The organism is Aminobacter sp. SR38, from assembly GCF_014843375.1.
In the GTDB taxonomy this organism is placed as follows: Bacteria; Pseudomonadota; Alphaproteobacteria; order Rhizobiales; family Rhizobiaceae; genus Aminobacter; species Aminobacter ciceronei.
The window spans coordinates 789685-905027 of sequence record NZ_CP062112.1; the positions used below are offsets into that span (position 1 = coordinate 789685).

Below are 115343 nucleotides of genomic sequence, written 5' to 3' on the forward strand. Positions count from 1 at the left end.
CAGAATTGTTGTTCCACTGCCCTACTCCCCTACTGCCTCACTCCCCTCAGTCGCCGTAGGGGACCCAGACGTTCTTGATCTCGACGGCACGGCGGAGGAAGGCTTCGCCCTGGGCGGTCGGCCAGTCGAGGCTGCGGCCGTGGCCGGTCCAGACGCGCTTGAGATTGCCTGTCGATTCCGCCTCCGCTTTGGCGCAGATCTCGGCCTCGGCGACGACCCAGAGGCCGTCGACGTCGTCATGTTTGGCAAGCACCGCCGCAAGCTCCGCCGTATGCCCGGTGACGATGTTGATCGCACCGGCAGGGACGTCTGAATACTCGAGGACCTGGTAGAGGTCGGTGGCGACGAGCGGGGCGGTGGAGGACGGCACCACGACCGTGGTGTTGCCCATGGCAAGTGCCGGGGCGAGCAGCGAGATCAGGCCGAGCAGCGGTGAATCGTCAGGGGCGACGATGCCGATGACGCCGACAGGTTCATGCAGGGCAAGCGTGACGGTGCGCGCCGGCGGCTGGTGCACCCTGCCCTCGAACTTGTCGGCCATGCCGGCGTAGTAGAACAGCCGCTCGATCGAGGCCTCGACTTCTGCCTTGGCCGCCTTGTGGCTGGCACCGGTCAGTTCGGCGATGCGGGTCGCGAACTCTTCGGTACGGCCCGACAGGTTCTCGGCGAGGTAATAAAGCACCTGCGCCCTGTTGTAGGCGGTCGCCTCCGGCCAGGCCTTGCAGGCGCGCGCCGCCGAGACCGCATCGCGGATGTCCTTGCGGCTGCCCAAGCCGACCTCGCCCGCAAGCTTGCCCTTCGGCGTCAGAACCGGCAGCGAATAGTTGCCGTCGGGGCGCACCTGCTTGCCTGCGATGAACAGTTTTGCGGTGCGGTCGATGGCCTGGTTCTCGCTGGTGTCGCGGGCGGCCTGCTTCGGTGCCGCAGCCTGTTTGATGACCGGGCCATGCGGCTCGCTCGGCGCCAGATATTCCTCCAGCCCTTCCCTGCCGCCTTCGCGGCCGAAGCCACTCTCGCGGTAGCCGCCGAAGCCGCAGGCAGCATCGAACATGTTGGTGCCGTTGATCCAGACCACGCCGGCCTTGAGCTGCGGGGCGACATGCAAGGCAAGATTGACGTTTTCGCTCCACACCGAGGCGGCAAGGCCATAACGGGTGTTGTTGGCGAGTTCGACCGCCTCTTCGGTGTTGCGGAAGCTCATGGTGGCGAGCACCGGACCGAACACCTCTTCCTGGGCAAGGATGTTGGCGGGCGCAACACCCGTCGCCAAGGTCGGCAGGTGATAATAGCCTGATGATGGCACATCCTGGTCGGGCTGCCAGCAGACGGCACCCTGTCTTGCACCTTCCTCGACAAGGCGCCTGACGCGGTCGAGCTGGGTCTTGTCGACCAGCGGGCCGATGTCGGTGTTCTTGTCGAGCGGAGAACCGACCCGCAGGCGGCTCATCCGTGTCTTGACCTTGGCGATGAAGGCTTCGGCTACGCTCTCCTGCACCAGAAGCCGCGAGCCGGCACAGCAGACCTGGCCCTGGTTGAACCAGATGCCGTCGACAAGTCCCTCGACGGCGCTGTCGAGATCGGCGTCTTCGAAGACAATGAAGGCCGACTTGCCGCCGAGTTCCAGCGACAGCTTCTTGCCAGAGCCCGCAGTTGCCTTGCGGATGATCTTGCCGACCTCCGACGAGCCGGTAAACGCGATCTTGTCGATGCCGGGATGGTTGACGATCGCCACCCCTGCCTCGGGTCCGCCCTGGACGATGTTGACCACGCCCTTGGGCACACCGGCGCGTTCGCAGATCTCGGCGAAGAGAATGGCCGTCAGCGGCGTGAACTCGGCCGGCTTCAGGACAACGGTGCAGCCGGTGGCAAGAGCGGGTGCGATCTTCCAGGCCAGCATCAGCAGCGGAAAGTTCCACGGGATGATCTGGCCGACGACACCGGCTGGCTTGCGGCCTGGGAATTCCTTGTCCAGCGACTGGGCCCAGCCGGCATGGTGGATGAAGTGGCGGATCGCCAGCGGCACGTCGATGTCGCGGCTCTCGCGGATCGGCTTGCCGTTGTCGAGGCTTTCCAGCACCGCAAACAGGCGCTGGTGGCGCTGCATGGCGCGGCCGATGGCATAAAGCACTTTTGCGCGCTCATAACCCGAGGCAGCACTCCACTTCGGCAGCGCCTTGCGGGCCGCGGCCACCGCCGTCTCGATGTCGGCGGCAGAGGCGTCCGACACCTTGGCCAGAAGCTTGCCGGTTGAGGGATCGGATGTGTCGAAGCTCTTGCCGTCAATGCCGGCGCGCCAGTCGCCTGCGATGAACAGCGCCTTCGAGAAATCGCGGGCCCCAAGCCAGGCATCGGCTTCTGAGCGGGCCTCGGGGGCTGGGGCATAATCCATGGCGTGGTATCGTTCGAGAATGTTCATTGGAATGTTCCCAGCAATTCGTTGCGAGGTCGGCGATCCTTCGCACCCCCCTCTGGCCCCATATTTGTCAAAGGGGCGGCCATCTCCCCCGCAAGGGGGGAGATCAGCCTGCGCTGACGTCGCCGCCAATCATCGAGGTTGGAGGAAAGGTGTGAGCGGCGAAGCTGCCAATCTCCCCCCTTGCGGGGGAGATGGCCGGTAGGCCAGAGGGGAGTGCGAAGAAGCTCCACGGCGATTGCTTTCGCGCCCATCGTCTCACGCCATGGCGTGGCGGTGGTTGGCCGAGTAGCGGCCGCTGATGTGGTGTTCGAGCTGGCGCTCGATGTCGGTCAAAAGGCTCGAGGCGCCGAAGCGGAACAGCTCCGGTTCGAGCCAGGGCCGGCCGAGTTCTTCCTTCATCAGCACCAGCCAGTCGAGCGAGACTTTTGCCGTCGAGATGCCGCCGGCCGGCTTGAAGCCGATGAGGTAGCCGGTCTGCTCGTGATAGGCGCGGATGGCCCTGACCATGGCGAGGCCGACGGGCAGCGTCGCATTGACGCTTTCCTTGCCGGTCGAGGTCTTGATGAAGTCGGCACCCGCCATCATCGCCACCATCGAGGCCAGCGTGACATTGCGCAAAGTCGCCAGATCGCCGGTGCCCAGGATGACCTTGAGATGCGCCTCGCCGCAGGCAGCACGCATCTGCCTGATCTCGTCATAGAGCTCCTGCCACCTGGCACCGAATACCAGTCCGCGCGGGATGACGACGTCGATCTCGTCGGCGCCGTCCGATACCGACGCCTCGATCTCGGCAAGACGTGTCGACAGGGGCGCCAGGCCATGCGGAAAGGCCGTCGACACCGCAGCGACATGGATACCCGAACCCTTCACCACTTCCACGGCGGTGGCGACGAACGGATGATAGACGCAGACCGCCGCCGGCCGGATCAGCACCTCACCCAGTCCCAGCGCCTCGGTCAGGTCGCGGCGCAGCGGGTTCAGCGCCTTGGCGCAGAGCCGGCGCACACGCTCGTCGGTGTCGTTGGAATTGAGCGTCGTCAGATCCATCAGCGAAATCGACCTGAGCAGCCAGGCCGCCTGGTTGTCGGCCTTGATCGAGCGACGCTTGGTCAGCGAACCGACCCGCCGCTCCAGTGCCGAGCGGTTGACGCAACGCATCGATTCCAGAAAGCCAAGATCCAGCGCCATGCCGGGATTGCGCGGCAGGCCGACATCGGCATCTGACGCAGCACGCACCACGCGCATGACCGCGCCGCTGCCCTCATTCATTTCCATTGCCAATCCCACGACAAGATCCATCAAAGCGCTACCGGACAAGCGGCCACCACGATGGTTGTGCTTCGATCGAGAGCACGATCATGGAGCCGCCGAGACTGAAAAGGGCATCATATCTGTGATAATGTCAACATAGACATGTTATAATTCTCACAAAAAATCTGACGATATCCTGCAAACTTGTACTGCCTGGAGCAACTTGTTACGTCTCTGACATTCAACGATGGGAGTCTCCCGTGGCGAAAGCCGGCTCAGCAAAAGCGCAGCGCATGGAGCGCCTCCAGGCGGAGCTGGCACAGGGCCGGGCGCTGCACATCAGCGCCGTCGCGAAACTCCTCGACGTCTCCGAAATGACAGTGCGTCGCGACATCCAGCAGAATCCGGACCAACTGGGCTATCTCGGCGGTTATGTCGTGCCGCGCGGCCTGTTCGAACCGGAGAACTCCTACACTCTTGATATGGCGGCCGATCAGCAGCGCGATGCCAAACGACGCGCCTGTGAAGCCGCCCTGCGTTACGTCAGGGCCGAAGAGACCATCTTCATCGACTGCGGCACCACCCTCATCGAATTGGTCGACCTCATCCCCAACGACATGCCGCTTACCGTTGTCTGTTACGCGCTCAATGTTGCCGAGCGGCTGGCACACAAACCGAATGTGACGCTCGTCATGCTCGGCGGCGTCTATTATCCCGCTTCGGCCACCTTCTTCGGCCCAGAGGCACTGGCCACCATCGCATCGCTCGGCATCAACGTGGCCTTGTTGTCGGCCGCCGGTTTCGACTGGGCGCGAGGCGCGACCTGCGCACATTTCCACGAGGCCGAGATAAAGCGAAAGGTCATGGCCACGGCCAGCCGCAATATCCTCGTCATCGACACGAGCAAGATGGGCAGACTGCGCTCCGTCCTGTTCGCCGAAAGCAGCAGCTTCGATGCGGTCGTCACAGAACGCAGTGAGGATGAAACCTCGCAGCGCTCCATGTCATGAGATCGCGGGGCCGGCGCCGGCACCGGCCATTGCCCTGACACGGGGATTGCGCCGACCGTCTGCACCGTCAGCCTCCAGAGCTGCCCAGGATCGTCCGCCGGAACAGCTGCGCATAACGTTCGCCATCGACCGAAAGCGCGACATCGACAGGTTGCCCCAGGCTTGCGCCATTCAGCTCGGATTCGCCGCGATGGGACCGACGGTCGACGATCGTCTGGCCGCGCGAGCGCGATCCATCCGTGCAGACGCTGACCGGGAACCTGTGCGTCGTCAGGCCGGCGGGGTCGACAACGGCGCAGACCGTGCCGGCATCGCCCAGGGCTGCAATGGTGCCGGCAGGGATGCGTTTCTGGTCGGAATCCTTGACCGCCATGTGCCGGAACAGCTTGGCGCACAACTGCGCCACCGGCCGGCTCGAGCTTTCGAGTGCCGCAACATCATCCTCCGACACGGCCGCGCTGTAGAAGACGTCGAGCCCGTACATGACAGTCGGAATGCCGCTGTCGACGACGATCGCCACCGCTTCCGGGTCGGCCCAGCTGTTGAATTCGGCGACCGGCGTGGCATTGCCTATGCTGGCGCTGCCGCCCATGAAGACGATCCGCGCAAGCCGGGCCGCCACCTCAGGATACATGCGCAGCAGCAGCGCCACATTGGTCAGCGGTGCCAGCGCGATCAGCGTCGGCGGTGTCGGGCTGGCCAGTATCTCCCGGCGCATGAGCTCGACCGCATGGATGTCGCTGCCGCCCGCTTCAGGAACGGCGAGCTCCAGCCCGGCAAGACCGTTATGGCCGTGGACATGGGCGGCGTCGCGCGGGGCGGCGATCAACGGACGCGAGGCGCCGCGGGCGACGGGAACTTGTCCCGCGCCGGCAATGGAAAGGACGGCACGGGTGTTGCGGTAGACGTTGTCGAGCGAGGCATTGCCGGCAACGCAGGTCACCGCCCGCAGGTTGATATCAGGGTGCAGTGCCGCAAATGACAGCGCCAGCGCGTCATCGACACCGGTATCGACATCGATCAGAACTTCGACTTGTGCCATATCACTCGGTGCTTTCCATTGCTTCTGCGACGTCCTCGATCAGCGGCTGGTCGAGGAAGTCTATGGTCAAGGTCTCGAACGACCGCTTTGGGTAAGCGAAGTCGGCGGGATAGGCGCTGGAGACCCTGTCCGCCGCATCCGTGCCGACATCGATGCCCCAGAACGACAGATGTGCGGCGGTTACCGGGATACGTGCCGCCCCTACCCTCCGGCGGCCATGCAGCAAGACGATTTCGGCAGAATGGCCGTTTCGGTTGTGGAGAGCAAATCCGGCCTCGCATGTTCCCGAGGGCAGGACGGCATCGGCGACGCAGACGACACGATGGCCGAGTTGCACATGTTCGAAGCTCAGGCGCCCGTCCATGACATAGAGCACGTAGCCGCCTTGCGCGTCGCCACTCGATACCAGCACGCCATCTTCGCCGGCGGCGCGATCGCGAAACGATGCAGTGACGACCATGGATCGTTCCGAACCCGCGATCATGCTGCTGATCGGCACATGGCTCTGACCCGGGCGGAAGACCAACCTGTCGCGCGACATCAGTCCGATGGGCGGCCGGGCGCGCAGCAATTGCACCAGCGTCCGGTCGTCGAGCGGCAGCACATTGTTGGCCTCGGCTTCCTGCCACCAGCGGCCGATCATTTCCTTGAGCAGGTCCGGCTCCTGTCCGGCGCAATCCTGCGATTCCGAAAAATCGCCTTCGGTGTCGTAGAGCCGCCAGTCGTCGTCTTCATAGGCATCGCCCTGGCGATGCTCGGTGACCGCCCGCCAGCCTTCATGCCATATCGCGCGATGACCGAGGTTCTCCCAATATTGCGTGGACCGCGGCGCCGGTGCATCGGCATCGGCAAAGGTCGATGCGAGGCTGCGGCCGTCACAAGGCAACGGATGGTCGAGGCCGGCAAGCGACATGATTGTCGGCGCGAGGTCGATGACATGCGAGAACTGCGTCCTGACTTCGCCTGTCGCGGCGATGCCACCGGGCCACGACACCACCATCGGCGAGCGCACGCCGCCAAGATCGACATGCTGCTTGTAGCGGCGAAAGGGCGTGTTGCCCGCCATGGCCCAGCCTTGCGGATAGTGCGCGCCGCCGTGACGGGTGCCGATCTGGTCGAGGCGCTTGAGCTGTTCGTCGACACTCTGCGGCAGTCCGCTATAGGGTGCGTTGGTGTCGACGGCACCATCCTTGCCGCCTTCGCGGCTGGCGCCATTGTCGGAGAGCACGATGATCAGCGTGTTGTCGAGTTCACCCAATCTTGCGAGCTCATCTACAAGGCGGCCGAGATGCAGGTCGGTGTGCTCAAGGAAGCCGGCATAGGCCGCCTGAAGATGGGTGTAGAGCAGTTTCTGATCGTCGGAGAGCGTGTTCCAGGCCGAAACCTCCTCGTTGCGCGGCGCAAGTTCGGTCTCTTCAGGTGCGATGCCAAGCGCCTTCTGGCGCAGCAGCCGGTCCTGGCGCGTCGCGTCCCAGCCCTTGGCGAAGACGTCGACATAGGGTTCGATGAAGGACCGCGGCGCCTGGAACGGCGCGTGCGTGGCACCGAAGGCCAGTTGCAGGAAGAATGGTTCCTCGTCGCGGAACACGGTGTGGTCGCGGACGTAAGAAATCGCCCGGTCGACCAGGTCCTCGGTGAGGTGATAATTCTCGGGAAATTCGCGATCGACCTGGTGGTTGTCCTCGCACAGCTCGGGCGTCATCTGGTCGGTGCAGCCGGGAAGGAAGCCATAGAACCGGTCGAAGCCGCGGCCGAGCGGCCAGTTGTGATAGGGTCCGGCCGGCGAAATCTCATGCGACGGCGTCAGGTGCCACTTGCCGACGAGATAGCTGCCATAACCCTGTTCGCGCAGCATGGCCGGCAAAAGCGCCACGTCGCGGTCGATTGAGCCGCGCGAATTGGGGAAGCCGGTGTCGGTATCGGACAGAAACCGCATGCCGACGGCGTGATGGTTGCGTCCCGTCAGCAGGCAAGTGCGCGTCGGCGAGCAGAGCGGCGTGACGTGAAAATTGGTGTAGCGCAGCCCGCGCGCCGCCAGCCGGTCGATTGTCGGCGTGTTGATCTCCGAGCCGAAGCAGCCGAAATCGGCCCAGCCGGTGTCGTCAAGCACGACAACCACGATGTTGGGTTTCTGCTGCTTGTGGTTGCGGCTCGTCGGCCACCAGGGCGTCGACTCGGCGACGGTGCGGCCGACATGGCCCGGAAACTTGTCATGTTTCATTGCAGTTCCTCGAAATCAGAAGGAGCCGGCTGATGGCGCCGGCATGTCGGCCGAGCATCGAAAGCCAAGGTGGCTCGAGGCGGCATCGACGGCGTTGGAGGTGCGCGCCGAGACGCGATAACGATTGCAGTGGCTGCGGTGGCAGAGATAGGAGCCGCCGCGCATCGCTTTCAGCTGGGGCTGGCTCTGCGACCAGCTGTCCGACGTCCATTCCCAGACATTGCCGACCATGTTGAACAGGCCGTAGCCATTGGGCTCGAAGGCATCGGCAGGCGCGGTCGAGAGGAAGCCGTCCTCGGCCGTATTCTCCCGGGGGAAACGCCCCTGCCAGATGTTGCAGCGGTGCCTGCCCTGCTCCAGCAGCTCGTTGCCCCAGGGATAGATCCTGTCTTCGAGCCCGCCTCTGGCGGCGATCTCCCATTCGCTCTCGCTCGGCAGCCGCTTGCCGCTCCAGAGCGCGTAGGCAACGGCGTCGTTCCAGGAAATATGCACGACCGGATGGTCGTCGCGGTCGCGCCAGTCGGTGCCGGCGCCGTCGGGCCTCGACCAGTTCGCGCCGCGCACCGGCAGCCACCATTCCGGCGATCCGGTCTCGAGCTCAAGCACATCCTTTTCGGCGCTGGGATGAAGCTGAGCGTAGAAGACGAAGGACCAGCCGATCCGCTCCGCCTCGGTGACATAGTTGGTCGCAGCCACGAAACGGGCGAAGGCGCTGTTGGTCACTGCCGTCCTGTCGATCAGGAAGCCGGGGCTCGCGACCATCCGCCGGGGCCCCTCGCGATCCTCGGCATAGGCCTCGGGACCATCATGGCCGATGCACCAGATGCCGGCGGGGACAGCCGACATGCCGTAGAGATCAGCCTTGCGAGCGGCTGGCCTGGCCTCGTGTGAAGGGGCCAGTTGCGGCTCGCTTACCCGGACGGGTGAACAACACGACATCGCGGCGTTTCCTGGTGATAGCAGGAGCTTCAGCTGGTGACTTCAGCTCCGGGCGATAACAGGATTATTTGACAAAGCTCCATCAGGAGCCAATACATTTAGGCTTGAAGGTAATTCCAATAGGTTATGAGGCAGGCACCCGCCATGTCGTTCGAAGTCCCCAATTTGACGCTGCTCAAGCACTTCGTCACCGTCGCCGAAGACAAGGGAATATCGAAGGCGGCCAAGCGCTTGCGCATCTCGCAGCCGGCGCTCTCCAAGAATGTCAAGCGGCTGGAGGAGATGCTCGGCACGCGCCTGTTCGAACGCCATTCCAGCGGCGCCGACCTGACGCCGACCGGGCAGGCCTTTTTCAACAGGGCGCAGATCATCGGGCTCGAATACGAGCATGCGGTGCAGGAGATCCGCAATCTCCTGTCCGAGCAGGACGCCACCATCAGGGTCGCGGCCGGTCCGGTCTGGTCGTCGACGATCCTGCCGCCGGCGGCGTCACGCTTTCACCGGCGTTTTCCCAGGCATCGGCTGTCGGTGCAGACCGGACCGGTCGACCAGCTGATCGAGGATTTGCGGCTTGGGCGGGTCGACATCTTTGCCGGTGCTGTCATTGCCAAGAGCCGGCTGCCCGGCTTCACCTCGCGCCGGGTCGCCAAGGCACAGATCGGCATCATGTGCGCCGAGCATCACCCGCTCGCCAAGGTGGAGGGCCCGGTCGACCCGATGGAGCTGGTCAAATACCCGTTCGTCTCGTTCAACCTGAACCGGGACGTGCTGAAGATGCTGTCAGACTGGCTGAAGGAACGGGGAGCGCCCCCTGCCCGCTATTTGCTCGAGACCAGCTCGCTCTTCACCTGCGCCGAGCTGGCGCGCTCTGGCGACTATCTGTTCTTCGAGTCGACGATGGTGGCCGGCAGCCCGATCGGACAAGGCCTGAAGGTGCTCAAGACCGACAAGGAGATCTTCCAGTACGATCTGGGCTTCGTCTTCCGCCAGGGCATGGACCGGCTGCCCGCCCATAGCGGACTGATGAAGGCGATGGTCGAGGTGTTCGAGAACAAAGGCCTGCGCAGCCCGCAGAACGCCGCCGACTAGGCAGTGCCCAGGAGCAATCCCAGGAAAATCCGCGCAGCGGCTTGCCCTGGGTAATTACGCAAAAACAAGAAGATGGAGCGTCAGTCGATTTCGCCGCTTGGCGGCACGATCTCGCGGTCATCGCCGAGTTCGATCACCAGCCGGTGCAATGTGCCGGTGAAGCGGAATTCGCCGTCGATGCCGTCGCAGACAGGCGGCAAGCCGCTGCGGCCGATGAACATCGGCGCCAGCGCAATGCGCAGCAGGGTCTGGTGCTCACGCTCGCCGGCTTGCCGCTCTCCGTTGACGAGAAGGGTACCGATGCCCTTGAGCAGACCTGTTTTGCGGTACTCGAAACCGAGGGAAATCGCGCCTGACGTGGTCAGCGGCACCGACACCAGGCGCGTGATCTCGCCAACATGGTTGTAGCTGTAGTGGAGCCTGCCATCCTTGAGGTAGAGCACATAACCGCTGCCATTGTTGCCGTAGCTGACCAGCGTGCCTTCGGACTGCGGATCGATTGTCACTTCGGCGGTGATCCGGTGCGATGTGTCCTGGGTCAGGGGTGCTGCCGATGACGGGATCGATTCGAGCTGCGGATAAAAGACGTAGCGGCTGCGCGAACGGATGGAATCAGGCTTCGCCTTGGCGCGGAAACGAACCTCGCGGTCGTCGAGCGGCATGACGTCGTAGCGGCCGGCTTCCGCCCACCAGCGTTCCGTCATTTCGCGGAGCTTGGCCGGGTTCTCGCTCGCCAGATCGCGGGTCTCGTTGAAATCCTCGTCGAGCTTGTAGAGCTCCCAGTCGTCGAGTTCGAAGTCGTCGCCGCGCCGGTGCTTGGTGACGGCCTTCCAGCCCTTGTGCCAGATGCCGCGGTGGCCGAACATCTCGAAATATTGCACGTCCTTGCGCGTCTCCGCGTCGGGCGCATCGAAGGTGTAGGCAAAGCTGGTGCCGTGCACCGGCATCTGGCCGACACCTCGGTAGATTTCGGGGGCCGCGACGCCGCAGACCTCGAGCACCGTCGGCGTGATGTCGACGACGTGGTGGAACTGATGGCGGATGGCCCCCTTGTCGGCGATGCGCCGGGGCCATGACACGATCATCGGGTCACGCACGCCGCCGCCATGGGTGAAGGATTTGAACAGGCGCAGCGGCGTATTGCTGGCCTGGGCCCAGCCCCAGGGGTAGTTGCTGTTGCTCCTGGGGCCGCCGATCTCGTCGATCTCAGCCAAATTGCGTTCGAAGGATTCCGGGATCTGGTTGAAGCGCCTGAGCACGTTGGTCGTGCCCTCTGGTCCGCAGTCGATGGACGCGCCATTGTCGGAGATGACGACGATCAGCGTGTTATCAAGCTTGCCTGTCGTCTCGAGGAAATCGAGCAGCCGGCCCAGTTGCTCGTCGGTGTATTCGAGGAAACCGGCATAGGCCTGCTGCAGCCTGACGGCGACGCGCTTCCGGTCGGCCGAAAGCAGGTCCCAGTTCTCGACGCCGGGGGCGTCGGGCGGCAATTCGGTATTTTCAGGCACCAGGCCCATCGCCTTCTGCCGTTCGAGCCGCCGCTGCCTGATGACGTCCCAGCCGCAGTCCCAGACGCCGTCATAGCGGTCCATATAGGCCCTGGGCACCTGATGGGGAAAATGCCCTGCCGAAAAGGCGAGGTTGAGGAAGAACGGCGTATCAGGTGCGAGCGAGACATGGGCACCGAGCATCGCCATCGCCTTGTCCACCAGATCGGCGGTGAGGTGGTAACCTTCCTCGGCTGATTTCGGCTGGGTAACCGGGTGATTGTCCTCGACCAGCTCGGGATAATACTGGTCGGTGCTGCCGTTCATGAAACCGTAGAAGCGATGAAAGCCGCGGCCGAGCGGCCATTGGTCGAACGGCCCGACCGCGGTGATCTCGTCGGTCTGCGCGACGTGCCACTTGCCGACGGCAAAATTGGCGTAGCCGGCGCTTCCGAGCATTTCGGCGACCGTCGCTGCCCGATGCGAGATCGAGCCGCGGCCGTTGCGGTAGCCGAAATCGAAGTTGGCCAGGCAGCGCATGCCGACGGCATGATGGTTGCGCCCGGTCAGCAGGCTGGCCCGCGTCGGCGAGCACATGGTGGTGGTGTGGAAATTGCTGTAGCGCAGCCCCTGTTGGGCGAGCCGGTCGAAATTGGGCGTGCGGATCTCCGAACCGAAGCAGCCCAGGTCGGCAAAACCGACATCGTCGAGAATGACATAGATGACGTTGGGGCTGCCGGACGCCGGCATGGGCCTGGCTTCAAACCAGCTGTCCGACTCGTGATAGGTGCGGCCGATACGGCCTGAAACGGGATCGTTTGACATTGTGGCGCCTCGGAATTCGGACAAACCGGAGATGCCGCATCGCGTTCATCGACCATGCCGCATCGATCGAAACCCGGCCGGCCCTGGGGCAAGCCGGGTCCATGGACTTTCTGCTGCGGAGACTACATCGCGGCGCCGGGATCCCAGCGGATGACCCACTTCTCGAGCATCGAGACGATGGCGAAACCGGTGATGGCGATGACAGACGCCGTCAGGATCGTCGCAAACAGCCGCGGCGCGTTGAAGTCGAACATGCTCTGCAGCAGGAGATAACCGATGCCCTGGTTGGCGCCGATCCACTCGCCGACGATCGCGCCGAGCACACACATCGTCACCGAAATCTTGAGCGCCGAGAAGATGTAGGGCAGCGCGCTGTAGATGCGGATCCTGAGGAATACTTCGGTCTTCGACGCAGACAGGACATGCATCAGTTCGAGCAACTGCGGATTGACGGCGCGGAAGCCGCGGACCGAATTGACCAGCGTCGGGAAGAAGCAGATCAGTGCTGCGATCACGATCTTCGGCTCGATGCCGTTGCCGAGGATGATCTTGAGCACCGGCGCAATCGCGACGATCGGGATCGTCTTGATCAGGATCGCGACGGGATAGAACATCTCCTCGATGACCTTGTTGTAGACGAAAGACACCGCCACCAGCAGGGCAACGGTGTTGCCGAGGAGAAAGCCGAGAAAGGCTTCAGTGATTGTCGGAACGGCTGCTTCGACAAGCAGCGGCAGGTCACGCGACAGCGCGCCGGCGACGTCGGTCGGCGCGGGCACCAGATAGGACGGCACGCCGAACAGCGTGACGACGAGCTGCCACAGGACCAGCGTCAGCGACAGCCCGAGCACTGCCATGCCGAGCGCACGCATCACTTCGGGGCCTGGGAGGATGCTCCAGATGCGAGGCAATGGGGCGGCGGTTTCGATGGAACGGTCAACGCTCATGGCTTATCCAGCTCCCAGCATGTCGCGCAGCCTGGCGACGTGGTGGCCCAGTTCAGGGGCGTCCTTCAGGGCAAGGTCGCGCTCTTCCGGCAGGTCGATTTCGAGAATTCCGCCGATCCGCGACGGACGTCGGCTCATCACCACGACACGCTGCGACAGGAAAACCGCCTCATGCAGCGAATGGGTGACGAAGACGATGGTCATCCCGCTCTGCTTCCAGATCCGCAGCAGCTCGACATTCAGCGTGTCGCGCACCAGCTCGTCGAGCGCGCCGAAAGGCTCGTCCATGAGCAGGACCTTCGGCCTTGTGACGAGCGCCCGCGCGATCGAGACGCGCTGGCGCATGCCGCCGGACAGCTCCGACGGCAAGGCATCCTCGAAGCCTTCCAGCTCGACAAGCTTCAGCGCCTCATGCGGGTCCATGAAGTTGCCGGCCTTCGGGTTGGCCCCGCCCACCTCGAACGGCAGGCGGACATTGTCGATCACCTTGGCCCAGGGCATCAGCACCGATTGCTGGAACACCATGGAAAATGTGCGCGAGGCGCGCGCCGCCGCCGGCGTTCCGCCGAATATGGCAACCTTGCCTTCGGTCGGCGCGATGATGTCGGCGATGGTGCGCAGCAAGGTGGACTTGCCGCAGCCGGAATGGCCGATCAGCGATACGAACTCGCCTTCGCGAACCGTCAGCGAGACATTGTCGATGGCCCGCACCGCCCGCGAGCTGCCGCCAAACGTCACCGCGACATTGTCGATCTCGATGGCGTTGCGTGCCTGAGAGAGACCGACGTCGCCAGAGTGGGCGTCGCCGGAACGGGTGGCCCCGGAAGCAGCGATTGTCGCCATCATGTTCACCGCTTCGTCCTCTGTGCTGCCGCAAGGATGCTGCCGTCGAAGACGTCGTCCGCCGTCAGTTCGGACTTGATCTCGCCGATCTTGGCGTAGGTCTGCAGCGTCGCATTCCAGCGGTCCTTGCTGATGTTGGCAAAGCCGTGCTCGCGGGTTTCGTCGGTGTAGATGAAGTCCGACACGATGACCTTGAGCGAGGCGAGCTCCTTGTCCTTGTCGATCGCGCTCGACATCGAGGCAACCATGTCGATGGCCTCTTCGGGATGGTCGGCGGCATAGGCCCAGCCCTTGTCGCAGGCCTCGAGGAACTTCACCAGCATGTCGCTGTCGGAGCCGATCAGGTCGGTGCGGGCGATGTAGTAGTTGGACTGGAACTGCAGCCCGTTGTCCCAGATGCTCTGGGTGTTGTAGCCACCCGGATTCTGTACGATCGGCACGTTCTGGGCAACGTTGGTCGGCCAGGAGGCGACGACGTCGACCTGCCCCTGGAGCAGGCCGGGGATCTGGGCCTGGATGAAGGTGATGTCGTCGAGCTTCATTCCGTTATGGTCGAGCACGACCTTGATCTGCGCGGTCGCGCCCTGGCTCGCGCCGATGCGCTTGCCCTTCCAGTCGGCCACCGACTTGATGTTGGATTCGCCGAGCGAATAGAAGGTCAGCGGCGCTTTCTGGAAGGCCGCGCCGAAGGTCTTGATCGGCAGCCCCTGGTTTGCAGCATACATGATCTCGGGCGCATAGGCGGTGGCGATCTGCGCCACTCCGGAGAGCGTCTCCTGCACCGTGTTGGAGTTCGGGCCACCGGGAAGGATCTCGACGTCGAGGCCCTTTTCAGCGAAGAACCCCTTCTTCAAGGCGACGATTTCGCCGGCGGCGGCTCCATTGAAGAGCCAGGCGAGTTGCAGTTTGACCTGCTTCTGCTGGGCATAAGCGGGAGCCACGCCTGCAAGCCCCAGCGAGGCGAGCGAGATGATGCTGGCAGCTGCCAGAAGTGAACGTCGGCTGATCATCTATATCCTCCAATCAGACAAACCCAACGACCTAGTTTCTGCGAGGATAGACCGCGTTCCGCGGCTCCACACCATAACATGCTTCGGCGAACTCATTCCATGTGGTTATGGACCTCCATTCGGATCAGGCATGGTCGATCACTGCCCGACAAGGTCGCCAGCGCAGCGAAAACCGAGATGGCTCGAGGTCGCGCCGTGGTGGTTGCCGGTCCGTGCCGCGACCCGGTATCGGTTGCAGTAGCTGGCGTGGCACAGATAGGAGCCGCCGCGCATGGCCATCAATCCGGTCGGCTCGCCCGACCAGGGCGAAGCGGTCCATTCCCAGACATTGCCGAGCATGTTGTAGAGGCCGAAGCCATTGGGCGGAAAGCTGCGCGCCGGCGCTGTTGCGAGGTAGCCGTCTTCGGCGCTGTTGCTGAGCGGAAAGCGCCCTTGCCAGATGTTGCACATGTGACGGCCGCCGGGATTGAGTTCGTCGCCCCAGGCATAGATCGCCCGCTCAAGCCCACCGCGCGCCGCGGCTTCCCATTCGGCTTCCGTGGGCAGTCGCTTGCCGGCGAAGTTTGCGAAGGCAACGGCGTCGTTCCATGAGACATGGACGACCGGATGGTCGCGCCGGTCACGCCAGCTGGAACCTGTGCCATCGGGCTGATGCCAGCAGGCGCCGCGAACCGGCGCCCACCAGTCCGGCGCGCTGGCGTCGGCGTCGGTTGCGATCACCGCGTCAGGATGGATCTGGGCCATGAAGACGAAAGACCAGCCCAGGCGTTCGGCCTCCGTCACGTAGCCGGTGGCACCGACAAATGACGCGAAGGCCTGATTGGTCACTGCGGTCTTGTCGAGCAGGAACGCCGGAAGGTCGACTGCTAGCACCGGACCTTCGCCGTCGTCAGGATTGGCGATCGAGCGATCCTCGCCGAGAAGCCAGCGCCCAGCCGGTATCAACGCCATGTCAGGCTGGCTGCCGGCATCGAGCGGCGCAGGCGCTGCAGCTGGCTCGGCAACATGATCGCCTAGGGATCGGCCCGGAGAACAACACGACATGGCGCCTTCCTGTCGAAAAATGGATCGGCGGAGTTTGACTCTTTCATGATCCTGCGTAAAGGTAGGACGTCCTACCTCTTGGAGGAGAGAGCGATGTCGGGAACTGCCACCGAACGTGTCCTGCAGTATATTCGCCAGCAAAAGCTGGTTGCCGGCGACCGCTTGCCGGCGGAAATCGACATTTCCCGGATACTCGGCCTCAGCCGCAATTCGCTGCGCGAAGCCTATGCCGACCTGATGGCCAAGGGCCTGCTCAAGAACAAGCACGGCGTCGGCACCTTCATCGCCAACCCGCCGATCCTCAACGCCTTGACCGGCTCCGCCGGCTTCTGGAACCTGATCGAAAATGCCGGAATGAAGGCATCTTTCCGCGAGATCCAGCGCGACCAGGTCATCGCGCCGAAGGAGATATCCGTCATCCTGGGCCTGACGTCCGAGAAGCCAGTCCATCGTTTGCGCTGGCTGTTTCTCGCCAACGGTCAGCCCTGCATTCTCGTCGACCATTTTCTCGCGCGCAGCGTGCCACCAGGCGCCTTCAACGAGAGCACGGAACACGACGCGCTCGCCGCCATCGCTCCGTTCACCGTCATCGATGGCGCATCGCTGTCGACCCGCACCTCGGCGATCAACGCCACCGCCGACGTCGCCCAATTGCTCGAAGTCAGCGAAGGCGACGCGCTTTTGTGGAGCACGGCGCTCGTGCATTCGGGCAATGGCAGCGTGCCGTTGGCCTCGCGCTCCTGGATGGTGCCGCAGCTTCTCGCCAGCCATCAGATGATGGCGCTCGCACCCGTTCATTTTCAGGGCAGTTCAGCCCTTTCGCCGGAGGACGAACCGAAATGACCCGCTTCACCAAAATTGTCCTGAGTCTCGCATCGAGCCTCATGCTCTTCTCGGCCGGGATGGCCGGGGCGCAGACCCTGGAGCCTGTGCGCTTCGGTGTCGACGCCTACACCACCGGCTCCCAGATCTGGGTCGCCAAGGAAAAAGGTTTCTTCGAAAAGGAAGGCATCGACGCTCAGATCACCACCTTCGCCACCGGCGTCGAGGCGATCGATGCGCTGCTGATCGGCCGCGCCGATATGGCTGTCGGGCTCGATTTCCCGATCGTCTCGCGCATCCAGGGCGGCAAGCTGACCGTGCTTGCCGGCATCTTCCATTCCAAGCCCGGCTTCCACAAGCTGGTGGTCGGCAACGACATCAAGGACGCCAAGGATCTGGCCGGCAAGAAGATCGGCATTGCCACCGGCACAGCCCAGCACCTGATCACCATGAAATATCTCGAGGAAAACGGCATAGCCGAGGACAAGGTCGAGATCGTCGGCTTCACCAGCCTGCTCGAGATCGTCGCTTCGCTCCGCTCCGGCCGCATCGACGCCGCCTTCGTCTGGGCCGACGGTATGCAGAAATCGACCGACGGCGGCAACCACTATGTGCTGACCGACGATGCGGCAGCCAAGCGCAACAGCAGCGCCTACATCGCCGCACAGACCGAATTCACCGAAAAGCACGGGGAATTGACTGTCGCGACGCTGCGCGCGCTCAATGCGGCAAGCCAGTTCATCGCAACCAACAAGGACGAGGCGGCAGCCCTCATCGCCAAGAACACGCGTGCCCCGCGCGACACGGTGCGCGACCTGCTCAACTACAATGAATTCGCCCTGGCGCTGACTGACTATGAGCGCGCCGGCTTCAAGGAAGTCGCTGATTTCCTGGCCAAGACGAAAGCACAGCCGGTCAGCTTCGAAACGGGCGTCAATCCGAAATTCCTTGAGCAAGCTGCCCCCGACCTGGTCAAGCTGGGCAACTGAGCGGACCGGCGATGACAAACAATCAAACAAGCGCGGCCACGCCCGGAGCTGCCATGCCTGCGGTCGTCTTCGACAAGGTCGGCATGGCCTATCCCGGCCAGAAGGCAGGCAGCGAGCTGATCCTGGCCGACCTCTCCGTCGCGGTCGCGCAAGGCGAATTCTTCGTGCTCGTCGGCCCCAGCGGCTCGGGCAAGTCGACCTTGCTCAAGATCGTTGCCGGGACCGAAAAGCAGACCGAAGGCCGCGTGCTCGCCAATGGCGAGACGATCGCCGGCCCCGACCGGCGGCGCGGCATGGTGTTCCAGTCGATCGAGGAGCCGCTGTTCCAGTGGCTGACGGTCGCCGAAAACATCGGCTTCGGCCCCAGCGTCGCGGGCAAGCCGCGCGCCGAATGCCTTGAAATGGCGCAGCGCTACGTCGACCTCGTCGGCCTGCGCGGCCACGAGCAGAAATTTCCGCATGAGCTGTCCGGCGGCATGAAGCAGCGTGTGCAGATCGCCCGCACGCTGGCAGCCCAACCTGAGCTGATCCTGTTCGACGAACCGTTTGCAGCACTCGACGCGCTGACACGCCGCGTGCTGCAGAAGGAGCTGACGCGGATCTGGCGCGAGACCGGCTGCACCATGGTCTATGTCACGCACGACATTCGCGAGGCGGTGCTGCTTGGCCAGCGTGTCGCGGTGATGAGCCGGGGCCCGCGTGCCAACATCACCCGCATCTACGACATCGACCTGCCCTATCCGCGCGATGACCTCGACAGCCGTTTCGCCGATGCGGTCAAGGCGATCGAGGGCGACATCGAAAGGGAGGCGGCTTCGCAATGGGAGCAAAACTGATGCCATCCTACGCGTGGTCGGCGCTCAGCGTCGCTGTCGTCGTGATCTTCTGGCAGATGGCCTCGACCTGGCTGGTCGACCCGATGTTCCTGCCTGCACCGCTCGCCGTCCTCAACGGCGCCGGACAGATGCTGGCCGAGGGCACCCTCACCCAGTCCATCCTGGTGTCGATGATGCGCATTCTCTCGGGCTGGTTTCTCGGCAGCGCCATTGCCATTCCGATCGGGCTCGCCGTCGGCGTCTCGCCGGTGGCGCGTCACCTGGTCGACCCGTTCATCCACTTCTTCCGCTTCGTTCCGGCCATTGCGCTGGTGACCTTGTTCATCATCTGGTTCGGCGTCGGCGAGATGTCGAAGATCATCCTGATCGCTTATGCGACGGCCTTCATCGTCATGGTCAACACGGCCAGCGGCGTGTCCTCGATCTCGCAGGACAAGCTGAACGCCGCCCGCTGCCTCGGCGCCAATGAGCGGCAGGTGTTCTTCAAGGTGATGATCCCGGCCTCCCTGCCCTCGATCTATGTCGGCATGCGGCTGGCGCTCGCCTCGTCCTTCCTGGTGATCGCGGCCGCCGAAATGCTCGCCGCCGATGCCGGGCTCGGCTACATCATCTGGACCTCGCGCCTCTACTTCCAGGTCGACTGGATGTTCGCGGCCATCATCGCGCTCGGCCTTCTCGGCTTTGCCACCGACCGCCTGTGGCGGCTGCTCGGGCGGACGCTGCTCAAGCGTTATCTGCGCGGCGTCACCGGCTATTGATCCAATCGGCCGGGCCGCCCTCCTGTTGCGGCCCGGCGACCATCGCACAAGATCGGGACAGAGCATGACTTCCGAATTTCGCGGCCATATCGGCCGCACGCACCACGAATCCGAGCGCGACTATGCCGACATCCCCAGCGGCCCTGCCGGCAAGCCGAATGTCATCTATGTCGTTCTCGACGACGTCGGCTACTCCGACCTCGGCTGTTTCGGCTCGTCGATCGACACGCCGAACTTCGATTCCCTCGCCGACACCGGCCTGCGCTACAGCAATTTCCACACCACCACACTGTGTTCCCCGACACGCGCCTGCCTGCTGACCGGACGTAACCACCACTCGGTCGGCATGCGCTATCTGGCCAATGCCGACATGGGCTGGCCCTCCGGCCGCGGCGCGATCAGTCACCGCGCCGGCACGCTCGCCGAAATGCTCAAGCTGCAAGGCTACGCGACCTATGCCGTCGGCAAATGGCACCTTGCACCGACAGAAAACGCCAATGCCGCCGGCCCCTTCGACCAGTGGCCGCTCGGCCGCGGCTTCGAACGCTTCTACGGCTTCATGAATGGCAGCACCGACCAGTTCCACCCGGAACTCTGCCAGGACAACCAGCAGATTCCGCCGCCGGCGACGCCTGAAAAGGGCTACCATCTGTCCGACGACCTGTCGGACCGCGCCGTGCGCTACATCGCCGACAAGATGGCGATCTGGCCCGACAAGCCGTTCTTCCTCTATCTCTGCTACGGTGCCGGACATTTCCCGCACCAGGCGCCCGCATCGACGCTGGCCAAATATCGCGGCCGCTTCGGCCATGGCTGGGACGAAGAACGCGTACAGAGGCTGGCCAGGCAGAAGGCGATGGGCCTCGTGCCGGAAAGCACCGAACTGCCGCCGCCAAATCCCGGCGTGCGCGCCTGGGCCGAGCTTTCTCCCGAAGAGCGCGAGGTCTCGGAGCATATGCAGGAGGCTTATGCCGCGCTTCTGGGCCACACCGACGCCGCCTTCGGCAGGGTGCTCGGCTTCCTCGACCGCACCGGCATCCGCGACAACACCATCATCGTGCTGATTTCGGACAATGGCGCCTCCACCGACTGCGATCCGGACGGTACGACAAACGTGCTGCGCTGGTTCAACCGCCTGCCTGAAGACTATGCCGTGTCGCGCGATCGCCTGGCCGAGATCGGCACGGCGCGCAGTTCGGGCAACTATCCCTGGGGCTGGGCGCAGGCGTCCAACACGCCACTCAAGCTCTACAAGAGCTTCACCCATGGCGGCGGCGTGCGCGACCCGATGATCTTCTCCTGGCCTTCTGGCATAGCCGACAAGGGCGAGGTGCGCAGCCAGTTCACCCATGTCACCGACATCACGCCGACAATCATGCAGCTTTGCGGCGTCACCGCGCCCGAAAGCATCAACGGCGTGGCGCAGATGCCGATCCATGGCGAGAGCTTTGCCTATTCCTTCCACGCGCCCGATGCGGCGACCGCCAAGCAGTCGCAATATTTCGAGATGTACGGCCATCGCAGCATCTGGCATCGCGGCTGGAAAGCGGTGACGCAGCACAAGGCCGGCGACGATTTCGACAGCGAACGCTGGGAGCTCTACCATCTCGACGAGGATTTTTCCGAGCTGCGCGACCTCTCCGGCGAAAAGCCGGAAAAGCTCGCCGAGATGAAGGAACGCTGGTGGGCGGAAGCCGGCCGCTACGGCGTCATGCCGCTCGACGACAGCGACGTGCTGTTCAAGCCGCCCTACCGGCCCGGCGCACCACGCTGGCGCAACGAATGCAGCTTTTTCCCGCCGATCTCGTCTATCCCCGCGGAAGCGGCGCCGATGACGCAGGACGTCTCGCACCGCATATCGATCGAGATCGAGCGCACGGACAAAAACCAGGGCGGCGCGCTTGTCTGCTTCGGCAGCTGCCATGGTGGCTACGCGCTCGACATCGTCGCGAACCGGCTGGTCTACACCTACAACTATGCCGGCTTCGAGGTCACCCGCCTCGTCTCCGACCGGGAGATCCCGCTCGGCAAGACGACCGTCGTGTTCGACTTCGAAAAGACCGGCACGCTGAAGGGACGCGGCCGCCTGACGGTCGACGGCGAGCCGGCCGGCGAACATGTGTTCGACCGCACCCTGCTCAGGTTGTCGCTGTCGCCGCTTACCTTTGGACGCAGCAACGCCGAACCGGTCGATCCGGACAGGCAGACGAACCCGGATTTTTCGGGCCGTATCCTGCGCATCGACTACGCCATCGCAGATGATCGCGAGGTCGGCCCGGTCAGCCTCGACGTGGACTGACCAGCATGTCGCGCAGACCGGTCGAAGGACTGTCGCTCCGTTGACCAGCGACATCTGTTTCGACTGTCGCCGCTCGTTCCGGCGCTTGATCAAACGCCGGCTTCGATCAGATGCGTGCTGCGCATCCTGAAAGCTCGGTAGCAGCGCGGCATCACCGGGCTGCTGGTCCTTCTTTCGCGGTATGGTTCAAAGCGTCGGGCCGACAGCTCCAGTTGCTGCCGACCTATCGCTGGAAGACGCTGCGGCAGCCTCCGATCGCATCAATTCGCCGGCCAGCCAGTCATGCAGCTTGCGGATCGCCCTGTCCTTTCGGCGGGCCGGTGCGGCGATGAAATAATAGGCGCCGAGCCGGATGTCGGTGTCGAACAGCTCGACGAGGCGGCCCCTGGCCATTTCGTCGCCTGTCGTCAGCCGTGTCGCCAGCGCGACACCCTGCCCGGCCAGAGCGGCTTCGAAGCCAAGGCTGGCATCCCAAAGGCGCGGCCCCTGCAGCGCGTCATGCGCCACGCCGGCCTTGCGAAACCAGTCGGCCCATTGCTGGCGGTTTTCCTCGTGGATCAGCGGTGCCCGCACAAGTGCAGCAATGCTTTCCAGGGGACCTGCCGCATCCAGCCATTGCCGGCTGGCCACCGGAAACATCCTGGGATGAACGAGCAAGGTCGCTCCGACAGGAAGGTCGTCGGGGTCGCCGAAGCCGACCATCACATCGGCCTCGCCGACCGAGAAATCCGGCAGGCGGTCGATGGCGCGAAACACCAGTTCCGTGTCGCCAAGCAGATGCTGCATCTCAGGCAGCCTCGGCCCCAGCCAGCGCGTCGCCAGGCCAGGCATGCACCACAGCCTGAGCGTCCGCCGATGCGAGGGCGGACGAAGTTCGGCCGTCGTTGCAGCGATCAGCTCGAAGGCCGTCGAGATGGCGGCATGGAAAATCTCGCCTTCGCGGGTGAGCCTGAGGCCCCGGGGACTGGACACGACGAGTTTAACCGCCATCCAGAATTCGAGGTTCTTGACATGGCGGCTGACCACCGAGTGGCTGACGCCGAGATCGTCGGCCGCCTTGCGCATCGAGCCCATCCGCCCCGCCGCCTCGAAGGCGCGGATCATCTGCAGCGGCGGCATGGCCTGATGCGGCTGGTCTTTCTCGACGGACCGGCGTTTTCGAATGTCGGTGTTCAAGCAGAGGCCCCTGGACAGTCTGTGGTGCACTGTAGGCACCACAGCATCTAAATCAATCGCGCACTGCTTGCCAAGGAATGCCGCTAGGTTGCCGCCAGAATCTTACGGAGCACCTCCCCATGACCACCAACACCACCTTGCTGGCCCGCCGGTCGGCGGCAGTCGCACGCGGCGTCGCAACGGCCTTCCCCGTCTTTGCCGGCAAGGCGGAAGGCGCCGAGATCTGGGACGTCGAGGGGCGCCGCTACATCGATTTCGCCGCCGGCATCGCGGTGCTCAATACCGGCCACCGTCACCCCAAGGTGATCGCCGCCGCGAAGCAGCAGCTCGACGCCTACACCCATACCGCCTTCCAGGTGCTGCCCTACGAACCCTATGTCGCGCTGTGCGAGCGCCTGAACGCGCTGGCGCCCTTCTCCGGCGAGGCAAAGTCCCTCCTGTTTTCGACCGGCGCAGAAGCTGTCGAGAACGCCATCAAGATCGCCAAGGCAGCGACCGGCCGGCCCGGCATCATCGCCTTTGCCGGCGGTTTCCACGGCCGCACTGCGATGACCATGGCGCTGACCGGCAAGGTTGCGCCCTACAAGCAGAAGTTCGGCATTTCGCCCGCCGGCGTCTATCACGTCCCGTTCCCGGCGACGCCGCTGGATGTCGACGTCTCGGATGCGCTGCGCGCGCTGCAGCTTCTGTTCCGCGCCGACATCGCGCCGTCTGATGTCGCTGCGATCATCATCGAGCCGGTCCAGGGCGAAGGCGGCTTCTGGCCCGCCCCCACCGAGCTTCTGGCGGAACTCCGCAAGATTTGCGACACGCACGGCATCGTGCTGATCGCCGACGAGGTGCAGACGGGATTTGCGCGCACCGGAAAGATGTTCGGCATCGAACATTCCGGCATCGAACCCGACATCATCACCGTCGCCAAGGCGCTCGGCGGTGGCTTCCCGCTGGCCGGCGTCATCGGGCGCGCGGCGATCATGGACGCTGCCGAACCGGGCGGGCTGGGCGGCACCTATGCCGGCAATCCGGTCGCCTGTGCGGCCGCCCTCGCCGTGCTCGACATCATCAAGGACGAAGGCCTTGTCGCCCGTGCCAATGAGATCGGCGCGACGATGCACGCTGCACTGGAGCGGATGTCGCAGCGCAACGACGCCGTGCCGATGGCGTCGATCCGCGGCCCCGGCGCGATGATCGCCTTCGACATCGTGACACGGCGCGGCACCAATACGCCGGATGCCGAGAAGACGAAGAAAGTCGTGCAGGCAGCGCTCGGCCACGGGCTGGTGCTGCTGTCATGCGGCGTCTTCGGCAACACCATCCGCCTGCTCTGCCCGCTGACCATTTCCGATGCGCAGCTCAAGGAGGGGCTGGACCTCCTCGAACGCGCCCTCGTCTCCGCCAACGCCTAGGAGCCGTCATGCGCACGCTCGAAGACAATGGCCTCATGAAGACGCAGGCCTTCATAGACGGCTGCTTTGTCGGGTCTGCCGACACGCCTGTCACCGATCCGGCCTCTGGCGCCGTCATCGCCCATGTCCCCAACCTTGGCGCGGACGCAGCCACCCAAGCCGTCGAGGCAGCTTCCAGGGCGTTCCGGCCCTGGGCGGCGAAGACGGCGAAGGAGCGATCGGCAACAATGCGGCGCTGGTTCGAGCTGATCGTTGCGGCACGCAGCGACCTTGCCACCATCCTGACCAGCGAACAGGGCAAGCCCTTCGCCGAGGCACTCGGCGAGATCGATTATGCCGCCTCCTATGTCGAATTCTATGCCGAGGAGGCCAAGCGTATTGCCGGCGAGATCCTGCCGTCGCACCGCCCCGACGCCCGTATCCTGGTGCAGCGCCAGCCGCTCGGCGTGGTCGCGGCGATCACGCCATGGAACTTCCCGGCGGCGATGATCACCCGCAAGGTCGCCCCGGCGCTCGCCGCAGGCTGCACCGTCGTCGTCAAGCCGGCGCCCGAAACGCCGCTGACCGCTCTCGCCCTGGCCGAACTGGCGCGCCGCGCCGGCTTTCCCGCCGGCACCTTCAACGTCGTCACAGGTGACGCGGTCGCCATTGGCGGCGTGCTGACCTCGCATCCGGCCGTCCGCCTCGTCGGCTTCACCGGCTCGACGCCGACAGGCAAGCTGTTGATGCGGCAGGCGGCAAGCACGGTCAAACGTGTCGCGCTGGAGCTTGGCGGCAATGCCCCTTTCATCGTCTTCGACGACGCCGACATCGACACCGCGGTCGAAGGCGCGATGGCGTCGAAATTCAGGAACTCCGGCCAGACCTGCGTCTGCACCAACCGCATCTATGTCCAGTCGGCCGTCCATGACGTCTTTGTCGCCAGGCTGACGGAGCGGGTGAAGCAGCTGCGGGTCGGCTGCGGCTTCGACGACGGCGTCGTCCAGGGGCCGCTGATCTCGGAACGCGCCGTCGCCAAGGTCGAAGCGCATATCGCGGACGCGCTCGGCAAGGGCGCCGAGATTGCCGCCGGCGGCAAGCGCCACGCGCTCGGCGGCACCTTCTTCGAACCGACAGTCATCACCGGCGCTGCCGCCGACATGCTGCTGGCCCAGGACGAAACCTTTGGGCCGCTGGCACCCGTATTCTGCTTCGACACCGAGGCCGAGGTGCTGCAGGCCGCGAACGCCACCGAGACCGGCCTCGCAGCTTATTTCTTCACGCGCGATTCGGCACGGGTGTTCCGCATGATGGAGCGGCTTGAATTCGGCATGGTCGGCATCAACACCGGACTGATCTCGACCGAGCTGGCGCCCTTCGGCGGCGTCAAGGAAAGCGGCAATTCGCGCGAGGGCTCGCATCACGGCATCCTCGAATTCACCGAGCTCAAATATGCCTGCATCGGCGGCATCGATGCGGAGGACTGACATGGACAGCGTTGTGACCATGCCGAACCTGATGGCGACGGCGACCACCTGCAGCCGTCGCCGATGAGACGGCCCAGATCGGCTTCACCCACCCGCTGATGCCGGTCAACCGGATCCATGAGGAAGGCGCGCGCTTCAGCCCGGCAATGCTCGGCTGACACTCCGAACGCGTCCTTGGGGTCGCCGAACGGCGTGGGCCGATCGCGCTCGGCGTCAGCGCCGAGCGCGAGTCCATCGCCGCGTCCATGCCCCAGCCGAGCGACGACGGATCCTCGGCCCGGCTGCTCCTGTTTCAGCGCGCGCGCAGGAACTCGGGAAGGCGAACCAGGACGATCTCGGCAACCACGACGGTCACCGCGCCGACCACGATGGAATGCGCGAGCATCTCGCCGAGGATCTCAGGCAGCCCGCCCGACAGGGCCCCGGCCAGCGCAGGAATGCCCAAGCCCGCCATCAGGCCGAGCGGGGCCACCATGTTCTTGACAGGTGAACCCCGGTCCTGGCTCGCCATCTGGATGCCGGTCATGACCACGGTTGCCGCCGCCGGCAGGAACAGCCCGCCGACAACCGCGGCCGGTGTCGCCACCAGCACCGCTGCGACCTTGGGCAGGAATGCCAGGGCGATGAAGATGAAGCCGGCGACGCGGACGACATGGCGGCTGGCGACGCCGGTCAGCCTGATGACGCCGAGATTCTGGGCGTATGCTGTGGTGCCGAAACCGCCAATCAGGGCAGCCAGCATCGAACCGCCGGCTTCGCCTGCTATGCCGGCATTGACGCGGCGATCGTCGAGTTCTGTGCCTGTCAGCCGCGCCGTCGCCTCATACATGCCCATCGCCTCGACGACGGCAACGATGAAGACGATGCACATGGTGATGGTAATCGCGGGGTCGAAGGTCAGCGCGCCATAGGGCAGCAGTTTCGGGAAGGCCAGCCAGGGCGCCTGGCCGACGGCGGAGAAGTCAAGCAGCCCGAGGCCAAGGGCCAGCACGTCGCCAACGATCAGCGCCGTCAGGAAGCCGAACATGCGCAAGGTGCCGCCGAAAGCGGCGCTGACCAGCACCACCGCCGTCGTCACACAGGCCAGGAACAGGCTCGATCCCGTGGCAAAGCCTGGCGAGCCGATGCCGCCGAAGAACTCCATGAAGGTGAAACCCGCCAGTGCGACCCCCACAAGGGTGATGATCGTTCCGGAGACGGCCGGCGACAGCAGCCGCCTGAGCCTGGCGAACTGGCCGCAAACGGCGGCAACGAAGACGAGTGCCGCGCCGATGATCAGGCCGAGGCTTGCCGCGGAAATCGTCCCGGCCTTGTAATAGCCGATGGCCAATGGCGAAAAGGCCGAGGACGGCCCCTGCACCACCGGCAAGCGGACCAGCCTGGTGCTCTGTATGACGGTGACCACGCCTGCGGCAAGAAAGGTGGCGGTCACCAGATTTGTCGCCAGGGTGGCGGAGAACCCCGCCACCGAAGCGATGAAGATGGGATCGAGCCAGGCGTTCGACACGAGCGCCTGCTGCAGTCCCAATGCGAAGCGACGCCTGGCGGGGATGACCTCCTCGACATCCCCGACCACGCCGTCGACCGCTTCAAGCTCGCCCATATGAGCATGAACATGATCAGTCATTGATATACCTCCTCCCAGAAGTATGAGCCGCCTCGGCGGCATCAGGTGAAATGAGCTGGTGACGGTCAGGCCTCGAGGCACTGCATGCGGCGCGAATGGCGGGCATGCTCCCGCAGCACGTCGCCGAGTTCGGCCATGACCGGACGGCAGTCCTCGACAAGCACCTTGCCTGCGACGACGGTGGTGCCGGCAACGGCAGGGCCGCAGCGCAGCCAGGCCTCGACCGGATCGCTGTGGGCGCCGGCAAGCGCCACGTCCGACATGCTCCAGACGACAAGGTCGGCACAGGCGCCCGGCCTGAGATGGCCGATCTCATCCTCCCAGCCGAGACAGGCAGCACCGCCGCGCGTCGCGATGTCGAGTGCATCGCGCGCCGACATCGAATGCGGGCCGTTGCGATAGCGTCCGAGCAACAGCGCCGTGCGCGCCTCCAGCCACATCGACGCATGGTCGGTCGAAGCCGAGCCATCGCAGCCAAGGCCGACGCGCATGCCGCGGGCGCGCAGCCCCATGGCGTCGGCCGAGCCGCCGCCGATCAGCATGTTCGAACAGGGGCACTGGGTGGCGCAGACGCCGGCATGTGCGAGGCGTCCGATCTCGGCATCAGTCGGATAGATGAAATGCGCGACCCAGGAGCGCTTGCTGGCCCAGCCGACACGCTCGAAATATTCGGTCGGCGTACAGCCATAGACCTCGGCGCAATATCTGTCCTCCTCGGGGTCCTCGGCGAGGTGGGTGTGCAGCCTGAGATCATATTTGTCGGCCAACCCAGCCGATTCCGACATGATCCGCTCGGTCACGGAGAACAACGAGCAAGGCGCGAGCGCCACGCGCGTCATCGCGCCCGGCCCGGCATCGTGGTAGCTCTCCACCAGCCGGATGCTGTCTTCGAGGATGTCGTCCTCGCGCTGCACCACCGAGGCAGGCGGCAGGCCGCCATCCTCGACCGAGCGCGTCATCGACCCGCGTGTCGCATAGAAACGGAAGCCGATGTCGGTGCTGGCGCGGATCTGGGCATCGATCAGCCTGGGCCTGGGATGGACATACATGTGGTCCATCGAGGTGGTGCAGCCGCCCATCAAAAGCTCGGTCATCGCGACATAGGTGGAGGCATAGACCGATTCCTCGGTCAGCCCGGCCCACATCGGGTAGAGCCCGGTCAGCCACTCGAACAGCGAACCGTTGGTCACCGGCGCGTAGGACCGCGTCAGGTTCTGGTACATGTGGTGGTGGGCGTTTATCAGGCCCGGCGTGACCAGCCGGCCACGCGCCGAGATGGTCTTTGCGGCGACCGGCTCGTCGCCGGCCTTGCCCACGGAATGGACTCTCTTGTCTTTGACGGCGATCCAGCCGTCGGCGATTTCCCAGCCGCGATCGACATACACATATGCGTCACGCACGAGCAGGTCTACGGACATGCAGCTTCTCCAGGTCGGTTCTCATTCACTCCGACGCAGCTGGTTGTCAGCTTCGTCGCGCTATGAGCCCTGTCCCTGGAATTGCGAGTTCCGGATCGTCATCGACTGGTAGGTTGAGCGGGCTGCTCTGATCATGCTGTGCGGGAGATTGCCTTGTCGCGGCATCTCTCCCCGCCTGAGCGAAAGCTCGCGCGCTCGCATCATCAGGCAGGCCGATGCAAACGCAGATTTGCCTTCCTGTCAAATTATTTTCACATCAGGAACCGACGCGCAAAATCCCTAGCCGCCCGAACGGGTCTTGAGGATCGCCGAAAAGCGTGGGTCGAAGGCGCGGCCGATCGGCTCGGCGGCGGCGCCAAGAGCGATCGACCAGGGGTCGGTGATGCCGAGCTGCAGGCGCGGCAAGGTCCGCCCTGGGCGATTGGCGATCGACAGCGGCAGCGGCAGCATCGCCTCGACGATCAGACGGGCCAGGGCCTCGGGCGCGCCACTGGTCAGGATCACCGTCTCCGGGTCGAAAAGCGTTTCGATGAGCTGGACACTCCAGCGCAGATCCATGGCCGCGTCCCTGACCCAGGCGACCAGCGCCGGGTCTTCGGCCAGGGCCAGCGCCGCGACATGGTCGTAGAGGCCGGTTTCGGACGGGTCGAGCTCCAGCTGCTGGTAGAGCGAGGCCAGCGAGGCCCGATGCTCGAGCACCGCACCGTCGCTGCCGCGCGGCGACAGCAGCGCCATGCCGATTTCGCCGGCATTGCCGCTGCCGCCCCGGTAGAGCTCGCCATTGAGGATCAGGCCGGCGCCGATGCCGTAGCCGACATAGAGGCAGACGGCGTGATCGAGCCCATGCGCGGCGCCCACCATGCGCTCGGCGATGGCGCAGGCGGCGGAGTCGTTCTGCAGGCTGATGTCGAGGCCGGTGCCGGCGGCCAGCGTCTCCAGCAGCGGATATTTCTGCCAGGCCGGCATCATCCACTTGTTGTCGCCGAACTCCTCCAGCCCGAACGGACCGGGCATGGCGACACCCAGGCCGACGATGCGCTTTTCGGATAGCGCCGAGATCGCGGCGAGGTCGCGCCTGATGCTCTCGACCACGCCGAGAATGATTTTGACGCCGCCATGCGGATCGTCGGGCGGCAGCTTGGCCTCGGCGCGCACCAGAACCGTGCCGACAAGGTCGACGGCGACGGCGCGGGTCAGGTGGCGGTCGATCTGCAGGCCGATGGCAAAGGCGCCTTCGGGCACCAGACGGTAAGGCGTCGAGGGCTGGCCCCTGCCCTTTCTCACCGCGTCGAGCGAGACGACGAAACCGTCGCGTTCCAGCTCCTCGATGATGTTGGACACGGCCTGCTTGGTCAGCTGCGTCGCCCGCGCCAGGTCGGCCCGCGACAGCGCTCCGTTGAGCCGCAACGCGTCCATCATGACACGGCGATTGTGGGCGCTGGTGCCCTCCTGGTTGGTGCCGCTGGTGGCGCGGATCGGGCTGATGTCGCTCAACTGTTTTCCCCTCTTGACTCCAATGATAATTGCAGAAGTAATAAGTCAAGTCAGTTGACTTAATAAGGAACCGCGAGAGTTCCAGGGAACCAAAGGCGGCTGGAGCCGCCGCATTTTTCGACCAGGACAGCCGCTTGCGACAGATCGCGAGGCCAAGGCCCCGTGCTTTCCCAGGCGAGACGGCAGCGTGACGCGCGCCGCCGGACGGATTTGCATAAGTCAAAAATGGAGGATCAAATGTTGAAATCGATTAGCAGGACATTGCTCGGCGCGGCTTTCGTCGGCGGCGCCTTCATGCCTCATGCCTTTGCCGAAACCTCGATCAACGCGCTGTTCATGGCCCAGGCGGCGTATAGCGAGGCCGACGTGCGGGCGATGACTGAAGCCTTCAGCAAGGCCAATCCCGACATCAAGGTCAATCTCGAATTCGTGCCTTACGAAGGCCTGCACGACAAGACAGTGCTGGCCCAGGGGTCGGGCGGCTACGACGTGGTGCTGTTCGACGTCATCTGGCCGGCCGAATATGCCTCCAACAATGTGCTCGTCGACGTCTCCGCGCGCATCACCGAGGAGATGAAGAAGGGTGTGCTTCCAGGCGCCTGGACCACCGTCACCTATGACGGCAAGTCTTACGGCATGCCGTGGATTCTCGACACCAAGTACCTGTTCTACAACAAGGAAATCCTTGAAAAGGCCGGCATCAAGAGCCCGCCCAAGACCTGGGACGAACTGGCCGAGCAGGCCAAGATCATCAAGGACAAGGGCCTGCTGGCAACGCCGATCTCGTGGAGCTGGTCGCAGGCGGAAGCGGCGATCTGCGACTACACCACTTTGGTCAGCGCCTATGGCGGCGACTTCATCAAGGACGGCAAGCCGGCCTTCCAGAGCGGCGGCGGGCTCGATGCGCTGAACTACATGGTGACGAGCTACAGCTCGGGCCTGACCAACCCGAACTCCAAGGAGTTCCTCGAAGAGGACGTGCGCAAGGTGTTCCAGAACGGCGAAGCCGCCTTCGCGCTCAACTGGACCTACATGTACAACATGGCCAACGACCCCAAGGACAGCAAGGTCGCGGGCAAGGTCGGCGTCGTGCCGGCGCCGGGCGTTGCGGGCAAAAGCGAGGTCTCGGCGGTCAACGGCTCGATGGGCCTCGGCATCACCACAGCCAGCAAGCATCCCGAGGAAGCCTGGAAGTTCATCACCTTCATGACCTCGCAGCAAACCCAGAACCAGTATGCAAAGCTCTCTCTGCCGATCTGGGCCTCGTCCTATGACGATCCTGAAGTGACCAAGGGCCAGGAAGAGCTGATCGCCGCTGCCAAGCTCGGCCTTGCGGCGATGTATCCGCGCCCGACGACGCCGAAATACCAGGAGCTGTCGACGGCGCTGCAGCAGGCGATCCAGGAATCGCTGCTCGGCCAGGCAAAGCCCGAAGACGCGCTCAAGAGCGCTGCCGAAAACAGCGGTCTCTAAGCTTTACTGCCCCAAATTTCCGGGCGGCTGCGGCCGCCCGGCCCCGCCGTATCAAGTAAAAAGGCGCCTCATGTCGGGCTCATGGATGACGACCCGGGCATGGCTGCTGATGCTGCCGCTGCTCGTGGTCATGATATCAGTCATCGGCTGGCCCCTCGTCGACACGATCCGCCTGTCCTTCACCGACGCCAGGCTCGTCGGCACCGAGGGCAGCTTCGTCGGCCTCGACAACTACGTGAAGATGCTGTCCGGCGCGAACTTCCAGCGCACGCTTGTGACCACGACATGGTTCGCGGTCATCTCGGTGGCGGCGGAGATGGTGCTCGGCGTGCTCGCTGCACTGCTCTTGAACCAGCAGTTTTACGGCCGCACCGTCCTGCGCGCGCTGATGATCCTGCCCTGGGCGCTGCCGACAGTGGTCAACGCCACGCTGTGGCGGCTGATCTACAATCCCGAATATGGCGCATTGAACGCGGCACTGACCCAGGCAGGCCTGCTCGACGCCTACCGCTCCTGGCTCGGCGAGCCCAACACCGCGCTGGCAGCGCTGATCGTCGCCGACTGCTGGAAGAACTTTCCGCTCGTCGCCCTCATTGCCCTTGCAGCCTTGCAGGCCGTGCCGCGCGACATCACCGCGGCATCGATGGTCGACGGCGCCGGGCCGATCGCGCGCTTCCGTTTCGTCATCCTGCCCTATCTCGTCGGCCCGCTTCTGGTGGCACTGGTGCTGCGCACCATCGAGGCCTTCAAGGTGTTCGACATCATCTGGGTGATGACGCGCGGCGGGCCGGCCAATTCGACGCGCACGCTGTCGATCCTGGTCTACCAGGAGGCGTTTTCGTTCCAGCGCGCCGGCTCGGGCGCGTCGCTGGCGCTGATCGTCACCTTGCTGGTCACCGTGCTGGCCGTCGCCTATGCGGCCCTTGTCAGGAAAGCTGCGGGGAGTGCGAGCTGATGGAACGCAGGAGCCTGCCCTTCACCATCTTCATCCATGCCGCAGCGCTGCTTCTGGCGGTCGTCATCCTGGCGCCGGTGCTGTGGCTGTTCGTCATGAGCATCTCGCCGACGGCCGACCTGTCGGCCAAGCCGTTGCGCTGGTGGCCCGCGGAGGTCGACTTTTCCCGCTACGCCTTGCTGCTTTCATCAGTCGAAAACAGCGCCGGCGCCGCCTTCACGGCCTCCCTCTGGAATAGCCTTAAGATCGCCGGCATGGCGACGATTGCAGCGATTGCGCTTGCCATCCCGGCCGGCTGGGCGGTGTCGCGCACGCCTCAGGTCGGCTGGTCGCTGTCGGTGGTGATCGCCACCTACATGTTGCCGCCGGTGGCGCTCGCCGTGCCGCTCTATATGGGCCTGGCCTATTTCGGCATGCTCAACAACATTTTCGGCCTGGCGCTGGTCTATCTCACCATCCTCGCCCCCTTCACCACCTGGCTGATGAAATCGGGCTTCGATGCCATCCCGCGCGAGATCGAAGCAGCCGCGATGATCGACGGCGCCAGCCTGTTCCAGACGCTGCGCATCATCACCTTGCCGCTGGCAGCACCCGTTGTCGCGACGTCGGCCCTGTTTGCGCTGCTCCTGGCCTGGGACGAGTTCTTCTATGCGCTGCTGTTTACCTCCGACCTGCGCGCCAAGACGCTGACTGTCGCCATCGCCGACCTCGCCGGCGGCCGCGTCTCGGATTACGGTCTGATTGCCACCGCAGGCGTGCTGGCGGCCTTGCCGCCGGTGCTGATCGGGCTCGTCATGCAGCGTGCCCTGATTTCGGGCCTGACCAGCGGCGGCGTGAAAGGATGACGACCATGACCTCACCGAAGCCCAGACCGGACGGCCTCTTGGCCATCGACCGCGAAATGGCGCGGCAGAATGGCGACGCGCTGGCGTCCTTCGCCGAAAACGCCGGAATGGCGGCCCGGGTCGCCGCCTCGCTCGAAAGGACCGGCAGGCTGCTGCTGCTCGGCATGGGCGGCTCGCATGCCGTCGGCCGGGCGGTCGAGCCGCTCTATCGCGCGCTCGGCATCGACGCCATTGCCCTGCCGCTGTCGGAGCAACTCGGCCAGGGGCTCTCGCTCGATGGCCGCACGGTGATCATGACGTCGCAGTCGGGCGAAAGTGCCGAGGTGCTGCGCTGGTTCACCGAGACGGGCGGCAACAGCGAGACTTTCGGGCTGACGCTGGAGGCCGGCTCGTTCCTGGCCCGGACAGCACCTTCGCTGGTCGGCGTCGGCGGCACCGAGCTCGCCTTTGCCGCGACCCGCAGCCTGACGGTGACGCTTTCGCTTCACCTCGCCATTCTCGCCGCGCTTGGCGAACATCCGGGCGGGGCGCTTGTCGCCCTGCAACTGCCCGAGGTCGTCGATGTCGGTCCCGCGCTCAAGGCTTTGGCCGATGTCGACACCGTCGTCACCTCGGGGCGACGCCTGCAGGGCGTTGCCGAGGCGCTGGCGCTTGGGCTGACCGAACTGTCGCGGCGGCCGTGCTTTTCGCTCGAGGGCGGACAGCTGCGGCACGGGCCGATGGAGATGCTCGGGCCCAACATCGGGGTCGTGCTGTTCCGGGGCAAGGACCCGACGGCACCGCTTGTCACTGCCATGGCGATCTCGGCCGTCGAGACCGGTGCGCCCGTCGTCATCTTCGATTCCTCTGATGAGGCGCCGGTGGCGGGCGCGACGACCCTTGCCTTCAAGCCGGCAACCGGCATGGACGCCATTTTTGCCATGCTGCCGACAGCCCAGCGGCTGATGATCGCCTTTGCCGATGCCCGTGTCGACGACGCCGGCACGCCGGTGCGCTCGACCAAGATCACGCGGAGCGAATGAATGCGTCCGCTTGCTGTCATCGGCAACGTCAATGTCGACCTCATCCTGGGGCCGACAGCACCCTGGCCGAGGGCAGGAACGGAGATCATCGTCGACCATGACGAGTTGCGGGTCGGCGGCCAGGCGGGCAACAGCGCGCTTGCCTGGGATGCGCTCGGCGTCGACTTCGAGATCGCAGCCAATGTCGGCAACGACCAGTTCGGCCTGTGGCTGCGCGACGCCTTCGGCGATCGGGCCGCCAGATGGCCGGTCGCTGCCGAGCGCACCACGCTTTCGGTCGGCATCACCCATCCCGACGGCGAACGCACCTTCTTCACCACCCATGGCCACCTGCCCCGCTTCAGCCTGGCCGATGTGTTGTCGGTGCTCGACGGCGCGCAGCTTTGCGGCGGCTACGCCTTGCTCTGTGGTGCGTTCCTGACCACCGAGCTTACGCGCGACTACGACGCCTTCTTCGACTGGGCGCATGGCCATGGCATCTCGGTCGTGCTCGACACCGGCTGGCCACCCGACGGCTGGACCGAGTACAACTGCGCCTTGACGCGGACATGGCTTGCGCATTGCGACTGTGCGTTGCTGAACGAAGTCGAGGCAACGACCCTTGCAGGCCTCGACAGTCCGGCCGAAGCCGCAGTCGCCTTGTGGCGCAGCATGCCCGAAGGCGCGATCCTGGTCGTCAAATGCGGTCCGGACGGCGCCGTCGCCATCGGTCCCGGCGGCGAACTGGTGTCGGTGACAGCACCCGTCGTCACGGTCATCGACACGATCGGCGCCGGCGACGTCTTCAATGCCGCCTTCCTGGCAGCGCTTGCCGGCGACCGGCCGCTGGCTGCCTGCCTCACCGCGGGCGTGCAGGTCGCCTCGCGTGCCATTTCCACCTTGCCCCGCCTCTATGGCGGGTTGCCCGAGATCAGGGACGAATTTGCATGAGTGCGCTCGACATCCAGAACATCCGCAAGAGCTACGGCGCGGTCGAGACGCTGAAAGGCATCGACATCGCGCTGCAGAGCGGCGAGTTCCTCGTCCTGCTCGGCTCGTCGGGTTGCGGGAAATCGACGCTGCTCAACATCATAGCCGGGCTTGCCGAAGCCACCAGCGGCGACATCCGCATCGCCGGCAGGTCCATCCTCGGCGTTCATCCCAAGGACCGCGACATCGCCATGGTGTTCCAGTCCTATGCGCTCTACCCCAATCTCAGCGTGCGCCGGAACATCGGCTTCGGCCTGGAGATGCGCAAGGTGCCGCTTGCCGAACGTGAGAAGGCCGTCGCGGAGGCGTCGCGCCTGCTGCAGATCGAGCCCTTGCTCGACCGCAAGCCGAGCCAGCTCTCCGGGGGCCAGCGCCAGCGCGTCGCCATCGGCCGGGCATTGGTGCGCAAGCCCCAGGTGTTCCTGTTCGACGAGCCTCTGTCCAATCTCGATGCCAAGCTCAGGCTCGAAATGCGCACCGAACTCAAGCGTCTGCACCAGATGCTGAAGACGACCGTCGTCTACGTCACCCACGACCAGATCGAGGCGATGACGCTGGCGACACGCATCGCGGTGATGAAGGATGGGCGCATCGAACAGCTCGGCACGCCGGAAGAGATCTACAACCAGCCCGCCACGCTTTATGTCGCCGGCTTCGTCGGCGCCCCGCCGATGAACATAATCGACGTCGAGGTCGACAATGGCGCGTTACGAATCGTCGGATCCGAGTTTCGCTTGCGTTTGCCCGACCGTTTCAGGCCACTCATCCAGGCCCCAGTTGTCCAGGACAAGACGCGGCTTGCGCTCGGCATCAGGCCGGAGGCGCTGCGGCTGGCGTCACTTGACCAGGCAGGCGACCAGGCCGGCGGCCATGTGCTGCCGGTGCGGATCGAAGTGGTCGAACTGACCGGACCCGAACTTGTCGCCACCGCGCGCATCGGCCCGCAAAAGCTCACCGCATGTCTTGCGCCAGGAGCCAGGGTCGGCCAGGGTGACGTCGCGGCATTTGCCGTCGACGACGACGCGCTGCACCTGTTCGACCCGGCAACCGGCCAGGCGCTGCTCGCCTGAGGCATCGTCCGAACGGGCGCAATCCATCAACAAAAACGCGAAACTGCTTAAAGCAACCGCCACTTGTGCGATGGCTGCATCAGGCAGAATTTAGGCCACGTTTGCGCAGGCAATCATGCCTTGCGCCATTTGTTGGCGGAAGCCGGCCCGGGGTGGAGACGCAAGACGCGTCCTGGGTCGGCACGAGAGGGCAGCAGGAGTTCGGCAGGAAAACGCCGGCGGCCATGCGGGGAAAGCATGGGTGCGTCGGCAAGCCTGCGCCAGGACCAGGCTGCCCCCTAACCGTCTGGGAGGAAGCAAAGAGTGCTTGAGAAGTATTTCAACCTGAAGGAACAAGGGACATCGGTCCGGACCGAAGTGATCGCCGGTGTCACGACCTTCCTGACCATGGCCTACATCATCTTCGTCAACCCGGAAATCCTGTCGTCGACGGGCATGGACCGCAACGCCGTGTTCGTCGCCACCTGCCTTGCCGCAGCGATCGGCTCGCTGATCATGGGCCTGGTGGCGAAATGGCCGATCGGCATGGCGCCGGGCATGGGCCTGAACGCCTTCTTCGCCTTCACCGTCGTCGGCGCCATGGGCTTTTCCTGGCAGCAGGCGCTGGGCGCGGTGTTCATTTCAGGCGTGATCTTCCTGATCCTGACCGTCAGCGGCGTGCGCAGCTGGCTGATCGCCGGCATCCCGCACTCGATGCGCAGCGCCATTGCCGCCGGTATCGGCCTGTTCCTCGGCATCATCGCGCTGAAAAGCTCCGGCATCGTCGTGGCCAGCCCGGCAACGCTGGTGACGCTGGGCGACGTCAGCCAGACCGGGACGCTGCTTGCCATCGCCGGCTTCTTCATCATCGCGGCCCTCGACGCGCTCAAGGTGCGCGGCGCGATCCTGATCGGCATCCTGGTGATCACCATCGCCTCGATGGCGCTCGGCGTCAGCCAGTTCAACGGCATCGTCTCGATGCCGCCGTCGATCCTGCCGACCTTCCTGCAGCTCGACGTCGTCGGCGCCCTGCATGCCGGCCTGGTCCATGTCATCCTGGTGTTCGTGCTGGTCGAGGTCTTCGACGCCACCGGCACGCTGATCGGCGTCGCCAAGCGCGCCGGGCTGATCGAGCCGGGCAAGCCCAACCGCCTCGGCCGCGCCCTTCTGGCCGACAGCACGGCCATCGTCGCGGGCTCCCTGCTCGGCACCTCGAGCACGACGGCCTATGTCGAAAGCGCCTCGGGCGTGCAGGCAGGCGGCCGCACCGGCCTGACCGCCTTGGTCATCGGCGTGCTCTTCCTCGCCGCGCTGTTCTTCTCGCCGCTGGCCGGCTCGGTGCCTGCCTATGCGACGGCGCCTGCCCTGCTCTATGTCGCCGGCCTGATGATGCGCGAGCTGGTCGAGGTCGAATGGGCCGATATCACCGAGGCAGCACCGGCGGCGCTGACCGCGCTGATGATGCCCTTCACCTACTCGATCGCCAACGGCCTTGCCTTCGGCTTCATCAGCTACGCCGCGCTCAAGCTGCTCACCGGCCGTCCCGGCGAGGTCCATGCCGCGACCTGGCTGGTGGCGATCCTGTTCGTCATTCGCTTCGCCTTCTTCCCCCACTGACTTTCGCGAACCCCATCTGCAGCCGGGGCCGCCGACGCGGCCCCGGCTTTTTGTTGTCCACAGCCGGCCGCACAGACGCCGCCTGCCGCCGCGACATGCACCGGAAATTCCGCTTTCGTTTTGGTCAATGAAGGCTGAAAACGAAGATCACAACCGGGAATTGTCCTGCATTGCCCGAGGGCAACAGTGTTTCGCCTGGCGAAAAACAGAAGATTCCGCCCTTTTGTAGGCTTTTAGCCGTCTAAACTGACGGATACACACCAAGCCCCTGCCCTGACACAACGTCAGCATGTCAGCCTGCGATCAGCGATATATTTCGTTTGACATTCACTTTCAGTTCGAAATAATCCAAATCGAGCTTCGAATGGTGCTTAAATTGCTGCAGTGCGAAAAGGCGGCGAAGGCGTGAGCAGACCCGAAATCCACGACATCTTCGTTATCGGCGGCGGCATAAATGGCTGCGGAATCGCCCGCGACGCGGTCGGCCGCGGCTACTCCGTCTACCTTGCCGAAATGAACGATCTCGCCTCCGGCACCTCGTCCTATTCGACCAAGCTGATCCATGGCGGGCTGCGCTATCTCGAACATTACGAGTTCCGCCTGGTGCGCGAAGCGCTGATGGAACGCGAGGTGTTGTGGAAGAACGCGCCGCACATCATCTGGCCGATGCGCTTCGTGCTGCCCTATGCCAAGGGCCTGCGCCCGGCATGGCTGATCCGGCTCGGCCTGTTCCTCTACGACCATATTGGCGGCCGCAAGCTGTTGCCGCCGACACGCACGCTCGACATGCACAGCGACGTCGCCGGCAAGCCGCTGAAGCCGATGTTTGCGCGCGCCTTCGAATATTCCGATGGCTGGGTCAACGATGCACGGCTGGTCGTACTCAATGCCCGCGACGCCGCCGACAGGGGTGCCGTCATCCGCACCAGGGCCAAGGTGACGAGCGCGCGCCGCGACAACGGCCATTGGAACATCCGCGTCGAGGACCTGCGCAGCGGCCAGGTCGAAGAGGTCAAGGCGCGGCTCATCGTCAATGCCGCCGGGCCCTGGATCGACCATGTGCTGACCGAAACCGTCGGCCAGAACAACGTCCACAATGTCCGCCTCGTCCAGGGCAGCCACATCGTGGTGGCGAAGAAGTTCGACGATCCGCGCGCCTATTTCTTCCAGAACAAGGACGGGCGCATCATCTTCGCCATTCCTTACGAGGAAGACTTCACCCTGATCGGCACCACCGACCAGGATTATCAAGGCGATCCCCACACCGCCAGGATCAGCCAGGCCGAGATCACCTATCTCTGCGAGGCGGCAAGCGAATATTTCGCCGAGCCGGTGAAACCCGAACACATCGTCTGGACCTATTCCGGCGTCCGCCCGCTCTATGACGACGGCGCCAGCAAGGCCCAGGAAGCGACACGCGACTATGTGCTGAAATCAGATGGCGGCGAAGGCCGCGCGCCGATCGTCAACATCTTCGGCGGCAAGATCACCACCTATCGCCGCCTTGCCGAATCCATGCTCGAGATCATCGAGAAGCAGCTGGGCAAGAGGGGCAAGGCCTGGACGGCAACCGCCGCCCTGCCGGGCGGCGAGTTCGAGGCGACCGGCTTCGACGCCGAAGTGGTCAAGCTCAAGGCTGCCTACCCCTTCCTCGACATGCGCCTCGCCCGCCGCCTGACCAGGCTCTACGGCACACGCGCCAGGACGTTGCTCGGCCTGGCGAAGTCGGAAGCCGATCTCGGGCGCAATTTCGGCGCCGATCTCTACGAGGCCGAGGTCCGCTATCTCGTCGCCCATGAATGGGCGGTCAGCGGCGAGGACGTGTTGTGGCGGCGCACCAAGCGGGGGCTGAAGCTAAGCAAGGAGCAGGCCGCGGCACTCGATGAATTTCTGCAAGGAATGAGCCCAGGCGTGCACAACGCCGCGGCAGAATAGGCCCACCCGCCTGCGTCTGCCTCTGGGAGGAGGATTTATGCTCGAACTGCGCAACGTTACGAAGACGGTGGCCGGCACGGATCATATCCGCGACGTCTCGCTGACGCTTCAGCACGGCAGCCTCAATGTGCTTCTGGGACCGACGCTGTCGGGCAAGACCAGCCTGATGCGGCTGATGGCCGGGCTCGACAAGCCGACTGCGGGCTCGGTCTGGTTCGACGGCAGCGATGTCACCGGCGTGCCGGTGCAGAAGCGCAACATCGCCATGGTCTACCAGCAGTTCATCAACTACCCGGCGATGACGGTCTATGAGAATATCGCCTCGCCGCTGCGTGTCGCCGGCGCCGACAAGGCCAGGATCGAACAAGAGGTCAAGCGCGCCGCCGACCTGCTCAGGCTGACGCCTTATCTCGACCGCACCCCGCTCAATCTTTCCGGCGGCCAGCAGCAGCGCACGGCACTCGCCCGCGCCATCGTCAAGAACGCCAAGCTGGTTCTGCTCGACGAGCCGCTGGCCAATCTCGACTACAAGCTGCGCGAGGAACTGCGCGCCGAATTGCCCAGGATCTTCGCCGAAACCGGCGCGATCTTCGTCTATGCCACGACCGAACCGCATGAAGCACTTTTGCTCGGCGGCAATGTCGCAACGCTGTCGGAAGGCCGCATCACCCAGTTCGGCCCGACGATCGAGGTGTTCCGCAAGCCGAACGACCTGATCACGGCGCGGACCTTCGCCGACCCGCCGCTCAACACCATCGTGTTGAGGAAGAGCGGCCGCAATTTCCAGCTTGATGGTGGGGTGGACCTCCCGGTGCCGGCGGACCTCGCCGGCATTGCCGACGCCAGCTATACGATCGGCTTCCAGCCCCACCATCTTTCTTTTGAGAAGCGCACCACCGACGCCGTGGGCGTCAAGGCGAAGGTCTCGGTGACGGAAATCACCGGCTCGGAAAGCTTCGTCCATCTCAGTTACGCAGACGCGCGCTGGGTGATGCTGTCGCACGGCATCCACCAGTTCGAGCCGGATGAGGTCATCGAGGTCTTCATCGATCCGCGCCACATCATGGTTTTCGACGCGAATGGCCATTCGGCCGCTTCGCCTTCGCAACTGGCTGCATAGGAGGGCGAGATGGCACGCATCGACCTGAACCATATCCGCCACGCCTATGGCGCAAACCCGAAATCCGACAAGGACTATGCCCTGCGCGAAGTCCATTACGGTTTCGAGGACGGCGGCGCCTATGCCCTGCTCGGCCCCTCCGGCTGCGGCAAGACCACGCTGCTCAACATCATCTCGGGCCTGCTGCATGCCTCGCATGGGCAATTGCTGTTCGACGGCAAGGACGTGACCGGCCTGTCGACGCAGGAACGCAACATCGCCCAGGTGTTCCAGTTCCCGGTCATCTACGACACCATGACCGTCTACGACAATCTCGCCTTCCCGCTGCGCAACCGCGGCGTTGCCGAAGCCGATGTCGACCGCAAGGTGCGCGAGACGCTCGACATGATCGATCTCGCCAGCTGGGCCAGGCGCAAGGCGCGCGGGCTGACCGCCGACCAGAAGCAGAAGATTTCGCTCGGCCGCGGCCTCGTCCGCTCCGACGTCAATGCGATCCTGTTCGACGAGCCGCTGACCGTCATCGACCCGCATATGAAATGGGTGCTGCGCTCGCAGCTCAAGCAGCTTCACCGCCGCTTCGGCTACACCATGATCTACGTCACCCACGACCAGACCGAGGCGCTGACCTTCGCCGACAAGGTGGTGGTGATGTATGACGGCGAGATCGTCCAGATCGGCACCCCGGCCGAGCTGTTCGAGCGCCCCAAGCACACATTCGTCGGTTACTTCATCGGCTCGCCCGGCATGAACGTCATGCCGGTCGCCGTCGACGGCACGCGCGCCCGGCTCGGCGGCCAGGTGATAGACCTGCCCGGCGCGCCCAAGGCTGAAGGCAATGGCATCGAACTCGGCATCCGGCCCGAATATGTCAGGCTTGGCGCCAAGGGCATGCCCGTCACGATCCGAAAGGTCGAGGACATCGGCCGCCACAAGGTGGTGCGCGCCAGCCTCGAAGGCCGCGAGATCGCGGCAATCCTGGGCGAGGACGACCACGTGCCGGCCGATCCGCACGTCACCTTCGATCCTGCCGGCATCAACCTCTACGACAAGTCCTGGCGCGTCGAGATGGGAGCGTAACCATGGAAAAGACCTGGAACAACAAGGCCTGGTTTATGGTGCTGCCGGTGCTCGTGCTGGTGGCGTTCTCGGCGGTCATCCCGCTGATGACAGTGGTCAATTACTCGGTGCAGGACACATTCGGCGGCAACCAGTTCTTCTGGGCCGGCGCCGAATGGTTCGAGGAGATGTTGCAATCCGACCGCTTCTGGGCGGCGATGGGCCGGAACCTGATCTTTTCGGCGATCATCCTGGCGATCCAGATTCCGCTCGGCATCTTCATTGCACTCAACATGCCGAGGAAAGGCTGGGGCGTACCCGTCTGCCTGGTGCTGATGGCGCTGCCGCTGCTCATTCCGTGGAATGTCGTCGGCACCATCTGGCAGGTTTTCGGGCGCATCGACATCGGCCTGCTCGGCCACACGCTGCACGCGCTCGGCTTCGACTACAACTACGTCAACGACCCGTTCGACGCCTGGGTGACGGTCATCATCATGGATGTCTGGCACTGGACCAGCCTGGTCGTGTTGCTCTGCTATGCCGGCCTGGTGTCGATCCCCGATGCCTTCTACCAGGCGGCCAAGATCGACGGCGCCTCGCGCTGGGCGGTGTTCCGCTACATCCAACTGCCCAAGATGCAGCGCGTCCTGCTGATCGCCGTGCTGCTGCGCTTCATGGACAGTTTCATGATCTACACCGAGCCTTTCGTCGTCACCGGCGGCGGCCCCGGCAATTCCACGACCTTCCTGTCGATCGACCTCGTCAAGATGGCTGTCGGCCAGTTCGACCTCGGCCCGGCGGCGGCGATGTCGATCATCTACTTCCTGATCGTGCTGCTGCTGTCATGGGTCTTCTACACCGTCATGACAAATTACGACGTGGAGAAGTGAGATGGCGGGGACAAGGCAAGCAGTCGCGGACACCGACAAGGACAAGATGATGCGCAATGCCGGGACCACGACGGGCGTTGTCCATGGCGGTGCTCCAGACGAGGCTCTGGCGCGCAGGATGCGGCGGCGCGGCGAGGAATCGCGCTTCTGGTGGGTGGTGCCGACGGTCTACATCATCTTCCTGATGCTGCCGATCTACTGGCTCATCAATATGAGCTTCAAGTCGAACCAGGAGATCCTGGGTACCTTTTCGCTCTGGCCGCAGAACCCGACACTGCGCAATTACGGCGTGATCTTCACCGATCCGTCCTGGTACAAGGGCTACATCAACTCGATCATCTACGTGGTGATGAACACGGTGATTTCGATCGCCGTCGCCCTGCCCGCGGCTTACGCCTTCTCGCGCTACAGGTTCCTGGGCGACAAGCACCTGTTCTTCTGGCTGCTCACCAACCGGATGGCGCCGCCGGCAGTTTTTGCCCTGCCCTTCTTCCAGCTCTACTCGGCCTTCGGCCTGATCGACACGCATATCGCGGTTGCGCTGGCGCACTGCCTGTTCAACGTGCCGCTGGCAGTCTGGATCCTCGAAGGCTTCATGTCGGGCGTGCCGAAGGAGATCGACGAGACCGCCTATATCGACGGCTACTCGTTCCCACGCTTCTTCGTGAAGATCTTCGTTCCGCTGATCGCCAGCGGCATCGGGGTCGCGGCCTTCTTCTGCTTCATGTTCTCGTGGGTCGAACTCTTGATCGCCCGCACGCTGACCACCACCGACGCCAAGCCGATCGCCGCGATCATGACACGCACCGTCTCGGCCTCGGGCATGGACTGGGGCGTGCTCGCCGCGGCCGGCGTCCTGACCATCATCCCGGGCGCGCTCGTCATCTGGTTCGTCCGCAACTACATCGCCAAGGGCTTTGCCCTGGGCCGCGTCTGAGGGAGCGTTTGTGATGGACCTTTCATGGATGGCCTGGACGCTGCCGACAGCGGCGTTCTTCATCACCATCTTCCTGATGCTCGTGGGCATGGGCGTGTGGGAATACTTCTCGCCCGGCGGCAATCCGCGCGTCGGCATCCTCCGCTTCGAAACGACCCGGGGCGACAGGCTTTTCGTTTCGCTGCTCGGCAGCGCCTTCATTCATCTCGCATGGCTGGGCCTGATCGGGCCCAACCTGTGGTGGGCTCTCGCTCTCGCAGTGGTCTACGCGATCGGCGTATTCCGCTTCGTCTAGAGGGGGAAATGTTGGGCCGCCGCAAGCCCGCGGCGGCGCCAAATGGCAATGCAACCTTGTTTGGGAGGAAATTAATGCGACGCCATATTCTAGCATCAACAAGCGTGATCGCCCTGCTCTTGGGATCAAGCAATGCCTTTGCCGGCATGGACGAGGCAAAAGCCTTCCTCGATACCGAGATCAAGGATCAATCGGCGCTCGACCGCGCCGGCCAGGAAGCCGAAATGCAATGGTTCGTCGATGCCGCGAAGCCTTTCGCCGGCATGGAGATCAAGGTCGTCTCGGAAACCATCACCACGCACGAATATGAATCGAAGACGCTCGCCAAGGCGTTCTCCGACATCACCGGCATCAAGATCACGCATGACCTGATCGGTGAAGGCGACGTCATCGAAAAGCTGCAGACGCAGATGCAGTCGGGCGAAAACATCTATGACGCCTATGTCAACGATTCCGACCTAATCGGCACTCACTGGCGCTATCTGCAGGCGCGCAGCCTGACCGACTGGATGGCCAATGAGGGCAAGGACGTCACCAACCCCAACCTCGACATCGCCGACTTCATCGGCACGAAGTTCACGACAGCACCCGACGGCAAGCTCTACCAGCTTCCCGACCAGCAGTTCGCCAACCTCTACTGGTTCCGCTACGACTGGTTCAACGACGAGAAGAACAAGGCCGACTTCAAGGCGAAATACGGCTACGACCTCGGCGTTCCGGTCAACTGGTCGGCCTATGAGGACATTGCCGAGTTCTTCACCGGCCGCGACGTCAACGGCCAGAAAGTCTATGGCCACATGGACTATGGCAAGAAGGACCCCTCGCTCGGCTGGCGTTTCACCGACGCCTGGCTGTCGATGGCCGGCAACGGCGACAAGGGCCTGCCGAACGGCCTGCCGGTCGATGAATGGGGCATCAAGGTCAATGAAAAGTCGCAGCCCGTCGGCTCCTGCGTCGCGCGCGGCGGCGACACCAACGGACCGGCCTCTGTCTATTCGATCGTCAAGTATCTCGACTGGCTGAAGGCCTACGCGCCGCCGGAAGCCCAGGGCATGACCTTCTCCGAATCCGGCCCGGTGCCGGCCCAGGGCGCGATTGCCCAGCAGATCTTCTGGTACACCGCCTTCACCGCCGACATGGTCAAGCCCGGCCTGCCAGTGATGAACGAGGACGGCACGCCGAAGTGGCGCATGGCGCCTTCGCCGCACGGCGTCTACTGGAAGGACGGCATGAAGCTCGGCTACCAGGACGTCGGTTCGTGGACGATCCTGAAGTCGACGCCTGACGACCGCGCCAAGGCCGCATGGCTCTATGCGCAGTTCGTGACCTCGAAGACCGTCGACGTGAAGAAGAGCCATGTCGGCCTGACCTTCATCCGCCAGTCGACGCTCGACCACAAGAGCTTCACCGACCGTGCGCCACAGCTCGGTGGCCTGATCGAGTTCTACCGTTCGCCGGCCCGCGTTCAGTGGTCGCCGACGGGCACCAACGTGCCTGACTATCCGAAGCTGGCTCAGCTGTGGTGGCAGGCGATCGGTGACGCGTCTTCGGGCGCCAAGACGGCCCAGGAAGCCATGGACTCGCTGTGCGCCGAGCAGGAAAAGGTGCTTGAGCGCCTCGAGCGCGCCGGCATCCAGGGCGATATCGGCCCGAAGATGGCGGAAGAGCACGATCTCGCCTACTGGAATGCCGAAGCGGTCAAGGCCGGCAATCTCGCGCCGCAGCTGAAGATCGAAAACGAGAAGGAAAAGCCTGTCACCATCAACTACGATGAGCTGGTGAAGAGCTGGAGCAAGTAAGCGTTCGGGCGGAGCATCCGCCCGGCCAACTATCCGGGGAGACGGCGCAGCGCCGTCTCCCCTATTCATGCAAGTGACTGCGGAGGGGGAAGATGAGCGGCTTCATTCTGGCAATCGACCAAGGCACCACGTCGAGCCGGGCCATCGTGTTCGACCAAACGATGAAACCTGTCGGTGTCGGCCAGAAGGAATTCACCCAGCATTTCCCTGCTTCCGGCTGGGTCGAGCATGACCCCGAGGAAATCTGGGACAGTGTCGTCACAACCTGCAGGGCGGCGCTGAAGAAGGCCGGCACGACCGCCGCCGACATTGCGGCGATCGGCATCACCAACCAGCGCGAAACCGTCGTCATATGGGACCGAGCGACAGGCAAGCCGATCCACAACGCCATCGTCTGGCAGGATCGGCGCACTGCCCCTCTCTGCGCCAGGCTGAAGAAGCAGGGGCTGGAGCCGAAATTCACTGGCAAGACCGGGCTTCTGCTCGATCCCTATTTCTCCGGCACCAAGATCGCCTGGCTGCTCGACAAGGTGAAGGGCGCGCGCAAGCGGGCCGAACGCGGCGAGCTGCTTGCCGGCACCATCGACAGCTTCCTGATCTGGCGCCTGACCGGCGGCAAGCTGCATGCGACCGACGCCACCAACGCCTCGCGCACGCTGGTCTACAACATCGCGAAGAACGACTGGGACGCCGAGCTGCTCGACATCCTGAAGATCCCCGCCGTCATGCTGCCCGAGGTCAAGGATTGCGCCGCCGATTTCGGCGTGACCGAGAAGGCGCTGTTCGGCGCCGAAATCCCGATCCTCGGCGTTGCCGGCGACCAGCAGGCGGCGACCATCGGCCAGGCCTGCTTCGAGCCCGGCATGATGAAATCGACCTATGGCACCGGCTGCTTTGCCATCCTCAACACCGGCAGCGACATGGTACGCTCGAAGAACCGGCTGTTGACTACGATCGCCTATCGCCTCGAGGGCAAGACGACCTATGCGCTGGAAGGCTCGATCTTCGTCGCCGGTGCCGCCGTGCAGTGGCTGCGCGACGGCATCAAGGTGATCGGCAAGGCCGAGCAAAGCGGCAAGCTGGCGGCCGACGCCGACGACAGCCAGGACGTCTATCTCGTGCCGGCCTTTGTCGGGCTCGGCGCGCCGCATTGGGATGCCGAGGCGCGCGGCGCGATCTTTGGCCTGACCCGCAACACCGGGCCGGCGGAATTTGCCCGCGCAGCGCTGGAATCCGTCGCCTATCAGACCCGCGACCTGCTCGACGCGATGAAGAAGGACTGGAAGGGCGGCAACGGCAAGACCGTGCTGCGCGTCGACGGCGGCATGGTCGCCTCCGACTGGACGATGCAGCGCCTGGCCGACATCCTGGACGCGCCGGTCGACCGGCCGACGGTGCTCGAGACCACGGCACTCGGTGCTGCCTGGCTGGCGGGATCGCGCGCCGGCGTCTGGCCGAAGGCCAAACAGTTTTCCAAGGCCTGGGCGCTCGACCGCCAGTTCAAGCCGGTCATGGAGCCTTCGCTGCGCAAGGCCAAGCTGAAAGGCTGGCGCGACGCCGTGCGCCGGACGCTGACGCCGAAATAGGCGGCTTATCGACCAGAGCCCATGCTCATCAAATGATTCGGAATGGGGCTCTATCTTCTTGTTCTCGCATGATCTTTTGCGAAAATCAGTGGCCGTTTTTCGGAATCATGCCGTAGCCTGGCGGCCGAAGCGCGACAGCAGAGCCTGTGTTTCCGCGGCAAGGGCGCGCGTCAGGTCGGCCGCCGGCATGTCGCGGCCAAGCCGCGCCGCCTGCCCCGACCACAAGGACATGAAATCGCCCGAGCCCTTGGGTTCCGACGCCGCTCGCAGCGGTGCCAGTGCCCCGCCTGCCAGCGGGAATGCCGGCGCGTCTTCAGACAGTGGACCGACCTCGCGCATGATGCGGTTGACGATGCCGCGCGCCGGCCGGCCGGTGAAGAGATTGGTCAGGGCGGTGTGGTCGTCCTTGGCCGCGCGCAGTGCCGCCTTGTGCGGTGCTGCCACCTTGGCCTCGGGGCAGAACAGATAGGCGGTGCCGACCTGCACCGCCGCAGCACCGAGCGCGAAGGCGGCGACGATGCCGCGCGCATCGGCGATGCCGCCCGCGGCGATAACCGGCAGCTTGACCGCATCGACCACCTGCGGCACCAGAGCGAAGGTGCCGGGCTGGTTGGCGACGTCGTCGGTCAGGAAGATGCCGCGATGACCGCCGGCCTCGGCACCTTGCGCAATGATCGCATCGCAGCCCCTCGCCTCGAGCCACACCGCCTCGTCGGCCGTCGTCGCCGACGAAAGCACCTTGGCGCCCGTCGCCTTGACGCGATCGAGCAAGGCGGCATCAGGCAGGCCGAAATGGAAACTCACCACCTCAGGCCGGAACTCTTCGACGATGTCGCAGAAGGTCTCGTCGAAAGGCGCACGCGCCGAACGCGGCGCAGGCGCCGTGGGGTCAAGGCCGAGTTCGAGATAATAGGGCGCGAGCCGCTGTTTCCACGCCTCCTCGCGGGCAAAATCGTCTTCGGGCTGCTTGTGGCAGAAGAAATTGACGTTGATCGGCTTCGAGGTGCGCTGCCGGATGATGCCGAGTTCGGTCCGCGCCTTTTCGGGCGTCATCAGCGCGCAAGGCAGCCCGCCGAGGCCGCCGGCCTCCGAGACCGCGATCACCATTTCGGAATCGACGGGCCCGGCCATCGGCGCCTGGAAGATCGGAAGCTCGAGGCCCAGGAGATCAAGAATTCGACGATCGGGCCACATGATGTCTTCCTCGTGTTCGGGCCGTCAGGCCTGCTGGCGCTCGGCCCTCCGAGCGGCAATCTGGCGCATGGCTGTGACACGACGGCGCCAGATCTCGGTGCGCATCGCCATTAGATGCAGAGTGAAGAACAGAAGGGTAAAGCCAAGCGCCATGGTCATGAGGGGCCAGAGCATGCTCGGATCGATGGTCGGGCCGTCCATGCGGAACACCGAGGCCGGCTGGTGCAACGTGTTCCACCATTCGACCGAAAACTTGATGATCGGAATGTTGATGAAGCCGACAAGCGTGATGACGGCGGCAGCACGCGCCGAACGCGCGGGGTCGTCGAGCGCGCGGGTCAGCGCGATGATGCCGAGATACATCAAAAACAGCACGAAGACCGAGGTCAGCCGGGCGTCCCATACCCACCAAGTGCCCCACATCGGCTTGCCCCAGATCGAGCCGGTGAGCAATGCGAGCGCGGTGAACACGGCTCCGACCGGTGCGGCCGACTTCAGAGCGACATCGGCGAGCGGATGACGCCAGACCAGCGTTCCCAGCGCCGAGATGGCCATGACCGAATAACACATCATGGCGAGCCAGGCGAAAGGCACGTGGATATACATGATGCGAACGGTGATGCCCTGCTGGAAATCCGCCGGTGCGGCGAAGGCCAGATAGAGCCCGATCGCCAGCACCAATACTGAGGCGCCGCCAAGCCAGGGCACGATCTTGTCGACCAGCGAGATGAAGCGGGTCGGATTGGCGAGGTCGCTGAAACGCCAAGCCTGCGAGGTCGTCTGTGTCATGGACGCTAAATAGCCTTGGGCGTGCGTCTTCGCAATCTGTTCCGGCGTCGCGGGCAAACGCAAACGGGGCGCCAAGGCGCCCCGTCCGGATCCGTATGACGATGATGGACTAGGCCGCGGCCTCGACATGGGTGACGCGGCGGACTTCCTCGTCATTGAGCAGGCCGCCGGCGCGCAGCAGGGCGGCGAAGCGGCCATTGCGGGTCGACAGCTCGTTGAAGCCGCCCATCTCGACAACATGGCCGTGATCCATGAACACCACCAAGTCGGCGTCGCGGACAGTGCTGAGGCGATGCGCGATGATGAAGGTGGTGCGGCCGTCGCGCAGCATGTCGATGGCGTCCTTGACCCGGTTCTCGGTCTCGACGTCGAGGGCGCTCGTCGCCTCGTCGAGCACCAGGATCGGCGCGCTTTTGAGGATGGCGCGGGCAATGGCGATGCGCTGGCGCTCGCCGCCGGACAGCTGGCCGCCACGCTCGCCGACATTGGTGTCGTAGCCTTCGCTCTTGGACAGGATGAAGTCCTGCGCCGCAGCCGCGGTCGCTGCAGCATGCACTTCCTCGTAGCTCGCACCGGCGCGGCCGACGCGGATGTTGTCCTCGATCGAGCGGTTGAGCAGGCCGGCGTCCTGGAAGACGGTGGCGATCGAGTGGCGCAGCGACTTCTTGGTCACGGTGCGGGTGTCGATGCCGTCGATCAGGATGCGGCCATGCTGGGGCGTGTGCACGCGCTGCAGCAGGTTGATCAGCGTCGTCTTGCCGGCACCGGTCGGGCCGACGATGGCGATGGTCTGGCCGGCGCGCACTTCGAAGGAGACGTCGGTGACGCCCTGCCCCGAATTGGGGAACTCGAAGCTGACGTTTTCGAAACGGACGTGGCCGGTGACGTTGTCGAGCTCACGCAGGCCTTCCGGCTCGCGGTTCTCGCCGGCGGCGTCCTCGAGGCGATAGAACTCCTCCAGCTTCGAACGGGCGTCGAAGATCTGGTTGGCGAAGTTCGAAACCTGGTCGAGGCGGCTGATCAGCAGGGCGGCGAAGCCGGTGAAGGCAACGATGTCGCCGATGCGCAGCTGGCCCTTGCTGACCAGATAGGCGCCGATCAGAAGCACCACCATCATCGAGATCGTCGAGGCCAGGCGGTGCATGGCGGATGCCAGCGCCCACCAGTCGAGCACCGGGTTCTGCGTGGTGATCAATGCCTTCACATAGGCACGCAGCGATTCCGTTTCCTGGCCGACGCGGTTGTAGCTCTGCAGCACGGCGACGTTGCTGACCGAGTCCGAGACGTGGGAAAACACCTTGTGATAGTGGCGCTCGACGGAGGCCTGGCCTTCCTTGGTCTTGCGCATGACGAGCCGGCCGATGGCGAGATACAGCGCGCCAAGCACGATCAGCACCAGTGACATGCGGACGTCGAGCGAAAAGGCAGTCGGGATCAGCAGCGCCAGCGCCACCGCCGTCGACAGATGGGTGCGCATGAATTCGAGCCATAGGCTGAACAGCGCTTCGACCGCGCGCAGCAAGGTGTGCAGCGAATGCGACGTGCCGCGCTGCTGGTGCCAGGCCAGTGGCATGGTGATGACGCGTTCGAACGACTGGCACAGCACCTCGCCGCGGCGCGCATGCGCCAGGCGGTCGGCGCCGCGTGCGACCAGAACGAAGGCGACGATGTTGAACGCGCCGAAGCTCGCCCACAGCGCCATTGTCGGAACGACTTCCGTCTTTCCAGCGATGGCATCGATGATACGCCCGAACAGGATCGGTTCAGCAATGGTCACGATTGCCAACACGACGTTGGCTGCGCAAATCAGCCCGACCTTCTTGCCGTCGGCGGCAAGATAGCGGAGGGCTCTCCAATAAACTTCAAGCAACGACACTTTGGTACCCCTTGAGTCCCGTTCGTCCCTTTATTGTGCACTGCACCATAGCCGACAAATAGCGGTCATGGGTCCGCAAGACAATGCGCAGATAGCCGCTCCGTTCAAAAAAATCGAACAACACATGGCTACGGCCGGTAATCTGCTGTGATCCGATAAGGAATTGAGATTTAACGAAAAAAGGCATCGTTGCGGCAAAATGATGACAAAGCCGGCAACCAAGTTGACGCAGGGGCATCCCGGCTAGGCCGGGATGCGGATCACAACGTCGACTTCGCCGCTGTCGCGCATGGCAAAGGACGCGTCCTTGCCCTTCACGCCATCGACCTCTGCTTTCGCAGCTTTAGCGGCTTTGTCCCTCACCACACGCAACCTGTAGACGGCACCACCCAAACGGAGCGTCGCCGAATAACCTTCCCAATGCCTGGGAATGGCTGGTGCCACGACGAGCCTGTTGCCACGCTGGCTGATGCCGAGGATGCTTTCGACCGCCGCGCGATAGAGCCAGCCTGCCGAACCTGTGTACCAGGTCCAACCGCCGCGGCCCGCCTTGGAGGCGTCGGCATAGACGTCGGCTGCCACCACATAGGGTTCGACCCTGTAGGTCTCGGCCGCCGCCTCGTCGAGCGCATGGTTGACCGGGTTGAGCATCGAGAAGCAGCGATAGGCCTCGTCGACCTGCCCCATTTCCGCCAAGGCAATGACAAACCAGGTCGCGGCATGGGTGTACTGACCGCCATTTTCGCGCACGCCAGGCGGATAGGACTTGATGTAGCCCGGCTCCTTGTCGGTTTCGGAAAATGGCGGGGTGAACAGCTTGATCAGCTTCAGCTCGTCATCGACCAGCATTTTGGTCGCCTGTGCCATCGCCGTGCGTGAACGTGCCGGATCGCCCTCGCCCGAAATGACGCTCCACGACTGCGCGATCGAGTCGATCTTGCATTCATCGGAGTTGCGCGAGCCGAGCGGCGTGCCGTCGTCGAAGCTGCCGCGACGGTACCATTCACCGTCCCAGGCCGCATTCTCCAGCGCGCGCTTCAATGCCGTGGCATGCTTGTCCCAGGCGTTGGCGCGTTTTGAATCGCCCTCGGCCTTGGCCAGCGGGGCGAACTCGCCCAGCGTCCGCAGCAGGAACCAGCCGAGCCAGACGCTGTCGCCCTTGCCCTCCTCGCCGACGCGGTTCATGCCGTCGTTCCAGTCGCCGCCGAGGATCAGCGGCAGGCCGTTCTTGGCCGTCCGCTTGATGGCGAGGTCGAGCGCGCGGGCACAGTGCTCGTAGAGCGAGGCCTTCTTCTTGGACTGCTCCGGCGTGAAGAACGCGTCGTGCTCGCCCGGGTTGAGCTGCTGACCCTCGATGAAGGGCAGTTGCTCGTTGAGGATCGCCGCATCGCCGGTCACCGTGACATAGCGCGCAGTGGCACTCGCCAGCCAGACGACGTCGTCGGAGATCATGGTGCGCACGCCGGCGCCGGTGCGCGGCAGCCACCAATGCTGCACGTCGCCTTCGGCAAACTGCCGGCCGGCGGCGTTCAGGATCTGCGCACGGGCAAGGCTTGCGTCGTGCATCAGGAGCGCCAGCGTGTCCTGCAGCTGGTCGCGGAAGCCGAAGGCGCCGCTGGCTTGGTAGAAGGCCGAGCGTGCACGGATGCGGCAGGCCAGGCTCTGGTAAGGCAGCCAGTTGTTGACCATGGCGTCGAGCGCCTTGTCGGGCGTCTCGACCTCGATGGTGCCGAGGAACGAACGCCAGTTGCGCTCGTTGTCGGCCAGCCTCTGTTCGAAATCGACCTTGAGATGGCGGGCGACCAGCGCGCTCGCCTCCTCGTCCGAACCGGCATCGCCGAGCAGCCAGAGCAGGGAGATCGAGCCACCGGCAGGCACCTCGACATCCCTCGAGATCGCAGCACAGGGATCGACACCCGCCTCGACGCGTCCGGTCAGCTCGGCGCCTTGGGTCACGGCGCGCGGCGCCTCGACGGTGCCGCCCAAGCCGATGAACTCGTGGCGATCCGAGGTGACCGAGTTGGTCTTGCCGTCCATCGCCATGAAGGCGACACGCTCGCCGAAATCGAGGCCGTAGCTGTTGCGGGCGAACAGCGCGCCCGTCGCCTCGTCGAGCGAAGGCACGATGTTGGGCGCTGTCCTGGCCCGACTGTTGCCCAGCACCCACTCGGCGTAGGCGTAGACCTTGAGCTTGGCCGGCACCGCGCCGGAGTTCTCGATCTTCAGCCTGGAAATGCGCACCGGATCGTTCGGATCGACGAGATGCGTCAGTTCGGTGGCCAAAGTGCCGCGCTTGGAGCGGAAGGTTGAGAAGCCCTGGCCGTGACGGGCTTCGTAGCTTGCGCCCGCGTCACGCGCCACCGCTGCAATCGGCGAACAGGTCCTGCCGCTGGCGCGATCGAAGACATAGATCGCCTCGCCCGGCCGGTTGGTGACCGGATCGTTCGACCATGGGGTCAGCTGGTAATCGCGGCTGTTGCGGCTCCAGGTGAAGGCAGCGCCTTCCGCCGAAGCGTGGAAGCCGAAACCGCCATTGGCGATGACGTTGATCCAGGGCTGCGGCGTCGACCGGGCGCCATTGAGGCGCACGACATAGTCCCGGCCATTGGCGTCGAAGCCGCCGAAACCGTTCCAGTAGGACAGGCCGTCGCCGCCGCTCTTGCGGGCGCTGCGCGACGGCGAGGTCTGCAGTGCCGAGGTTTCCGACCGGTCGGTCGCCTGGGCGGCGGTCAATGCGTCGCGGGCGGCAAGCGCTGCCGCCTCGGCGCGCTCGATCTGGTCGAAGATCGTGCCGTTGCGGGTGTGCAGGCAGACACGCGCGACGGCCAGCAGCGTGCGGTAGGATGCCTCGTCCATCAGGTCGCGGCGAACCGCGAAGATATGCTGGCGCGGTCCGAGTTCCTTGCCGCGCAGGCGGCTGTTCTCGCACAGATGCTCGATCGCCTGCTGCAGGTCCTGGACATAGGACGAGGCCTGCTCGTTGACGATGACGAGATCGGCGACGAGGCCGCGGGCGCGCATATATTCCTGGAAGCGCAGCGCCTGGGCGACGATCTCGATATCGGCGACGTCGCCGATCCGGATCGCCAGGATCGGGAAGTCGCCCGAGATCGCCATCGGCCACAGCGCCGACTGCCGGCCGAGGCCGGAGGCGATGGCATCCGCCGACAGGCGCAGGAACGGATCGGGATAGATCAGGAAGCGGGCCAGCTTCTGGACGTTTGCGGCGTCAGCCAGGTTGAGGCCGAGATGGCGCGTCTGCACCTGCGAGCGGGTCCAGGACAGCATGGCCTGGCGCTGGAAGCCTTCGGGGTGGTCGAGCTTGGCGACAGTCTCTTCGACCTCTTCGCGGGTCGACCCGACGATGGTCCAATAGGTCAGCGTCACCTTCTTGTTGGCCGGCACGCGGACGCGGCGGCGCAGGGCCGCCACCGGATCGAGCGTGAAGCCGGCGCTGCCCGAAAGCTTGGCGCCCGGATCGAACGCCGCCGGATCTGATATGGTGCGGCCACGGCCGATGAAGGCGCGGCGGTCGGTCTCGGCCTCGGTGTCGCGCACGAAGCCCGACTGGTCGGTGACGAAATGCGCCGCAACGACCGAAGGCTCGTTGGCGGCGCGGGTGCGCCGCGTCGCCAGGATGGCGCTGCCATTGTGGGTGATCTCAGTCTCGACGAACATCTTGGAAAACGCCGGATGGGCGTTGTCATTGGCCTCGGGCGCCAGCACCAGCTCGGCAAACGACGTCACCTCGATGTGGCGGTCGACGGCAGCGTCGTTCCAGATGGTGACCTTGCGGGCCTCGCCATTGCCTTCGGAGACGACGATGCATTCGACCTCGCTGCGCAGCGTGCCGACCGTCTTGATGAAGCTCGCCTTGTCGTCGCAGAAAAGGGTCTGGGTCTGCTCACCGGTGGCGCGCTTCGGCTCCGATGTCGCCGACCACCAGTCGCCGGTTTCGGTGTCGCGCAGGAACAGATAGGTGCCGAGCCGATCCTCGGTCGGATCCGGCTGCCAGCGCGTGATCGCCATGTCGTTCCAGCGGCTGTAGCCCGAGCCTGTCGCCGTGACCATGACCGAGTAGCGGCCATTCGACATCAGGTTGGTCGACCGCAGGGCGCGCATCGGATTGAGCACCAGGCGCGTATCGGCGCTGTGATCGGCGGTCTCGTCCTTGGTGTGTTCGGCCACCTCGGTGCGGACGGTGGCGACGGGAATGTCGCGCGGCGCCTTTTCCTGCAGCAGCAGCTCCGCCGCCTCGATCACCGGATCGCTGTGGAAGCGGTCGCGCATGCGGCCTTCGAAGATCGCATTGGCAATCGCCACGATCGACATGCCCTGGTGATGGGCCATGTAGTTGTAGACGACGGCGTGGTCGGTGCCTTCGGGCACACGCTGCGGCGTGTAGTCGACGGCGTCGTAATAGCCGTAGCGGCCAAGCGCGCCGAGTTTGCGCAGGCGCCTGAGATTGGCCGTCGCCTCGCTTGGCAGAAACTGGGCCGCCAGCACGGTCGCATAAGGCGCGATGACGGTGTTCTGGCCAAGGCCGCGCTTGAGGCCAAGCCCCGGCACGCCGAAATTGGTGTACTGGTAGGTCAGTTCGCGGTCGCGGCCGTTATAGGCAGCCTCCGAGATGCCCCACGGAATGCCTTTCGAGCGGCCATACTGGATTTGCCGGTGGACGATCAGCTTGTTGGTCTGGTTGAGGATGCCGCCCTGCGGCTCCTTCATCACCAGCGGCGGCATCAGATACTCGAACATCGAGCCCGACCACGACATCAGCGCGCCCTGGAAGCCGATCTCGACGATCGGACGGCCGAGGCGGAACCAATGCTCGGTCGAGATGTCGCCCTTGGCGATGCCGAACAGGCTGGTCAGCCGCGCTTCGGAGGCAAGCAGGTCGTAGCAGCTTTCGTCGAGCTGGTGCTCCTCGACGCGGTAGCCGATGGACAGAAGCTTGCGCTCGTTGCGCATCAGGAACGAGAAATTCATCTCGAAGGCGAACTTGCGGGTGCGTTCGCGCAGTTCCATCAGCTTGCTGCGCAGGGCCGCGACCGCCTGGTCATCGCTGTGCGCGTCATGCACATGCGCCTCGCAGGTGACTTCCAGCGTCCTCGCCCAGTCCGCAAGCACGTCGCTCTTGGTCGAGGCCGCTTCGGTGTGGATCGCGCCCGCCAGCTTGCGGATTTCGCCCGACAAGACGGCCAGGTTGATGGTGCGGATCGAGGCCATTTCCGGCTGCGACTTGATGGTTTCCACGGCCCGGCGCATGCCGTCGATGCGGTCGATCAGGCGCTGGCGCAGCGGCCTCAGCTGGCGGCGGTCGTCAGGCAGGTCGGCGACGCTCTCCTCGATGATCGAAACGATGTCGAGAATGCCCTCGAAATCGCCCTGGAGATGCACCGAGGGCGCCTCCGCCCATTCCGAACAGGCGGCGGCAACCGCCACGAGATGGCCGGCGAGATTGCCGCTGTCGACACTCGAGACATAGAGCGGATAGAGCGGCCTGAGGTTTGTCGTGTCGTACCAGTTGTAGAGATGGCCGCGGTAGCGCTCCATCTTTTCGATGGTCGAGACGGTGGCGTCGATGCGCGACACCGCGTCCGCAAGGCTGATCCAGCCGAAGTCGCGGGCCGAGACGACCGACAGCAAATACACGCCGATATTGGTCGGCGAGGTGCGCGTGGCAATCACGCCGGTCGGGTTTTCCTGGAAATTGTCAGGCGGCAAGAAGTTCTGCTCCGCCGTGACGAAGGTCTCGAAATAGTGCCAGGTGCGGCGTGCCACGGTGCGCAGGGTGTGGACGTCCCAGGGCGCGACATGCAGCCGGTCTTCGGTTTCGGCCGAGCGGCTGATCAGCCAGGCAAAAGCCGGCGAACCGGCCCAGAAGATGGCGAAGGCGAAGGCAACGAAGGCGCCGGTCGAATCCGTCATCACAGGCAGGACCAGGCCGACGGCGGCGATGATCACCGCGCCATACATCATGCGGTAATAGGCACCGAGGTCGTTGCCGCCCGACTTGTGCGCCTGCGAGGCGGTGCGCCATTCCAGAAGGTTCTCGCGGCTGACGAACAGGCGATAGAGCGTGCGGATGATCGCATCGCCCATCATCCAGGCCAGATGCGCCATCAACACGACCTTGAGCGCCACCATCGCGGTGCCGAAGGCAAGGTCGCGGCCGAGCGCGCTGAAATGGCCGCGCGGGGTCGCTTCGCGGTTCTTGGGAAGGATTGCGTCGATGATGTCGAAGGTCGGCGCCATGAACAGGCTGAGGATCAGCAGCGCCTGCCATTGCGCGGCCTGGGTGAAGGGCAGCAGCGTCCAGCCGGCAATCGCCGCCATGACCCAGAAGATCGGCGTCAGCGAACGCCTGAGATTGTCGACCATCTTCCAGCGCGAAAGCGCCGGCACGCCCGACTTCGGGTCGAAGATGTAGCCGAGCAGCTGCCAGTCGCCACGCGCCCAGCGATGCTGGCGCGAAGCGTCGACCGAGTAGCGGGTCGGATAGTCCTCGACCACCTCGACGTCGGTGACCAGTGCCGAGCGGGCGAGCGCGCCTTCGAGCAAATCGTGGGACAGGATGGTGTTTTCGGCGATGCGCCCCTTGAGCGCGGCTTCCATCGCGTCGACATGGTAGAGGCCCTTGCCGGTGAAGGTGCCTTCGCCGAAGACGTCCTGGTAGAGATCGGACACGGCAAAGACGTAAGGGTCGAGGCCGCGATGGGCTGAAAACACGCGCTGGAAGAACGAGGCTTCGTCGCCCGTCGTCAGCGACGGCGTCACGCGCGGCTGCAGGATGGCGTAGCCTGAGGTCACCAGGCGCTTCTCTGCGTCGAACTCCGGCCGGTTGAGCGGGTGGCACATCTTGCCGACCAGCTTGGTGACGACGCCGCGCGTCATGCGCGTGTCGGCGTCGAGGGTGACGACGTGAACGACATTGTCAGGCAGCGGCGTATCGGTCGGCAGGAAGGTGGTGTCGGCGTCGCCGCGCAGCAAAAGGTTCAGCTCGTGCAGCTTGCCACGCTTGCGCTCCCAGCCCATCCAGCAGCCCTGCGACGGGTTGAACAGCCGGCGGCGGTGCAGCAGGTAGAAACGCGCAGCACCCTCGCTGGGATAACGCTGGTTGAGCCTGGCGATCTCGCGACGGGCATAGTCATAGATCTCGCGGTCGCCGACGGAGATCTCGGCCTGGCTGTCGGGCCAATCGGAGAGCACGGCGAAATGGATCTCGCCCGACATGTTGGCGAGGTGATGGATCTCGATGTTGCGGATGTTCTCCTCGACATCGTCGCGCGAGCCGATCAGCGACGGCACCACCACCAATGTCCGGGCTTCCGCCGGCACCCCGTCCTTGAACTCGTAGCCGATCAGGCGGGTCGGCTCGAGAAACTTCAGCACGATGGTGTTGAAGAAGGCGAGCGCACCCTCGCTGGCCGGAACCGAAAACAGCACCAGCATCACCACCACCGCCGCCGTCGGCAGGCCCAGCGCAGCCAGCGCGTTACCAGCCAGCAGAAGCAGAAGAACGGTCAGGGCAAAGACCGGAAGGGCAATGCCGAGCCAGTTGGTCTTGCGGAAGGCGCGGTTGACGATGCGTCCGATGGTCGGGCGGTAACCGATCGACTGTTCCAGCTCCTGCCGGCGCGGACCGACGAGGAAGAAACCAACGTCGGAGCGTTCCTTCTGCAGACCCGAAGGATCCTCTGATGAAGCAGGCGCTTTCTTGAGCGCAAAATCGGTCGCCTGTTCGGCGACCTGGAATTCCGACAGCTTGGAATGGCGCGCCAGTTCCTCGATCGCGGTGCGATACTGGTCGCGCGAGGCGAAGTCGAGTTCGGCAAAATTGGTGCGCTCGCGCAGCAGCGTGTCGACGCGGCTGACATCCTCGAACCAGACCGTCCAGTCCTGGTCATTGATCAGGCGCAGGCCACGAATGATGTTGCCGGTCGTGACGTTGCCGGAAGACAGCGTGTGGTGCTCGCCGATGATGATCTCTTCGGCGTCGCTGCCCGACTTCTCGAGCTCGTTCTCAAGCCAGATCAACGCCTTGCCGGCGTTCTGCGAACCGTCGCGCAAGCGATAGAGCAGCTGCGTCGCAAAGGTCGTGTCGCGGGCGTGGGCAGCATAGGCCCTGAGCAGGGCCAGGCCGTCGTCCTGCTCCTGCACGCTCTGCAGGCGGTCGGCGACGTCGTTGGCGATTGCGCGCATTTCGCGGGCGCGGTTCACGCGGACGGCGATGCGGCGCAGATTCTCGACCAGAACGAAACGCAGCAGCGACGGCAGCGCCCAGAGCTCGCCGATATGCAGCGGCTCGACGGCCTGGTAGCCCTCGACGATCGCCTTGAACATATGCGCCGAAACGGTGCTGTCGGAATGGGCGACATAGACCCAGGCGATGGCCAGCGCGCGCGGCACCGACTGGCCGTTGCCGAGATCGATCGTCGGCAATTCGCGGTAGAAGCGCTTGGGCAGGTCGCGCTTGACCTGGTAGATAGTCTCTTCGACCAGATAGTTGTTGTCGAGCAGCCATTGCGCCGCCGGCGTGATCGGCTCGCCCCTGCCCTGCGCGGCATTGGTGTCGCGATAGACCTGGAGGATCTTCTTGGCGCTCTCGCGGATGCGGGCGTGGAAGTCGAAGGCTTCGAGACCGAAATAGGAGCGCAGCTCCTTGCGGGCCATGCTCTCGCCCGTCGCGCGCAGCCGGTCCTCATGCAGCACCGTCGCCCTGATCGGCTGTTCGGCCACGGCCGGAAAACTCGGCACTACGTCTTTGATCCGGCGCGGGTCGGTCTGAATATTCATCTACAGCATTTCCGTTTGACAGAAAGTCCGCAGCGCCTGCCGGCGTCGCGGACCTGCCACATAAACCGTTTCAAACAAGAATTGGTTGCATGCAACCAACAGGTCGATTGAGCGCTCTTGCACCTGGATGGAGTGAAAATATGGCGTCGGCGCCGCCAATCTCCCTCCGCGCCTCATAGCAGTGCAGGGCCGTGAGCGGAACGCAAGGATTGGGGCTTTTTCGTGTTCGCATGATGAATCTTTGCCATATTTCAGGCGCTGCGCGTCAACCTTCGCAACACCAGCATTTCTTCAGCCGAATTTCAGGCCGCCACGGTGGCCAAACGGGCTTCGAACCGCTCAGCCGCCACTCAGCCGCCGCGGGGCAACACGGTGTAGACCCTGACCACGAAGGCATGGAATTCGGCCATGTAGTTCTTGAGGAATTCGGCGGTGCCTTCATTTGTCACCTCGCCCTCGTCGGTGATCAGTCCTGGCTTGAACTGGATGTAGGCTTCGGGCGCGTTCATCTGCGGCGAGTTGCAGAAACTCAGCACGCTGCGCAGGCTTTGCTGGGCGACAGCGGTGCCGATCGCGCCGGGCGAGGTGCCGATGACGGCAGACGGTTTGCGGGTGAAGGAATTGGTGCCGTAAGGCCGGCTCGCCCAGTCGATGGCGTTCTTGAGGCCGCCGGGGATCGAGCGGTTGTATTCGGGCGTGACAAACAGCACGGCATCGACGCCGGCCAGTGCCTTCTTGAAGGCGCGCGCCGGCGGCGGAAAGTCGGCGTCGAAGTCATAGCTGTAGAGCGGCAGGTCGCGAAACGGGATCTCTTCCATTTCGAGGTGCTTGGGCGCGAGCCGGACCAGCGCCTTGGCGAGCTTGCGGTTGATCGAAGCTGTGGCAAGGCTGCCGACGAAATAGCCGACCTTGTAGGTGTCCATGGCACATACTCCACTGCGCCGCGCGATCTGGATCGCCGGCCTGACCTACCCGTCCCCCAGGGGAGTGTTTGCCAGTTCCGCGCCGATGTCACGACGATTTTGGAGATTGCCCTTTTATATCAGGCGAATGGAGACCTTGAGAAGCGATACCGGCCCGTTCGGCGCGACCGTCAAGCTGGCCGGCCCGTCATCTGAATAGAGCGTATCGAAGGCCGCGACCGCTTCGCTGCCGATGCGCGCCGCACCTGATGCGACGAAGACCAGGCTGATGCCCTGCCCCAGGGCGATTTCGCCCGGGTCCGAAAATTCCAGCCGCTCGACAGCATGGCTGACACGGTCGCGCCGGGTCATGACGTTGAAGTCGAGCACCGGCCCGTCGATGAGCACGGCCTCGGTGCCGACATCGCCTGGGAAAGCGTAAGGCTGCGACTGCGGAGACAACGCCACCGGTGCGGCATCGCCCGCGGCAAGCTGCATCGTGCCCGACAGAACGGTCAACGTCCGGTCGATGCCGGCAAAGACCGAAAACGGCCCGCCGCCGGCGACCTGCGCCATGGAGATGCGCCAGTCGAAGGCGTCGAGCCCGGCCGCGGACGGCCAGGCCATGATTTCGGTCGTCACGCCGCCGCCGTTCTTCCACGGCATGGGGCGGCAGTCGGCGTGACGGATGATGCGCGCTGCCATTACGCCAGCCAGCCCATGCTGATCGCCAGCCAGGCGATCGGAGCGGTGACCAGAATGCTGAGAGCGGTGCGGATATACCAGATGATGATCAGGTCCCGGAAAGACAGAGGGATGGACGTCGCCAGCACGCACGGGATCGATGCCGACAAAAACAGCACCTGGCTGACCGACACGACCGCGGCAACGAACCTCAGCCCGAGATCGGCTTCTTTCAGTAGGATCGCCGGCAGGAACATTTCCGCCAGACCGGAAGCCAGCGACTTTGCGGCAAGCATCGGATCGTTAAACTGCGCCAGCCAGGTGAATGGATACAGCGCCAGACCCAGCATGTCGAAGATCGGCGTGTATTTGGCCGCCAACAGGCCGAGAAGCCCGACCGCCATGATGCTGGGAAGGATGATCGATGCCATGCGCAGGCCGTCGATGAAGGTGTCGCGCAGCAGCGCGTGCAGAGGCGGAGCCGCCTGGGCCTGGTCGAGGCCGACATCGATCGCCGTCTGGAGGCGGGACTTTCCGGCCGCAAGCGGCTGGTCGCGGTTGGCGGGATGATCCTTGCCGGAGATCGGCCAGATCCGGGCGGTGATTGCCGAAACGACGAACGTCACGACGAAGGTGGTCCAGAAGTAGAGGTTCCAGTTGCCCATCAGGCCGAGGGTCTTGGCGACGATGATCATGAAGGTTGCCGAAACGGTCGAGAAGCCGGTGGCGATGATCACCGCCTCGCGGACGGTGTATTTGCCTTCCTTGAAGACCCGGTCGGTGATCAGCAGCGCCAGCGAATAGCTGCCGACAAAGGACGCAACCGCATCGATGGCCGACCAGCCCGGCGTCCGCCAGACCGGCCGCATGACCGGCTGCACAAGCACACCTGTGAACTCCAGCAGGCCGTAGCCGACGAGGAAAGCGAGCGCCAAAGCGCCGATCGGCACGATCAACCCGACCGAGAGCACCAGCTTGTCGAACAGGAAGGGCAACATGTCGGGGGCAAAGAAAGTCTCCGGCCCGACCCCCGTGAGATACATGACCGAGAGCCCGAGCCCGAGGACACGCAGGGCCGAAAAGATTGCTTCGGTGACGTTCCTGTTCCAGGAACCGCGAACGAACGGGCCGATGGCGCCATAGGCGATCAGCAGACAGACGAAGGCAACCGCCACGGGGCGCAACTGGACCGCCAGCGCGGTCGCGGCATGATCAAGGAGGATGGTGGATTTTGTGCCGATCGTGACCGGTACGAAAAAGAAGATTATGCCAATGAGGCTGAAAAGCACAAGTTTCAGGCCGGCGCCGGCCCGCGATCCGCCTTCATGGCTGGTGATATCGGTCATGAGGGTCCTCCTCCCAGTAAGTCAACAAGATGCGAGGCGGCACCGGGTGCCGCCTCGCAAGGTCGATCAGTTTCAGAGGATTCCGGGCAGGTTGAGGCCCTTGTCCCTGGCGCAGTCGAGCGCGATGTCGTAGCCGGCATCGGCATGGCGCATGACGCCGGTCGCCGGGTCGTTCCACAACACGCGCTCGAGACGGCGGGCGGCATCCTCGGTGCCGTCGGCGCAGATGACCACGCCCGAATGCTGCGAGAAGCCCATGCCGACGCCGCCGCCATGGTGCAGCGACACCCAGGTGGCGCCCGAGGCGGTGTTGAGCAGCGCGTTGAGCAGCGGCCAGTCGGAGACGGCGTCCGAGCCGTCCTTCATCGCCTCGGTCTCGCGGTTCGGCGAAGCGACCGAGCCGGAGTCGAGGTGATCGCGGCCGATGACGACAGGCGCCTTGAGCTCACCCTTGGCGACCATCTCGTTGAAGGCGAGACCGAGGCGGTGGCGGTCGCCGAGGCCGACCCAGCAGATGCGCGCCGGCAGGCCCTGGAAATGGATGCGCTTGGCCGCCATGTCGAGCCAGTTGTGCAGGTGCTTGTTGTCGGGCAGCAGTTCTTTCACCTTGGCGTCGGTCTTGTAGATGTCCTCGGGATCGCCCGAAAGGGCTGCCCAGCGGAACGGTCCGATGCCGCGGCAGAACAGCGGCCTGATGTAGGCCGGCACGAAGCCCGGGAAGTCGAAGGCGTTCTCGACGCCCTCTTCCTTGGCGACCTGGCGGATGTTGTTGCCGTAGTCGACGGTCGGGATGCCCATCTTGTGGAAGTCGAGCATCGCCCTGACGTGCACTGCCATCGAGGCACGCGCCGCCTTTTCGACCGCCTTGGGGTCGCGCTCGCGCTTTTCTTCCCATTCGGCAACGGTCCAGCCAATCGGCAGGTAGCCGTTGACGGGGTCATGCGCCGAGGTCTGGTCGGTCACCGCATCCGGCTTGACGCCGCGCTTGACCAGTTCGGGCAGGATTTCGGCGGCATTGCCGAGAAGGGCGACCGAAATCGCCTTCTTGTCCTTGCAGGCCCTGTCGATGATGGCGAGCGCATCGTCGAGATCCTTGGCCTGGACGTCGACATAACCGGTCTTGAGGCGCATCTCGATGCGGCTTGCCTGGCATTCGATGGCGAGGCAGGCGGCACCGGCCATGGTCGCGGCCAGCGGCTGGGCGCCGCCCATGCCGCCGAGGCCGGCGGTCAGGATCCAGCGGCCGGCGAGGTCGCCGCCGAAATGTTGGCGGCCCATCTCGACGAAGGTCTCGTAGGTGCCCTGAACGATGCCCTGGCTGCCGATATAGATCCACGATCCCGCGGTCATCTGGCCGTACATCATCAGGCCCTTCTTATCGAGGGCGTTGAAGTGGTCCCAGTTGGCCCAGTGCGGCACCAGGTTGGAGTTGGCGAGCAGCACGCGCGGCGCATCCTTGTGGGTGCGGAACACGCCAACCGGCTTGCCCGACTGGATCAGCAGCGTCTCGTCGCCTTCGAGCTTGCGCAGGGCAGCGACGATGCGGTCGTAGCTGTCCCAGTCGCGGGCAGCACGGCCGATGCCGCCATAGACAACGAGCTCGCCCGGCTTTTCGGCGACGATCGGGTCGAGATTGTTCATCAGCATGCGCAGCGGCGCTTCGGTCAGCCAGCTCTTGGCGGTGAGCTCGGTGCCGGTGGCGGCGCGGATGACGCGGGCATTGTCGATGCGGGAATGTTGGGTCATTACGAAAACCTCCCTAGGAGTGTCGGCTGCCCGCCCAGGCGAGCGCGGTTTCAAGGATCTTGGTGAGCGTCGCGCGCATCGGTGCGGCGAATTCGGGATCGTAGCGGCTCGGCCAGTTGGCCGGTTCGACCTTGCCTTCCGGCTCGAGCATGTAGCCGCGGCAGGACAGTTCCATCTGCAAGGCATGGACGCCCTGCTCCGGCTGGCCGTGCCGGCGGGTGATCCAGCCGCCCTTGAAGCGGCCATTGACCACCCAGGGCCTGCCGCTGGCTGCCATCAGCGATGCGACCTGTTCCTGCAAGGCGGGATCGGCACTCTTGCCGGAATTGGTGCCGAGGTTGAACAGCGGCAGCTTGCCGTCGAACAGCCTGGGGATGACCGAGCGGATCGAATGGCAGTCATAGAGCACGATCTCGGGATGCAGTGCCCTGAGACGGATGATCTCGCCTTCGAGCGCTGCATGATAAGGATCGTAATAGGTCTGGCGACGCCTTGCGACTTCGGCCTCGTCGGGCTCCTGTCCTTCGTTGTAGAGGGCCTCGCCGTCGAAGGTCGTGGTCGGGCAGAGTTCGGTCGTCGCCTGGCCGGGATAGAGCGAGGCACCGGAGGGGTCGCGATTGACGTCGATGATCGAGCGCGACACCGTGGTGCGCACCACCGTTGCACCGAGGCCGGCGGCAAAATCATAAAGCTGCTCGATCCACCAGTCGGTGTCGCGCCGCGCCAGCCAGCGCGACACGAACAGATCGTCGAGCCCGGCAAGGTCTATGCCGGTGTGAGGGATGCTGACGAGCAGCGGGGCGTCGCCGCGCTGGACCGTCAACCAGGGCGCGCCGCTCATCTTTCGCCACCCGAGATCTCGGGCAGGCCGACGCCGGCGATCGCCTGGACGATGGCGCCGCTGCGGACAAGGGCGATGGCCTTTTCCATGTCGGGATGGAAATGGCGGTCGTCGTCAAGATGCGGAATCTGGGCACGAACGAGCTTGCGCACGGCCTCGAGCGCCGAACTCGAGGCCAGCGGCGCATGGAAGTCGCAGCCCTGGGCAGCGGCAAGCAGCTCGATGCCGAGCACGCCATTGGCGTTTTCGATCATGCCGAGCAGCCGGCGGGCGCCATGGGCGGCCATCGAGACGTGGTCTTCCTGGTTGGCCGAGGTCGGGATCGAATCGACGCTGGCCGGATAGGCCTTCTGCTTGTTCTCGGAGACCAGCGCGGCGGCCGTGACCTGCGGGATCATGAAGCCGGAGTTGAGGCCGGGCTTCGGCGTCAGAAACGCCGGCATGCCCGACAGGGCCGGATCGACCAGCATGGCGATGCGGCGTTCCGACAGCGAGCCGATCTCGCAGACGGCAAGGGCGATTATGTCGGCGGCAAATGCCACCGGCTCGGCGTGGAAATTGCCACCCGACAGCGCGGTGTCGTCCTCGGTGAAGATCAGCGGATTGTCGGTGACGCCGTTGGCCTCGGTGCCGAGCGTGTCGGCGGCCTGGCGCAACAAGGTCAGGGCAGCACCCATGACCTGCGGTTGGCAGCGCAGGCAGTACGGATCCTGGACACGCTCGTCGCCGACGCGGTGGCTTTCGCGAATGGCGCTGCCGGCCATCAGATTGCGCAGCGTCTCAGCCGTCTCGATCTGGCCGCGGTGCTTGCGCAGGACATGGATGCGCGGGTCGAACGGCGCATCCGAGCCCTTGGCGGCATCGGTCGACAGCGCGCCTGACACCAGCGCCGAATGATAGAGGTTTTCCGCCTCAAACAGAGCGGCGAGCCCGTAAGCGGTCGAGAACTGGGTGCCGTTGAGCAGCGCCAGGCCTTCCTTGGCGCCCAGGGTGATCGGCTCGAGTTCGTGGGTAACGAAAGCGACCTTGGCCGGCACGATGCCATGCGGGGTGTGGCAGTCGCCGACGCCGATCATCGTTGCGGTCATGTGCGACAGCGGCGCCAGATCGCCCGAGGCGCCGACCGACCCTTGCGCCGGCACGACCGGAATGACGCCCTTGGCGAGCATCTGCTGCAACAGGTCGATGGTCTGTTCGCGCACGCCGGAGGCGCCCTGCGCCAGGCTGGCGAGCTTGAGCGCCATCATCAGGCGGGTCACGGCAACCGGCATCGGCTCGCCGACGCCGGCGGCATGGCTGAGCACGATGTTGCGCTGGAGCGTTTCGAGGTCATTGGCCGGGATGCGGACGCTGGCGAGCTTGCCGAAGCCGGTGTTGATGCCATAGACCGGCTCGCCCTTGGCAACGATCCGCGCCACCGTCTCCGCGCTGGCCTTGATCCCGGGACGGCAGGCCGGATCGAGTTCAGGAACGGCGCCGCGATAAATGGCGCGCCAGTCGGCAAGCGTGGCATTGCCGGGGTTCAATACAAGCGTGGTCATTTTCCCCTCCAGATACGGGCATGGAGCGGGTTGAACCCCATGCGATAGACAAGTTCGGCCGGGCTTTCGATGTCCCAGATGGCGAGATCAGCCCATTTTCCTTTTTCGAGCGTGCCGGTCTCGGTGAGCAGCCCGAGCGCGCGGGCGGCCTCGCGGGTGGTGCCGGCGAGGCATTCCTCGACCGTCATGGCAAACAGGGTCGCTGCCATGTTCATGGTCAGAAGCAGCGAGGTCAGCGGCGAGGTGCCGGGATTGTTGTCGGTGGCAACCGCCATCCTGACGCCGTGGCGGCGGAACAGCTCGACCGGCGGCTTTTTGGTCTCGCGGATGAAATAGAAGGCGCCGGGCAGGATGACGGCGACCGTGCCTGCCGCAGCCATTGCGGCGGCACCGGCGTCATCGGTGTATTCGAGATGGTCGGCCGACAGCGCACCATAATGTGCGGCAAGGGCCGCACCGCCGAGATTGGACAGCTGGTCGGCATGGAGCTTGACCGGCAGGCCCTTGGCGCGCGCGGCGTCGAAGACACGCGTGATCTGCGCGGTCGAGAATGCGATGCCCTCGCAGAAGCCGTCGACGGCGTCGGCAAGGCCCTCGGCCGCGATCCTGTCGAGCATCGGGCCGGCAACGAGGTCGATATAGGCGTCCTTGTCGCCGTTGGCTTCCGGCGGCAGCGCGTGCGCCCCGAGGAACGTGGTGCGCACGGTCACCGGCCGCAGTTCGGCCAGCAGCCTTGCGGCGCGCAGCGACTTGGCTTCGTTGTCGAGGTCGAGACCGTAGCCCGACTTGACTTCGACGGTGGTGACACCTTCTGAAACCAGCGCATCGAGGCGCGGCAAGGTCTGGGCCACCAGATCGGACTGGCTCGCCGCGCGCAGCGCCTTGACCGACGAGACGATGCCGCCCCCTGCCCGCGCCACCTCTTCATAGGTCGCACCCGCCAGCCGCATCTCGAACTCGTTGGCGCGGTTGCCGGCATGGACGAGATGGGTGTGGCAGTCGATTAGGCCCGGCGTGATCCAGCGCCCCTCGCAGTCGATGAGGTCGGCACCGTCGCGCAGAGCCTGGGGCATGTCGGCTTCCGGGCCGGCAAAGACGATGCGGCCGTCACGGGCGGCAATCGCACCGTTTTCGACAATGCCAAGGCCGGTGGCAGCTTCAGCCAGCGTCGCCAGCCGCGCATTGCGCCAGATTCTTGCCGATGTCGCTGATTGGTTGCCAGCCATCATCTTTTTCGTTTCCTCCAACTGCGATTATGTATATACATATCAGAAAGGCGATGCAAGTGCTATCGTGCACATGAAAGGTGAGGAGATTCTGGTGGCAACGATCTTTGCGGAACAGGCGCTGCTGGCCGACGGCTGGCAACGCAACGTGCGGATGACATTGGCCGGCGGCCGCATCGCGACGGTGGAAACAGGCACGGCCGCTCAGCCCGGCGACGAGCGCCACGCCATTGTCCTGCCCGGCATGCCCAATCTGCACAGCCATGCCTTCCAGCGCGGCATGGCCGGCCTCGCCGAAATCCGCGGGCCGTCGTCGGACAGCTTCTGGTCCTGGCGGGAGGTGATGTACCGCTTCGCGCTGTCGATGACACCGGAGCAGGTCGAGGCGGTCGCAGCCCAGCTCTATGTCGAAATGCTGGAGGCCGGTTTTTCTCGCGTCGGCGAGTTCCACTATCTCCATCACGACCGCGACGGCAGCCCCTATGCCAACATCGCCGAGATGGCCGAACGCATCGCGGCGGCCTCTGTCGATACCGGCATCGGGCTGACCTTGCTGCCGGTGTTCTACGCCCATTCGGGTTTCGGCGGCGCGCCCGCCAATGACGGCCAGCGCCGATTCATCAACGATACGAATCGCTTCGCCAGGCTTTTTGAGAGGTGCGGCGAAGCGCTGAAGGGCATCGACGGTGCGGTGCTCGGCCTTGCGCCGCACAGCCTGCGCGCCGCAACGCCTGACGAACTGGCCATAGTCACCGCGCTGACGTCAGGCCCTGTTCACATCCACATCGCCGAACAGGTCAAGGAAGTCGAAGACTGCGTCGCCTGGTCGGGCGCCCGGCCGGTGGAATGGCTGCTTAGCCACGCCGATGTCGACAGGCGCTGGTGCCTGATCCACGCCACCCACATGACCGAAGCCGAGACGATCGCCATGGCGCGGTCGGGCGCGGTCGCCGGCCTGTGCCCGATCACCGAGGCCAATCTCGGCGACGGCGTCTTTGCGGCACCGCTGTTTGTCGAACATGGCGGCAAATACGGCGTCGGCTCGGATTCCAATGTCGAGATCGGCCTCAGTGGCGAACTCAGGATGCTCGAATATTCGCAGCGCCTCGCCCATCGCGCCCGCAATGTGCTTGCCACCTCAGGCCAGTCGACCGGCCGCGCCTTGTTCGATGCGGCACTTGGCGGCGGCGCCCAGGCGCTCGGCGTGGGCACGGCGGGACTTGGCGCCGGCGCTGCCGCCGATTTCGTCTCGCTCGCGCCCAACCACCCGACGCTTGCCGGCAAGTCGGACGACGCCATTCTCGATGCCTGGATCTTCGCCTCGGGCGGAAAAGTCGACTGTGTCTGGGCAAATGGCCGCAAAGTCGTGACTGATGGCGTACATTTCCGCAGGGATGCTATTGCGGCCCGGTTTCGTAACGTGATGATGGAACTGACGGCGGCGTAAGAAAGGGAGACTGGGGTGTCCGATTCGATAGCGGAGATGGTTGAAGAGACGGTTGGCGGCGATGCATCGACATCGCTCTACCAGCGCATCCTCAACGACATCAGGGACCGCATCGTCTCGGGCGAATGGGAGCCCGGCTACCGCATTCCGTTCGAACACGAGCTGACCGAGCAATATGGCTGCTCGCGCATGACCGTGAACAAGGCACTGTCGCAGCTCGCCAAGGCCGGGCTGATCGAAAGGCGCCGCCGCTCCGGCAGCTTCGTGCGCCGGCCGCAATCGCAGGCGGCGGTGCTCGAAATCCACGACATCCGTGTCGAGGTCGAAGCGCTCGGCCTGCCCTATCGCTACGAGCTGATGGCCCAGACCAGGCGGCGTGCCACGACGGTCGACCGCGACAGGCTTGGCGCCGGCCCTTCGGTTGCCGGGCAGGTGCTGGCCTTGCAATGCCTGCATTATGCCGGGGTGCGGCCGTTCTGCGTCGAGGATCGGCTGATCAATCTTGCCGCCGTGCCCGAAGCCGCCGATCAGGAGTTTCGCAAATCGGCGCCCGGGCCGTGGCTGATCGGACAGGTGCCGTGGAGTGCTGCCGAACATGTCATTCGCGCCGCCTCCGCCGATGGCGAGACGGCCGCCGACCTTGGCCTCGCCAGCGGCGCGCCCTGCCTGATCATCGAAAGGCGGACCTGGAGCGCGGAGCGCCCGGTCACCCATGTGCGCTTCACCTATCCGGCCAATGCGCATGCCGTGGTGGCGCGCTTCACGCCGTCCGACGGCTAGGCGATTTTGAGCGAGCATCCGGCGGCGGCAACATGCAGCTCAGTCCTGCCCGCCCAAGCGGTCTTGAACAAAGGCTTTCATCTCACGCCAATCAGCTTCGATTGTCGCCGTGCATGTCGCGCCCCATGAAAAACGTCCAGATCATCGACGGCGCTGAGAACGCCACCTTCAGCGTGTTCCAGGCAGCGGAGGAGGAGTTTGCCGCCATCTTCCCGGCCGAACGCGACATGGAATTGATCGAAGACCTGATCGAGCGGCTCGGCAAGAAGGCCGCAGGCTCGGTCCTGGCGCAGTTGTGGAGCCGTCCCGTGCTGAAGCGCGATGCCTTGGGAATTCATGGCACCCTGTTCTACGACAATCAGCATCGACGACCCCATATGCCGTTGTCGAAGCGTGAAGTCGATTGGGACGATGGCTCCGTCAACCAGGCTCAGCGGGACCTGTTCGGCAGACACCGTTAGTTTTTCCAAGTCGCCTCGATGCAGAATCAGAAACGCCGCGCATCCCCTTGGATACGCGGCGTTCTTTTGGGCTTCGAGCCGAAACGCGTCGCTTATGCAGCGGCGGTGACGATGATCTCGACCTTGTATTCCGGGCCGGCCAGCTTGGCTTCGCCGGTGGCGCGCGCCGGCGTGTTGCCCTGCGGCACCCAGCCGTCCCAGACCGAGTTCATCTCGGCGAAGGTCGACATGTCGTCGAGCCAGATGATCGCCTGCAGGATCTTGGTCTTGTCGGTGCCGGCCTTGGCGAGCAGCGCGTCGATCTCGGCCAGGATGGCCTTGGTCTGCGCGGCAACGCTTTCGCCCGGGGCGCCGACCTGGCCAGCCAGGTAAACGGTGTTGTTGTGGATGACGATCTGGCTCATGCGGGGGCCGACATCGATACGACGAACGCTCATGGGTGGGTCTCCTTCCGTTAGGGGTGGCGCCTTCTTAGATTTTGCCACCTCCCCGGGCAAGGCCGCAGTGGTCGAATTGCGTGGGCCAGCGGCTTTGCCGCACCGATCCACCGCTTTGTCGCCCGACCTCGTTGACTAATGTAATAACATCACATATCCAAGGACCAGTTCGCTGCGACAAAGCATGAAGCCGATGACCGACGCCTGCCTGACATTCAAGGACCTGACGCTTGGCTACAACAGCCATCCGGCAGTGCACCATCTCAGCGGCTCGATCAGCTCGGGGTCGCTGACCGCCGTGATCGGCGCCAATGGCTCGGGCAAATCCACTTTGATGAAGGGCATCGTCGGCGTGCTGAAGCCGATGGCCGGCATCTGCACCGTCACACCGGGCAAACGCGTCGCCTATCTGCCGCAGCAGTCCGAACTCGACCGCAGCTTCCCGGCCCGCGTCGTCGATCTCGTCTCGCTCGGTCTATGGCCGAGGCGCGGCCTGCTTGGCCGCTATTCCAAGGAAGACCGCGATGCCGTCTCCAAGGCGCTGATGGCGGTTGGCCTCGAAGGTTTCGAAAAGCGCGCCATCGACACGCTGTCGGGCGGCCAGCTGCAGCGCGCGCTGTTTGCCCGTGTGCTGGTGCAGGATGCCGATCTGATCCTGCTCGACGAACCGTTCAACGCGGTCGACGCCAAGACTGTCGGCGACCTGATCCAGCTGATCCAGCGCTGGCATGGCGAAAGCCGCACGGTGCTGGTCGTCGCCCACGACCTCGAACTGGTGCGCGCACATTTCCCGCACACGCTGCTTCTGGCCCGCCGGCCGGTCGCCTGGGGCGAAACGCGCGAGGTGCTGCGCCCGGAAAACCTGCTCAAGGCGCGCCGTTTCGACGAGGCCTGGCATGACGATGCGCCCTGGTGCGAGCCGGACGACGGGCACGGCCATGCGCATTCCCACGCTCATGGACATGACCACGCGCATTCCCACACAGAGGGACATGACGGGCATCACCATCACGATCACGGCGAGGTCCACGATCGTCCCGACCATGAATCCGGCCCCCGGGCAGCGTGACCTTCGCCATGTATGAGTTCCTGATCGCTCCCTTCGTCGAATTCGGCTTCATGCAGCGCGCGCTGGCTGGCTCGCTGATGCTGGCACTGGGCGCCTGCCCGGTCGGCGTCTTCCTGATGCTGCGGCGCATGAGCCTGACCGGCGATGCCATGGCGCACGCCATCCTGCCCGGTGCTGCCGCAGGCTTCCTGCTTTATGGCCTGCAGATCGTGCCGATGACCATTGGCGGGCTGATCGCCGGCGTCATCGTGGCGCTCGGCGCAGGTGCTGTGTCACGCTTCACCGTGCAGCGCGAAGACGCTTCTATGGCCGCCTTCTACCTGATCTCGCTGGCGCTCGGCGTGCTGATCGTGTCGCTGCGCGGCTCGAGCGTCGACCTGATGCATGTGCTGTTCGGCACCGTGCTGGCGCTCAATGACGACGCGCTGACGCTGATCGCGCTGATATCGGGCCTGACGCTTTTGACGCTCGCCATCTTCTGGCGCGCACTCGTCGCCGAATGCCTCGATCCGCTGTTCCTGCGCTCGGTCAGCCGGCTCGGCACGCCTGTCCATTTCATCTTCCTCGGCCTCGTCGTGCTCAATCTCGTCGGCGGCTTCCAGGCGCTCGGTACGCTGCTTTCGGTCGGCCTGATGATGTTGCCGGCAGCCGCGGCACGCTTCTGGACGGCGCGCGTCGAGCCGATGTGTGCGCTCGCCTTCGGCTTCGGCGCCATCTCCTGCATCGCCGGCCTGCTGGTGTCCTACCACGCCTCCCTGCCCTCGGGCCCGGCCATCATCCTGTCTTCCGGCGCGATCTATCTCGCCTCCATCCTTTTCGGCACACGCGGCGTCTTCAACACCAAGCTGCGCCGCCACCGCCACCGCACCGCCTGACCCGCTTCAACATGGAGAGACACATGCTCAGAACAATTGGCTTCGCCTCGCTTATGAGCGTTATAACATTAACGTCGCTGACCACGATTTCGGCCGCAGCCGAACCGCTGAAAGTGGTGGCGAGCTTCTCGATCATCGGCGATTTCGCCAAAAATGTCGGCGGCGACCGCATCGAGCTGACCACACTCGTCGGCCCCGACGGCGACGCCCATGTCTATGAACCTTCGCCCGCCGATGCGGTGAAGATGTCCAAGGCCGATGTCGTGCTGGTCAACGGCCTGCAGTTCGAGGGTTTCCTGCAGCGGCTTGTCGAGGCCAGCGCCACCAAGGCGTCGGTCGTCGAGCTGACCAAGGGCGTCGAGCCGATCAAGATGAAGGAAGAACATGAGCACGCCGCTGAGGCAGGCGGTGATGACCACCATCACGGCGACCTCGACCCGCATGCCTTCCAGTCGATCGCCAATGCCAAGATCTATGTGAAGAACATCGCCGACGCCTTCTGCGCGGCGGATGCCGCCGGTTGCGATGCCTACAAGAGCAACGCCGACGCCTATACGGCCAAACTCACCGCGGCCGAGACCGAGGTCAAGGAAGCGGTGGCATCGATCCCCGAGGCGAAGCGCACCGTCATCACCTCGCATGACGCCTTCGGCTATTTCGAAAACGCCTATGGCCTGACCTTCCTGGCCCCCGAAGGCATTTCGACCGAAGCCGAGGCCTCCGCTGCCGACGTGGCGGCCCTGATCTCGCAGGTTCGCGGCGACAAGGCGTCGGCGATCTTCGTCGAAAACATCACCAATCCGCGCCTTGTCGAGCAGATTTCGGCCGAAACCGGGGTCAAGGTCGGCGGCACGCTCTACTCCGATGCCCTGTCCAAGGCCGATGGTCCTGCCGCAACCTATATCGAGATGATGAAGTCCAACATCGCCACCATCAAGGGCGCGATCCTCGGCAGCTAGGACTGCCCGTCCGAAGCACCGGCGGCCCGCGCGATCGGGCTGCCGCACGACCCGACCAGCCTGGTGAAGGCGGGGCGGAAAACCTCGCCTTTTCTTCTCGCACAATCTGTTATGTAATAACATATATGAGGATATCATGAAACACCTGCTCGCCACGGCATCCGCGCTCGCCATGCTGATCGGCCTCGCCACCGCCCCCGCCTCTTCAGAGGAAAAGACGGCATGGCGGCTGTTCGTCTCCGACCATGCAGCCTCAGTCGTCCATGCCCTCGACATGGAAACCGGCAAGACGATCGAGACCTTCGACGTCAAGGCGCCAACCAGCCTCTACCGCTCAGACAGCGGCCGCAGCATCTTTGCCGTGCAAGGCAAGGGCGACGTGATCTCGGTGCTGTCGAGCGGCATCGCCTTCGGCGACCATGGCGACCACGGCGACATCAAGGTCGAGGCACCCAGGCTGCTCGACGTCGCCTTCGAGGGCAAGAAGCCGTCGCATTTCGTCGACCATGACGGCGACATCGCCCTGTTCTTCGACGGCGAAGGCAAGGCGCGCGTCACCCGCGAGGCTGACATTCTGGACGGCAAGCCGGCCATCCGCGAGGTGGTGACCGACGCTCCCCACCATGGCGTCGCGATCGCCCTTGGCGACGACGTACTGATATCGGAGCCCAACACGGACAAACCCGACGAGTTGCCGACAGGCATTCGTGTCGTCGATCGCGCCGGTGCGACCGTCGGCGATATCCATGCCTGCCCCGACCTGCATGGCGAAGCATCCTCGGGCAACCTGGTGGCCATTGCCTGCGCCGAAGGGCTTCTTATCACCTCAGGCGACGGCAAGATCGAGCTTTTGCCTTATGACAAGGCCTTGCCCGCGGGCAAATCGACGACTTTGGTCGGCGGCCGCGGCCTGCAATATTTCCTCGGCAATTATGGCCCAAGTGCTGTCGTGCTGATCGACCCGAAGTCGGAAGACGCCTTCCGGCTGATCGAGCTGCCGACGCGCCGGGTGCATTTCACCGTCGATCCGGTGCGGGCGAAATTTGCCTATGTCTTCACCGAGGACGGCCAGTTGCACCGCATCGACGTGGTCGCGGGCAAGATCGACGCCTCGCTGAAGCTGACCGAACCCTACTCCATGGACGGCCACTGGAGCGACCCGCGCCCGCGCATCGCAGTTGCCGGCAGCCGCATCGTCGTCTCCGATCCGCTCAAGAGCGTGCTGCATATCGTCGATGCTGAGAGCTTCAAGCAAGGCGACGACATCGCGCTCGAAGGCAAGCCCTTCAACCTCGTTGCCGTCGGCGGCTCCGGCGAAACGCACTGAGCAGCGACTCGCACATCCGGCGGCATTCGCCGCCGGATGTTTTCGCCCACGTCCCGGCCGGCGGCGTTCGCCGCCGGACTCTTCCCCAACGTCCTGGCCGGCGGCATCCGTCGCCGGCTACCCACATCGAAGGGAATGACCAATGCCCGTCCCAAACAAGCCGACACGACTGCCCGTGACAGTGCTGTCCGGTTTCCTCGGTGCAGGAAAGACCACGCTTCTCAACCACATCCTCAACAACCGCGACGGCCTTCGCGTCGCCGTCATCGTCAACGACATGAGCGAGGTCAACATCGACGCAGCGCTTGTCCGCGACGGCGGCGCCGACCTGTCGCGCACCGACGAGCAGCTGGTCGAAATGACCAATGGCTGCATCTGCTGCACCTTGCGCGACGATTTGCTCAAGGAGGTGCGCGCGCTCGCCGGGCAGAACCGCTTCGACTACCTGCTGATCGAATCGACAGGCATTTCCGAGCCCCTGCCCGTCGCCTCGACCTTCCAGTTCCGCGACGAGAACGGCCAAAGCCTGTCCGACGTCGCCCGCCTCGACACCATGGTGACTGTCGTCGACGCCGCCAACCTGCTCAAGGACTATGCGTCGTCCGACTTCCTAAGCGACCGTGGCGAACAGGCCGGCCCCGGCGACGATCGTGCCTTGGTCGACCTGCTTGTCGAGCAGATCGAATTTGCCGATGTCGTCGTGCTCAACAAGGCCTCGACTGCCAGTGCCGCCGACCGCGACGCGGCGCGCAAGATCGTCGTCGCGCTCAACCCCGATGCCCGGCTGGTCGAGACCGATTTCGGCCGCGTGCCGACGGACACCGTCCTCGGCACCGGCCTGTTCGATTTCGACAAGGCCGAACAGCATCCCTTGTGGTTCAAGGAGTTGAACGGCTTTGGCGATCACGTCCCCGAAACCGAGGAATATGGCATCCGCTCCTTCGTCTATCGCGCGCGGCGGCCGTTCGACCCTGAGAAGCTGCACGCCTTCATCAACCGCCAATGGCCCGGCGTCGTCCGCGCCAAGGGCTTCTTCTGGCTCGCCACAAGGTCCGAATTCGTCGGCGAGATCAGCCAGGCCGGCGCCCTGGTGCGCACCGGCAAGCGCGGCCTGTGGTGGTCGGCAGTGCCGCGCGGGCAATGGCCCGACCATGCCGAATGGCATGAAGCGATGAAGCCCTATCTCGACCCGGTCTGGGGCGACCGCCGTCAGGAGATCGTCTTCATCGGCTGCGATCCGATGAACGAGGTGCGTATCCGCGCCGAGCTCGACCACTGTCTTGTCGACGCCTCGTCCTTCACGCCGGGCAAATGGCGCGATCTCGTCGATCCGTTCCCGTCCTGGCAGCGCCCGGCTGCCTGAACGAGGTCCAACAGCAGTTGCCCCGCGGCGCCAGCAGTGGCAAGACTGGCGCCGACGCGCCGCCAAAGCGGCCAACAAACTGTGAGGACCAAGATGGAATACCGTCAGATCACCGACGACTACTCGGTTTCAGGCCAGATCACCCCTGATGAAGTTGCCGCAATCAAGGCCGCCGGCTTCAAGAGTGTCATCTGCAACCGGCCCGACGACGAACAGCCCGGCCAGCCCTCCGCGGACAGCGTCAAGTCCGCCGTCGAAGCCGCCGGCCTTGCCTTCCGCTACATCCCGGTCATCAGCGGCGCCATGACCGGCGACAATGTTGCCGACATGGCCGACGCGCTCGACGAGATGGACGGTCCTGTTTTCGCCTATTGCCGTTCGGGCACACGCTGCACCAATCTTTATATGGCGATCCAGCAGAGCAAGGGCTGACCGGCTGCGACTGGGGCTCATGTTTGCGTGAAGCCCTGTTATGACCTAAATTATGGTCATAAGGACAACATTGTTGTCGTAGGGATGGGCCATGAATGTTTCGGTCGCAGAAGCCAAGGCCAAGTTCTCCGAACTGATCAAGCGGGCGGAAGCCGGCGAAGAAATCACCGTCACGCGCCACGGCAAGGCCGTGGCGCGCGTCATGCCGCCTGAGCCGGAACCGGCATTGCTCCCGCGGATCGGTGCGCTCAAGGGCAAGATCTGGATCGCTGACGATTTTGACGAACCGCTTGACGACTTCAAGGAATACATGACGTGAGCGGCGAGGCCTTTCTCGCCGACACGCATGTCATTCTGTGGTCGATCAACGACGATCCCCGCCTGCGATCAGCCCACCGGGACATTCTGGCATCGTCGGCGATTGTATATGCCAGTGCGGCGAGCGTCTGGGAGATCGCGATCAAGCAGAGCATAGGCAAGCTGGACGTGCCGACCGACTTCGGCTTCCTTCTTCCCAGGATGCAGTTTACGCCGCTTGCCATCACCATCCAGCATGCCCAGAAAGTGACAGAACTGCCCCGCCATCATGGCGACCCGTTCGACCGGCTGCTCATCGCGCAGGCGCAGGTCGAGAAGCTGTCGATCCTCACGGCCGATCCGGCATTTGCGCGCTACGATGTGGCGCTCGCCTAAAGTTTTAGCCGCTCGACCTCTTCGCCCCTGAAACGCAGATCGTAGTCGAGGAAGAACTCGTCGAGCTGCGGCGGATCCACCGAACTACCCGACAGCATCGCATGGACCTGGCCGCGATGATGGATCTGGTGGATGAACAGATGGGCCAAAAGGTCACCGATGCGCTCGGGGATCTGGCCGGCCTCACCGCGATCCGACAGCACCCGCCTGTCGAGATCAGCGGCCTGGAGGCCGTCGCAGCAGGCGACCAGCCGCCGGTCGAATTCGGCCTGCGCCGCGGCAAGGCTTTGCGCCGTGTCGAAGGCAACATATCGGTCGAACAGCTTCTGCCCCTCGCCGCCCTCCTCGATCATGTCGAGATAGAACAGGTCGACTTCGAGGATGTGGTTGAGCGTCTCCTTGAGCGAGGGAAAAAAGCTCGTCCGTTCGGCCTCGAGCTCACCCGGCTGCAAGGCCAGCACGGCGCGGTAGATGCGGTCGTTGGACCACAGACTGTTCCGCGCCATGCGGCTGAAATGGCTGGTCAACTCCATCCGGGCAGCGGTCTCAGGCCGGCTCGAACCTGCCGACCTGGCGTTCGATGGCACCGAAGATCGAGTGGCCGGCCTTGTCTTTCATCTCGACGCGCAGCGTGTCGCCGAGCGACACCGACAGCGTTTCGACCGCGCCCCTGACGATGGTCCCGGTGCCGAGCGCGCGGGTTGCGGCGGCGTCCGCAATCAGCTTGGGAAAGCTGGTCCAGACGGAGGTGACGTTGCGCGCCCCGGCAATCAGCGGCAGATGCACGGCCCCGTCCCAGCCGTCGCCCAGCTCATCAGGGGTGACCGCGACAGGCGACAGCGCCGAAGTGCCGGCCTGGCCGCCATCGAGGATGGTATCGGTGGAGAGCACGATCAGCGCCACCGCCTCCTTCGCCGCCTCTTCGGTCGCCGCCATGGCAACGTCGCCGACGATGACGGCGACCGCGGCTTCGATACTCGCGTCGCGAATCTTGCCGGGCAGTTCGATCGGATCGCGCGGACCGGCAAAGGCATCGCCGCCGCCGCCGAGACGCTGGTAGGCGCGCGGCAGGGGCGAATGGGCGTCATGCTCGTGGAAGCGCGACGACGGCACCGCGCCGATTTCGAGCGAGCCGGCCAAAGCCGCGAGATGCGGGGAGATGCGGCGCCAGTCGTCGAGCGCCGCCTGCAGGTTGGGTGCCAGGAACGAGGCATCGGTGTATCGCGTCAGGTCGCGCGAGACGATGACCAGTTTCCCGTCACGCGAACCGTTCTTCAGCGTCGCCAGTTTCATGCACGTCCTCCCGGTTAGGGGGCGTCTTCGCCCTTGTCAGTCACAACAAGCCCGTCGCGACCAATCGTCAAGGGACCATTCCATGTTTTCCTGACCGCTTCGACCCAATCGGCCTCGCCGATGTCGGGATCGTCGGCCGGAATGAGGTGGTTGAGCACGAGGCGGCCGACGCCAGCACGCGCCGCAATGGTGCCCGCCTCGCCGGCCAGGCTGTGGCTTGCCATCAGATGTTCGCGCAGCCGCGCGCCGTTGCCGGTGCGCGCCACCAGCCGCTCGACACCTTCCTCCAGCATCGCCTCATGCAGCAGGATGTCGGCGCCGCGGGCAAAGTCCGCCAAAGGCGGGAAAAAAGCCGTGTCGGCCGAAAAGACGATCGAAGTGCCCTGATGCTCGAAGCGCAGGGCAAAACACTCGGTGACGGGCGGATGGTCGACACGCAGGGCGGTGACCGACAGATCGCCGTCGCTAAGCACCTCGCCTTCGCCGAACTCGACCACTTCGACCATTTTGCGCAGATCCGGGCGGCCTTCGTCGACGATGCGGATTTCGATGTCGAATTCAAGCGCTTGCACGAAACTCTGCCAGTATCGATTCAATCCGACCGGGCCGAAAAGTGTGACCGGTGTGGCAAGCCCTGCCGTCCAGGCGGTGTGCAGCAGCGGCCCGAGCTCGAGCACATGGTCGGAATGGAGATGGGTGATGAAAACAAGGTCGAGCGCCTTGAGGCTGAGCCCGGCATCGGTCACGCCGCGCGTCACGCCGAGCCCGCAATCGACGACAACAGTGCGGCCGCCGAGTTCGAGCAGCGTCGATGTCGGCCATGGGCCGCCCGGCCTGATCGCCGGCCCGCCCTTGGTGCCGAGCAGGACGAGACGGCCGCTCATGCGCCCCTGCCCGGGCGAACAGCTGCGATCTGCGACTCACATGTCATGTCAAACCTCTTCATGCCGCCGCCCAAGCTAGAGCGGCGGCGGCAACCGAGGCAAGGTCAAAGCGTCAATCGACGCGGCGCGGATATTGGGCGCGCGGCGGGATCCAGTGATGGACAAGCGCCAGCACAAGCAGGCTGATGCAGCTCAGCAGCACGACGATGAACAATGTGCTGCCCTGATAGGGCGTGGCTGTCGCCACCAGCGGGATGGCGCCTGCCGGCGGATGGGTGACGCGGAACATCAGCATCAGCGCGATCGAAACACCGACCGCCACCGCCGACATTTCCCACAGGCCGGGGAAAGCCATCGCAGCGGCGACGCCGATCAGCGTGGCGATGAAATAACCGGCAAAGATGTTGATCGGCTGGGCCAGCGGGCTGGCCGGCTGGCCGAACAGCAGAACCGCGGTTGCGCCCAGCGGCGCAATCAGCATCGGCAGGCCGGTGACCGATGCGAGGCCGCCGACAGCCGCCAGGCCGACGATCGCGCCCGATCCCGACTTGACGTGCGAGAGCATCTGGCCTTTCGGCTCATGCCGGGCAGTAAGGGTGCGTATGTGACGGCGCATCGTTGGTTCCAGGCCGAAGGGCCCGCTTCAATAGCAAATCAGGGCTTCGGCTGGCAACGGCGCTTTGTTCGAATTTTTCACCTCACAGTGAAAAAACTTTCCATGGAAATACCCCTTCCAATCCCCCCTACCAATCCATGACGACCTTGCCGGAATTGCCGCTGCGCATGGCGTCGAACCCGGCCTGATAGTCGTCGATGCCGATGCGGTGGGTGATCAGGCCGCTAACGTCGAGCGGCCCCTGCACCAGCGCGATCATCTTGTACCAGGTCTCGAACATCTCGCGGCCATAGATGCCCTTGAGATGCAGCATCTTGAAGATGACCTTGTTCCAGTCGATCTCGAAACCGGTCGGGGCAATGCCGAGAATGGCGATCTTGCCGCCATTGTTCATGGTGTCGATCATGTCGCGGAAGGCAACCGCCGAGCCCGACATTTCGAGGCCGATGTCAAACCCCTCGGTCATCCCTTCCTCGCGCATCACGTCGCGCAGCTTCTCTTTCGAGGCGTCGACGACGTGATGGATTCCCATCTTGCGGGCCAGCGCCAGCCGGGTCGGGTTGATGTCGGTGATGACGACCTTCCGGGCGCCGACACATTGGGCGACCAGCGCGCCCATGATGCCGATCGGCCCGGCGCCTGTCACCAGCACGTCCTCGCCGACGAGGTCGAAGGACAGCGCGGTGTGCACCGCATTGCCGAGCGGGTCGAAGATCGCGGCGATTTCGTCGGAGACGTCGTCGGGGATCGGCACGACATTGTGCTGGGGAATGGCGACATATTCGGCGAAGGAACCCGGCCGGTTGACGCCGACGCCGAGCGTGTTGCGGCAGAGATGTCCCCGCCCGGCCCGGCAGTTGCGGCAATGGCCGCAGACGATGTGGCCTTCGCCGGAGACACGCTGGCCGACCTTGTAGTCCTTCACCCCGGCGCCGAAATCGGCGACGGTGCCGACGAATTCATGTCCCGTCACCATCGGCACCGGCACGGTCTTCTGCGCCCACTGGTCCCAATTGTAGATATGGACGTCGGTGCCGCAGATCGCCGACTTCCTGACCTTGATCAGAACGTCATTGGGGCCGACCTCCGGCACCGGCACCTCTGCCATCCAGATCCCCGGTTCAGCCTTCGCCTTCACCAGTGCGCGCATCATGTTCGACATTGTCTTGTCCTCGGAATCGCTTGATCCGGAATCGCTTTTCGCAATCCCGGCAGTGCTACCAGATCACCTCGAGTTCGCGCCCGACCTCGGCGAAGGCCGCGATCGCGCGATCGATATCGGCTGAAGAATGCGCCGCCGACATCTGCGTGCGAATGCGCGCCTGCCCCTTGGGCACCACCGGGAACGAAAAGCCGATGACATAGATGCCGCGCTTCAGCATGCGCGCCGCCATCTCCTGGGCCACCTTGGCATCTCCGAGCATGACCGGGATGATCGGGTGGTCGGCGCCGGCAAGCTTGAAGCCGAGCTTGCCCATGCCGGCGCGGAAACGCTCAGCATTGGCATAGAGTTTTTGGCGCAGGTCCGCGCCTTCGGCGATCAGCTCGAGCACCCTGATCGAGGCGCCTGTTATGGAAGGGGCAAGCGTGTTGGAGAACAGATAGGGCCGCGAGCGCTGGCGCAGCCAGTCGACGACCTCGCGTCTGCCCGAGGTGTAGCCGCCGGAGGCGCCGCCCAGCGCCTTGCCGAGCGTGCCGGTGATGATGTCGACCCTGCCCTCGACGCCACAATGCTCCGGGGTGCCGCGCCCGTTCCTGCCGACGAAGCCGACGGCATGGCTGTCGTCGACCATCACCATCGCCCCGTATCTGTCGGCGAGATCGCAGACGCCCTTGAGATTGGCGATGATGCCGTCCATCGAGAACACACCGTCGGTGGCGATCAGCTTGAAGCGGCTGCCTTCGGCCTTCTTCAGCTCCTCCTCGAGTGCTGCCATGTCGTTGTTGGCGTAGCGAAAACGCCTGGCCTTGGACAACCTGACGCCGTCGATGATCGAAGCGTGGTTGAGGGCATCCGAGATGATCGCGTCCTCTTCGCCGAGCAACGTCTCGAACAGGCCGGCATTGGCGTCGAAGCAGGAGGAATAGAGGATGGTGTCCTCCATGCCGAGGAAGCCGGAGAGTTTTGCCTCCAGTTGCTTGTGCTCTTCCTGGGTGCCGCAGATGAAGCGCACCGAGGCCATGCCGTAGCCATAACGGTCGAGGGCTGACTTGGCGGCGTCACGCAGTTCATGGCTGTCGGCGAGGCCGAGATAGTTGTTGGCGCAGAAGTTCAGCACCTTTTCGCCGCCGACCTCGATCTCGGCACCCTGCGTCGAGGTGATGACGCGCTCGGACTTGTAGAGCCCGGCGGTTTTGAGGCCGGACAGCTCCGTCTGGAGATGGGAGAGGAAAGCACTTGTCATCGCGTCACGTCCCGTTCGTTGGCCTGATATGGCGGCAAGACCTGGCCGATACTACAGGAAATACGACCCGAGAGGTCGATCATCCCTGGCACAGGATGCGGCCAAGCCGGGCCCCTTGCAACGAGCACGTTTCACGAGAAAAGAGCCGGCCGGGACGACCGGCTCTTCAAGACGGGTCAGGACAGCGGCGCGCCGATGATGTCGATGCCGTTGCGGGCACAGGCCTCGGTGAGCGCCGTTATGGCCTCCGGCGTCGGCGCGACCTGAGGCGGCAACTCCGCCTTGTCGGTGGGCACGCCGATCTCCCGCACCAGGCGCTCGAAGTCGCCGCGCGTGGTGACGGTCAGGCAACGGGCACCCTCGGCGGATTCGACGCGGTAGCTGTGCGGAACACCCTTCGGCGCCATCATGGTCTGGCCGGCGCGACCCACCAGCTCCTTGCCGCCGACATTGAAGCGCATCACGCCGTCGAGGATATGGAACACCTCGTCTTCGTTGACATGGATGTGCAGCGGCGGCGATGAGCCATAGGGCATCAGATGTTCGATGACGCTGATCGTGTCGGCTCCCGCCTCACCCGATACCTTGATGGTTGCCAGAGAGCCGGCAAACCACAACAACTCGCCGTCACTGTCGGTCTTCGCATGCATGGTCATTTCTCGTCCTTTCGAGCAGCGCGGTCTGAAAATCCGCGGTGCCCCGATCTAAGCGGCGACCGTATCCGCTCGAATTCAGCGAAACCGAACGCTGTATCCGAAAGCTGAAACAATTCGCGTCTCATACGAAAGCAAAAGAACCCTGCACTGGAGAGCCCGACCTGTCAGGAAAACGACGCGGCCAAGCGCCGTTTCCCTCGCCGCGGCGGCCGACTGCCCGGTTTATCCTTGGCCACGATCAGGCTTCGCCCAGGGGACAACATGGCCGACGCGACCATTTCAGGCATCCGCATCTACAGGCAATGGCAGCCGTTTCGCGACGGCACCTATCGCTGCTCGGGCGGTCGAAGTGCCGAAGGCTTCGATTCGACAATCGTCGAGATCACCAGCCGCGACGGCGCCAGGGGCTATGGCGAGATGGCGCCGCTCGGCAGCTTCTACGACCCGGCCTTTGCCGCTGGCGCCCGCGAGGCGATGAAGGAGCTGGCGCCGCAGCTGCTCGGCTGTGCGGCATCCGGCATCGAGGCGCTCAACCGGCGCATGGAGCTGTTGCTCAAGGGCCATCCTTACGCCAAGTCGGCCATCGACATGGCGCTCTGGGACCTGGCCGGCAAACGTTCAGGCCTGTCGCTGGCCGCGCTCTCAGGCGGCGCCGAGGGCGAGCAGCTTGCGCTCTACCGCTCGATTGCCCAGCAGGCGCCCGAGGCGATGGCTGTAAGGGCGACAAAATACATCGCCGAGGGTTATCGCCGGCTGCAGGTCAAGGTCGGCCTCGACGTCAACGAGGACATCGCGAGGCTCGAAGCGGTGCGGGCAGCAGTGCCCACCGACACGGTGCTGTTCTGCGACGCCAATGCCAGCTGGGGCACAGCGGAGACGCGGCGCTTCCTGATGGCGACACGAAATCTCGACTACACGCTGGAGCAGCCTTGCGCGAGTTATGAGGAAAACCTCGCCATCCGCCGCGCCACCGACCGGCCGCTGGTGCTGGATGAGACCATCGACAGCGCCGACATGCTCATCCGCGCGATATCAGACGGGCTCGTCGACGGCATCACCATCAAGCTCGCGAGGGTGGGCGGGCTCACGCGCGCAAAACTTTTGCGCGACATCGCCATATCCAAAAACCTGAAGGTCACGATCGAGGACACCGGCGGCGCCCAGATCGACACGGCGGCCTATTCGGGCCTGCTGTTGTCGACGCCCGAGCATCTCAGGCAGCACACGGTCGACTTCCACAACTGGGTGACGGTGGCCAATGCAAGCGGCGAATTTGCCATTTCAGGCGGCATGATGGCTGTGCCCGGCGGGCCGGGCCTCGGCCTCGACGTCGAGCCTGACCTGTTCGGCGAACCGCTGTTTGTTTGCAGCCTTTGAAGAGATGGCTGGACGGACACGCCCCCGCACCCGTCCAGCCTGATGTCGGCGCTATGGTAGCGGAGCGCCGACGACCTCGATGTTGCGTTGCACTGAGCTGTCGAAGAAGCGCCTGGTTGCGTCCCGCTCGCCCCTCGACGGCAGGACGTCCGCCCGCACCGGCAGGCTCATCTGGCGCACCATCTGCTCGAAGGCGCCACTCTGGGTGACGATCAGGCAGGTCGCGGCGTCAGTCGATTCGATCCTGAAATTGTGCGGCAGCCCCTTGGGCGCCATCACCGTCTGGCCGACATGGGCAGGGAAGTCCTTGCCGTCGACGAAGAACTGCATCGTGCCTTCGAGCATGTGAATGACTTCGTCGCCGCTGAGCGTGATGTGCAGCGGCGTCGTTTCGCCATGCGGCATGCGGCATTCGATGACACTGATCTGGTCGTCGCCGGCGCCGGCCGGCACACGGATGGTCATCAGGTTGTCGCCGAACCACAAGATCTGGTTGGCGTTCTCAGCCCTGGTCTGATCGCTCACAGATTATTCTCCCCGCACGCAGGCGAAACTGCCGCCCAGGTCCGGAGTTATCGATGCGATGTAACCGTTTGAGGTTGGCAGCCGCCGCCAGTGTTTCAAGCCAATGAAACAATTCGCGTGTAAGTCGAAATATATTCGCGCTTCCTAAACCTGAAAGCGAAAGCCATTCTGCATGCGCGGGCAGTTTGCGGCGCCAAGCAAAAGCGGCCGCGAAGCGCTTGCTTCGCGGCCGTTTCAGCGATTTCGGGTTGCGGCTGACGCTTAGAAGAACGCCTGCAGGCCGGTCTGGGCGCGGCCCAGGATCAGCGCATGCACGTCATGCGTGCCTTCATAGGTGTTGACCGTCTCCAGGTTCTGCGCATGGCGCATGACGTGGTAGCCGATCTGGATGCCGTTGCCGCCATGCATGTCGCGGGCGATACGGGCGATGTCGAGGGCCTTGCCGCAATTGTTGCGCTTGACGATCGAGATCATCTCGGGCGCGAATTTATGCTCGTCCATCAGGCGGCCGACGCGCAACGACCCCTGCAGGCCGAGCGCGATCTCGGTCTGCATGTCGGCCAGCTTCTTCTGGTAGAGCTGGGTACCGGCCAGCGGCTTGTTGAACTGCTTGCGGTCGAGGCCGTATTGCCGGGCACGGTGCCAGCAATCCTCGGCCGCGCCCAGAACGCCCCAGGAGATGCCGTAGCGGGCGCGGTTGAGGCAGCCGAACGGACCCTTGAGGCCCGAGACGTTGGGCAGCAGCGCGTCTTCGCCGACTTCGACGCCTTCCATGACGATCTCGCCGGTGATCGAGGCGCGCAGCGACAGCTTGCCGCCGATCTTCGGCGCCGACAGGCCCTTCATGCCCTTTTCGAGCACGAAACCGCGGATCTGGTTGTCATGGGCTGCAGACTTGGCCCAGACGACGAAGACGTCGGCGATCGGCGCGTTCGAGATCCACATCTTCGAGCCGGAAATCTTGTAGCCATTGGCGGTCTTCTCGGCGCGGGTCTTCATGCCGCCCGGGTCGGAACCCGCGTCCGGCTCGGTCAGGCCGAAGCAGCCGATCCACTCGCCCGAAGCAAGCTTGGGCAGGTACTTCCTGCGCTGCTCCTCCGAGCCATAGGCATAGATCGGGTACATCACCAGCGACGACTGCACCGACATCATCGAGCGATAGCCGGAATCGACGCGCTCGACCTCGCGGGCGACGAGACCATAGGTGACGTAGCCGGCGCCAAGGCCGCCATATTCCTCGGGAACGGTGATGCCGAGCAGGCCGGCCTCGCCCATTTCGCGGAAGATCGCCGGATCGGTCTTCTCGTCGAGATAGGCCTCCTCGATGCGCGGCGCGAGCTTGTCGGCGGCAAAGGCTGCGGCGCCGTCGCGCACCATGCGCTCGTCCTCGGTCAGCTGGTCTTCGATCAGGAATGGGTCGGCCCAGACAAAGCTGCCGCCGCCGGCCGGTGTGGATGCGCTCATGGTTCCTCCGGAGAATGGGTGAATTCGTCGCCATCCTAGACCGCTTCGGCACTTTTCGCTAACAAGTAATCTCGCATAGTTTATGCGTAAATTCGATCAACTCGGTCAGAGGCCAGGCGATGCGCCGCAGCTATGTCCCAACGATTGCAGAGCTTGAGGCGTTTCGCGCCTGCGCCAGCCTCGGCACGACAATTCGTGCCGCCGATCAGCTTGGCCTGACGCAAAGCTCGGTCAGCCGCTCGATCGGCCAGCTGGAGGACCGGCTCGGCGTGGCGCTGTTCCACCGTGTCCGGCAGCGGCTGGCGCTGTCGGATGCCGGCCGGCGCTTTGCCCGCGATGCCGAGGCCATTCTCGACAGCCTGCATGAGGCGGCGGTGCGCACCATGGCTTTCGGCGGCCAGTCCGACGTGCTCAGCCTCGCGGTGCTGCCGACATTGGCCGACCGCTGGCTGATCCCCAGGCTTGCCGGCTTCCACGCCGCCCACCCGCATGTCGCCATCGACCTTGCGGTGCGGCTGGAAACCGTCGACTTCGAAACCGAAGCCTTCGATGCCGCGATCCAGCGCGGTCCGGCCGAGACGGGACAGCCCGGCGTCGTCAGGCTGTTCGACGAGGTCCTCGTCGTGGTCGCCGCGCCTGAACTGCTCGACGGGCGCGCCGCACTCGACGATGCCGAACTTGCCGCGTTGCCGCTGCTGCAGCAGTCGACGCGGCCGACGCTATGGCTGCAATGGTTCCAGGCCGCCGGCATCGACCCGCGCACCACCTTGCGCGGCCACCGCTTCGAGCAGTTCTCGATGGTGGTCGAGGCGGCGGTCGCCGGCCTTGGCGTGGCGCTGGTGCCTGAGGTGCTGGCCGAGCGCGAACTCGGCACCGGCCGGCTGGTCATGGCCTCGCCAAACCGCATCGCCGGCGAAGCGCCCTACCGGCTCGCCTTCCGCCCAGGCAGCGAGGACCGCCCGGGCCTGCGCGAATTCGTCCGCTGGCTGACGGCGGAAACCGTCAGATCCTGAGGCCGAAGCGGATGCCGTCATAGATGGCGGCGTGGATGTTGCGCGCCTGCACCGCATCGCCGATGCGCAGCAAGAGGAAACGGCCATCCGGATTGTTGTCAGGGAAGATGTCGCCGCCATGGATCAGACTGGTGTAGTCGATGGCGCCTGAATTCTTCGACAACGGCTTGAGCTCGAGATAGAGCTCGTCGAGCGGCAGCGTGCCATGCTCGACCACCACCTGGTCGACGCGCCGCTCCTCGCTCCAGCCCCTGGCGAAATCCGAAACAAGCGTCGCCACCAACTGGTTGCCGTCGCGCCGCACCTGTTGCAACCGCGTGTTGATGGTGATCTTCACGCCGTGGCGATGAAATGCCTCCATATAGGGCACGTGGTTCATGCCGCCGATCTCGGGGGCAAAGAAACGCTCCGGCGTCAGAAGCTCGAGCCTGCTGCCGGCCTTGCCGATCAGTTCGGCCGCGGTCATGCCCTGGTGGCCGCCATTGTCGTCATAAAGCAGCACGTTTTCGGACGGCTTGACGCTGCCGGCGATGATGTCCCAGCTTGAGGTCACCAGTTCGTCACCGCCGTCGAGCGGCGGGTTCTGCGGCAGGCCGCCGGTGGCGATCACCACGGCGTCCGGGTCGAGCGCCAGCACGTCGTCCAAGCCGGCCCAGATGTCATAGCGGATCTCGACGCCGAGGCGCTCCAGCTCGGCCAGGCGCCAGTCGACGATGCCGATCAGCTCGCGCCGGCGCGGGTTCTGGGCGGCCAGCCGGATCTGCCCGCCGGCCTGGCTCGCCGCCTCCAGCACGGTCACCTTGTGGCCGCGCTCGCCAAGGACCCGCGCCGCCTCCAGTCCGGCCGCGCCGGCGCCGACCACGACGGTTCTGCGCAGCGGCCCGTCGCTGCGGGCAATGACATGCGGGATCGTCGCCTCGCGGCCGGTGGCGGCATTGTGGATGCAGAGCGCGCCGCCGCCCTCATAGATGCGGTCGAGGCAATAGGTGGCGCCGACGCAGGGCCTTATCCGGTGCTCTTCGCCCGCCATCACCTTGGCGGTGATGTGTGGGTCGGCGATGTGGGCGCGTGTCATGCCGACCATGTCGAGCTTGCCTGATGCAATGGCATGGCGGGCGGTGGCAACGTCGGCGATGCGTGCGGCGTGGAAAACCGGAAACTTCGTTGCCGCCCTGACCTCGCCGGCGAAATCGAGATGCGGCGAGGACGGCATGCCATGGATCGGGATGACGCCGGTCAGTGCGGCATCGGTGTCGATATGGCCACGGATGATGTTGAGGAAGTCGAATTTCCCCGACGAGGCCAGCCTCTGGGCGATCTCGACGCCCTCCTGCCTGGACAGGCCCTTGTCAAAATCCTCGTCGGCGACCATGCGGATGCCGACGAGGAAATCCGGGCCGACGGCGGCGCGCACCGCATCGATCACGCGCCAGGTGAAGCGCAGGCGGTTGTCGAGCGAGCCGCCATAGACATCGTCGCGATGGTTCGTCGCCGGCGACCAGAAGCCGTCGAGCAGATGGCCATAGGCCTCGAACTCGATGCCGTCGAGGCCGGCTGCCTGCATGCGCTGGGCGGCCGAGGCATAGTCGGCAACGATGCGGTCGAGGTCCCAGTCCTCGGCGGTCTTGGGGAAGGTGCGGTGGGCGGCCTCGCGCACCGGCGAGGCACTCAGCACCGGCAGCCAGTCGGCCTTGTTCCAGGCGGTGCGCCGGCCGAGATGGGTGAGCTGGATCATCACCTTGCAGTCATGCTCGTGGCAGGCATCCGCCAGCTCGGCCATCCAGGGCACGATGGCGTCGTCATAAGCGTGCAGGTTGCCGAAGGCGGCCGGGCTGTCGCGCGAGACGATGGCCGAGCCCGCCGTCATGGTCAGCGCCATGCCGCCCCTGGCCTTCTCGGCATGGTAGAGCCGGTAGCGCTCCTTGGGCATGCCGTCCTCGGAATAGGCCGGCTCATGGCTCGTCGACATGATGCGGTTCTTGAGCGTGAGATGCCGGAGCTGGTAGGGCTGGAGAAGCGGATCGTTGCTGGTCATTGCCTTCCCGCATTGTCAGGCGCTAATACACGCCACTTGAAAATCTGGCCCGTGCAGTCTGGCGCATGCCGCCTTTCGGGCATTGAGCCAGGCCCATTCAGAAGAGCCGCCCAATGACCATCACCGACAGCCTCACCCAGCTTGGCACCCAGGTGCAGACGCCGGCCTCGCCCGAGACCGCCGTGCTCGAAACCGTGCCTTACGACCGCCTCGGCGGCCCGCCCGCCATCGTGCGCTTCACCTGCCCGGAGTTCACCTCGCTGTGCCCTGTCACCGGCCAGCCCGACTTCGCTCACATCGTCATCGACTATGCCCCGGACCGGCTGCTGGTCGAGTCCAAGTCGCTGAAGCTGTTCATGGTCTCGTTCCGCAACCACGGCGCCTTCCACGAGGATTGCACCGTGATGATCGGCCGCCGCGTCGTCGCCGCGACAAAACCTCTGTGGCTGCGCATCGCCGGCTACTGGTATCCGCGCGGCGGCATCCCGATCGACGTGTTCTGGCAGACCGGCAGGCCGCCGGAGGGCGTGTGGCTGCCCGACACGGGTGTTGCGCCCTATCGCGGCCGCGGCTGAACGCATCGAAGGGATAGCGGCGCTCACTGGCATTGATACTGGCTGAGCGCCCATTCATTGGTCACCGACAGCAGGTCGGCGACCTTCCATTCGCCGTCGACCTTCTTCAGCTTCCACTGCATGCGATGCGGCTCGCCCGCCGCCGTAAACGCCGCGACGACGATCGCGGTGTCGCCGGTTTCCGAGCCGATGATCTTCAGGCTCCTGTCGAGTTCGGCCTTGTCATAGGCTGTGCTGTCGAGCGGCATGTTGGCATCGAGGCAATCGCCCTGCTCCGATTTCTCGAGCTGGTCGCGGGCGTCGAGCACCGCCTTGGCCGGATCGACGAAACGGCCGCGCTCGGCCGGATCGAGTTCGAGTCCGACATGGTCGTAGAACGGCCTGACCGCCTCGACGGCGGTGCCGGCCATGGCAGGCGTGACCAGAAAGGGCAGGATGGCAGTTGCAAAAGCGGCTTTCATGGCGGCCTCGGCGTTGGCGTGATGGCCCTCAATAGCACGCATCATCGGCCGCTGCCTTGCGCGCCAGCGTCATCCTTCACCTCGACACGCATGATCCTGCCGTCGACGTCGAACGTCACCGTCTCCTCGCCCGACCTGACAAGACGGACACCTGACACGGCATGCGTCGCCTCGAGCCGCCAGCGCGACCATGCGGAGTGCTGTGACAATGCCGCCACCTGCTCGTCCTTGGAGACCTGGTCGCCGTAACAGGCGAAATAGCCGCGAAACGCCGCCATGATCGCGTCGCGGCCGACGACGGCTGCACCGACACCATCGGAGACATAACAGGCGTCAGCCGCGAAACAGGCTTCGATGGCGGCGAAGTCGAGCACGTCGATTGCCGCGTGGTAGGTTTTCAGAGCAGCGAGGGGATCGAAAGCCGTGTCGTGCATAGGCTGCGGCCCTCAATACCAGGCATCTTCCATCGACGCCTTCCTCCGCGCCATGAAGTCCTGCAGCGCCTCGTTTATGCCTTCATCGAGCGGCGGCGCCTGATATTCGGCGAGCATCGTCTTCCAGCGCCCGTTGGCGCGGGTGGCGGCGTCGACCGAGCCTGCGGCCTGCCATTTCTCGTAAGGCTCGTTGTCGGCGATGGCCGAATCCCAGAATGCCGTTTCGTAATTGGCCATGGTGTGGGCGCAGCCGAAGAAATGGTTGCCGGGGCCGACCTCGCGGAAGGCGTCGAGCGCCAGCTGGTTGTCGTCGATCTTCACGCCGTCGAGATAGGTGTGCAGCGCGCCGCAGAAATCGGCGTCCATGACGAACTTCTCGTAGGACATCGACAACAGCCCGTCGAGGAAACCGGCCGAGTGCAGGATGAAATTGGCGCCGCAATGCACCGCCGCCAGCATCGACATGGTGCCTTCGTTCATGGCGTGGGCGTCGGGCAGCTTGGAGGTGGTGAAATTGCCGGAGCAGCGCAGCGGCAGGTTGAGCCGCCGGGCCAATTGCCCGATGACCATCGAGCCGATCGCCGGTTCCGGCGTGCCGAAGGTCGGCGAACCCGAGCGCAGCGACATGGACGACAGGAAATTGCCGAAGATGACGGGCGCGCCGGGCCGTTCGAGCTGGGTCAGGGCACAGCCGGCCATGGTCTCGGCCAGCGACTGGGCGATGGCGCCGGCATTGGTCACCGGCCCCATGGCGCCGCCGAGGATGAAGGGCACGATGACAGCCGCCTGGTTGGCGCGGGCATAGGCGCGCAAAGCCGTGGTCATGGTGGCGTCCCAGACCAGCGGCGAGTTGACGTTGACATTGCCCAGGATGACGCAGTTCCGGTCGGTGAAGTCCTCGCCAAAAACGATACGCGCCATGTCGATGGAATCTTCGGCACGGCTTTCCGAGGTCACCGAACCCATGAAGGCGCGGTCGGAATAGCGGATGTGGCTGTAGACCATGTCGAGATGGCGCTTGTTCACCGGCACGTCGACCGGCTCGCAGATGGTGCCGCCGGAATGGTGCAGCCAGGGCGAGGACTGCGCCAGCTTCACGAAATTGCGGAAATCCTCGATGGTGCCGTAGCGACGGCCCTTGTCGAGATCCATGACGAAGGGCGAGCCATAGGCCGGCGAAAACACCACGCTTTTGCCGCCGATCTCGACCGAACGTTCTGGGTTGCGGGCGTGCTGGGTGAAGCTTGCAGGTGCTGTCTTCAGCACCTCGCGCAGCAGGCCGGGCTCGAACTTGACCAGCACCCCCTCGACCTTGGCCCCTGCCCGTCTCCAGTGATCCAGTGCTTCAGGATCGTCGCGGAACTCGATGCCGATCTCGGCAAGAATCCTGTCGGCGGTCGCCTCGATGCGGACAAGGTTGTCCTCGGAGAGAATGTCGTAGGTCGGGATGTTCCTCATGATATAGGGCCGGCCATGCGCCTCGGGCCCATGCGAGCGCTGCTCGCGGCGGGCGTTGCGGCCGCCGCGCTCGCGGCGCTTGGCGGGCTCGCTCGGGGCTTCGGCGGTGGCGACGCTCATGTCAGGCTCCAAATCGTTCCAGCATGAAGCTAGCCTTTGGATCCGATGCTGTGACGCTTGAAAATCCTCATCACTTGCATAAGCTTGATTTATGCAAAGCCTGCGCCATTTGTTGCCCTCGGCCGGCAGCCTGATCGTCTTCGAAGCCGCCGGGCGGCTGGCGAGCTTCACCGCCGCCGGGCGCGAGCTCGGCATGACCCAGGCCGCGGTGTCCTACGCCATCCGCGGACTGGAGGATCAGCTCAGTGCCAAGCTGTTCCAGCGCCGCCACCGCCAAGTGCTTTTGACCGAGGCCGGCGAACGGTTCCATGCCGACGTCACGCTCGGCCTGTCGCATATCCGCAAGTCGGCGGAAGAACTGCGCGCCCGCGCCGGCGGCATGCATGTGACGCTGTCGGCGTCGACTGCCTTTGCCTCGTTCTGGATGATGCCGCGGCTGCAGAAATTCCGCGACGACCTGCCCGGCATCGACCTGCGCATCCAGACTGCCGACCGCGACCTCGACCTCGTCGCCGAGGGCATTCCGCTCGGCATTCGCGGCGGCGACGCCGCCGACTGGCCCGACTACGAGCTGTTGCAGATCGCCGACGAAGCGGTCTATCCCGTCGCCGGGCCGGCCTATCTGGCGCGCGCCGGCACGCCTCGGACGCCGGCCGAGATGACCCTGCACCATCTGATCCACCTCGAAGAGCCCTATCGCCCTGCTGCAACCTGGAACGAATGGTTCCAGTCGGCCGGCCTGAACGGCGCCGTCGCCAAGCGCGGGCTGGTCATCAACGACTATGTGCTGGTCATCCAGGCCGTCATGGAAGGCCAGGGCATCGCGCTCGGCTGGCGTCACCTCACCGACCGGCTGATCGCGGCGGGGCTTTTGGTCCGGCTGTCCGACCACGTCATGACGACGAACAAGGGGTTCCATGTCGCCTGGCCCAGGAATCGCGTGCTGAGCGAAAGCGCTGAAAAGGTGCGCGACTGGCTGGCGGCGCAGGCGTGAGGCGGACAGCGGCTGTGTCCCCAGTCTGCATCGTCGCGCCGCCCCTCATCCGCCCCTCGGGCACCTTCTCCCCGTCAACGTGGGGAAGGAAGAGCGACAAGGCTGCGGCAAGCCTTCTTCTCCCCGTTCACGGGGAGAAGGTCCCGGCAGGGGATGACGGGCAGCGCTGCCTTCCCTGTAAAATGCCGGTGTCACCAATCCGCTGTGGATGCCCTTGCCCCGCGCAATCTCCCTGTCGCCGCCCAACCGAATCCCGCTATAGTTCCGCCATGCCCATTCGCCAGCTTTCCGAAACGATGATCAACCAGATCGCCGCCGGCGAGGTCGTTGAGCGGCCGGCCAGCGTGGTCAAGGAGCTTGTCGAGAACGCGCTCGACGCCGGTGCCGGCCGCATCGAGGTGGCCACCGCTGGCGGCGGGCTCAATCTGATCCGCGTCGTCGACGACGGTTCGGGCATGCCCGAGGACGAGCTGGCGCTGGCGATCTCGCGCCACTGCACCTCCAAGCTCGGTGACGACATCCTCGACATCCGCTCGCTCGGCTTCCGCGGCGAGGCCTTGCCGTCGATCGGCTCGGTGTCGAAGCTCGCCATCCGCTCGCGCACCAGATCAGCCGACAGCGGTGCCGAGATCACCGTCGAGGGCGGCCGGGTGTCGGGCGTGCGCCCGGCGCCGAGCAACCGCGGCACCACCGTCGAGGTGCGCGACCTGTTTTACGCCACGCCTGCCCGGCTCAAATTCATGAAGACCGAGCGCGCCGAGGCGACCGCCATCGCCGACACCGTCAAGCGCATCGCCATCGCTTTCCCGGCCGTGCGTTTCACCCTGTCGGGCACCGACCGCTCGACGCTGGAATTGTCGGCGACCTCGGACGAGGTCGAAGGCCGGCTTGCCCGCATCGCCCAGGTGATGGGCAATGACTTCCGCGACAATTCGATCGCCATCGACGCCGCGCGTGAGAGCGTGCGGCTCGAAGGCCATGTCTCGATCCCGTCCCACACCAGGGGCAATGCGCTGCAGCAATATGCCTATGTGAACGGCCGGCCGGTGCGCGACAAGCTGATCGCCTCGGCGATCCGCGGCGCTTATGCCGACGTTCTGCCGCGCGACCGCCATGCGGTGACGGTGCTGTTCCTGACGCTCGACCCGGCCATCGTCGACGTCAACGTGCATCCGGCCAAGGCCGACGTGCGCTTCCGCGATCCCGGCCTGGTGCGCGGCCTGATCGTCGGCGCGATCCGCCAGGCGCTGGCCAATGCCGGCATCCGGCCGGCGACGACAGGCACGCAGGCGATGATGGGGGCGTTCCGGCCGGGGCCGACCAGCTACGGCCACCCCGGCCCGGCCAACGGCCATCGCAGCTACAACCCGCAGATACGGCCGGATTTCCGTGCCGCCACCTCGGCCAATTACGAACCGCAGCGCTCGCCGTTCCGGCCGCTCGATGCGGGCTTTGCCGAGGCAGCGCAGGCGAGCTTCGACGCCGGACCGCTCGATAGTGCCGATGCCCGCGCCGGCCAGTCAGAGGTGGTCGAAGCGCTGCTGCGCACCGAACTGGGGGCTGCCCGGGCGCAGGTGCATGAAAACTACATCGTCGCCCAGACCAGCGACTCGCTCGTCATCGTCGACCAGCACGCCGCCCATGAGCGGCTTGTCTATGAGGCGCTGAAGAACGCGCTGCATGCGCGGCCGATCCCCTCGCAGATGCTGCTGCTGCCCGAAATCGTCGACATGCCCGAGGAAGACGCCGAACGGCTTGCGCTGCATTCGGAAACCTTGGCCCGCTTCGGCCTCGGCGTGGAACGTTTCGGCCCTGGAGCCGTGGCGGTGCGCGAAACGCCGGCGATGCTCGGCGAAACCGACGTCGTCAAGCTGGTGCGCGACCTCGCCGACGAGATCGCCGACAGCGACACCGCCGACACGCTGAAGGAAAGGCTGCATGCGATCGCCGCCACCATGGCCTGCCACGGCTCGGTGCGCTCGGGCCGCCGTCTCAGGCCTGAGGAAATGAACGCGCTGCTGCGCCAGATGGAGGCGACGCCGGGATCGGGCACCTGCAACCACGGCCGCCCGACCTATATCGAGCTCAAGCTCGCCGACATCGAAAAGCTGTTCGGCCGCCGCTAGGGCGTTTCGCGCTTTTCATCCTGAATCGCGAAACCGCTCTATCTCCTTGTTTCTACACAATCTCGGACGGAAAAGCGCTGCACAGCCTTGCTGGAATTGCGCCGGAGCGCAGCACTTGTGCCTGAATCAAGGAAACTCGCTATCTCCTTGTTTTTGCGCAACTCCTGGGGAAAGCCGCTTCAGACATTGATGGCGCCAGGTGCTGCCACCGGGCGCCATGAAGGCAGTCGCTACAGTCCGCACGCCTCAGCGCTTGAGATTGACCAGCACCACGCCGGCCAGCGCCAGCGCGCCACCAAGGATGCCGAACAGGCCGGGGGTCTCGCCGAGCCAGACAAAGCCGATCGCCACCGCCACCGGCGGCACGCAATACATGAAGTTGGAGGCACGCGACGCCGGCAGGCGCGACAGCGCCACCGACCAGCTGCCATAGGCGATCAGGCTGGGCACGATGCCGAGATATATGACCGACCAGAAGGGTTCCGATGCGGCGACCGACATCTGGGCAAGGCCGTTGGGCAGCGCCGGGGCCAGGAACAGCGCGCCGAGGATCATGTTCCAGGCCGAGACGGTCAGCGGCCGATGGCTGATGTACAGGCGCTTCTGGACGATGCTGCTGAGCGAGGTGCAGAACGCCGAGCCGAGGATCAGCAAGGCGCCGGTGTTGAAGGTCAGCCCCTGCCCCTCGCCGAGCGCGATGATGCCGATGCCGGCAAAGGACAGGAAGGTGCCGGCCCAGGCAAGCACCGGAAAACGCTCGCCGAGCAGGATCATCGCCAGCACCGCCGTGATGATCGGATTGACGTTGATGATGAAGCTCGCCGCCCCCGCCGAAACCGTCGTCTCGCCATAGTTGAGCAGCACCGTGTAGAGCGCGATGAAGACCGCGCCGCCAAAGGCAAAACGCCAGAGTTCGTTCAGCGCCGGCAAGGCCGGGCGCAGGATCATCAGGTAGATCGCCGACGGCACGGCGGCGATGGCGAAGCGCAACGCGCCGAGTTCGATCGGATCGATGGCATCAAGCCCGGCGCGGATGGCCGGAAAGGACGAGGCCCAGCCGACGATCGTCACGACCACCGCAAGCACGGTGACAGTGGAAGCCCGCTGTGTCGGATTGCCGGTCTGGATGGTGGTCTGGGCGGTCATGGCTGGGCCTCGTCAGTCTGGGTCTGCACGCCAAGATGTCGCCGACACCGAGCTGATTGACAAACGAATAAATCGAGGCTCAGCTGTGAGCATGGATCACAGCTCAGAACAGATGCTCCCTCTCGAAACCTTGCGCGCCTTCCAGGCGGCGGCGCGCAGCGGCAGCTTCTCGGCGGCGGCCGAAAAGCTCAACATGACGCATGGCGCAATCAGCCGGCAGGTCGCCAAGCTGGAAGACTGGCTCGGCCTCCGGCTGTTCGAGCGCGGGGCGCGCGGCGTGACGCTTACGCTCGAGGGCCAGCGCCTGCATCTGCGCGCCAATGAGGCGTTCTCGCTGATCTCCGACACCACCGACCGCTGGGTCGAGCCGCGCGGTGCGGCCGTGGTGCGGCTGACCTCGATCCCGTCGATTGCCGGGCTGTGGCTGATGCCGCGCCTGTCGCAGCTCGAAGCGGGCGAGCCGAAGCTGCGCGTCGTGCTCGACGTCGACATCCGCCAGGCCGACCTCGCCGACGAGGGCATCGATCTCTCCATCCGCTGCGGCCGCGGCAAGATCCCGGGGCGGATCTCGACGCAATTGTTCGAGGAGCACTGCTTTCCCATCGCCGCACCCGAGCTTGCGGCCCGCATCGGCAGCGGCGACGCCGCAAGGCTGCTGGACTTTCCGCTGATCCACGATTCCGACGCGTCGAGCTGGCGGTCCTGGTTCAGCACGCACGGCCTCGACTACCGCCCGCGCCCGCAGGACCGGCGCTTCGAGGACTACAATCTGGTGCTGTCGGCGGCGAGCCACGGCCTCGGCATCGCTTTGGCGCGGCCGCCGCTGACCGAAAACCAGCTCAAGGCGGGCCATCTCGTCATGGTCGACGAACACCGCGCGCTGAACCCTGTGTCCTACTGGCTCGATCGCCCTGCGGGACGGCCGCGGCATGCTGCGGCCGAGCTTGCGCGGCGCATCGGCCACCATGCCGGGCTGTCGCTGCAGACGGTCGAACGCTTCCTCGCCGAGGACAGGTAACTTGACCCAGGACGTTCTGTGACCGTAAAAGCCGGGCAAGGCACGGCCCGCCCTTCTTGACGGGCGACCGCCTTGATGGCCCCCCTTCTTTAGCGGGTCAAGAAACTGTAGATTTCGGCAGGCCATGCCGCCGGCGACCGGCAGCCGGCACAGGGAGATTGAGCGAAAGCCCATGATGAACCATTTCGAAGGCCCCGGCGCACGCGAAGCCCGCATCCGCTATCTCGACGGCGATTTCCAGGTGACGAGCCCCGGTTCCTTCGTGCGCTGCGCGGTGACGGGGGAATCCATCCCGCTGGACGAGCTCAAATACTGGAGCGTCGCCCGCCAGGAACCTTACCGCGATGCCGCGGTGTCGCTGTCGCGTGAAATCGACATGAACCCGGAGCTGCGCACGCGCAAATAGGCCGGCCAGCCTGAGATCTTCAGGCTGAGATTTTCAACCTGATATCTTCAACCTGATATCTTCCGGCGGCGCCAGGCTTCGAGCGTCTCGCTGATGATGCGCTCGGGCGCGTTCTCGACGTCGAAGACGGCGTCGATCTCCAGCACATTCAGGTTTTCGAGAAATTCCGGCGACGCCGCGCCATGGCGCAACCTGGCGGCATCCTTGGACGTCGTGACCAGTTCGAGCTCGCCGACGCGCGCGGCAGTGACCAGATCCTCGAGTTCGTCGGGCAGGTAGAAATGATGGTCGGCGAAGGGATGCGCCAGCACCACCGTCGCCCCTGCCTTGGCCAGCGTGGCGAAGAACTTTTCCGGATGGCCTATACCGGCGAAAGCCAGGAAACGACGGCCGGCAAAGGCCTTCTTGCCGCGTGGGCGCGCCACAGCGGCAAAGACCGGCTTGCCGGCACGCGCCGCCCGGCGCACCACCGCATCGGCGCGCTCGCCCTCGCCCATCTTGAGCACGGCGTCGGCGAAGCGGAGCTGGTCGATCAGCCGCGCCCGCATCGGCCCGCCGGGGATGACGTGGCCATTGCCGAGGCCATAACGGGCGTCGACGACGATCAGCGCATAGTCGATGTGGATGCGCGCGCTCTGGAAGCCGTCATCCATGATCAGGAAATTGCAGCCGCGCTCGATCAGCATGCGCGCGCCGGCGGCCCGGTTGGCCGACACCGCGACCAACGCATGTTCGGCCAGAAGCAGCGGCTCGTCGCCGACATGCTTGGCGCTGTCGTGATGAGGATCGACGATGTGCGGTTCGGAAAAACTGCCGCCATGGCCGCGCGACAGGAAACCGGGCACCAGATGCATGCGTTTGGCCTGCCTGGCAAGGGCTATGGCAACAGGCGTCTTGCCGGTGCCGCCGACGGTGAAATTGCCGACGCACAGCACCGGTGCGTCCATCTTTTCGCGCTTCGCCGCCTTCATGCGCCGGCCCGCCACCAGGGCGTACAGCGCCGACACCGGATAGAGCGCATAAGCGCGCCAGTCCGGCTTTTCCCACCAGAAAGGAGGCGCTTCGCTGGCCAGAGCTACCTCCCGCCCGCGCCCTTGAGGCGCGACTGCACGATCAGCGGGTGGATGAAGGGTTCGAGCGCCTTCAGCGTGCGGGCGAGCGCACCGCGCATTTCCTCGACGGTGGCGGCACCGGCCAACATCATGTCGTGGCGTGCGATTTCGTTGCCGAGCAGGAAATTGACGGCACCGGCGAGCATGTCGCGGTCGCGGACGATCTTGGCTCCGCCCTTGTCGATCAGGCGCTGGTAGGTGTCGCGGAAGTTCTGCACGTTGCGCCCGGCAAGAACGGCGGTGTCGAGCATCGCCGGCTCGAGCGGGTTCTGGCCGCCCTGGGCCGTCATCGAACGGCCGACAAAGGCGATCTCGGTCAGGCGCAGGTAAAGTCCCATCTCGCCAATGGTGTCGCCGAGCAGGATGTCGGTGTCAGGGGTGATGCGGTCGCCGGTGCTGCGGCGGGCGACGTTCAGGCCCAGGGCGGTCAGTTCCGTCACCAGGGCCGCGGCGCGGTCGGGATGGCGCGGCACGATGATGGTCAACAGGCTGCGATGGCGGCTGCGCAGCATGGCGTGCACTTCGGCAGCCATCACCTCCTCGCCGTCATGGGTCGACACGGCAGCCCAGGTCGGGCGGCGGCCGATCTGGCGCTGGATGGCGTAGAGCGCGGTTTCGTCGGCCGGCGGCGGCGCGGTATCGACCTTGAGGTTGCCCGAGACGGTAACCGGGCGTGCGCCGAGCGCGCGGAAACGCTCGCCGTCGACCTCCGACTGCGCCACCACATGGGCCATGTTTTCGAACAGCGCCTCGGCGATGTAGGCGCGCTTCTTCCACGACTTGAACGAGCGGTCGGACAGGCGGCCATTGACCAGGATCTGCGGCACGCGGCGGGCGCCGAGTTCGAGGATGGTCATCGGCCAGATTTCGGATTCGGCAATGATTGCCAGATCCGGGTGCCAGTGGTCGAGGAAGCGGCTGACCGCCGGCTTGAGGTCGAGCGGCACATATTGATGGATGATGCGGCCGCCCAGCCGTTCCTCGGCGACCTGCGCCGAGGTGACCGTGCCGGTGGTCAGCACGATGTTGATGCCATAGCCCAGGATGGATTCGATCAGCGGCACGACCGCGATCGTCTCGCCGACGCTTGCGGCATGGAACCAGACCAGCGGCCCGTCAGGCCGCTCCCGGCTCGGCACGCCGTAGCGCTCGCGCCGGCGGTTGCGGTCTTCCTTGCCCTTGGAGGCGCGCCAGGCGACATAGCCGCCGACCATCGGATAGGCAGCGGCACCTGCGTAACGATAGGCTCTGAGGAAGGCGCGAGCCCAGCGTTCGCTCATTTGCCACCGCTCCCTTTGCCACCATCGACCAGGCGGTAGGCCTGCTCGGTGGCATGGTCGATCGCGGCGGTCAGTTCCTGGCGCTTGCGCTCCATCTCGGCATCGTCGGCGTCGGCCGGAACCTCGATCAGCGGCGCGACGAAGATGGCGCAGCGGCCGAACGGCAAATTGATCGTGGTCTTGTCCCAGCTGCCTTCCAGCACCTTGCGACGGCTGGTGGCAATCGCTGCGGGTGCGATCGGGCGCCCGGACAGCCGGGCCAGGAGGATGATGCCCATGCCGGCGTCGCGCGGCGTGCCATGCGGAATGTCAGCGATCATGCAGACGTTCTTGCCGGCATCGAGCGCCTTTTTCAGGGCGATCAGCGCCACGGCGCCACCTTTTTCGTGCTTGCGCCTGGTTTCGCGGCCGCCCGAGCCGCGCACGGCCTCGATGCCGAACTTGTTGATGACAAGCGCATTGAGCTCGGCATCGGCGCTGCGCGACACCATCGCCACCAGGCCGCGTTGGCTCGGATAGAGCGCCGGCGCCAATAGATGCTGGCCGTGCCACAGGCCGACGATCAGCGGCTCGCTGTCGGCATGGCTGCCGCCGGCCAGCGCATAGGAGCCCTTGACCATCGGGTTGGTCAGCTTGATGAAGCGCATCGCCCCGGCAAACAGGCTCGCCACCGCACCCTTGGCGAAGCGCGACTTGGCAAGCGGCTCGCGGATGCGGCGCCAGAACGTCTTCGACGCCGGCTGCTTGACGCGCTTCTTCTTCGCCGCGGGCCTCACGGCCGGCGACGCCATGCGGGGTTGCTCCATCAGTTCTGACCGGCAGCCTTCGTGTCGGGCTCCAGCAGCCGATGCAGGTGGACGACGAAGTAGCGCATGTGGGCGTTGTCGACGCTTGCCTGCGCCTTTGCCTTCCAGGCCAGCTCGGCCGACTTGTAGTCGGGATAGATGCCAACCATGTCGAGCGCATCGAGGTCGCGGAACTCGGTTCCGCCGAGCTTGGTCAACTCGCCGCCGAACACCAGATGCAGGAGCTGCTTTTTTCCGTTTTCTTCGGACATCTGTTTCCTTGATTCATCATCTCAGGGCTCGCCTGATCTAGACCAAAGCGCGCCGTTTTGGAACAGTCGGTAAAATCATCAACCGTCGTGGCTGGCAAGCACCCCGGCCATGACATCGAGCAGCGAGCCGCTGCCGGCCATCAGCGCGCCGTGAACGATGTCACTGCCGGCAAAGGCGAGCCGGCTGCCATGCCGGTCGAGCAGCTTGCCGCCCGCCTCGGTCAGGATCAGCTCGGCAGCGGCGATGTCCCAATCATGGGCATTGGGCTTGACGAAAGTCGCATCGAGCACCCCGTTGGCGATCATCGCCACGCGATAGGCCAGCGAGGGAATGTAGGTCTCGCGATCGAGCCTGCCCTGCCAGTGCACAGGCATCTTGTCGATCATCGGCTTGGGACCGGCAATACGCATGCGTTCGCCCGGTTCGCGCACCTTCAGGGGCTGGCCGTTGAGAAAGGCGCCACCGCCCTTGACCGCCCAAAAGGTCTCTTGCCGCGCCGGGCATTCGAGCACGCCGGCGAGCGAGCGGCCGGCCTCGACGACGGCAACGCTGACGCACCATGCCGTGCGCCCCTCGACGAAGCCGCGCGTGCCGTCGATCGGGTCGACGACGAAGGTGCGGCGCGCGCCGAGCCGGTCGGGATTGTCGGCGGTTTCCTCCGACAGCCAGCCATAATCGGGCCTGGCCGCCGTCAAGGTTTCACGCAGATAGTGGTCGGCGGCGTAATCGGCCTCGCTGACCGGCGAATTGCCGCCCTTGAACCAGACTTCCGGGCTCTGCCGGAAAAAGCCCATGGCGATCCGCCCGGCCTCGGTGGCAGCAGCACGCAGCAGGTCGAGCTCGGCCTTCAGGTCGGAATTGTCGATGTTGTCAGTCGCCTGCAAGGGTCATGCCTTCGATCAGAAGAGTCGGCGCGGCAGTGCCGAAATTGCGGTCGAGGTCGCTTGCCGGCACCATGCGCAGGAACATGTCCTTGAGGTTGGAGGCGATCGTCACCTCCGACACCGCCCAGGTGATCTCGCCATTCTCGATCCAGAAGCCGGAAGCGCCGCGGCTGTACTCGCCCGTCACCATGTCGACGCCCTGGCCGAACACCTCGGTGACATAGAAGCCGCGCTTGAGCGAGCGGATGATGTCCTCGGGCGAGCGCTCGCCCGGCTCGATGCTGAAATTGGTCGAGGACGGCGACACGGACGAGCCGCCACGCGCGCCACGGCCATTGGTGACGAGCCCGAGTTCGCGCGCCGCCGATGTCGACAGGAACCAATGGTTGAGCACGCCCTTGTCGACCATCTTGAGCGTCGCACCCTCGATGCCCTCGCCGTCGAACGGACGCGACGCCTGGCCGCGCAGCTTCAACGGCTCGTCGATGGCGGTGATGGCGGCGGAAGCCACCTGCTTGCCCATCATGTCGCGCAGGAAGCTGGTTTTGCGGGCCACCGACGCGCCGTTGATGGCGCCGGCGAGGTGCCCGGCAATGCCGCGCGCGACGCGCGGATCGAAGACGACGTCGACGGGTCCGGTTGCCGCCTTGCGGGCGTTGAGCCGCTTGACTGCGCGTTCGCCGGCGCTGCGGCCGATATCGGCCGATGGATCGAGATCGGCGAAGTGGATGCGTGATGAGAAATCATAGTCCCGCTCCATCGACGTGCCCTCGCCGGCGATGACGCTGGCCGAGCGCGAGAAGCGCGAGCCGACATAGTGGCCGACAAAACCGTGCGAGGTGGCGAGCACCAGCCCGCCGAGACCGGCGGCCGCGCCGGCGCCTGACGAATTGGTCACGCCCGTGACGGCGAGCGCTGCCTCTTCGGCGGCGAGCGCGTCTTCCTTCAGGCGTTCGGCCGAGACGATGGTGTCGTCGAACAGGTCGAGGTCGCGCGGCGTTTGCGCCAGCAAGGCGGCATCGGCCAGGCCCTGATAGGGATCCTCCGGCGATACCCTGGCCATCGCCACGGCGCGCTCGGCCAGAACCCTCGGGTCGGAGGCGGCGGTCGCCGAAACGCTGGCGACACGCTGGCCGACGAACACTCTGAGCGACATGTCCTCGCTCTCCGAGGCCTCTGTCGCCTCGACCTTGCCGAGGCGCACCGAAACGCTTGTCGAGCGGCCGCGTACCGCAACCGCGTCGGCGGCGTCAGCGCCGGCCTTCTTTGCCGCCTCGACGAGGCTCGCCACCCGGTCGGCCAGTTTCGCGGCGTCGTTGGTATCGTTCATTTGGCATGTTCCGATTGCTTGCCGCCCGTTGGACGCGGCCCGTACCACCCCATCTATTGTCCCCAACCCGCTTGTGCAATGGGCGGGTGCATGGTCAAACCGCCCTGATGCGGTGCTTCGCCGCCGAAATTTCCAGGGAAATCGCATGTCCACACAGGCTCCGGCGGCACCGGCAAAATTCACCACCGGTTCGACCATGCGCCATGTCGTGGTCATGACCGGCACCGGCTCGGTCGGGCTGATCGCCATCTTCATCGTCGACGCGCTCAACCTGTTCTACATTTCCCTGCTCGGCATCGAGGAGCTGGCGGCGGCCATCGGCTTTGCCTCGACGCTTTTGTTCTTCACGCTGTCGATCTCGATCGGCTTCACCATCGCCTGCGGCGCGCTGGTGGCGCGCTGCCTCGGCCGCGGCCAGCGCGAGGAGGCCCGCTCCATGGGCGGCGCCTCGATGGTGTTCATGGGCGTCGCCACGCTTGTGATGACGCTCGCTGCCTTGCCGTTCCTGCGGCCCCTGCTCGCCCTGCTCGGCGCCACCGGTGCGACGCTCGACCTGTCGACCCGGTTCCTGCAGATCGTGCTGCCGTCCTTCCCTGTCATGGCGCTCGGCATGTGCACGACAGGCATATTGCGCGGCGTCGGCGATGCGCGACGGGCAATGTATGTGACGCTCGGCAGCGGCATCGCCGCGGCCATTCTCGACCCGATCCTGATCTTCGGCTTCGACCTCGGCCTCGACGGCGCCGCCATCTCGACGGTGCTGACACGTTTCGTCATGCTGGCCATCGGCCTGCACGGCGCCCATGTCGTGCATCGGCTGATCAAGCTCCCGGATCTGAGCGGTTTGCGCGAGGCCGTCAGGCCCTTCTTCGCCATCGGCGTGCCGGCCATGCTGACCCAGGTCGCGACCCCTGTCGGCAACGCCTATGTCACCATCGAAATGGCTGCCTTCGGCGACCAGGCAGTGGCCGGCTGGGCGATCATCGGCCGTCTGGTGCCGGTCGCCTTCGGCGTCATCTTCGCGCTGTCGGGTGCCGTCGGGCCGATCCTCGGGCAGAACTACGGCGCCCGCAAGTTCGAGCGCCTGACCACGACGATGCGCGACAGCCTGCTGTTCACCATCGTCTATGTGCTGGCTGTGTGGGGGCTGCTGGCGATCTTCGCCAACCCGATCGCCAGCGCCTTCGGCGCCGACGGCATCGCCCGCGAACTGATCGTGTTCTTCTGCCATTTCGCCGCCGGCAGCTTCCTGTTCAACGGCGCGATCTTCGTGTCGAGCGCTGCCTTCAACAATCTGGGCTATCCGACCTATTCGACCGTGTTCAACTGGGGCCGCTCGACGCTCGGCGTCATCCCCTTCGTCTGGATCGGCGCGCATTACTGGGGCGCCATCGGCGTCATCGCCGGCTGGGGCCTGGGCGCTGTGGTGTTCGGTGTCGTCTCGATGTTCGTCTGCTTCCGCGTCGTCAACGCGATCGCGCGCGAACCGCAGCACCAGGACGAGCCGGTGCCGGCGCTGCCGCCGGCGGCACAGTCACCCTTCTCCACCGGCAAGGCTTCGACGCTGCAATAGCTGGAGAAAGCCGCCCGCCGGGCCTAGCGCAGGATCTCGTCGAGGGCGTGCTTGAGCTCGTCCTTGATCGCCGCCGTCTCGGCCATGACCTGGTCGATCTTGAGGAAGTCGAGCGCCTTGAAGCGCGACACCGGCGGCCTCAGGAAGATGTCTGGCGGGTTCTGGCCGAGCTTGTTGGCGATGATCGACTGCATCATCAGCTGGCTGGCGCCGAACATCAGGTCGATCGAATTGGGCGGCTTGCGGCCGTTCTCGAATGGCGCGCCGACGACGTCGATGGCGATGACGTGGTCGGCCAGGCCCTCGAGCAGGTCGAACGGCACCGGATTGTAGATGCCGCCGTCGATATAGAGCGTGTTGCCGCGCGTCACCGGCTTGAACACCGCCGGGATCGCCGCCGATGCGGCGAGCGCCGAAAACAGCTCGCCCTCCTCGAACACCTTCAGGCAATGGCCGTAATAGTCGGTTGCCGTCACCTTCAAGGGCAGCTTCAGCTCCTCGAAGGTCGCCGGCACGCCCTCGGGCAGAAACGACTTGAGGATGCGTTCGACGTTGAACTGGGTGACCCTGATGCCAGTCTCGACCATCTCCGACAGCGTGCCCGGCCGGGCCCGCCACATGCGGCTGGCCACCTCGGCCGGCCGGCCGAGCACGGCGCGGGAGTGCTCGTGGATTTCCCTGCCGGTCAGGCCGGCGGCCATGCCGGCGCCCATCACAGCACCTATGGAGGACCCTGCGATCGCCACCGGCCTGATGCCGAGCTCGTCGAGCGCCTCGATGACATGGATATGAGCAAGGCCGCGCGCGCCGCCGCCGCCAAGTGCCAGTGCGAAGGTGGCGCTCATCCCTTGCTCTCTCCGAATTTCGGACCGAGGATCATGATCGCGGGGTCGACCGACAACAGCTTGCGCGCCGCCGCCCTGACGTCGTCGAGCGTGACGGCGTTGATCAGCTCGACGCGCCTCTGCATGTAGTCGATGCCGAGCTTGTCGGTCTGCAGGTCGACAAGCGTGCCGGCAATCGCGCCCGAGGAATCGAGATTGTTGATGGCATAGGCGCCAAGCATGTATTTCTTGGCCGCGTCGAGTTCAGCCTCGGTGGGCCCCTCCTCCGCCATCTTGCGGATCACCTCGCGAATGACGCCGAGCGTCTCGGCCGCCCGGTCCGACCGTGTCGCGGTGCCGATGATCAGCGACGACGAATGCTCCTGGTTGATCAGCGCGGAGCTGACACTGTAGGCCAGCCCGCGCTTTTCACGCACCTCGTCGAACAGCCGCGACGAGAATGTGCCGCCGCCCAGGATGTGCTCCATCAGTGCCGCGGCAAGGAAATCGGGCGCTTCGCGCGGCACGCCGGGATAGACCAGCTGCAGCGAGGTCTGCGGCAGGGGATATTCGATATGCATGGTCTGGCCGAGCCTGGGCTCGACGCGTTCGACCGGCCGCAATTCGGCTTTGTCAGGCAATTCGCCGAACACCTGGTCGAGCCGCTTCTTCAGCGTCTCGGCGTCGATGGCGCCGACGACGGCGACATGGATGTTTTCCCTGGCGAAATTGGCCTTGTGGAAGGCGCGCAGGTCATCGGCGGTGATGGTCGCCAGCGACGCCTCGGTGCCCATGTCGGGCCTGGCGTAAGGATGCGTGCCGTAGATCGCCTCGGCCCATTTGCGCGCCGCCTGGGTCTCGGGGTCGCGCGCATTGGCAACGATGCCGTTGACGATCTGCGCGCGGATGCGGTCGAACGGCGCCTGGTCGAAGCGCGGCGTCTCGACCGCAAGCTTGAGCAGTTCGAAGGCATCGTCCTGTCGCTCGGCGAGCATGCGCATGCCGCCGCCGACGGCGTCATTGCCTTCGTTGAAGCCCATTTCGGCGCCGGCCTCGTCGAGCTTGATCTGAAAGGCGTCGCTGTCGAGATCGCCGGCACCTTCGTCGAAAAGCCCGGTCATCAGGTTGGCGAGACCTTCCTTGCCCTGGGGATCCTGGGTGCTGCCGCCATCGAACAGGAATTTTATCGCGATGATCGGCACCGAATAGTCCTCGACCAGCCAGGCGGTGATGCCCTTGTCGGACTTGACCTCCTGGATGCGGACCTCGGCGCGCGCGACCATGGCGGGCAGGACCAGGAAAACCAGTGCCAGCATCAGCGTCGCCGCTGATGCACGCGTCGTCGAGAAAGTGGGGGCCTTGAAACGCATTGCCATGAGCCTGGTCATCACATCACTTCTCGACTGATTTCGCCGGCAGCAGATAGCCGGCAACCGAATGGTCGGGATTGAGATATTTGGCGGCAACCGCCTTGATCTGGTCGGTGGTGACAGTGCGGATCCTGTCCGGCCACTGTTCGATGTCGGCAACCGTGCCGCCGGTCGCCAGCGTGCTGCCATAGATGTTGGCCATGCTTGCCTGGTTGTCGCGGGCAAAGATCATCGAGCGGACGAAACGGTCCTTGGCCTTTTCGAGCTCGTCCGATGTCACGCCATCCTTGATGATGCGGCGGATCTCGACGTCGACGGCGGCTTCCACTTGCTGCAGCCCGGCTTCGCCACGCGGCGCGCCATAGACTGTGAAGCTGGTGTCGTCGACCATCGTGCCCTGGAAGAAGGCGCCGGCGGAGGAGGCAATGCCGTCCTTGACCACAAGGCCCTGGTAGAGCCGGCTGCGGCTGCCGCCGCCAAGGATCTCCGACAGAAGATCGAGCGCTTCGGCTTCGCCCGGCTCGGCCGTCTGGTAGGACGGCACCACCCAGGCCTTGGAGAAGCTCGGCACGCTGACACGCTCGTCGGTCAGCTCGACGGTGCGCTTGGTGTTCTGCTCCGGCTCGACCGGGCGGATGCGCGGCGGCAGCTCCGGCCCGCGCGCCACCTTGCCATAGGTCTTTTCGGCCAGCGCCTTGACCGTATCAGGCTCGACATCGCCGGCAACGATCAGGATCGCGTTGTTGGGGGCGTAATACTTGACGTAGAAGTCGGTGGCGTCGACGCGGTTGAGCTTTTCGATCTCATGCATCCAGCCGATGACGGGAATGCGGTAGGGCTGGTTCTGGTACAGCGTCGCGTCGACTTCCTCGTTGAGCAGCGCGCCGGGATTGTTTTCGACGCGCGAGCGGCGCTCTTCGAGGATGACGTCGCGTTCGGGCCCGATCACCGCATCGCTCAGCACCAGGTTGCGCATCCGGTCGGCCTCGAAGCTCATCATCGTTTCGAGGGCAGCGGGGGTCACCGTCTGGTGATAGGCGGTGTAGTCATAGGTGGTGAAGGCGTTCTCGCTGCCGCCGATCTCGGCGATCTTCTGGCCGAACTCGCCGGCCTTGTGGTTGCTGGTGCCCTTGAACATCAGATGTTCGAAGAAATGGGCGATGCCCGACTTGCCGGGCATCTCGTCGGCGCTGCCGACCTTGTACCAGACCATGTGGGTGGCGATCGGGGCGCGATGGTCGGGGATGACCACGACCTGCATGCCATTGTCGAGCGTGAAGCTGGTGACCTTCCAGTCGCTGCGCGGCGCTTCGGCGAGAGCCGGCGCCGACGAGGCCAGCCCCAGGGCCAACAGGGCTGGCAGCGAGGCTTTCGCCCGCAAGAGTCTCAAGATCATCAACTGCCTCTGAATGTGGACGTGCCCGCCTTATAGGCTTCGGCACAAAGCGGCGGGAAGTGAATTGTTCGTAATCTTCCGGTCCGAAAGAGGCCGAAGTCGGGCGCCGCAGCTATTGCGCCTCGATGAAGCGGATCACCGTCTCGCCATAAGAACGTTCGTCGACGACGGCAAAGCCGGGTCCCGGCTCGAACGCAGCGGATGCCGCTTCCTCGACGACGCAGAGCGCGCCCGGCGCCAGCCAGGCGCCGGCGCGAGCCGAACGCAAGGCTTTCTCGCCCAGGCCCTTGCCATAGGGCGGATCGGCGAAGATCAGGCCGAACGGCCCGAGCGTGCCGGCGTCTCCGAGAGCGGTTGCGTCGCGGCGGAAGATCTTGGTCCGGCCGGTCAGGCCGAAACTCTCGACATTGGTGCGGACAAGTCCGCGGCCTTCGGCCGATTCCTCGATGAACACGCAATAGGCAGCGCCGCGCGACAGCGCCTCGATGCCGAGCGCGCCGGTGCCGGCGAAGAGGTCGAGCACACGCACGCCGTCGAGCCTGCCGCCGAAGCGATGGGCAAGCATGTTGAACACCGCCTCGCGTGTGCGATCCGTTGTCGGACGAATGGCGTTGTCGCGCGGCGTGGCCAACGGCCTGCCGCGCAAATCACCACCGACTACCCGCATCAGCCGCGATCCCGGCGCGGACCGCCGGGCCGTCCACCGCGCGGGCCGTCGCCGCCCGGTCTGTCAGAATGGGGTCTGTCAGAATGGGGCCTGTCGGAACGGGGCCTGTCGGAACGGGGCCTGTCGGAACGAGGCTTGTCGGAACGCGACTTGTCGAAGCGCGGCTTCGACGCGGCATCGGCCTTGGCCTTTTCGCTCTGCGGACGCGCGCCCGGAGCCATCCAGACATTTGTCTTGCGCGCACCAGGCGTCTCGAACGGCTTCTTTTCGCGCTCGTCACCCTTCTTGCCGCCGAATTTCGGCTTGTCGCCAAACCTGGGCTTGTCGCCGAACTTGGGCTTGTCCCCGAATTTCGGCCGGTCCCCGGATCTCGGCTTGTCGCCGAACCTTGGCTTGTCACCGAAACTCGGCTTGTCGCCGAAGCCGGCAGGGCGTTCGGTCGACAGGCGGCCCAGCACGTCCTCGCGATGACGCTCGCGATCGCGCTTGCGGTTCTTGATCAGACCGCCTTCGCCGATGTCGAGGCGGGGCGCACGCGGGGCGCGCGGCGCCTCTTCCTCGCGACGTTCCTCGCGGCGGAAGGTCGGCTTGTTGGAGAACGGCTTGACGATGTCGGCGTCGAAATTGGCCCCCGACTCCTCGATCAGCCGCTCGCCGAGCTGGTCGCGCAGCATCTTGCCCTTGATCTCCTGGACATGGCCCTCCGGCAGCTCTCCGAGCTGGAACGGGCCATAGGAGATGCGGATCAGGCGGTTCACCTCGAGGCCGAGCGCGCCAAGGATGTTCTTGACCTCGCGGTTCTTGCCTTCGCGCAGGCCGATGGTGATCCAGGCATTGCTGCCCTGCTCGCGGTCGAGCGTCGCCTCGATCGAGCCGTAGAACACGCCCTCGACGGCGATGCCGTCCTTGAGACCGTCCAGCGTCTTCTGCTCGACCTTGCCGTGGACGCGCACGCGGTAGCGGCGCAGCCAGCCGGTCGCCGGCAGTTCGAGCACGCGCGACAGGCCGCCATCATTGGTCAGCAACAACAGGCCTTCGGTGTTGATGTCGAGGCGGCCGATCGTCATCAGGCGCGGCAGCTCCTGCGGCAGCACGTCGAAGACGGTCTTGCGGCCCTCGGGATCGCGGTTGGTGGTGACCACGCCGGCCGGCTTGTGGAACAGGAACAGGCGGGTGCGCTCGATCGGCGGGATTTCCATGCCGTCGAGATGGATGATGTCGTCAGGCATGACGTTGACCGCGGGAGACGCCAGCACCTTGTTGTTGACCTTGACGCGGCCGGCAGCAATCAGCTCCTCGGCATCGCGGCGCGAGGCGAGGCCGGCGCGCGCCAGGCGCTTGGCGATGCGCTCGCCCGGCTCCGGTGCATCCTCGGAAGCACGCGGGCGCGGCTTGAAGCCTTCGCCGCGCTTTTCGAAGGGCTTGCCGCCCTCGGGGCGCGCGCGGTACGGGCGATCGCCGCCTGCCGGGCGCGCATCACCGTCGCGCGGGCGGAACTCGCGCTGCGGACGATCACCGCCTTCGGCAGGACGGGCACGATAAGGCTTGTCGCCGCCAAACGAGCGGCCGCCTTCACGCTTTTCATATGGCTTGCCCTCGGGGCGCGGGCCCTTGCGGAACGGACGCTCGCCGCCTTCAGCGCGCGCCTCGCCGTCGCGCGGACGGAATTCACGCTGCGGACGCTCCCCACCCTCGGCCGGGCGCGCGCGGTACGGCTTGTCGCCGCCAAAGGAACGGCCGCCTTCGCGCTTTTCATATGGCTTGCCTTCAGGGCGCGGGCCCTTGTGGAACGGACGCTCGGCGCGGGCTTCGCCATCACGCGGCGCGAAATCGCGCCTGGGGCGTTCGCCGCCTTCGGCACCTTCGGCGGCGCGCGCACGATAGGGCTTCTTGGCAAAGGGCTTGTCGCCGCCAAACGAGCGGCCGCCTTCGCGCTTTTCATACGGCTTGCCTTCGGGGCGCGGCCCCTTGTTGAACGGCCGCTCGGAGCGCGCCTCGCCGTCGCGCGGGCGGAAATCGCGCTTCGGGCGTTCGCCGCCCTCGGCACCTTCGGCGCGCTTCACGAACGGCTTCTTGGCAAAGGGTTTTGCGCCACCTTCGCTGCGCGGCTTGCCGAATTTCTTGGCACCGCCGTCACGGCCGCCCGCTCCAGCCGGTTTTGACCCGCCCTTGCGGGGGAATTTCTTACGATCGTCGTCCATGGTGGCCTTTGCCCTTTTCGGCGGCTAGATAACAGGAAGCTCGGGGGTTAGCGAGGGGTAACAGGATGGTTGAGGCGTGAAACGGCCCGATTACATGGCATTGGCCTTCGACGAGGCCGAAGCGGCAGCGGCGCGCGGCGAAGTGCCGATCGGCGCGGTCATCGTCCAGGGCAACGAAGTCGTCGCCCGGGCCGGCAACCGCACCCGTGAACTCAACGATGCCACGGCACATGCCGAGATACTGGCGATCCGCCAGGCCTGCGTGCGGCTCGGCCAGGAGCGCCTGACCGGGCTCGACCTCTATGTGACGCTCGAACCCTGCACCATGTGCGCCGCGGCCATCTCGTTTGCCCGCCTGCGCCGGCTCTATTTCGGCGCCGCCGACGACAAGGGTGGCGCTGTGGTCAGCGGCGTGAGGTTCTACGCCTCCCCCACCTGCCATCACGCACCCGACGTCTATGCCGGCATCGGCGAAACCCGCGCCGCCGAGATGCTCAAGAGCTTCTTCAAGGACAGGCGCGAGGACTAGAGCGTTTCCGCTTTTCTTCGAATCGCGGATCTCTCCAGCATTTTTGTTGTTGCGCAATTCCCAGGGAAAACCGCTGCACACTTTTCCTGGAATTGCTCCAGGCAGCCTCGCAGAAACGAAAACGCCCTGAACCAGTCAGGGCGCCCGGTCAGTCTGCAATTGTGGCCAGGATCAGAACGGCCACCAGCTCGTGCCCTTCTTGGCGAGCTTCTTCTTGCGGCGTTCCTTCTTGATCTCGTCTTCGCCGAGCTCATCCTGGGCGGCGGTGGCGGCTGCCTGGCGGTAGGCCAGCGGCGGCTCGCTCAGATATTTGCGGGAAGTGGTACTGCCCTGCTTGTTCTCGCGCAGGCGGCGTTCGATCTCGGCCTTGCGCTGCGCCGGCGTCCACTTGCTCATGTCGGGGCCGTTCAGCGCAGACATGTCGTTGACGACTTCCGGCTCGAAATTCGGGTTGTCGCGATTCTTGGTGGCGTTGTCGCGGATGCGGGCGCGGCGAGCCTCGGGCGATTCGGGCCAGTCGGCGCTTGCCGTGGTGACGATGTTGTCCTGCGGCACCGGCAGGGCGGCGACCTGGCCGGTCTTCGGCTTCACCAGCTCCGGACGCGGCTTGTATTCGATGGTGTTGGTCTTCGGCTTCAACGACATGATGTTGGTCAGGTCGGTCGCGAGCTGGGTCGTCGCCGACTTGTCGGTGCCGTAGGTGGGCGCGCTCATGCAGCCCGTAAGCGCCAGGCCGGAAACGGCGAGCGACGCAAGCAAAGCTCCGCGCGCGCTGATGCGGTCCGTCATGCCAGTAATTTTCACTCGAACGCCTCTCGCTAGATGCCGGCCTTGAGCCGGGTCCCGATCCGTATGCTCATCCGACGGAATTCCGGCGACAATTTGTCTGCCGGAGTTTCGCGCTTTTACCTTAATGGGCCGTCAAGGGCAACGACCGGCCGGAGATGTCTACCGGTCGTTGCATTTCAGCATCTGTTAGAGCCGGCCCATGCCAGAGCCGGCCCATGCCAGCCGGTCGGGTGTCAAAGCCGGCCGAGCGCCTTGAGTTCGTGCAGGGCCGCGGCGTCGCGCGCGGAGACATCGGCAAAGGCGGCGTCGGAACCGACATCGCCGGTGTAGCGCCAGGAACGCGCGCATTTGACCAGCCCGCGGTCCTCCGCCTTCTCGACGACGACGGCAACGCCGGGAACTTCGCGCAGGACAAAGGCATCGGCCGGCGCCGCATCATGGGAGATGACGAGATCGCTGGTGATGCTGATCTCGGCCAGGTCGATGCCCGAGAGCGCGTCTTCCAGCACCGCGTCGCTCATATGGACGACAGGAACCGCCTCCAGCGACGAGCCGATGGTCTTCTTGGCCCGCT

General features: G+C 64.9%; 97 protein-coding genes (1 of these 97 running past the window's edge). 44 read left to right on the plus strand and 53 right to left on the minus strand.

Translation table 11 applies throughout. The features are described 5' to 3' along the window. Positions 1-46: 46 nt before the first annotated feature. Positions 47-2416 carry an aldehyde dehydrogenase family protein gene (locus IG197_RS03965; protein WP_192317090.1) on the minus strand — a complete coding sequence of 790 codons (2370 nt, stop codon included), beginning with the start codon at positions 2414-2416 and terminating at the stop codon, positions 47-49. Positions 2417-2671: 255 nt separating this feature from the next. Further along, positions 2672-3661: a deoxyribose-phosphate aldolase gene (deoC, locus tag IG197_RS03970; protein ID WP_192319555.1), complete on the minus strand. Its 990-nt coding sequence runs from the start codon at positions 3659-3661 to the stop codon at positions 2672-2674. 266 nt (positions 3662-3927) lie between these two features. On the opposite strand from deoC, the gene IG197_RS03975 reads away from it, so the two are divergent. Next, positions 3928-4677 (plus strand): DeoR/GlpR family DNA-binding transcription regulator, encoded by a 750-nt coding sequence (locus tag IG197_RS03975; RefSeq protein WP_246765298.1) that lies wholly within the window; start codon positions 3928-3930, stop codon positions 4675-4677. 67 nt (positions 4678-4744) lie between these two features. On the opposite strand, the gene IG197_RS03980 is transcribed toward IG197_RS03975, so the two are convergent. From IG197_RS03980 to IG197_RS03990, 3 genes are read right to left on the minus strand one after another with little or no spacing between them, the layout of a single operon-like run. Further along, the gene (locus IG197_RS03980; RefSeq protein WP_192317091.1) at positions 4745-5719 is read right to left on the minus strand and encodes a nucleoside hydrolase; all 975 of its coding nucleotides are present in this window, start codon (positions 5717-5719) and stop codon (positions 4745-4747) included. Between the two features lies 1 nt (position 5720). Continuing rightward, positions 5721-7940 carry an arylsulfatase gene (locus IG197_RS03985; RefSeq protein ID WP_192317093.1) on the minus strand — a complete coding sequence of 740 codons (2220 nt, stop codon included), beginning with the start codon at positions 7938-7940 and terminating at the stop codon, positions 5721-5723. A gap of 15 nt (positions 7941-7955) precedes the next feature. After that, positions 7956-8786, minus strand: coding sequence for a formylglycine-generating enzyme family protein (locus IG197_RS03990; protein WP_192317095.1), 831 nt, complete (start codon positions 8784-8786; stop codon positions 7956-7958). Positions 8787-9023: 237 nt separating this feature from the next. On the opposite strand from IG197_RS03990, the gene IG197_RS03995 reads away from it, so the two are divergent. Beyond that, positions 9024-9968: a LysR family transcriptional regulator gene (locus IG197_RS03995; RefSeq protein WP_192317096.1), complete on the plus strand. Its 945-nt coding sequence runs from the start codon at positions 9024-9026 to the stop codon at positions 9966-9968. 80 nt (positions 9969-10048) lie between these two features. Here IG197_RS03995 and IG197_RS04000 read toward each other — a convergent pair whose 3' ends face one another. The 5 genes from IG197_RS04000 to IG197_RS04020 form a co-directional block, all read right to left on the minus strand. Continuing rightward, a complete protein-coding gene (locus IG197_RS04000; protein ID WP_192317098.1) occupies positions 10049-12280 on the minus strand; it encodes an arylsulfatase in 2232 nt (743 codons plus the stop codon). A gap of 122 nt (positions 12281-12402) precedes the next feature. Next, entirely contained in the window at positions 12403-13227 is an 825-nt protein-coding gene (locus tag IG197_RS04005) for an ABC transporter permease (RefSeq protein ID WP_154385401.1), read from the minus strand. Between the two features lie 3 nt (positions 13228-13230). Continuing rightward, entirely contained in the window at positions 13231-14079 is an 849-nt protein-coding gene (locus IG197_RS04010; RefSeq protein ID WP_192317100.1) for an ABC transporter ATP-binding protein, read from the minus strand. Further along, positions 14076-15080, minus strand: a complete 1005-nt coding sequence (locus IG197_RS04015; protein WP_192317102.1) for an ABC transporter substrate-binding protein — start codon at positions 15078-15080, stop codon at positions 14076-14078. Before IG197_RS04015 ends, IG197_RS04010 begins: the two co-directional genes overlap by 4 nt. A 138-nt stretch (positions 15081-15218) precedes the next feature. Next, the gene (locus tag IG197_RS04020; RefSeq protein WP_371746506.1) at positions 15219-16124 is read right to left on the minus strand and encodes a formylglycine-generating enzyme family protein; all 906 of its coding nucleotides are present in this window, start codon (positions 16122-16124) and stop codon (positions 15219-15221) included. Positions 16125-16217: 93 nt separating this feature from the next. On the opposite strand from IG197_RS04020, the gene IG197_RS04025 reads away from it, so the two are divergent. From IG197_RS04025 to IG197_RS04045, 5 genes are all read left to right on the plus strand, one after another. Next, positions 16218-16967 carry a GntR family transcriptional regulator gene (locus tag IG197_RS04025; protein WP_192317103.1) on the plus strand — a complete coding sequence of 250 codons (750 nt, stop codon included), beginning with the start codon at positions 16218-16220 and terminating at the stop codon, positions 16965-16967. Further along, on the plus strand, positions 16964-17935 hold the full coding sequence (locus tag IG197_RS04030; RefSeq protein ID WP_192317105.1) for an ABC transporter substrate-binding protein: 972 nt from the start codon (positions 16964-16966) through the stop codon (positions 17933-17935). The genes IG197_RS04025 and IG197_RS04030 overlap by 4 nt, the downstream gene beginning before the upstream one ends. 53 nt (positions 17936-17988) lie before the next feature. Continuing rightward, entirely contained in the window at positions 17989-18771 is a 783-nt protein-coding gene (locus IG197_RS04035) for an ABC transporter ATP-binding protein (protein WP_182573704.1), read from the plus strand. Continuing rightward, positions 18771-19529 (plus strand): ABC transporter permease, encoded by a 759-nt coding sequence (locus IG197_RS04040; RefSeq protein WP_067963167.1) that lies wholly within the window; start codon positions 18771-18773, stop codon positions 19527-19529. The genes IG197_RS04035 and IG197_RS04040 overlap by 1 nt, the downstream gene beginning before the upstream one ends. 64 nt (positions 19530-19593) lie before the next feature. Further along, complete coding sequence (locus IG197_RS04045; RefSeq protein WP_192317107.1) at positions 19594-21828, plus strand: arylsulfatase; 2235 nt, start codon at positions 19594-19596, stop codon at positions 21826-21828. A gap of 186 nt (positions 21829-22014) precedes the next feature. Here the strand turns inward: IG197_RS04045 and IG197_RS04050 are convergent, their stop codons facing one another. Then, on the minus strand, positions 22015-23004 hold the full coding sequence (locus IG197_RS04050) for a LysR substrate-binding domain-containing protein (RefSeq protein ID WP_192317109.1): 990 nt from the start codon (positions 23002-23004) through the stop codon (positions 22015-22017). A gap of 119 nt (positions 23005-23123) precedes the next feature. Here IG197_RS04050 and gabT point away from each other — a divergent pair, with 119 nt between their 5' ends. Both gabT and IG197_RS04060 read left to right on the plus strand, forming a co-directional pair. Beyond that, positions 23124-24410, plus strand: a complete 1287-nt coding sequence (gene gabT / locus IG197_RS04055) for a 4-aminobutyrate--2-oxoglutarate transaminase (RefSeq protein WP_192317111.1) — start codon at positions 23124-23126, stop codon at positions 24408-24410. Positions 24411-24418: 8 nt separating this feature from the next. Beyond that, a complete protein-coding gene (locus IG197_RS04060) occupies positions 24419-25876 on the plus strand; it encodes an NAD-dependent succinate-semialdehyde dehydrogenase (protein ID WP_192317112.1) in 1458 nt (485 codons plus the stop codon). A 292-nt stretch (positions 25877-26168) separates the two neighbouring features. Here IG197_RS04060 and IG197_RS04065 read toward each other — a convergent pair whose 3' ends face one another. The 3 genes from IG197_RS04065 to IG197_RS04075 all read right to left on the minus strand — a co-directional run bounded on the left by IG197_RS04065 (position 26169) and on the right by IG197_RS04075 (position 30415). Beyond that, entirely contained in the window at positions 26169-27503 is a 1335-nt protein-coding gene (locus tag IG197_RS04065; RefSeq protein WP_246765300.1) for a uracil-xanthine permease family protein, read from the minus strand. Positions 27504-27568: 65 nt separating this feature from the next. Continuing rightward, positions 27569-28921: an 8-oxoguanine deaminase gene (locus IG197_RS04070; protein WP_192317114.1), complete on the minus strand. Its 1353-nt coding sequence runs from the start codon at positions 28919-28921 to the stop codon at positions 27569-27571. Positions 28922-29200: 279 nt separating this feature from the next. Then, positions 29201-30415: an ROK family transcriptional regulator gene (locus tag IG197_RS04075; protein WP_192317116.1), complete on the minus strand. Its 1215-nt coding sequence runs from the start codon at positions 30413-30415 to the stop codon at positions 29201-29203. Between the two features lie 237 nt (positions 30416-30652). Between IG197_RS04075 and IG197_RS04080 the strand changes: the two genes are divergently transcribed. The 15 genes from IG197_RS04080 (at position 30653) to glpK (ending at position 47963) form a co-directional block, all read left to right on the plus strand. Further along, a complete protein-coding gene (locus tag IG197_RS04080) occupies positions 30653-31888 on the plus strand; it encodes an extracellular solute-binding protein (RefSeq protein WP_067963186.1) in 1236 nt (411 codons plus the stop codon). Between the two features lie 70 nt (positions 31889-31958). Further along, positions 31959-32843, plus strand: a complete 885-nt coding sequence (locus IG197_RS04085) for a carbohydrate ABC transporter permease (protein ID WP_192317118.1) — start codon at positions 31959-31961, stop codon at positions 32841-32843. Then, positions 32843-33688, plus strand: coding sequence for a carbohydrate ABC transporter permease (locus tag IG197_RS04090; RefSeq protein ID WP_192317120.1), 846 nt, complete (start codon positions 32843-32845; stop codon positions 33686-33688). The genes IG197_RS04085 and IG197_RS04090 overlap by 1 nt, the downstream gene beginning before the upstream one ends. Positions 33689-33693: 5 nt before the next feature. After that, a complete protein-coding gene (locus IG197_RS04095) occupies positions 33694-34710 on the plus strand; it encodes an SIS domain-containing protein (RefSeq protein ID WP_192317122.1) in 1017 nt (338 codons plus the stop codon). Continuing rightward, entirely contained in the window at positions 34711-35640 is a 930-nt protein-coding gene (locus tag IG197_RS04100) for a PfkB family carbohydrate kinase (RefSeq protein WP_192317124.1), read from the plus strand. Next, complete coding sequence (locus tag IG197_RS04105) at positions 35637-36749, plus strand: ABC transporter ATP-binding protein (protein ID WP_192317126.1); 1113 nt, start codon at positions 35637-35639, stop codon at positions 36747-36749. Before IG197_RS04100 ends, IG197_RS04105 begins: the two co-directional genes overlap by 4 nt. Before the next feature lie 303 nt (positions 36750-37052). After that, positions 37053-38345: an NCS2 family permease gene (locus tag IG197_RS04110; protein ID WP_192317128.1), complete on the plus strand. Its 1293-nt coding sequence runs from the start codon at positions 37053-37055 to the stop codon at positions 38343-38345. 405 nt (positions 38346-38750) lie between these two features. After that, positions 38751-40280, plus strand: coding sequence for a glycerol-3-phosphate dehydrogenase (gene glpD / locus IG197_RS04115; RefSeq protein ID WP_192317129.1), 1530 nt, complete (start codon positions 38751-38753; stop codon positions 40278-40280). A gap of 37 nt (positions 40281-40317) precedes the next feature. Continuing rightward, on the plus strand, positions 40318-41400 hold the full coding sequence (locus tag IG197_RS04120) for an ABC transporter ATP-binding protein (protein ID WP_192317131.1): 1083 nt from the start codon (positions 40318-40320) through the stop codon (positions 41398-41400). A gap of 9 nt (positions 41401-41409) precedes the next feature. After that, the gene (locus tag IG197_RS04125) at positions 41410-42477 is read left to right on the plus strand and encodes an ABC transporter ATP-binding protein (RefSeq protein ID WP_192317133.1); all 1068 of its coding nucleotides are present in this window, start codon (positions 41410-41412) and stop codon (positions 42475-42477) included. Between the two features lie 2 nt (positions 42478-42479). Further along, positions 42480-43346, plus strand: coding sequence for a carbohydrate ABC transporter permease (locus tag IG197_RS04130; RefSeq protein ID WP_192317135.1), 867 nt, complete (start codon positions 42480-42482; stop codon positions 43344-43346). 49 nt (positions 43347-43395) lie between these two features. Continuing rightward, positions 43396-44283 (plus strand): carbohydrate ABC transporter permease, encoded by an 888-nt coding sequence (locus tag IG197_RS04135; protein WP_371746571.1) that lies wholly within the window; start codon positions 43396-43398, stop codon positions 44281-44283. Positions 44284-44296: 13 nt separating this feature from the next. Then, positions 44297-44578, plus strand: coding sequence for a DUF2160 domain-containing protein (locus tag IG197_RS04140; RefSeq protein ID WP_067963213.1), 282 nt, complete (start codon positions 44297-44299; stop codon positions 44576-44578). A gap of 74 nt (positions 44579-44652) precedes the next feature. Further along, complete coding sequence (locus tag IG197_RS04145) at positions 44653-46377, plus strand: ABC transporter substrate-binding protein (protein ID WP_067963216.1); 1725 nt, start codon at positions 44653-44655, stop codon at positions 46375-46377. A gap of 92 nt (positions 46378-46469) precedes the next feature. Next, complete coding sequence (glpK, locus tag IG197_RS04150; protein ID WP_192317137.1) at positions 46470-47963, plus strand: glycerol kinase GlpK; 1494 nt, start codon at positions 46470-46472, stop codon at positions 47961-47963. A gap of 105 nt (positions 47964-48068) precedes the next feature. Here glpK and IG197_RS04155 read toward each other — a convergent pair whose 3' ends face one another. The 11 genes from IG197_RS04155 to hutI all read right to left on the minus strand — a co-directional run bounded on the left by IG197_RS04155 (position 48069) and on the right by hutI (position 68910). Continuing rightward, entirely contained in the window at positions 48069-49157 is a 1089-nt protein-coding gene (locus IG197_RS04155) for a nitronate monooxygenase family protein (RefSeq protein WP_192317139.1), read from the minus strand. Between the two features lie 24 nt (positions 49158-49181). Continuing rightward, positions 49182-49946: a heme ABC transporter permease gene (locus tag IG197_RS04160; protein WP_192317141.1), complete on the minus strand. Its 765-nt coding sequence runs from the start codon at positions 49944-49946 to the stop codon at positions 49182-49184. 109 nt (positions 49947-50055) lie between these two features. Further along, the gene (locus tag IG197_RS04165; protein ID WP_192317143.1) at positions 50056-51822 is read right to left on the minus strand and encodes a glucan ABC transporter ATP-binding protein/ permease; all 1767 of its coding nucleotides are present in this window, start codon (positions 51820-51822) and stop codon (positions 50056-50058) included. Positions 51823-52065: 243 nt separating this feature from the next. Next, positions 52066-60621, minus strand: a complete 8556-nt coding sequence (locus IG197_RS04170) for a GH36-type glycosyl hydrolase domain-containing protein (protein WP_192317145.1) — start codon at positions 60619-60621, stop codon at positions 52066-52068. A 350-nt stretch (positions 60622-60971) separates the two neighbouring features. Then, positions 60972-61544 (minus strand): NADPH-dependent FMN reductase, encoded by a 573-nt coding sequence (locus tag IG197_RS04175; protein WP_192317147.1) that lies wholly within the window; start codon positions 61542-61544, stop codon positions 60972-60974. Positions 61545-61658: 114 nt separating this feature from the next. Beyond that, positions 61659-62228, minus strand: coding sequence for a HutD family protein (locus tag IG197_RS04180; protein WP_192317149.1), 570 nt, complete (start codon positions 62226-62228; stop codon positions 61659-61661). Continuing rightward, a complete protein-coding gene (locus IG197_RS04185; protein WP_192317151.1) occupies positions 62228-63553 on the minus strand; it encodes a YjiH family protein in 1326 nt (441 codons plus the stop codon). The genes IG197_RS04180 and IG197_RS04185 overlap by 1 nt, the downstream gene beginning before the upstream one ends. A 72-nt stretch (positions 63554-63625) precedes the next feature. After that, entirely contained in the window at positions 63626-65299 is a 1674-nt protein-coding gene (hutU, locus tag IG197_RS04190; RefSeq protein ID WP_154385427.1) for a urocanate hydratase, read from the minus strand. A 13-nt stretch (positions 65300-65312) separates the two neighbouring features. Further along, entirely contained in the window at positions 65313-66140 is an 828-nt protein-coding gene (hutG, locus tag IG197_RS04195) for an N-formylglutamate deformylase (protein ID WP_192317153.1), read from the minus strand. After that, on the minus strand, positions 66137-67681 hold the full coding sequence (gene hutH, locus IG197_RS04200; RefSeq protein WP_192317155.1) for a histidine ammonia-lyase: 1545 nt from the start codon (positions 67679-67681) through the stop codon (positions 66137-66139). The genes hutG and hutH overlap by 4 nt, the downstream gene beginning before the upstream one ends. Further along, the gene (hutI, locus tag IG197_RS04205; protein WP_192317157.1) at positions 67678-68910 is read right to left on the minus strand and encodes an imidazolonepropionase; all 1233 of its coding nucleotides are present in this window, start codon (positions 68908-68910) and stop codon (positions 67678-67680) included. Before hutI ends, hutH begins: the two co-directional genes overlap by 4 nt. Before the next feature lie 91 nt (positions 68911-69001). Between hutI and IG197_RS04210 the strand changes: the two genes are divergently transcribed. From IG197_RS04210 to IG197_RS04220, 3 genes are all read left to right on the plus strand, one after another. Then, complete coding sequence (locus IG197_RS04210; RefSeq protein ID WP_192317159.1) at positions 69002-70354, plus strand: formimidoylglutamate deiminase; 1353 nt, start codon at positions 69002-69004, stop codon at positions 70352-70354. A gap of 36 nt (positions 70355-70390) precedes the next feature. Further along, entirely contained in the window at positions 70391-71134 is a 744-nt protein-coding gene (gene hutC, locus IG197_RS04215) for a histidine utilization repressor (protein ID WP_192319562.1), read from the plus strand. 125 nt (positions 71135-71259) lie between these two features. Beyond that, on the plus strand, positions 71260-71595 hold the full coding sequence (locus tag IG197_RS04220) for a hypothetical protein (protein ID WP_192317161.1): 336 nt from the start codon (positions 71260-71262) through the stop codon (positions 71593-71595). Between the two features lie 92 nt (positions 71596-71687). Here IG197_RS04220 and IG197_RS04225 read toward each other — a convergent pair whose 3' ends face one another. Next, a complete protein-coding gene (locus IG197_RS04225; RefSeq protein ID WP_055979001.1) occupies positions 71688-72032 on the minus strand; it encodes a RidA family protein in 345 nt (114 codons plus the stop codon). A gap of 193 nt (positions 72033-72225) precedes the next feature. Here IG197_RS04225 and aztA point away from each other — a divergent pair, with 193 nt between their 5' ends. From aztA to IG197_RS04265, 8 genes are all read left to right on the plus strand, one after another. Next, a complete protein-coding gene (aztA, locus tag IG197_RS04230; protein WP_192319564.1) occupies positions 72226-73101 on the plus strand; it encodes a zinc ABC transporter ATP-binding protein AztA in 876 nt (291 codons plus the stop codon). Between the two features lie 8 nt (positions 73102-73109). Continuing rightward, the gene (gene aztB, locus IG197_RS04235) at positions 73110-73976 is read left to right on the plus strand and encodes a zinc ABC transporter permease AztB (protein WP_154385512.1); all 867 of its coding nucleotides are present in this window, start codon (positions 73110-73112) and stop codon (positions 73974-73976) included. Positions 73977-73999: 23 nt separating this feature from the next. Next, positions 74000-74935 carry a zinc ABC transporter substrate-binding protein AztC gene (aztC, locus tag IG197_RS04240; RefSeq protein ID WP_192317163.1) on the plus strand — a complete coding sequence of 312 codons (936 nt, stop codon included), beginning with the start codon at positions 74000-74002 and terminating at the stop codon, positions 74933-74935. A 136-nt stretch (positions 74936-75071) separates the two neighbouring features. Beyond that, on the plus strand, positions 75072-76262 hold the full coding sequence (aztD, locus tag IG197_RS04245; protein WP_192317165.1) for a zinc metallochaperone AztD: 1191 nt from the start codon (positions 75072-75074) through the stop codon (positions 76260-76262). A 142-nt stretch (positions 76263-76404) separates the two neighbouring features. Next, positions 76405-77625, plus strand: coding sequence for a zinc metallochaperone GTPase ZigA (zigA, locus tag IG197_RS04250; RefSeq protein ID WP_192317167.1), 1221 nt, complete (start codon positions 76405-76407; stop codon positions 77623-77625). A 93-nt stretch (positions 77626-77718) separates the two neighbouring features. Then, positions 77719-78057: a TIGR01244 family sulfur transferase gene (locus IG197_RS04255; RefSeq protein ID WP_192317169.1), complete on the plus strand. Its 339-nt coding sequence runs from the start codon at positions 77719-77721 to the stop codon at positions 78055-78057. 91 nt (positions 78058-78148) lie between these two features. Next, entirely contained in the window at positions 78149-78376 is a 228-nt protein-coding gene (locus IG197_RS04260; RefSeq protein WP_192317171.1) for a type II toxin-antitoxin system Phd/YefM family antitoxin, read from the plus strand. Further along, positions 78373-78750 (plus strand): type II toxin-antitoxin system VapC family toxin, encoded by a 378-nt coding sequence (locus IG197_RS04265; protein ID WP_192317173.1) that lies wholly within the window; start codon positions 78373-78375, stop codon positions 78748-78750. The genes IG197_RS04260 and IG197_RS04265 overlap by 4 nt, the downstream gene beginning before the upstream one ends. Here IG197_RS04265 and IG197_RS04270 read toward each other — a convergent pair. The 7 genes from IG197_RS04270 to IG197_RS04300 form a co-directional block, all read right to left on the minus strand. After that, positions 78747-79283 carry a DinB family protein gene (locus IG197_RS04270; protein WP_192317175.1) on the minus strand — a complete coding sequence of 179 codons (537 nt, stop codon included), beginning with the start codon at positions 79281-79283 and terminating at the stop codon, positions 78747-78749. The genes IG197_RS04265 and IG197_RS04270 overlap by 4 nt on opposite strands. Before the next feature lie 13 nt (positions 79284-79296). After that, positions 79297-80043 carry a fumarylacetoacetate hydrolase family protein gene (locus tag IG197_RS04275; protein ID WP_192317177.1) on the minus strand — a complete coding sequence of 249 codons (747 nt, stop codon included), beginning with the start codon at positions 80041-80043 and terminating at the stop codon, positions 79297-79299. Positions 80044-80057: 14 nt separating this feature from the next. After that, a complete protein-coding gene (locus IG197_RS04280) occupies positions 80058-80927 on the minus strand; it encodes an MBL fold metallo-hydrolase (protein WP_192317179.1) in 870 nt (289 codons plus the stop codon). 112 nt (positions 80928-81039) lie between these two features. Then, positions 81040-81543, minus strand: coding sequence for an HPP family protein (locus IG197_RS04285; RefSeq protein WP_067963292.1), 504 nt, complete (start codon positions 81541-81543; stop codon positions 81040-81042). A 127-nt stretch (positions 81544-81670) separates the two neighbouring features. Continuing rightward, positions 81671-82705, minus strand: coding sequence for an L-threonine 3-dehydrogenase (gene tdh, locus IG197_RS04290; protein WP_192317181.1), 1035 nt, complete (start codon positions 82703-82705; stop codon positions 81671-81673). 55 nt (positions 82706-82760) lie between these two features. Further along, entirely contained in the window at positions 82761-83948 is a 1188-nt protein-coding gene (locus tag IG197_RS04295; protein ID WP_192317183.1) for a glycine C-acetyltransferase, read from the minus strand. A gap of 176 nt (positions 83949-84124) precedes the next feature. Continuing rightward, a complete protein-coding gene (locus IG197_RS04300; protein ID WP_067963300.1) occupies positions 84125-84604 on the minus strand; it encodes a cupin domain-containing protein in 480 nt (159 codons plus the stop codon). 261 nt (positions 84605-84865) lie between these two features. Here IG197_RS04300 and IG197_RS04305 point away from each other — a divergent pair, with 261 nt between their 5' ends. Beyond that, a complete protein-coding gene (locus tag IG197_RS04305; protein WP_192317185.1) occupies positions 84866-85981 on the plus strand; it encodes a mandelate racemase/muconate lactonizing enzyme family protein in 1116 nt (371 codons plus the stop codon). Positions 85982-86032: 51 nt separating this feature from the next. Here IG197_RS04305 and IG197_RS04310 read toward each other — a convergent pair whose 3' ends face one another. Both IG197_RS04310 and IG197_RS04315 read right to left on the minus strand, forming a co-directional pair. Beyond that, positions 86033-86506, minus strand: coding sequence for a cupin domain-containing protein (locus IG197_RS04310; protein WP_192317187.1), 474 nt, complete (start codon positions 86504-86506; stop codon positions 86033-86035). A gap of 261 nt (positions 86507-86767) precedes the next feature. Then, positions 86768-87970, minus strand: a complete 1203-nt coding sequence (locus IG197_RS04315) for an acyl-CoA dehydrogenase (protein WP_192317189.1) — start codon at positions 87968-87970, stop codon at positions 86768-86770. 119 nt (positions 87971-88089) lie between these two features. On the opposite strand from IG197_RS04315, the gene IG197_RS04320 reads away from it, so the two are divergent. Then, complete coding sequence (locus tag IG197_RS04320; RefSeq protein WP_115732572.1) at positions 88090-88983, plus strand: LysR family transcriptional regulator; 894 nt, start codon at positions 88090-88092, stop codon at positions 88981-88983. Here IG197_RS04320 and IG197_RS04325 read toward each other — a convergent pair. Then, positions 88973-91018 carry an NADH:flavin oxidoreductase gene (locus IG197_RS04325; RefSeq protein ID WP_192317191.1) on the minus strand — a complete coding sequence of 682 codons (2046 nt, stop codon included), beginning with the start codon at positions 91016-91018 and terminating at the stop codon, positions 88973-88975. The two genes, IG197_RS04320 and IG197_RS04325, sit on opposite strands and share 11 nt — an antisense overlap. Positions 91019-91131: 113 nt before the next feature. Here IG197_RS04325 and queF point away from each other — a divergent pair, with 113 nt between their 5' ends. Next, positions 91132-91593 (plus strand): preQ(1) synthase, encoded by a 462-nt coding sequence (queF, locus tag IG197_RS04330; protein WP_067963317.1) that lies wholly within the window; start codon positions 91132-91134, stop codon positions 91591-91593. Positions 91594-91616: 23 nt separating this feature from the next. Here the strand turns inward: queF and IG197_RS04335 are convergent, their stop codons facing one another. The 3 genes from IG197_RS04335 to IG197_RS04345 are packed head-to-tail and all read right to left on the minus strand — an operon-like array spanning position 91617 to position 94066. Continuing rightward, positions 91617-92099 (minus strand): hypothetical protein, encoded by a 483-nt coding sequence (locus IG197_RS04335; protein ID WP_192317193.1) that lies wholly within the window; start codon positions 92097-92099, stop codon positions 91617-91619. After that, positions 92096-92488: a nuclear transport factor 2 family protein gene (locus IG197_RS04340; protein WP_192317195.1), complete on the minus strand. Its 393-nt coding sequence runs from the start codon at positions 92486-92488 to the stop codon at positions 92096-92098. Before IG197_RS04340 ends, IG197_RS04335 begins: the two co-directional genes overlap by 4 nt. 12 nt (positions 92489-92500) lie before the next feature. Then, complete coding sequence (locus tag IG197_RS04345; RefSeq protein WP_192317197.1) at positions 92501-94066, minus strand: trimethylamine methyltransferase family protein; 1566 nt, start codon at positions 94064-94066, stop codon at positions 92501-92503. 91 nt (positions 94067-94157) lie between these two features. Here IG197_RS04345 and IG197_RS04350 point away from each other — a divergent pair, with 91 nt between their 5' ends. Together IG197_RS04350 and mutL are read left to right on the plus strand one after the other, a co-directional pair. Beyond that, the gene (locus tag IG197_RS04350; RefSeq protein WP_192317199.1) at positions 94158-95060 is read left to right on the plus strand and encodes a LysR substrate-binding domain-containing protein; all 903 of its coding nucleotides are present in this window, start codon (positions 94158-94160) and stop codon (positions 95058-95060) included. Between the two features lie 269 nt (positions 95061-95329). Beyond that, positions 95330-97186 (plus strand): DNA mismatch repair endonuclease MutL, encoded by a 1857-nt coding sequence (mutL, locus tag IG197_RS04355; RefSeq protein ID WP_192317201.1) that lies wholly within the window; start codon positions 95330-95332, stop codon positions 97184-97186. Positions 97187-97432: 246 nt separating this feature from the next. Here mutL and IG197_RS04360 read toward each other — a convergent pair whose 3' ends face one another. Then, on the minus strand, positions 97433-98332 hold the full coding sequence (locus IG197_RS04360; RefSeq protein ID WP_192317202.1) for a DMT family transporter: 900 nt from the start codon (positions 98330-98332) through the stop codon (positions 97433-97435). Positions 98333-98444: 112 nt separating this feature from the next. On the opposite strand from IG197_RS04360, the gene IG197_RS04365 reads away from it, so the two are divergent. Beyond that, a complete protein-coding gene (locus IG197_RS04365; RefSeq protein WP_246765301.1) occupies positions 98445-99350 on the plus strand; it encodes a LysR substrate-binding domain-containing protein in 906 nt (301 codons plus the stop codon). 172 nt (positions 99351-99522) lie between these two features. Beyond that, positions 99523-99756: a DUF2093 domain-containing protein gene (locus IG197_RS04370; protein ID WP_192317206.1), complete on the plus strand. Its 234-nt coding sequence runs from the start codon at positions 99523-99525 to the stop codon at positions 99754-99756. Positions 99757-99803: 47 nt separating this feature from the next. Here the strand turns inward: IG197_RS04370 and lpxK are convergent, their stop codons facing one another. The 6 genes from lpxK to IG197_RS04400 form a co-directional block, all read right to left on the minus strand. Continuing rightward, positions 99804-100829: a tetraacyldisaccharide 4'-kinase gene (gene lpxK / locus IG197_RS04375; protein ID WP_154385449.1), complete on the minus strand. Its 1026-nt coding sequence runs from the start codon at positions 100827-100829 to the stop codon at positions 99804-99806. Between the two features lie 2 nt (positions 100830-100831). Continuing rightward, complete coding sequence (waaA, locus tag IG197_RS04380) at positions 100832-102148, minus strand: lipid IV(A) 3-deoxy-D-manno-octulosonic acid transferase (protein WP_067963337.1); 1317 nt, start codon at positions 102146-102148, stop codon at positions 100832-100834. After that, positions 102145-102954, minus strand: a complete 810-nt coding sequence (locus tag IG197_RS04385) for a lysophospholipid acyltransferase family protein (protein ID WP_067963341.1) — start codon at positions 102952-102954, stop codon at positions 102145-102147. Before IG197_RS04385 ends, waaA begins: the two co-directional genes overlap by 4 nt. Next, a complete protein-coding gene (locus IG197_RS04390) occupies positions 102954-103205 on the minus strand; it encodes a DUF4170 domain-containing protein (RefSeq protein WP_067963345.1) in 252 nt (83 codons plus the stop codon). Before IG197_RS04390 ends, IG197_RS04385 begins: the two co-directional genes overlap by 1 nt. 78 nt (positions 103206-103283) lie before the next feature. Continuing rightward, entirely contained in the window at positions 103284-104090 is an 807-nt protein-coding gene (locus tag IG197_RS04395) for a 3'(2'),5'-bisphosphate nucleotidase CysQ (protein WP_192317208.1), read from the minus strand. Then, a complete protein-coding gene (locus tag IG197_RS04400) occupies positions 104077-105420 on the minus strand; it encodes a TldD/PmbA family protein (RefSeq protein ID WP_192317210.1) in 1344 nt (447 codons plus the stop codon). Before IG197_RS04400 ends, IG197_RS04395 begins: the two co-directional genes overlap by 14 nt. A 145-nt stretch (positions 105421-105565) precedes the next feature. Here IG197_RS04400 and IG197_RS04405 point away from each other — a divergent pair, with 145 nt between their 5' ends. Continuing rightward, complete coding sequence (locus tag IG197_RS04405) at positions 105566-106993, plus strand: MATE family efflux transporter (protein WP_192317212.1); 1428 nt, start codon at positions 105566-105568, stop codon at positions 106991-106993. Positions 106994-107016: 23 nt separating this feature from the next. Here IG197_RS04405 and IG197_RS04410 read toward each other — a convergent pair whose 3' ends face one another. The 5 genes from IG197_RS04410 to IG197_RS04430 form a co-directional block, all read right to left on the minus strand. Then, complete coding sequence (locus tag IG197_RS04410) at positions 107017-107838, minus strand: patatin-like phospholipase family protein (RefSeq protein ID WP_192317214.1); 822 nt, start codon at positions 107836-107838, stop codon at positions 107017-107019. After that, complete coding sequence (locus tag IG197_RS04415) at positions 107835-109205, minus strand: pitrilysin family protein (RefSeq protein ID WP_192317216.1); 1371 nt, start codon at positions 109203-109205, stop codon at positions 107835-107837. The genes IG197_RS04410 and IG197_RS04415 overlap by 4 nt, the downstream gene beginning before the upstream one ends. Positions 109206-109209: 4 nt before the next feature. Then, positions 109210-110583, minus strand: a complete 1374-nt coding sequence (locus IG197_RS04420; protein WP_192317218.1) for a pitrilysin family protein — start codon at positions 110581-110583, stop codon at positions 109210-109212. A 112-nt stretch (positions 110584-110695) separates the two neighbouring features. Then, positions 110696-111250: a 16S rRNA (guanine(966)-N(2))-methyltransferase RsmD gene (gene rsmD / locus IG197_RS04425; RefSeq protein WP_192317220.1), complete on the minus strand. Its 555-nt coding sequence runs from the start codon at positions 111248-111250 to the stop codon at positions 110696-110698. Beyond that, complete coding sequence (locus IG197_RS04430) at positions 111250-113451, minus strand: pseudouridine synthase (protein ID WP_192317221.1); 2202 nt, start codon at positions 113449-113451, stop codon at positions 111250-111252. The genes rsmD and IG197_RS04430 overlap by 1 nt, the downstream gene beginning before the upstream one ends. A gap of 76 nt (positions 113452-113527) precedes the next feature. Here IG197_RS04430 and IG197_RS04435 point away from each other — a divergent pair, with 76 nt between their 5' ends. Then, positions 113528-113980 carry a nucleoside deaminase gene (locus IG197_RS04435; RefSeq protein WP_192317223.1) on the plus strand — a complete coding sequence of 151 codons (453 nt, stop codon included), beginning with the start codon at positions 113528-113530 and terminating at the stop codon, positions 113978-113980. Positions 113981-114151: 171 nt separating this feature from the next. Here IG197_RS04435 and IG197_RS04440 read toward each other — a convergent pair whose 3' ends face one another. Together IG197_RS04440 and ileS are read right to left on the minus strand one after the other, a co-directional pair. After that, positions 114152-114769, minus strand: a complete 618-nt coding sequence (locus IG197_RS04440; protein ID WP_192317225.1) for a hypothetical protein — start codon at positions 114767-114769, stop codon at positions 114152-114154. A gap of 233 nt (positions 114770-115002) precedes the next feature. Continuing rightward, a protein-coding gene (ileS, locus tag IG197_RS04445) for an isoleucine--tRNA ligase (protein WP_192317227.1) crosses the window boundary here: on the minus strand, positions 115003-115343 show its 3' portion. It continues 2581 nt past the right edge of the window; the window shows 341 of its 2922 coding nt (coding positions 2582-2922); its start codon lies off the right edge, out of view; the stop codon is at positions 115003-115005.

What these genes read in the sequence shown, in the direction of transcription:
- IG197_RS03965 (WP_192317090.1), bottom strand. Translation starts at nt 2,416, where the DNA reads ATGAACATTCTCGAACGATACCACGCCATGGATTATGCCCCAGCCCCC.
- deoC (WP_192319555.1), bottom strand. Translation starts at nt 3,661, where the DNA reads ATGCGCGTGGTGCGTGCTGCGTCAGATGCCGATGTCGGCCTGCCGCGC.
- IG197_RS03980 (WP_192317091.1), bottom strand. Translation starts at nt 5,719, where the DNA reads ATGGCACAAGTCGAAGTTCTGATCGATGTCGATACCGGTGTCGATGAC.
- IG197_RS03985 (WP_192317093.1), bottom strand. Translation starts at nt 7,940, where the DNA reads ATGAAACATGACAAGTTTCCGGGCCATGTCGGCCGCACCGTCGCCGAG.
- IG197_RS03990 (WP_192317095.1), bottom strand. Translation starts at nt 8,786, where the DNA reads ATGTCGGCTGTCCCCGCCGGCATCTGGTGCATCGGCCATGATGGTCCC.
- IG197_RS03995 (WP_192317096.1), top strand. Translation starts at nt 9,024, where the DNA reads ATGTCGTTCGAAGTCCCCAATTTGACGCTGCTCAAGCACTTCGTCACC.
- IG197_RS04000 (WP_192317098.1), bottom strand. Translation starts at nt 12,280, where the DNA reads ATGTCAAACGATCCCGTTTCAGGCCGTATCGGCCGCACCTATCACGAG.
- IG197_RS04005 (WP_154385401.1), bottom strand. Translation starts at nt 13,227, where the DNA reads ATGAGCGTTGACCGTTCCATCGAAACCGCCGCCCCATTGCCTCGCATC.
- IG197_RS04015 (WP_192317102.1), bottom strand. Translation starts at nt 15,080, where the DNA reads ATGATCAGCCGACGTTCACTTCTGGCAGCTGCCAGCATCATCTCGCTC.
- IG197_RS04020 (WP_371746506.1), bottom strand. Translation starts at nt 16,124, where the DNA reads ATGTCGTGTTGTTCTCCGGGCCGATCCCTAGGCGATCATGTTGCCGAG.
- IG197_RS04025 (WP_192317103.1), top strand. Translation starts at nt 16,218, where the DNA reads ATGTCGGGAACTGCCACCGAACGTGTCCTGCAGTATATTCGCCAGCAA.
- IG197_RS04030 (WP_192317105.1), top strand. Translation starts at nt 16,964, where the DNA reads ATGACCCGCTTCACCAAAATTGTCCTGAGTCTCGCATCGAGCCTCATG.
- IG197_RS04035 (WP_182573704.1), top strand. Translation starts at nt 17,989, where the DNA reads ATGCCTGCGGTCGTCTTCGACAAGGTCGGCATGGCCTATCCCGGCCAG.
- IG197_RS04040 (WP_067963167.1), top strand. Translation starts at nt 18,771, where the DNA reads ATGCCATCCTACGCGTGGTCGGCGCTCAGCGTCGCTGTCGTCGTGATC.
- IG197_RS04045 (WP_192317107.1), top strand. Translation starts at nt 19,594, where the DNA reads ATGACTTCCGAATTTCGCGGCCATATCGGCCGCACGCACCACGAATCC.
- gabT (WP_192317111.1), top strand. Translation starts at nt 23,124, where the DNA reads ATGACCACCAACACCACCTTGCTGGCCCGCCGGTCGGCGGCAGTCGCA.
- IG197_RS04060 (WP_192317112.1), top strand. Translation starts at nt 24,419, where the DNA reads ATGCGCACGCTCGAAGACAATGGCCTCATGAAGACGCAGGCCTTCATA.
- IG197_RS04065 (WP_246765300.1), bottom strand. Translation starts at nt 27,503, where the DNA reads ATGACTGATCATGTTCATGCTCATATGGGCGAGCTTGAAGCGGTCGAC.
- IG197_RS04070 (WP_192317114.1), bottom strand. Translation starts at nt 28,921, where the DNA reads ATGTCCGTAGACCTGCTCGTGCGTGACGCATATGTGTATGTCGATCGC.
- IG197_RS04080 (WP_067963186.1), top strand. Translation starts at nt 30,653, where the DNA reads ATGTTGAAATCGATTAGCAGGACATTGCTCGGCGCGGCTTTCGTCGGC.
- IG197_RS04085 (WP_192317118.1), top strand. Translation starts at nt 31,959, where the DNA reads ATGTCGGGCTCATGGATGACGACCCGGGCATGGCTGCTGATGCTGCCG.
- IG197_RS04090 (WP_192317120.1), top strand. Translation starts at nt 32,843, where the DNA reads ATGGAACGCAGGAGCCTGCCCTTCACCATCTTCATCCATGCCGCAGCG.
- IG197_RS04095 (WP_192317122.1), top strand. Translation starts at nt 33,694, where the DNA reads ATGACCTCACCGAAGCCCAGACCGGACGGCCTCTTGGCCATCGACCGC.
- IG197_RS04100 (WP_192317124.1), top strand. Translation starts at nt 34,711, where the DNA reads ATGCGTCCGCTTGCTGTCATCGGCAACGTCAATGTCGACCTCATCCTG.
- IG197_RS04105 (WP_192317126.1), top strand. Translation starts at nt 35,637, where the DNA reads ATGAGTGCGCTCGACATCCAGAACATCCGCAAGAGCTACGGCGCGGTC.
- IG197_RS04120 (WP_192317131.1), top strand. Translation starts at nt 40,318, where the DNA reads ATGCTCGAACTGCGCAACGTTACGAAGACGGTGGCCGGCACGGATCAT.
- IG197_RS04125 (WP_192317133.1), top strand. Translation starts at nt 41,410, where the DNA reads ATGGCACGCATCGACCTGAACCATATCCGCCACGCCTATGGCGCAAAC.
- IG197_RS04130 (WP_192317135.1), top strand. Translation starts at nt 42,480, where the DNA reads ATGGAAAAGACCTGGAACAACAAGGCCTGGTTTATGGTGCTGCCGGTG.
- IG197_RS04135 (WP_371746571.1), top strand. Translation starts at nt 43,396, where the DNA reads ATGCGCAATGCCGGGACCACGACGGGCGTTGTCCATGGCGGTGCTCCA.
- IG197_RS04140 (WP_067963213.1), top strand. Translation starts at nt 44,297, where the DNA reads ATGGACCTTTCATGGATGGCCTGGACGCTGCCGACAGCGGCGTTCTTC.
- IG197_RS04145 (WP_067963216.1), top strand. Translation starts at nt 44,653, where the DNA reads ATGCGACGCCATATTCTAGCATCAACAAGCGTGATCGCCCTGCTCTTG.
- glpK (WP_192317137.1), top strand. Translation starts at nt 46,470, where the DNA reads ATGAGCGGCTTCATTCTGGCAATCGACCAAGGCACCACGTCGAGCCGG.
- IG197_RS04155 (WP_192317139.1), bottom strand. Translation starts at nt 49,157, where the DNA reads ATGTGGCCCGATCGTCGAATTCTTGATCTCCTGGGCCTCGAGCTTCCG.
- IG197_RS04160 (WP_192317141.1), bottom strand. Translation starts at nt 49,946, where the DNA reads ATGACACAGACGACCTCGCAGGCTTGGCGTTTCAGCGACCTCGCCAAT.
- IG197_RS04170 (WP_192317145.1), bottom strand. Translation starts at nt 60,621, where the DNA reads ATGAATATTCAGACCGACCCGCGCCGGATCAAAGACGTAGTGCCGAGT.
- IG197_RS04175 (WP_192317147.1), bottom strand. Translation starts at nt 61,544, where the DNA reads ATGGACACCTACAAGGTCGGCTATTTCGTCGGCAGCCTTGCCACAGCT.
- IG197_RS04180 (WP_192317149.1), bottom strand. Translation starts at nt 62,228, where the DNA reads ATGGCAGCGCGCATCATCCGTCACGCCGACTGCCGCCCCATGCCGTGG.
- IG197_RS04185 (WP_192317151.1), bottom strand. Translation starts at nt 63,553, where the DNA reads ATGACCGATATCACCAGCCATGAAGGCGGATCGCGGGCCGGCGCCGGC.
- hutU (WP_154385427.1), bottom strand. Translation starts at nt 65,299, where the DNA reads ATGACCCAACATTCCCGCATCGACAATGCCCGCGTCATCCGCGCCGCC.
- hutG (WP_192317153.1), bottom strand. Translation starts at nt 66,140, where the DNA reads ATGAGCGGCGCGCCCTGGTTGACGGTCCAGCGCGGCGACGCCCCGCTG.
- hutH (WP_192317155.1), bottom strand. Translation starts at nt 67,681, where the DNA reads ATGACCACGCTTGTATTGAACCCCGGCAATGCCACGCTTGCCGACTGG.
- hutI (WP_192317157.1), bottom strand. Translation starts at nt 68,910, where the DNA reads ATGATGGCTGGCAACCAATCAGCGACATCGGCAAGAATCTGGCGCAAT.
- hutC (WP_192319562.1), top strand. Translation starts at nt 70,391, where the DNA reads ATGGTTGAAGAGACGGTTGGCGGCGATGCATCGACATCGCTCTACCAG.
- IG197_RS04220 (WP_192317161.1), top strand. Translation starts at nt 71,260, where the DNA reads ATGAAAAACGTCCAGATCATCGACGGCGCTGAGAACGCCACCTTCAGC.
- IG197_RS04225 (WP_055979001.1), bottom strand. Translation starts at nt 72,032, where the DNA reads ATGAGCGTTCGTCGTATCGATGTCGGCCCCCGCATGAGCCAGATCGTC.
- aztA (WP_192319564.1), top strand. Translation starts at nt 72,226, where the DNA reads ATGACCGACGCCTGCCTGACATTCAAGGACCTGACGCTTGGCTACAAC.
- aztB (WP_154385512.1), top strand. Translation starts at nt 73,110, where the DNA reads ATGTATGAGTTCCTGATCGCTCCCTTCGTCGAATTCGGCTTCATGCAG.
- aztC (WP_192317163.1), top strand. Translation starts at nt 74,000, where the DNA reads ATGCTCAGAACAATTGGCTTCGCCTCGCTTATGAGCGTTATAACATTA.
- aztD (WP_192317165.1), top strand. Translation starts at nt 75,072, where the DNA reads ATGAAACACCTGCTCGCCACGGCATCCGCGCTCGCCATGCTGATCGGC.
- zigA (WP_192317167.1), top strand. Translation starts at nt 76,405, where the DNA reads ATGCCCGTCCCAAACAAGCCGACACGACTGCCCGTGACAGTGCTGTCC.
- IG197_RS04255 (WP_192317169.1), top strand. Translation starts at nt 77,719, where the DNA reads ATGGAATACCGTCAGATCACCGACGACTACTCGGTTTCAGGCCAGATC.
- IG197_RS04260 (WP_192317171.1), top strand. Translation starts at nt 78,149, where the DNA reads ATGAATGTTTCGGTCGCAGAAGCCAAGGCCAAGTTCTCCGAACTGATC.
- IG197_RS04270 (WP_192317175.1), bottom strand. Translation starts at nt 79,283, where the DNA reads ATGGAGTTGACCAGCCATTTCAGCCGCATGGCGCGGAACAGTCTGTGG.
- IG197_RS04275 (WP_192317177.1), bottom strand. Translation starts at nt 80,043, where the DNA reads ATGAAACTGGCGACGCTGAAGAACGGTTCGCGTGACGGGAAACTGGTC.
- IG197_RS04280 (WP_192317179.1), bottom strand. Translation starts at nt 80,927, where the DNA reads ATGAGCGGCCGTCTCGTCCTGCTCGGCACCAAGGGCGGGCCGGCGATC.
- IG197_RS04285 (WP_067963292.1), bottom strand. Translation starts at nt 81,543, where the DNA reads ATGCGCCGTCACATACGCACCCTTACTGCCCGGCATGAGCCGAAAGGC.
- tdh (WP_192317181.1), bottom strand. Translation starts at nt 82,705, where the DNA reads ATGTCGAACATGATGCGCGCACTGGTGAAGGCGAAGGCTGAACCGGGG.
- IG197_RS04295 (WP_192317183.1), bottom strand. Translation starts at nt 83,948, where the DNA reads ATGACAAGTGCTTTCCTCTCCCATCTCCAGACGGAGCTGTCCGGCCTC.
- IG197_RS04300 (WP_067963300.1), bottom strand. Translation starts at nt 84,604, where the DNA reads ATGACCATGCATGCGAAGACCGACAGTGACGGCGAGTTGTTGTGGTTT.
- IG197_RS04305 (WP_192317185.1), top strand. Translation starts at nt 84,866, where the DNA reads ATGGCCGACGCGACCATTTCAGGCATCCGCATCTACAGGCAATGGCAG.
- IG197_RS04315 (WP_192317189.1), bottom strand. Translation starts at nt 87,970, where the DNA reads ATGAGCGCATCCACACCGGCCGGCGGCGGCAGCTTTGTCTGGGCCGAC.
- IG197_RS04320 (WP_115732572.1), top strand. Translation starts at nt 88,090, where the DNA reads ATGCGCCGCAGCTATGTCCCAACGATTGCAGAGCTTGAGGCGTTTCGC.
- IG197_RS04325 (WP_192317191.1), bottom strand. Translation starts at nt 91,018, where the DNA reads ATGACCAGCAACGATCCGCTTCTCCAGCCCTACCAGCTCCGGCATCTC.
- queF (WP_067963317.1), top strand. Translation starts at nt 91,132, where the DNA reads ATGACCATCACCGACAGCCTCACCCAGCTTGGCACCCAGGTGCAGACG.
- IG197_RS04335 (WP_192317193.1), bottom strand. Translation starts at nt 92,099, where the DNA reads ATGATGCGTGCTATTGAGGGCCATCACGCCAACGCCGAGGCCGCCATG.
- IG197_RS04340 (WP_192317195.1), bottom strand. Translation starts at nt 92,488, where the DNA reads ATGCACGACACGGCTTTCGATCCCCTCGCTGCTCTGAAAACCTACCAC.
- IG197_RS04345 (WP_192317197.1), bottom strand. Translation starts at nt 94,066, where the DNA reads ATGAGCGTCGCCACCGCCGAAGCCCCGAGCGAGCCCGCCAAGCGCCGC.
- IG197_RS04350 (WP_192317199.1), top strand. Translation starts at nt 94,158, where the DNA reads ATGCAAAGCCTGCGCCATTTGTTGCCCTCGGCCGGCAGCCTGATCGTC.
- mutL (WP_192317201.1), top strand. Translation starts at nt 95,330, where the DNA reads ATGCCCATTCGCCAGCTTTCCGAAACGATGATCAACCAGATCGCCGCC.
- IG197_RS04360 (WP_192317202.1), bottom strand. Translation starts at nt 98,332, where the DNA reads ATGACCGCCCAGACCACCATCCAGACCGGCAATCCGACACAGCGGGCT.
- IG197_RS04365 (WP_246765301.1), top strand. Translation starts at nt 98,445, where the DNA reads ATGCTCCCTCTCGAAACCTTGCGCGCCTTCCAGGCGGCGGCGCGCAGC.
- IG197_RS04370 (WP_192317206.1), top strand. Translation starts at nt 99,523, where the DNA reads ATGATGAACCATTTCGAAGGCCCCGGCGCACGCGAAGCCCGCATCCGC.
- waaA (WP_067963337.1), bottom strand. Translation starts at nt 102,148, where the DNA reads ATGAGCGAACGCTGGGCTCGCGCCTTCCTCAGAGCCTATCGTTACGCA.
- IG197_RS04385 (WP_067963341.1), bottom strand. Translation starts at nt 102,954, where the DNA reads ATGGAGCAACCCCGCATGGCGTCGCCGGCCGTGAGGCCCGCGGCGAAG.
- IG197_RS04390 (WP_067963345.1), bottom strand. Translation starts at nt 103,205, where the DNA reads ATGTCCGAAGAAAACGGAAAAAAGCAGCTCCTGCATCTGGTGTTCGGC.
- IG197_RS04400 (WP_192317210.1), bottom strand. Translation starts at nt 105,420, where the DNA reads ATGAACGATACCAACGACGCCGCGAAACTGGCCGACCGGGTGGCGAGC.
- IG197_RS04405 (WP_192317212.1), top strand. Translation starts at nt 105,566, where the DNA reads ATGTCCACACAGGCTCCGGCGGCACCGGCAAAATTCACCACCGGTTCG.
- IG197_RS04410 (WP_192317214.1), bottom strand. Translation starts at nt 107,838, where the DNA reads ATGAGCGCCACCTTCGCACTGGCACTTGGCGGCGGCGGCGCGCGCGGC.
- IG197_RS04415 (WP_192317216.1), bottom strand. Translation starts at nt 109,205, where the DNA reads ATGACCAGGCTCATGGCAATGCGTTTCAAGGCCCCCACTTTCTCGACG.
- IG197_RS04420 (WP_192317218.1), bottom strand. Translation starts at nt 110,583, where the DNA reads ATGATCTTGAGACTCTTGCGGGCGAAAGCCTCGCTGCCAGCCCTGTTG.
- rsmD (WP_192317220.1), bottom strand. Translation starts at nt 111,250, where the DNA reads ATGCGGGTAGTCGGTGGTGATTTGCGCGGCAGGCCGTTGGCCACGCCG.
- IG197_RS04430 (WP_192317221.1), bottom strand. Translation starts at nt 113,451, where the DNA reads ATGGACGACGATCGTAAGAAATTCCCCCGCAAGGGCGGGTCAAAACCG.
- IG197_RS04440 (WP_192317225.1), bottom strand. Translation starts at nt 114,769, where the DNA reads ATGACGGACCGCATCAGCGCGCGCGGAGCTTTGCTTGCGTCGCTCGCC.